This window comes from Porphyrobacter sp. SLTP, from assembly GCF_009905735.1.
GTDB lineage: Bacteria > Pseudomonadota > Alphaproteobacteria > Sphingomonadales > Sphingomonadaceae > Erythrobacter.
Window position 1 is genome coordinate 169,144 of sequence record NZ_JAAALE010000002.1, and the last position, 109,466, is coordinate 278,609.

At 65.3% G+C, this 109,466-nt stretch carries 112 protein-coding genes, 4 tRNA genes, 1 other RNA gene and 1 pseudogene (2 of these 118 only partly in view); 78 read left to right on the plus strand and 40 right to left on the minus strand.

All coding sequences use genetic code 11. The features are described from left to right. From ctaD to GVM20_RS02195, 15 genes are all read left to right on the plus strand, one after another. Positions 1-534 carry the end of a cytochrome c oxidase subunit I gene (gene ctaD / locus GVM20_RS02130; protein WP_166545656.1) on the plus strand. Its footprint begins 1,191 nt before the window's first position, so 534 of the gene's 1,725 nt are visible here — the last part of the coding sequence; its start codon lies beyond the left edge, outside the window; it ends in the stop codon at positions 532-534. A 113-nt stretch (positions 535-647) separates the two neighbouring features. Next, complete coding sequence (locus GVM20_RS02135; RefSeq protein WP_166545657.1) at positions 648-1,574, plus strand: heme o synthase; 927 nt, start codon at positions 648-650, stop codon at positions 1,572-1,574. Continuing rightward, positions 1,571-1,702: a cytochrome c oxidase system small membrane protein gene (locus tag GVM20_RS16420; protein ID WP_286165987.1), complete on the plus strand. Its 132-nt coding sequence runs from the start codon at positions 1,571-1,573 to the stop codon at positions 1,700-1,702. The genes GVM20_RS02135 and GVM20_RS16420 overlap by 4 nt, the downstream gene beginning before the upstream one ends. Next, the gene (locus GVM20_RS02140) at positions 1,702-2,301 is read left to right on the plus strand and encodes a cytochrome c oxidase assembly protein (protein WP_166545658.1); all 600 of its coding nucleotides are present in this window, start codon (positions 1,702-1,704) and stop codon (positions 2,299-2,301) included. Before GVM20_RS16420 ends, GVM20_RS02140 begins: the two co-directional genes overlap by 1 nt. Before the next feature lie 34 nt (positions 2,302-2,335). Next, a complete protein-coding gene (locus GVM20_RS02145) occupies positions 2,336-3,205 on the plus strand; it encodes a cytochrome c oxidase subunit 3 (protein ID WP_166545659.1) in 870 nt (289 codons plus the stop codon). Then, positions 3,205-3,579, plus strand: a complete 375-nt coding sequence (locus tag GVM20_RS02150; protein ID WP_234031801.1) for a DUF983 domain-containing protein — start codon at positions 3,205-3,207, stop codon at positions 3,577-3,579. The genes GVM20_RS02145 and GVM20_RS02150 overlap by 1 nt, the downstream gene beginning before the upstream one ends. Next, on the plus strand, positions 3,576-4,145 hold the full coding sequence (locus tag GVM20_RS02155) for an SURF1 family protein (protein WP_166545660.1): 570 nt from the start codon (positions 3,576-3,578) through the stop codon (positions 4,143-4,145). The genes GVM20_RS02150 and GVM20_RS02155 overlap by 4 nt, the downstream gene beginning before the upstream one ends. An 11-nt stretch (positions 4,146-4,156) precedes the next feature. Further along, the gene (thrC, locus tag GVM20_RS02160; protein WP_166545661.1) at positions 4,157-5,569 is read left to right on the plus strand and encodes a threonine synthase; all 1,413 of its coding nucleotides are present in this window, start codon (positions 4,157-4,159) and stop codon (positions 5,567-5,569) included. Next, on the plus strand, positions 5,569-6,453 hold the full coding sequence (locus tag GVM20_RS02165) for an RsmD family RNA methyltransferase (RefSeq protein WP_166545662.1): 885 nt from the start codon (positions 5,569-5,571) through the stop codon (positions 6,451-6,453). The genes thrC and GVM20_RS02165 overlap by 1 nt, the downstream gene beginning before the upstream one ends. 60 nt (positions 6,454-6,513) lie before the next feature. Then, on the plus strand, positions 6,514-6,900 hold the full coding sequence (locus GVM20_RS02170; protein WP_166545663.1) for a dihydroneopterin aldolase: 387 nt from the start codon (positions 6,514-6,516) through the stop codon (positions 6,898-6,900). Positions 6,901-6,904: 4 nt separating this feature from the next. Further along, positions 6,905-7,222 (plus strand): Rossmann fold domain-containing protein, encoded by a 318-nt coding sequence (locus GVM20_RS02175; protein WP_166545664.1) that lies wholly within the window; start codon positions 6,905-6,907, stop codon positions 7,220-7,222. After that, positions 7,215-8,282: a GTP 3',8-cyclase MoaA gene (gene moaA, locus GVM20_RS02180; RefSeq protein ID WP_166545665.1), complete on the plus strand. Its 1,068-nt coding sequence runs from the start codon at positions 7,215-7,217 to the stop codon at positions 8,280-8,282. The genes GVM20_RS02175 and moaA overlap by 8 nt, the downstream gene beginning before the upstream one ends. Before the next feature lies 1 nt (position 8,283). Continuing rightward, positions 8,284-8,535 (plus strand): MoaD/ThiS family protein, encoded by a 252-nt coding sequence (locus GVM20_RS02185; RefSeq protein WP_234031802.1) that lies wholly within the window; start codon positions 8,284-8,286, stop codon positions 8,533-8,535. Next, complete coding sequence (locus tag GVM20_RS02190; RefSeq protein ID WP_166545666.1) at positions 8,535-8,975, plus strand: molybdenum cofactor biosynthesis protein MoaE; 441 nt, start codon at positions 8,535-8,537, stop codon at positions 8,973-8,975. The genes GVM20_RS02185 and GVM20_RS02190 overlap by 1 nt, the downstream gene beginning before the upstream one ends. Before the next feature lie 162 nt (positions 8,976-9,137). Beyond that, positions 9,138-9,575 (plus strand): hypothetical protein, encoded by a 438-nt coding sequence (locus GVM20_RS02195; RefSeq protein ID WP_166545667.1) that lies wholly within the window; start codon positions 9,138-9,140, stop codon positions 9,573-9,575. Positions 9,576-9,626: 51 nt separating this feature from the next. Here GVM20_RS02195 and GVM20_RS02200 read toward each other — a convergent pair whose 3' ends face one another. Further along, positions 9,627-10,316 (minus strand): Crp/Fnr family transcriptional regulator, encoded by a 690-nt coding sequence (locus GVM20_RS02200; protein WP_166545668.1) that lies wholly within the window; start codon positions 10,314-10,316, stop codon positions 9,627-9,629. Further along, positions 10,313-10,813, minus strand: a complete 501-nt coding sequence (locus tag GVM20_RS02205) for a hypothetical protein (protein WP_166545669.1) — start codon at positions 10,811-10,813, stop codon at positions 10,313-10,315. The genes GVM20_RS02200 and GVM20_RS02205 overlap by 4 nt, the downstream gene beginning before the upstream one ends. A 235-nt stretch (positions 10,814-11,048) precedes the next feature. Here GVM20_RS02205 and rplU point away from each other — a divergent pair, with 235 nt between their 5' ends. The 4 genes from rplU (at position 11,049) to GVM20_RS02225 (ending at position 13,119) form a co-directional block, all read left to right on the plus strand. Continuing rightward, positions 11,049-11,429 (plus strand): 50S ribosomal protein L21, encoded by a 381-nt coding sequence (gene rplU / locus GVM20_RS02210; protein WP_166545670.1) that lies wholly within the window; start codon positions 11,049-11,051, stop codon positions 11,427-11,429. Between the two features lie 14 nt (positions 11,430-11,443). Further along, a complete protein-coding gene (gene rpmA, locus GVM20_RS02215) occupies positions 11,444-11,713 on the plus strand; it encodes a 50S ribosomal protein L27 (RefSeq protein WP_068351314.1) in 270 nt (89 codons plus the stop codon). Positions 11,714-11,924: 211 nt separating this feature from the next. Further along, complete coding sequence (locus GVM20_RS02220; RefSeq protein ID WP_166545671.1) at positions 11,925-12,461, plus strand: GNAT family N-acetyltransferase; 537 nt, start codon at positions 11,925-11,927, stop codon at positions 12,459-12,461. A 61-nt stretch (positions 12,462-12,522) separates the two neighbouring features. Then, entirely contained in the window at positions 12,523-13,119 is a 597-nt protein-coding gene (locus GVM20_RS02225) for a TetR family transcriptional regulator (RefSeq protein WP_166545672.1), read from the plus strand. Here GVM20_RS02225 and ygfZ read toward each other — a convergent pair. Next, positions 13,116-13,847, minus strand: a complete 732-nt coding sequence (ygfZ, locus tag GVM20_RS02230) for a CAF17-like 4Fe-4S cluster assembly/insertion protein YgfZ (RefSeq protein WP_166545673.1) — start codon at positions 13,845-13,847, stop codon at positions 13,116-13,118. The genes GVM20_RS02225 and ygfZ overlap by 4 nt on opposite strands. 38 nt (positions 13,848-13,885) lie before the next feature. Here ygfZ and pyrC point away from each other — a divergent pair, with 38 nt between their 5' ends. After that, the gene (gene pyrC, locus GVM20_RS02235) at positions 13,886-14,923 is read left to right on the plus strand and encodes a dihydroorotase (protein WP_166545674.1); all 1,038 of its coding nucleotides are present in this window, start codon (positions 13,886-13,888) and stop codon (positions 14,921-14,923) included. A gap of 82 nt (positions 14,924-15,005) precedes the next feature. On the opposite strand, the gene rarD is transcribed toward pyrC, so the two are convergent. Continuing rightward, on the minus strand, positions 15,006-15,911 hold the full coding sequence (gene rarD, locus GVM20_RS02240; RefSeq protein WP_166545675.1) for an EamA family transporter RarD: 906 nt from the start codon (positions 15,909-15,911) through the stop codon (positions 15,006-15,008). A gap of 351 nt (positions 15,912-16,262) precedes the next feature. On the opposite strand from rarD, the gene GVM20_RS02245 reads away from it, so the two are divergent. Next, complete coding sequence (locus GVM20_RS02245; protein ID WP_166545676.1) at positions 16,263-16,946, plus strand: hypothetical protein; 684 nt, start codon at positions 16,263-16,265, stop codon at positions 16,944-16,946. 16 nt (positions 16,947-16,962) lie between these two features. Here the strand turns inward: GVM20_RS02245 and astD are convergent, their stop codons facing one another. After that, entirely contained in the window at positions 16,963-18,375 is a 1,413-nt protein-coding gene (astD, locus tag GVM20_RS02250; RefSeq protein WP_353653090.1) for a succinylglutamate-semialdehyde dehydrogenase, read from the minus strand. Positions 18,376-18,474: 99 nt separating this feature from the next. Further along, entirely contained in the window at positions 18,475-19,896 is a 1,422-nt protein-coding gene (locus GVM20_RS02255; RefSeq protein ID WP_166545678.1) for a protein adenylyltransferase SelO family protein, read from the minus strand. Between the two features lie 73 nt (positions 19,897-19,969). Here GVM20_RS02255 and GVM20_RS02260 point away from each other — a divergent pair, with 73 nt between their 5' ends. From GVM20_RS02260 to GVM20_RS02280, 5 genes are all read left to right on the plus strand, one after another. After that, positions 19,970-20,836 carry an alpha/beta fold hydrolase gene (locus GVM20_RS02260; RefSeq protein WP_166545679.1) on the plus strand — a complete coding sequence of 289 codons (867 nt, stop codon included), beginning with the start codon at positions 19,970-19,972 and terminating at the stop codon, positions 20,834-20,836. After that, positions 20,833-21,972: a glycosyltransferase gene (locus GVM20_RS02265; RefSeq protein ID WP_166545680.1), complete on the plus strand. Its 1,140-nt coding sequence runs from the start codon at positions 20,833-20,835 to the stop codon at positions 21,970-21,972. Before GVM20_RS02260 ends, GVM20_RS02265 begins: the two co-directional genes overlap by 4 nt. A 177-nt stretch (positions 21,973-22,149) precedes the next feature. Beyond that, positions 22,150-22,950, plus strand: a complete 801-nt coding sequence (locus tag GVM20_RS02270; RefSeq protein ID WP_166545681.1) for a tetratricopeptide repeat protein — start codon at positions 22,150-22,152, stop codon at positions 22,948-22,950. Positions 22,951-22,984: 34 nt separating this feature from the next. Further along, positions 22,985-24,322, plus strand: coding sequence for a PQQ-like beta-propeller repeat protein (locus tag GVM20_RS02275; protein WP_166545682.1), 1,338 nt, complete (start codon positions 22,985-22,987; stop codon positions 24,320-24,322). Positions 24,323-24,470: 148 nt separating this feature from the next. After that, on the plus strand, positions 24,471-25,895 hold the full coding sequence (locus GVM20_RS02280; RefSeq protein ID WP_166545683.1) for a methyltransferase family protein: 1,425 nt from the start codon (positions 24,471-24,473) through the stop codon (positions 25,893-25,895). A 2-nt stretch (positions 25,896-25,897) separates the two neighbouring features. Here GVM20_RS02280 and GVM20_RS02285 read toward each other — a convergent pair whose 3' ends face one another. The 3 genes from GVM20_RS02285 to GVM20_RS02295 all read right to left on the minus strand — a co-directional run bounded on the left by GVM20_RS02285 (position 25,898) and on the right by GVM20_RS02295 (position 28,451). Further along, positions 25,898-26,200: a putative quinol monooxygenase gene (locus GVM20_RS02285; RefSeq protein WP_166545684.1), complete on the minus strand. Its 303-nt coding sequence runs from the start codon at positions 26,198-26,200 to the stop codon at positions 25,898-25,900. A gap of 14 nt (positions 26,201-26,214) precedes the next feature. Next, positions 26,215-27,585 (minus strand): glutamate--cysteine ligase, encoded by a 1,371-nt coding sequence (locus GVM20_RS02290; RefSeq protein ID WP_166545685.1) that lies wholly within the window; start codon positions 27,583-27,585, stop codon positions 26,215-26,217. A 122-nt stretch (positions 27,586-27,707) separates the two neighbouring features. Then, a complete protein-coding gene (locus tag GVM20_RS02295) occupies positions 27,708-28,451 on the minus strand; it encodes a 16S rRNA (uracil(1498)-N(3))-methyltransferase (RefSeq protein ID WP_166545686.1) in 744 nt (247 codons plus the stop codon). 39 nt (positions 28,452-28,490) lie between these two features. Between GVM20_RS02295 and GVM20_RS02300 the strand changes: the two genes are divergently transcribed. Genes GVM20_RS02300 through GVM20_RS02310 form a run of 3 tightly spaced genes read left to right on the plus strand, consistent with a single transcriptional unit; the run spans position 28,491 to position 30,440 of the window. Then, the gene (locus GVM20_RS02300; protein ID WP_166545687.1) at positions 28,491-28,874 is read left to right on the plus strand and encodes a hypothetical protein; all 384 of its coding nucleotides are present in this window, start codon (positions 28,491-28,493) and stop codon (positions 28,872-28,874) included. Then, the gene (gene ubiA, locus GVM20_RS02305) at positions 28,871-29,803 is read left to right on the plus strand and encodes a 4-hydroxybenzoate octaprenyltransferase (protein ID WP_166545688.1); all 933 of its coding nucleotides are present in this window, start codon (positions 28,871-28,873) and stop codon (positions 29,801-29,803) included. Before GVM20_RS02300 ends, ubiA begins: the two co-directional genes overlap by 4 nt. A gap of 7 nt (positions 29,804-29,810) precedes the next feature. Then, positions 29,811-30,440 carry an SOS response-associated peptidase gene (locus GVM20_RS02310; protein ID WP_166545689.1) on the plus strand — a complete coding sequence of 210 codons (630 nt, stop codon included), beginning with the start codon at positions 29,811-29,813 and terminating at the stop codon, positions 30,438-30,440. Here GVM20_RS02310 and GVM20_RS02315 read toward each other — a convergent pair. Then, a complete protein-coding gene (locus GVM20_RS02315) occupies positions 30,437-30,808 on the minus strand; it encodes a VOC family protein (protein ID WP_166545808.1) in 372 nt (123 codons plus the stop codon). The two genes, GVM20_RS02310 and GVM20_RS02315, sit on opposite strands and share 4 nt — an antisense overlap. Before the next feature lie 117 nt (positions 30,809-30,925). Here GVM20_RS02315 and soxR point away from each other — a divergent pair, with 117 nt between their 5' ends. From soxR to GVM20_RS02330, 3 genes are all read left to right on the plus strand, one after another. Continuing rightward, a complete protein-coding gene (gene soxR, locus GVM20_RS02320; protein WP_166545690.1) occupies positions 30,926-31,378 on the plus strand; it encodes a redox-sensitive transcriptional activator SoxR in 453 nt (150 codons plus the stop codon). 144 nt (positions 31,379-31,522) lie between these two features. After that, positions 31,523-32,413 carry an ABC transporter ATP-binding protein gene (locus tag GVM20_RS02325; protein ID WP_166545691.1) on the plus strand — a complete coding sequence of 297 codons (891 nt, stop codon included), beginning with the start codon at positions 31,523-31,525 and terminating at the stop codon, positions 32,411-32,413. Between the two features lie 12 nt (positions 32,414-32,425). Next, a complete protein-coding gene (locus GVM20_RS02330; RefSeq protein WP_166545692.1) occupies positions 32,426-36,022 on the plus strand; it encodes an ABC transporter permease/M1 family aminopeptidase in 3,597 nt (1,198 codons plus the stop codon). A 131-nt stretch (positions 36,023-36,153) separates the two neighbouring features. Here the strand turns inward: GVM20_RS02330 and GVM20_RS02335 are convergent, their stop codons facing one another. Together GVM20_RS02335 and GVM20_RS02340 are read right to left on the minus strand one after the other, a co-directional pair. Continuing rightward, complete coding sequence (locus GVM20_RS02335) at positions 36,154-36,693, minus strand: SixA phosphatase family protein (protein WP_166545693.1); 540 nt, start codon at positions 36,691-36,693, stop codon at positions 36,154-36,156. Next, positions 36,690-39,317, minus strand: a complete 2,628-nt coding sequence (locus tag GVM20_RS02340; RefSeq protein WP_234031815.1) for an ATP-dependent DNA helicase — start codon at positions 39,315-39,317, stop codon at positions 36,690-36,692. The genes GVM20_RS02335 and GVM20_RS02340 overlap by 4 nt, the downstream gene beginning before the upstream one ends. Before the next feature lie 414 nt (positions 39,318-39,731). On the opposite strand from GVM20_RS02340, the gene GVM20_RS02345 reads away from it, so the two are divergent. Beyond that, positions 39,732-41,348: a lysine--tRNA ligase gene (locus GVM20_RS02345; RefSeq protein WP_199799405.1), complete on the plus strand. Its 1,617-nt coding sequence runs from the start codon at positions 39,732-39,734 to the stop codon at positions 41,346-41,348. After that, positions 41,345-41,878 carry a DUF1003 domain-containing protein gene (locus GVM20_RS02350; protein ID WP_166545694.1) on the plus strand — a complete coding sequence of 178 codons (534 nt, stop codon included), beginning with the start codon at positions 41,345-41,347 and terminating at the stop codon, positions 41,876-41,878. The genes GVM20_RS02345 and GVM20_RS02350 overlap by 4 nt, the downstream gene beginning before the upstream one ends. 17 nt (positions 41,879-41,895) lie before the next feature. On the opposite strand, the gene GVM20_RS02355 is transcribed toward GVM20_RS02350, so the two are convergent. Both GVM20_RS02355 and GVM20_RS02360 read right to left on the minus strand, forming a co-directional pair. Then, on the minus strand, positions 41,896-42,558 hold the full coding sequence (locus GVM20_RS02355) for a prolyl hydroxylase family protein (protein ID WP_166545695.1): 663 nt from the start codon (positions 42,556-42,558) through the stop codon (positions 41,896-41,898). A gap of 81 nt (positions 42,559-42,639) precedes the next feature. Then, a complete protein-coding gene (locus GVM20_RS02360) occupies positions 42,640-43,899 on the minus strand; it encodes an RcnB family protein (RefSeq protein WP_234031803.1) in 1,260 nt (419 codons plus the stop codon). 178 nt (positions 43,900-44,077) lie between these two features. On the opposite strand from GVM20_RS02360, the gene GVM20_RS02365 reads away from it, so the two are divergent. Beyond that, on the plus strand, positions 44,078-44,662 hold the full coding sequence (locus GVM20_RS02365) for a pyridoxamine 5'-phosphate oxidase family protein (RefSeq protein WP_166545696.1): 585 nt from the start codon (positions 44,078-44,080) through the stop codon (positions 44,660-44,662). Between the two features lie 52 nt (positions 44,663-44,714). Here GVM20_RS02365 and ettA read toward each other — a convergent pair whose 3' ends face one another. Next, positions 44,715-46,388, minus strand: coding sequence for an energy-dependent translational throttle protein EttA (gene ettA, locus GVM20_RS02370; RefSeq protein ID WP_166545697.1), 1,674 nt, complete (start codon positions 46,386-46,388; stop codon positions 44,715-44,717). A gap of 120 nt (positions 46,389-46,508) precedes the next feature. On the opposite strand from ettA, the gene GVM20_RS02375 reads away from it, so the two are divergent. Both GVM20_RS02375 and GVM20_RS02380 read left to right on the plus strand, forming a co-directional pair. Continuing rightward, positions 46,509-47,921, plus strand: a complete 1,413-nt coding sequence (locus GVM20_RS02375; RefSeq protein WP_166545698.1) for a M28 family peptidase — start codon at positions 46,509-46,511, stop codon at positions 47,919-47,921. 122 nt (positions 47,922-48,043) lie between these two features. Then, complete coding sequence (locus tag GVM20_RS02380; protein ID WP_166545699.1) at positions 48,044-48,865, plus strand: SDR family NAD(P)-dependent oxidoreductase; 822 nt, start codon at positions 48,044-48,046, stop codon at positions 48,863-48,865. A 21-nt stretch (positions 48,866-48,886) separates the two neighbouring features. On the opposite strand, the gene GVM20_RS02385 is transcribed toward GVM20_RS02380, so the two are convergent. The 4 genes from GVM20_RS02385 to GVM20_RS02400 all read right to left on the minus strand — a co-directional run bounded on the left by GVM20_RS02385 (position 48,887) and on the right by GVM20_RS02400 (position 51,971). Continuing rightward, positions 48,887-48,963: transfer RNA gene (locus tag GVM20_RS02385), tRNA-Pro, on the minus strand. A 38-nt stretch (positions 48,964-49,001) separates the two neighbouring features. After that, a tRNA-Ile gene (locus GVM20_RS02390) sits at positions 49,002-49,074 on the minus strand. Between the two features lie 83 nt (positions 49,075-49,157). Continuing rightward, positions 49,158-50,159 (minus strand): polysaccharide deacetylase family protein, encoded by a 1,002-nt coding sequence (locus tag GVM20_RS02395; RefSeq protein ID WP_166545700.1) that lies wholly within the window; start codon positions 50,157-50,159, stop codon positions 49,158-49,160. Between the two features lie 27 nt (positions 50,160-50,186). Next, positions 50,187-51,971 (minus strand): histidine kinase dimerization/phospho-acceptor domain-containing protein, encoded by a 1,785-nt coding sequence (locus GVM20_RS02400; protein ID WP_166545701.1) that lies wholly within the window; start codon positions 51,969-51,971, stop codon positions 50,187-50,189. A 274-nt stretch (positions 51,972-52,245) separates the two neighbouring features. On the opposite strand from GVM20_RS02400, the gene GVM20_RS02405 reads away from it, so the two are divergent. Together GVM20_RS02405 and GVM20_RS02410 are read left to right on the plus strand one after the other, a co-directional pair. Then, positions 52,246-52,707, plus strand: coding sequence for an Lrp/AsnC family transcriptional regulator (locus tag GVM20_RS02405; protein ID WP_068862764.1), 462 nt, complete (start codon positions 52,246-52,248; stop codon positions 52,705-52,707). A 14-nt stretch (positions 52,708-52,721) separates the two neighbouring features. After that, complete coding sequence (locus GVM20_RS02410; protein WP_353653091.1) at positions 52,722-53,171, plus strand: GFA family protein; 450 nt, start codon at positions 52,722-52,724, stop codon at positions 53,169-53,171. Here the strand turns inward: GVM20_RS02410 and GVM20_RS02415 are convergent. Beyond that, positions 53,168-54,478 (minus strand): NAD(P)/FAD-dependent oxidoreductase, encoded by a 1,311-nt coding sequence (locus GVM20_RS02415; protein WP_166545702.1) that lies wholly within the window; start codon positions 54,476-54,478, stop codon positions 53,168-53,170. The genes GVM20_RS02410 and GVM20_RS02415 overlap by 4 nt on opposite strands. A gap of 137 nt (positions 54,479-54,615) precedes the next feature. Then, entirely contained in the window at positions 54,616-54,981 is a 366-nt protein-coding gene (locus GVM20_RS02420) for a nuclear transport factor 2 family protein (protein ID WP_166545703.1), read from the minus strand. A gap of 67 nt (positions 54,982-55,048) precedes the next feature. On the opposite strand from GVM20_RS02420, the gene GVM20_RS02425 reads away from it, so the two are divergent. Beyond that, positions 55,049-55,639: a TetR/AcrR family transcriptional regulator gene (locus GVM20_RS02425; protein ID WP_166545704.1), complete on the plus strand. Its 591-nt coding sequence runs from the start codon at positions 55,049-55,051 to the stop codon at positions 55,637-55,639. Positions 55,640-55,646: 7 nt separating this feature from the next. On the opposite strand, the gene accC is transcribed toward GVM20_RS02425, so the two are convergent. The 5 genes from accC to GVM20_RS02450 all read right to left on the minus strand — a co-directional run bounded on the left by accC (position 55,647) and on the right by GVM20_RS02450 (position 59,643). Next, positions 55,647-56,996, minus strand: a complete 1,350-nt coding sequence (gene accC / locus GVM20_RS02430; protein WP_166545705.1) for an acetyl-CoA carboxylase biotin carboxylase subunit — start codon at positions 56,994-56,996, stop codon at positions 55,647-55,649. Positions 56,997-57,000: 4 nt separating this feature from the next. Then, positions 57,001-57,516 (minus strand): acetyl-CoA carboxylase biotin carboxyl carrier protein, encoded by a 516-nt coding sequence (gene accB / locus GVM20_RS02435; protein WP_234031804.1) that lies wholly within the window; start codon positions 57,514-57,516, stop codon positions 57,001-57,003. Between the two features lie 115 nt (positions 57,517-57,631). Beyond that, complete coding sequence (locus GVM20_RS02440; protein ID WP_166545706.1) at positions 57,632-58,072, minus strand: type II 3-dehydroquinate dehydratase; 441 nt, start codon at positions 58,070-58,072, stop codon at positions 57,632-57,634. A 216-nt stretch (positions 58,073-58,288) separates the two neighbouring features. Then, positions 58,289-58,702 (minus strand): holin family protein, encoded by a 414-nt coding sequence (locus GVM20_RS02445; protein ID WP_166545707.1) that lies wholly within the window; start codon positions 58,700-58,702, stop codon positions 58,289-58,291. A 68-nt stretch (positions 58,703-58,770) separates the two neighbouring features. Next, positions 58,771-59,643, minus strand: coding sequence for an HpcH/HpaI aldolase/citrate lyase family protein (locus GVM20_RS02450; RefSeq protein WP_166545708.1), 873 nt, complete (start codon positions 59,641-59,643; stop codon positions 58,771-58,773). Positions 59,644-59,810: 167 nt separating this feature from the next. Here GVM20_RS02450 and GVM20_RS02455 point away from each other — a divergent pair, with 167 nt between their 5' ends. The 3 genes and pseudogenes from GVM20_RS02455 to GVM20_RS16245 form a co-directional block, all read left to right on the plus strand. Then, complete coding sequence (locus GVM20_RS02455; RefSeq protein WP_353653092.1) at positions 59,811-60,290, plus strand: (2Fe-2S)-binding protein; 480 nt, start codon at positions 59,811-59,813, stop codon at positions 60,288-60,290. Continuing rightward, positions 60,290-62,557 carry a xanthine dehydrogenase family protein molybdopterin-binding subunit gene (locus GVM20_RS02460; RefSeq protein WP_166545709.1) on the plus strand — a complete coding sequence of 756 codons (2,268 nt, stop codon included), beginning with the start codon at positions 60,290-60,292 and terminating at the stop codon, positions 62,555-62,557. The genes GVM20_RS02455 and GVM20_RS02460 overlap by 1 nt, the downstream gene beginning before the upstream one ends. A 1-nt stretch (position 62,558) precedes the next feature. Further along, positions 62,559-63,038 (plus strand): annotated as a pseudogene (locus tag GVM20_RS16245) (nucleotidyltransferase family protein); the annotation flags it as partial. Positions 63,039-63,064: 26 nt separating this feature from the next. On the opposite strand, the gene GVM20_RS02465 reads toward GVM20_RS16245, so the two are convergent. Both GVM20_RS02465 and GVM20_RS02470 read right to left on the minus strand, forming a co-directional pair. Next, positions 63,065-64,069, minus strand: coding sequence for an XdhC family protein (locus tag GVM20_RS02465; protein ID WP_166545710.1), 1,005 nt, complete (start codon positions 64,067-64,069; stop codon positions 63,065-63,067). Positions 64,070-64,178: 109 nt separating this feature from the next. Then, positions 64,179-64,255: transfer RNA gene (locus GVM20_RS02470), tRNA-Pro, on the minus strand. A 257-nt stretch (positions 64,256-64,512) separates the two neighbouring features. Between GVM20_RS02470 and yajC the strand changes: the two genes are divergently transcribed. From yajC to secF, 3 genes are read left to right on the plus strand one after another with little or no spacing between them, the layout of a single operon-like run. After that, complete coding sequence (yajC, locus tag GVM20_RS02475) at positions 64,513-64,842, plus strand: preprotein translocase subunit YajC (RefSeq protein WP_166545711.1); 330 nt, start codon at positions 64,513-64,515, stop codon at positions 64,840-64,842. Positions 64,843-64,899: 57 nt separating this feature from the next. Then, the gene (gene secD / locus GVM20_RS02480; protein ID WP_166545712.1) at positions 64,900-66,474 is read left to right on the plus strand and encodes a protein translocase subunit SecD; all 1,575 of its coding nucleotides are present in this window, start codon (positions 64,900-64,902) and stop codon (positions 66,472-66,474) included. A 13-nt stretch (positions 66,475-66,487) separates the two neighbouring features. Beyond that, positions 66,488-67,465 (plus strand): protein translocase subunit SecF, encoded by a 978-nt coding sequence (gene secF / locus GVM20_RS02485; RefSeq protein ID WP_166545713.1) that lies wholly within the window; start codon positions 66,488-66,490, stop codon positions 67,463-67,465. A 44-nt stretch (positions 67,466-67,509) separates the two neighbouring features. Here the strand turns inward: secF and GVM20_RS02490 are convergent, their stop codons facing one another. Continuing rightward, complete coding sequence (locus GVM20_RS02490; protein WP_166545714.1) at positions 67,510-68,688, minus strand: glycosyltransferase; 1,179 nt, start codon at positions 68,686-68,688, stop codon at positions 67,510-67,512. 10 nt (positions 68,689-68,698) lie between these two features. Next, positions 68,699-69,277, minus strand: coding sequence for a helix-turn-helix domain-containing protein (locus GVM20_RS02495; RefSeq protein ID WP_166545715.1), 579 nt, complete (start codon positions 69,275-69,277; stop codon positions 68,699-68,701). Between the two features lie 129 nt (positions 69,278-69,406). Between GVM20_RS02495 and GVM20_RS02500 the strand changes: the two genes are divergently transcribed. Next, positions 69,407-69,886 carry a DUF6456 domain-containing protein gene (locus GVM20_RS02500; RefSeq protein WP_166545716.1) on the plus strand — a complete coding sequence of 160 codons (480 nt, stop codon included), beginning with the start codon at positions 69,407-69,409 and terminating at the stop codon, positions 69,884-69,886. Positions 69,887-69,896: 10 nt separating this feature from the next. On the opposite strand, the gene GVM20_RS02505 is transcribed toward GVM20_RS02500, so the two are convergent. Genes GVM20_RS02505 through GVM20_RS02515 form a run of 3 tightly spaced genes read right to left on the minus strand, consistent with a single transcriptional unit; the run spans position 69,897 to position 72,740 of the window. After that, positions 69,897-70,253 carry a nuclear transport factor 2 family protein gene (locus GVM20_RS02505; RefSeq protein ID WP_166545717.1) on the minus strand — a complete coding sequence of 119 codons (357 nt, stop codon included), beginning with the start codon at positions 70,251-70,253 and terminating at the stop codon, positions 69,897-69,899. A 49-nt stretch (positions 70,254-70,302) separates the two neighbouring features. Next, on the minus strand, positions 70,303-70,899 hold the full coding sequence (locus tag GVM20_RS02510) for a uracil-DNA glycosylase family protein (protein ID WP_166545718.1): 597 nt from the start codon (positions 70,897-70,899) through the stop codon (positions 70,303-70,305). Next, the gene (locus tag GVM20_RS02515; protein WP_166545719.1) at positions 70,896-72,740 is read right to left on the minus strand and encodes an ABC-F family ATP-binding cassette domain-containing protein; all 1,845 of its coding nucleotides are present in this window, start codon (positions 72,738-72,740) and stop codon (positions 70,896-70,898) included. Before GVM20_RS02515 ends, GVM20_RS02510 begins: the two co-directional genes overlap by 4 nt. 115 nt (positions 72,741-72,855) lie before the next feature. Between GVM20_RS02515 and GVM20_RS02520 the strand changes: the two genes are divergently transcribed. From GVM20_RS02520 to GVM20_RS02550, 7 genes are all read left to right on the plus strand, one after another. Further along, entirely contained in the window at positions 72,856-73,596 is a 741-nt protein-coding gene (locus GVM20_RS02520) for an SIMPL domain-containing protein (protein ID WP_199799406.1), read from the plus strand. Between the two features lie 48 nt (positions 73,597-73,644). Continuing rightward, complete coding sequence (locus GVM20_RS02525; protein WP_166545720.1) at positions 73,645-73,956, plus strand: PepSY domain-containing protein; 312 nt, start codon at positions 73,645-73,647, stop codon at positions 73,954-73,956. A gap of 123 nt (positions 73,957-74,079) precedes the next feature. Beyond that, positions 74,080-74,757 (plus strand): response regulator transcription factor, encoded by a 678-nt coding sequence (locus GVM20_RS02530; RefSeq protein WP_160760637.1) that lies wholly within the window; start codon positions 74,080-74,082, stop codon positions 74,755-74,757. Next, positions 74,708-76,219: a sensor histidine kinase gene (locus tag GVM20_RS02535; protein WP_353653093.1), complete on the plus strand. Its 1,512-nt coding sequence runs from the start codon at positions 74,708-74,710 to the stop codon at positions 76,217-76,219. The genes GVM20_RS02530 and GVM20_RS02535 overlap by 50 nt, the downstream gene beginning before the upstream one ends. A gap of 91 nt (positions 76,220-76,310) precedes the next feature. After that, positions 76,311-76,928, plus strand: coding sequence for an RNA polymerase sigma factor (locus GVM20_RS02540; protein WP_166545721.1), 618 nt, complete (start codon positions 76,311-76,313; stop codon positions 76,926-76,928). Next, positions 76,925-77,872: a hypothetical protein gene (locus GVM20_RS02545; RefSeq protein ID WP_166545722.1), complete on the plus strand. Its 948-nt coding sequence runs from the start codon at positions 76,925-76,927 to the stop codon at positions 77,870-77,872. Before GVM20_RS02540 ends, GVM20_RS02545 begins: the two co-directional genes overlap by 4 nt. Before the next feature lie 79 nt (positions 77,873-77,951). Continuing rightward, positions 77,952-78,341, plus strand: coding sequence for a hypothetical protein (locus tag GVM20_RS02550; RefSeq protein WP_166545723.1), 390 nt, complete (start codon positions 77,952-77,954; stop codon positions 78,339-78,341). Here the strand turns inward: GVM20_RS02550 and GVM20_RS02555 are convergent. Continuing rightward, positions 78,338-78,646 (minus strand): chorismate mutase, encoded by a 309-nt coding sequence (locus tag GVM20_RS02555; protein WP_166545724.1) that lies wholly within the window; start codon positions 78,644-78,646, stop codon positions 78,338-78,340. The two genes, GVM20_RS02550 and GVM20_RS02555, sit on opposite strands and share 4 nt — an antisense overlap. A gap of 69 nt (positions 78,647-78,715) precedes the next feature. Between GVM20_RS02555 and GVM20_RS02560 the strand changes: the two genes are divergently transcribed. The 8 genes from GVM20_RS02560 (at position 78,716) to GVM20_RS02595 (ending at position 85,386) form a co-directional block, all read left to right on the plus strand. Beyond that, on the plus strand, positions 78,716-79,726 hold the full coding sequence (locus GVM20_RS02560; protein ID WP_166545725.1) for a polyprenyl synthetase family protein: 1,011 nt from the start codon (positions 78,716-78,718) through the stop codon (positions 79,724-79,726). 19 nt (positions 79,727-79,745) lie between these two features. Next, complete coding sequence (gene hrpB / locus GVM20_RS02565) at positions 79,746-82,181, plus strand: ATP-dependent helicase HrpB (RefSeq protein WP_166545726.1); 2,436 nt, start codon at positions 79,746-79,748, stop codon at positions 82,179-82,181. Positions 82,182-82,196: 15 nt separating this feature from the next. Next, positions 82,197-82,475, plus strand: a complete 279-nt coding sequence (locus GVM20_RS02570; protein WP_166545727.1) for an ETC complex I subunit — start codon at positions 82,197-82,199, stop codon at positions 82,473-82,475. A gap of 138 nt (positions 82,476-82,613) precedes the next feature. Further along, positions 82,614-82,708: signal recognition particle sRNA small type (gene ffs / locus GVM20_RS02575), an RNA gene on the plus strand. A 59-nt stretch (positions 82,709-82,767) separates the two neighbouring features. After that, a complete protein-coding gene (locus GVM20_RS02580; protein WP_166545728.1) occupies positions 82,768-84,570 on the plus strand; it encodes a DNA polymerase III subunit gamma/tau in 1,803 nt (600 codons plus the stop codon). Between the two features lie 13 nt (positions 84,571-84,583). Continuing rightward, on the plus strand, positions 84,584-84,925 hold the full coding sequence (locus GVM20_RS02585) for a YbaB/EbfC family nucleoid-associated protein (protein ID WP_160760646.1): 342 nt from the start codon (positions 84,584-84,586) through the stop codon (positions 84,923-84,925). A gap of 3 nt (positions 84,926-84,928) precedes the next feature. Further along, positions 84,929-85,078: a hypothetical protein gene (locus GVM20_RS02590; protein ID WP_166545729.1), complete on the plus strand. Its 150-nt coding sequence runs from the start codon at positions 84,929-84,931 to the stop codon at positions 85,076-85,078. Then, positions 85,075-85,386, plus strand: a complete 312-nt coding sequence (locus tag GVM20_RS02595; RefSeq protein WP_166545730.1) for a DUF1905 domain-containing protein — start codon at positions 85,075-85,077, stop codon at positions 85,384-85,386. Before GVM20_RS02590 ends, GVM20_RS02595 begins: the two co-directional genes overlap by 4 nt. Positions 85,387-85,388: 2 nt before the next feature. On the opposite strand, the gene GVM20_RS02600 is transcribed toward GVM20_RS02595, so the two are convergent. Then, a complete protein-coding gene (locus tag GVM20_RS02600) occupies positions 85,389-85,847 on the minus strand; it encodes a hypothetical protein (protein ID WP_166545731.1) in 459 nt (152 codons plus the stop codon). 158 nt (positions 85,848-86,005) lie between these two features. Between GVM20_RS02600 and lon the strand changes: the two genes are divergently transcribed. Together lon and GVM20_RS02610 are read left to right on the plus strand one after the other, a co-directional pair. Beyond that, a complete protein-coding gene (gene lon, locus GVM20_RS02605) occupies positions 86,006-88,414 on the plus strand; it encodes an endopeptidase La (protein ID WP_166545732.1) in 2,409 nt (802 codons plus the stop codon). A gap of 241 nt (positions 88,415-88,655) precedes the next feature. Further along, a complete protein-coding gene (locus tag GVM20_RS02610) occupies positions 88,656-88,928 on the plus strand; it encodes an HU family DNA-binding protein (RefSeq protein WP_166545733.1) in 273 nt (90 codons plus the stop codon). A 93-nt stretch (positions 88,929-89,021) separates the two neighbouring features. On the opposite strand, the gene GVM20_RS02615 is transcribed toward GVM20_RS02610, so the two are convergent. Continuing rightward, positions 89,022-89,924 (minus strand): hypothetical protein, encoded by a 903-nt coding sequence (locus GVM20_RS02615; protein ID WP_166545734.1) that lies wholly within the window; start codon positions 89,922-89,924, stop codon positions 89,022-89,024. 25 nt (positions 89,925-89,949) lie between these two features. After that, positions 89,950-90,741, minus strand: coding sequence for a 23S rRNA (guanosine(2251)-2'-O)-methyltransferase RlmB (gene rlmB / locus GVM20_RS02620; RefSeq protein ID WP_166545735.1), 792 nt, complete (start codon positions 90,739-90,741; stop codon positions 89,950-89,952). A 171-nt stretch (positions 90,742-90,912) separates the two neighbouring features. On the opposite strand from rlmB, the gene GVM20_RS02625 reads away from it, so the two are divergent. Further along, positions 90,913-90,998: transfer RNA gene (locus tag GVM20_RS02625), tRNA-Tyr, on the plus strand. A gap of 97 nt (positions 90,999-91,095) precedes the next feature. Here GVM20_RS02625 and GVM20_RS02630 read toward each other — a convergent pair. Together GVM20_RS02630 and GVM20_RS02635 are read right to left on the minus strand one after the other, a co-directional pair. Beyond that, the gene (locus tag GVM20_RS02630) at positions 91,096-93,471 is read right to left on the minus strand and encodes a YbcC family protein (protein WP_199799431.1); all 2,376 of its coding nucleotides are present in this window, start codon (positions 93,469-93,471) and stop codon (positions 91,096-91,098) included. Between the two features lie 31 nt (positions 93,472-93,502). After that, positions 93,503-95,068: a proton-conducting transporter transmembrane domain-containing protein gene (locus GVM20_RS02635; RefSeq protein ID WP_166545737.1), complete on the minus strand. Its 1,566-nt coding sequence runs from the start codon at positions 95,066-95,068 to the stop codon at positions 93,503-93,505. A 130-nt stretch (positions 95,069-95,198) separates the two neighbouring features. Here GVM20_RS02635 and GVM20_RS02640 point away from each other — a divergent pair, with 130 nt between their 5' ends. The 4 genes from GVM20_RS02640 (at position 95,199) to pssA (ending at position 98,959) form a co-directional block, all read left to right on the plus strand. After that, on the plus strand, positions 95,199-96,113 hold the full coding sequence (locus tag GVM20_RS02640; protein WP_166545738.1) for a LysR family transcriptional regulator: 915 nt from the start codon (positions 95,199-95,201) through the stop codon (positions 96,111-96,113). Positions 96,114-96,125: 12 nt separating this feature from the next. After that, positions 96,126-97,268 (plus strand): beta-ketoacyl-ACP synthase III, encoded by a 1,143-nt coding sequence (locus GVM20_RS02645; protein WP_199799407.1) that lies wholly within the window; start codon positions 96,126-96,128, stop codon positions 97,266-97,268. Positions 97,269-97,316: 48 nt separating this feature from the next. Further along, entirely contained in the window at positions 97,317-98,069 is a 753-nt protein-coding gene (locus tag GVM20_RS02650) for a phosphatidylserine decarboxylase (protein WP_166545739.1), read from the plus strand. Positions 98,070-98,131: 62 nt separating this feature from the next. After that, positions 98,132-98,959: a CDP-diacylglycerol--serine O-phosphatidyltransferase gene (gene pssA, locus GVM20_RS02655; protein ID WP_234031818.1), complete on the plus strand. Its 828-nt coding sequence runs from the start codon at positions 98,132-98,134 to the stop codon at positions 98,957-98,959. Here the strand turns inward: pssA and GVM20_RS02660 are convergent. Beyond that, entirely contained in the window at positions 98,895-99,152 is a 258-nt protein-coding gene (locus tag GVM20_RS02660) for a hypothetical protein (protein WP_166545740.1), read from the minus strand. The genes pssA and GVM20_RS02660 overlap by 65 nt on opposite strands. Before the next feature lie 287 nt (positions 99,153-99,439). Between GVM20_RS02660 and rpsB the strand changes: the two genes are divergently transcribed. The 9 genes from rpsB to bamA all read left to right on the plus strand — a co-directional run. Continuing rightward, entirely contained in the window at positions 99,440-100,234 is a 795-nt protein-coding gene (rpsB, locus tag GVM20_RS02665) for a 30S ribosomal protein S2 (RefSeq protein ID WP_166545741.1), read from the plus strand. Between the two features lie 133 nt (positions 100,235-100,367). Then, positions 100,368-101,294, plus strand: coding sequence for a translation elongation factor Ts (gene tsf, locus GVM20_RS02670; protein WP_166545742.1), 927 nt, complete (start codon positions 100,368-100,370; stop codon positions 101,292-101,294). Positions 101,295-101,445: 151 nt separating this feature from the next. Next, on the plus strand, positions 101,446-102,165 hold the full coding sequence (pyrH, locus tag GVM20_RS02675; protein WP_160760660.1) for a UMP kinase: 720 nt from the start codon (positions 101,446-101,448) through the stop codon (positions 102,163-102,165). Positions 102,166-102,188: 23 nt separating this feature from the next. After that, the gene (gene frr / locus GVM20_RS02680; RefSeq protein ID WP_166545743.1) at positions 102,189-102,746 is read left to right on the plus strand and encodes a ribosome recycling factor; all 558 of its coding nucleotides are present in this window, start codon (positions 102,189-102,191) and stop codon (positions 102,744-102,746) included. 101 nt (positions 102,747-102,847) lie between these two features. Further along, a complete protein-coding gene (uppS, locus tag GVM20_RS02685; RefSeq protein WP_166545744.1) occupies positions 102,848-103,531 on the plus strand; it encodes a polyprenyl diphosphate synthase in 684 nt (227 codons plus the stop codon). Then, entirely contained in the window at positions 103,518-104,282 is a 765-nt protein-coding gene (locus tag GVM20_RS02690) for a phosphatidate cytidylyltransferase (protein ID WP_166545745.1), read from the plus strand. Before uppS ends, GVM20_RS02690 begins: the two co-directional genes overlap by 14 nt. Before the next feature lie 7 nt (positions 104,283-104,289). Beyond that, on the plus strand, positions 104,290-105,456 hold the full coding sequence (dxr, locus tag GVM20_RS02695; RefSeq protein ID WP_166545746.1) for a 1-deoxy-D-xylulose-5-phosphate reductoisomerase: 1,167 nt from the start codon (positions 104,290-104,292) through the stop codon (positions 105,454-105,456). A gap of 16 nt (positions 105,457-105,472) precedes the next feature. Further along, complete coding sequence (gene rseP, locus GVM20_RS02700; RefSeq protein ID WP_166545819.1) at positions 105,473-106,570, plus strand: RIP metalloprotease RseP; 1,098 nt, start codon at positions 105,473-105,475, stop codon at positions 106,568-106,570. A 228-nt stretch (positions 106,571-106,798) separates the two neighbouring features. Next, positions 106,799-109,466, plus strand: partial view of an outer membrane protein assembly factor BamA gene (gene bamA / locus GVM20_RS02705; protein WP_166545747.1) — the 5' portion only. The gene runs 65 nt beyond the window's last position; the window shows 2,668 of its 2,733 coding nt (coding positions 1-2,668); it begins with the start codon at positions 106,799-106,801; its stop codon lies off the right edge, out of view.

The window sequence follows — 109,466 nt, forward strand, 5'->3', positions numbered from 1 at the left end:
GGCGGCGTGACCGGCGTGGTTCTGGCCAATGGCGGGATCGACGATAACCTGCACGACACCTACTACGTGGTCGCGCACTTCCACTACGTGCTGTCGATGGGCGCCGTGTTCTCGATGTTCGCCGGCTTCTATTACTGGTTCCCGAAGATGAGCGGCCGGATGCACAGCGAGCTCCTCTCGCACCTGCACTTCTGGACCTTCTTCATCGGCGTGAACGTGATCTTCTTCCCGCAACACTTCCTCGGGATGCAGGGGATGCCGCGCCGCTATCCGGATTACGCGGAAGCCTTCACCTTCTGGCACCAGGTCAGCACCTACGGGTACTACATCATGGCCGGTTCGATGGTGTTCTTCTTCGTCAACATCGCCTACGCGCTGCTGGCGGGCAAGAAGGCGGCTGCCAACCCGTGGGGCGAAGGTGCGACGACGCTCGAATGGACCCTGCCGAGCCCGCCGCCCTATCACCAGTTCGAGACGCTGCCGGTGATCACCGACGCGCATGACTACCACGATCACCGTCCGGTGACGGCCTGATCGCGGCCAGGCGGCGGGGCTGGTGACAGCTGCGCCGCACTGACCGGACGCGAGCACAAGCAGGGGGCGCGGCTTTTCAAGGGCCGCGCTCCTTGCCGATGGAACCCAAGAGTATGGCTACGACCGCACCTCAGACCACCGCAACGCTGCCGACGGAATGGCGCGATTTCTTTGCGCTGACCAAGCCGCGGGTGATGACGCTGGTGATCTTCACCGCGATCTGCGGCGTGCTGGCTGCGCCGGGCTCGATCCATCCAGTGCTTGGCTTTACCGCGATTCTTGCAATTGCGATGGGCGCGGGCGGCTCAGCCGTGCTCAACATGTGGTGGGAAGCCGACCTTGACGCTGGGATGAAGCGCACGATGAACCGTCCGCTCCCCGGCGGGCGGATGCGGCGCGAGGATGCGCGCGATTTCGGGATTTTCCTGTCGGCGGTCTCGGTCGGCCTGATGGGCGTGGCGATCGGCTGGCTGGCCGCATCGCTGCTGTTTGGCGCAATCATCTACTACGCCGTGATCTATACCATGTGGCTGAAGCCGCGCACCCCGCAGAACATCGTCATCGGTGGCGGCGCGGGCGCGTTTCCGCCGCTGATCGGCTGGGTTGCGGTGACGGGCGAGATAACCGCCATGCCGATCCTGCTGTTCGCGATCATCTTCTTCTGGACCCCGCCGCACTTCTGGGCGCTCGCGCTGTTCGTGCAGTCGGATTACGCCAAGGTCGGCATTCCGATGCTACCGGTGGTCGCGGGCGAAAAACCGACCCGTCGCCAGATCATGATCTACACCCTGCTGCTGGCCCCGATCGCGATTGCGCCTTGGGCGATTGGCGGGACGAGCTGGATCTACGGCTCGGTCGCGGTGGTGCTTTCGGTGATCTTCTTGGTGTTGGCGATGCCGGTCTTCACCCGAATGCGCGCCGAGGTTGACGCCATGACGCCGGAAAAGACCCTGTTCAAATATTCGATCGTCTATCTCTTCGTGCTGTTCGCCGCGTTGGTGGCGGACCGCGTCGCCGCCTATCAGGGGTGGATCGCATGACGCCGGAGGAAGAGCGCGAATTCCTGCGCCGCCGCAAGGCGCGCAACTGGGTTGTGGCGGGCACGCTGATCTTCTTCGTGGTGCTGTTCTACGCCATCACCATCGTGCGCATCGGAGGCCAGAGCTGATGGCCACCCTGCCGCCCGTTGCTGACGATGCCGCTCGCCGCAATCTGCGCGTCGGGCTGATGGCGTTCGCGGGCGCGCTGGCGATGCTGGGGCTGGGCTATGCCTCAGTGCCGCTCTACCGGCTGTTCTGTCAGGTTACGGGCTTCGGCGGGACGACCATGCAAGCGACCGAAAGCGACGCCGCGCGCGCAGCTACGCTCGCCACCGGGCAGAAGATTTCGATCCGCTTCGATGCATCGGTGCCCGCTGACATGCCGTGGACCTTCCACCCGAGCGCGCCGACGGACACCATCACCATCGGTGAGCGCGACATTGCCACCTATGTCGCCCGCAACCTCGGCACCACCCCGGTGACCGGCATGGCGACTTTCAACGTGACGCCGGAACAGGCGGGCAAGTATTTCAACAAGATCCAGTGCTTCTGCTTTACCGAGCAAACTTTGCAGCCCGGACAGGAAGTGATCATGCCGGTGCTCTACTATGTCGATCCGGCGATGCTGGATGATCCGAACATGCAGGGCGTCGAACAGATCACGCTCAGCTACACTTTTCACCGCGCCAAGGACCCGGTAAACCCGACGTCCTCCGGCACCAACTGAACCTTCAAGCACAACCCAGGGACGGGAACGACCAATGGCTGGCAAGGCAAACCACGATTACCACATTCTTGAACCCGATATCTGGCCGCTGATCGGCTCGTTCTCGGCGCTCACCTTCACCAGCGGCATGGTGCTGAGCTTCCACCCCGATCTGTTCGGCTCGTCCGCCAGCATCGTGATGTGGGCAGGGCTTGCCGGCCTGATCGCGACCTTCTTCATGTGGTTCAAGAACATCGTCATCGAAGCCCAGCGCGGCGACCACACCCCCGTGGTGCAGCTGCACATGCGCTACGGCATGATCCTGTTCATCGCCTCCGAAGTGATGTTCTTCGTCGGCTGGTTCTGGAGCTTCTTCGACTTCGCGCTGTTCCCGACCCCGCTGACCTATGACCACACGACCGGTGCGACCACCAGCCTGTTCGGCGAAACGGGCGCGATTGCGGCATTCATCCCTGAAGGTATGGAAGTGCTCGATCCCTTCGCGCTACCGCTGCTCAACACGCTGATCCTGCTGTGTTCGGGCACCACTGTGACCTGGGCGCACCACTCGCTGATCCATGGCGACCGCGTGGGTCTGAAGCAGGGCCTGTGGGCGACCATCGCGCTCGGCGTGCTGTTCAGCTCGATCCAGGCCTACGAATACAGCGCGGCGCCGTTCGGCTTCGGTGGGAACACCTATTCGAGCGCCTTCTACATGGCGACCGGGTTCCACGGTTTCCACGTGCTCATCGGGACGATCTTCCTCGCGGTGTGCCTCTACCGCGCCTATCTCGGCCACTTCACCCCGCGCCAGCACTTCGGCTTCGAAGCAGCCGCGTGGTACTGGCACTTCGTCGACGTGGTGTGGCTGTTCCTGTTCGTCGCCATCTATGTGTGGGGCGGCTGGGGCGCTGAATACCACTGATGAACGCGGACCCCGGTCCGACGGAAAAGAAGGGGCAGCCGGGATTGGTCTCGGCTGCCCTTTCCGGTTTGTGCCCCCGGTGCGGCGCCGAGACCCTGTTCGAAGCGCCCGCCGGGCTGGCTGAGACTTGCGCGAATTGCGGGCTCGACATCGTCAGCCTTGAACGCGGCGGCCGGTTCGTCGGCGTGGTGACGATGCTGTTGGCGCTGGTGCTGATCCTCGCCGCGATGGGCGTGGACGAATGGTTGCGGCCGCCGATCTGGGCGTCGCTGGTGTTCTGGGCGCCGGTGACGGTCGGCACGGTGATCTTCGGCCTGAGGTTCTACAAGACCATGTGGGTCTACCACCAATACGAAGAGAGCCAGCAGCCATGACCCGCCGTGTTCCGATACTTTCGACCATCGTCGTGATCGCGGCTGTCCTGACGATGATCGGGCTCGGCATCTGGCAGCTTGGCCGCAAGACCGAGAAAGAGGCGCTGATCGCGCAGTATCAGGCGGCGTTGCAGGACGACACCGTGGTGCCGTGGCCCGCTCCTGCCGATTACGAGCGCGACCTGTTTCGCCGCACGACCATCGATTGCCTTGCCGTGCGCGGCACCGATCCGATTTCCGGCAAGTCCGCCACCGGCCGCTCGGGCTGGGTGCATGTTGCGCGGTGCAGCCATGCGGGCGGGGGTGAGGCGGACGTCACGATGGGCTGGTCACGCTCGCCCGAATCCCCGCAATGGAGCGGCGGGCCAGTGACCGGACGCATCGCAAGCTATGGTGACACCATCCGGCTCGTCGCCGAAACGCCGCAGGCCGGGCTTGAGCCGCTCGCCAAGCCCGATCCGGGCGATCTGCCCAACAACCACTTGGCCTATGCCGGACAGTGGTTCTTCTTCGCTCTGACCGCGCTGGTGATCTACGTGCTGGCATTGCGGCGGCGTCAGCGCTAGGCGGCTGCCCCATGCAATACGTCTCGACACGCGGTAGCGCACCGGCGCTCGATTTCGAAGGGGTGACGCTCGCGGGCCTCGCCAGCGATGGCGGCCTTTATGTGCCTGCCGAATGGCCCCGGTTCAGCCAAAGCGAAATCCGCGACATGCGCGGCCTCGCCTATCCCGATCTGGCCGCCCGGATCATGGCGCCCTTCGTCACGCCCAGCCTGACCGAGGATGAGCTGCTCGCCCTGTGCCACACGGTCTATGGCGATTTCGGCCACGCCGCCGTCACGCCGCTGGTGCAGCTCGATCAGCAGCATTGGCTGCTCGAACTGTTCCACGGCCCCACGCTCGCCTTCAAGGACGTGGCGCTGCAACTGCTTGGCCGCCTGTTCGAGACCTTCCTGGAGCGCCGGGGCGAGCGCCTCACCATCGTCGGCGCGACCAGCGGGGACACGGGCTCTGCGGCGATCCAGGCGGTTGCCGGGCTGGAGCGGGTGGAAATCTTCATGCTCCATCCCAGCGGACGGGTCAGCGATGTGCAGCGCCGCCAGATGACCACGGTGCTGAGCCCCAACGTCCACAACCTCGCGATTGATGGCAGCTTCGATGATGCGCAGGCGCATGTGAAGCGGATGTTCAATGATGGCGATGTGACCGCCACGCTCAACCTTGGCGCGGTCAATTCGATCAACTGGGCGCGGCTGATGGCGCAGGTGGTCTATTATTTCGCATCCGCGCTGCAACTCGGCGCGCCCGACCGGACCGTGGCTTATTCGGTGCCGACCGGCAATTTCGGCGACGTGTTCGCGGGCTATGTCGCGGCGAAGATGGGCCTCCCGATCGAGAAGCTGATCGTTGCCACCAACATCAACGACATCCTCCACCGCGCGCTGTCTTCCGGCGATTACTCGGCGGGCGGGGTGACGGCCACGATCACGCCGTCGATGGACATTCAGGTGTCCTCCAACTTCGAGCGCCTGCTGTTTGACGCAGGCGGGCGCGATGGCACTGCGATGGCGGCCCAGATGCGCGCCTTTGAAGCGACCAAGGCGATGACCCTCACCAACGCGCAGGCTGAGGGCGCGTCGGCGCTGTTCACCAGCGCGCGGGCTGATCAGGTTGAAACTGCCCGCGCACTGCAATGGGCCTATCGTTCGGCCGGACAGGTGATCGACCCGCACACCGGCGTCGGCCTGCACTGCGCGCAGGCCGTGGCGGCGACAGTGGCTGCGGGCGTTCCGATCGTCACCCTCGCCACCGCGCACCCCGCCAAGTTCCCCGACGCGGTCGAACGCGCCATCGGCGTGCGCCCCTCGCTACCCGCGCGGGTCGGCGATCTGTTCGGGCGGGAAGAAAGCTTCATTGAGCTGGCCGGTGATTACGCCACCACCCGCGATCATGTGCTGAGCCATGCGGCCTCGACCAGCGCCGGATAATGGCTGACCTCATTCAGCAACCGCTGGTGATGGAATGCACCGGCTGGGACGCCTATCGCCTGCTCGACAGCGGGTTGGGACGCAAGTGGGAGGCCTTCGGCCAGCGCGCCTTCATCCGCCCCGAACCTCAGGCGATGTGGCACCCGCGTCTGCCCGACTGGCCTGCGGCGGGCGAGTTCATCCCCGGCTCGGACGAGGATGGCGGCGGCCGCTGGCAATTCCGGGAGCGGCTGCCCGATGATGGCTGGCCGCTGGCGTGGAACGACGTCCGCTTCACTGCGCGCCCGACCCCCTTCCGCCACCTGCAATTCTTCCCCGACATGGCCCCGGTGTGGGACTGGATGCGCGCACAGCTGGGCGACATGACCGAGGCGGAAACGCTCAACCTGTTTGGCTATACCGGCCTCGGCACGCTGGCGCTGTCCGGCCATGGGCGGGTGACCCACGTGGACGCCTCGAAAAAATCCGTGGCCCAGGCGCGTGAGAACGCTGTGCTGTCTGACATGGCGGAACGTCCGATCCGTTGGCTCACCGATGACGCCGCCAAGTTCACCGCGCGCGAGGTGCGGCGGCAGAAACGCTACGACGGCATCATCCTCGATCCCCCCAAGTTCGGGCGCGGGCCGGATGGCGAAGTGTGGCGGCTGGAAGAACACCTTGCCGGGCTCGTCACCGATTGCGCGCGGCTGCTCGACAATGACAGCCGGTTCCTGTTCCTCACGGTCTATGCCGTGCGGATGAGCAGCCTTGCGATTGCGGGCCTGCTGGAGGAGGCGCTATCGCATCTGCCGGGCCGGATCGAGCATGGCGACCTCGCCGTGCGGGAGGAGGGGGAGGGCGGTCGCCTGCTCCCCACCGCGATCTTCGCGCGCTGGAGCCGCTAGGCCGCGCGCCGGTCAGGACTGCACTGGACTTCACCGCCCCATCCTGCCAACGGCCTCGCGATGCGCGATACCCTTACCCTTGAAGTCAATGATCTCGTCGTCGATGTCCTGACCGGCATCTATTCCGAGGAGACCGGCAAACCCCAGCCGCTGCGCATCTCGATCGCGGCGCGGTACCAGATTGCGGATCGCTACGAACCCGATACCCCTCTCGATGCGTCCAAGAATTACATGGACCTGAAGTTCGCCGCCTCGGGCGGGTTGCCGCAGGGGGTACATTTCAAGCTGATCGAGGCGGTGGCGGATCACATCTGCACCACGCTGTTCGTGCAGGACGCGCGGGTTGAGGCGGTGACGGTCAAGATCGTCAAGCTCGCCATTGCCGAGGCAGACGAGCAGATCGGCATCACGCTCCACCGTGAACGGCCTGCGGCCCACGGGGCGTAAGGGCATGATGCGGCAGATCGAAGTCGGATTGCTGCCGGACAACGCGCTGGATGCCGCGGGCGCGTTCATGGCCTTCCACCTCGAAGCCGCGCGTGCGGCCTTGGCGGAGGCGCAAACCACCGCGCTCGCGATCATTCTGCCACCCGCCGCTCACGATCACCGCGACTGGCGTCTGGCGCTCGCCCGCGATCTGGCCCGCGAAGCTGCGCCCAAGCGCGTGAATGTTGTTGCCGGCCCTCAAGGCGAGGCGCGCGCGGCGACGTTACGCTTTTTGTCAGATGCGCCCGGGGTGACAGGGCAGTATCTCGTGTGCCATGAATGACAATGTGCCGCGCAACCCTCCTCGCAAGCCTGATCTGATCGTTCTGCGCGACGCGGCGGACAGCGCGCCGCCGCTGATCGACAGCTTCCAGCGCCGGATCACCTATCTGCGCCTGTCCGTGACAGACCGCTGCGATCTGCGCTGTTCCTATTGCATGCCTGAACGCATGACCTTCCTGCCCAAGAAGGACGTTCTCAGCCTTGAGGAACTGTACGACCTCGCCACCGGCTTCATCGCCCGCGGCGTCACGAAGATCCGCATCACCGGGGGCGAGCCGCTGGTGCGGCGCGACATCATCGATCTGTTCACCGCGCTGGGGCGCAGGCTGGGGCATGATCTGGCCGAATTGACGCTGACCACCAATGGCACCCAACTGGCCGAGCACGCCGAGGCGTTGGCCAAGGCAGGCGTGCGGCGGGTCAATGTCTCGCTCGACACGCTCGACCGCGCGAAGTTTGCCGAACTGACCCGGCGCGATGCGCTGCCGCAGGTGCTCGAAGGCATCGCGGCGGCCAAGGCGGCGGGGCTCAAGGTCAAGTTGAACGCTGTGGCGCTGAAGGGCGTCAACGAGAGCGAATTGCCCGATCTGATCGCTTGGGGCCATGCCCAGGGCCACGACGTGACACTGATCGAGGTCATGCCGCTGGGCGATGTCGAGGAGGAACGGCTCGACCAATATCTCCCGCTCGATGATGTCCGCGCCGCGCTGGCGCAGCGCTGGACACTGAAGGACATGGCATTCTCGACCGGCGGCCCGGCCCGCTATGTCGAGGTGGCCGAAACCGGGGGCAGGCTGGGCCTCATCACCCCGCACACCAACAATTTCTGCTCAGGCTGCAACCGGCTGCGGGTGACGGCCACTGGTCAGCTTTACCCTTGCCTTGGCGGGGGTGAGCGAGTCGATCTGCGCGCCGCGCTGCGGTCTGACGCGCCGGAGGAGAACCTCGCCGCTGCCCTGAACGAGGCGCTGCGGATCAAGCCCGAAAAGCACCACTTCCGCATGGACGCGCGCGGGGCCGATCCGGCTACTGCGCGGCATATGTCGATGACGGGGGGCTGAGTTGGCCACCGTCGTCATGCTGGGCAAGCTGGCCGATCTGGCACAGGCAGGGACCATCGCCTTGCCGCTCCCCCTGTCCAAGCCGCTCGATTGGGAGGGGCTCAAGGCCGCACTGCCGCCCGCGCTGGCCGAAGCACTGGAGGATCCGCGCATCCGCGTGGCGATCAACGGCGCATTGCTGCCCAACAAAACGAAATTGCAAGCCGGCGCGGGTGACGAGATTGCGCTGCTCCCACCGGTATCGGGGGGCTGATGCGCGACATCCGCCTGCTCGACCAGATGTTCCTGCCCGGAATGCTGATCGGCCCCTTCACGCAGGCCAATCCGGGACTTGGCGGGGTGTGCACCTTTGTGGGCGAGGTGCGGTACGATGAAGGCGTCGAGGCGCTGGAGCTCACCCATTACGAGCCGCTGACTCTGCCGGGGATGCACGCCCTAGCCGACCGCGCGTTTGAACGCTTCACGCTGATGGGCCTGCTGATGGTCCACCGCGTCGGCCAGATGCGCCCCGGTGAGCCGATCGTCTGCGTCTCCGCCGCTGCGCTTCACCGCCGCGATGCGATTGATGCGGTCGATTTCTGCATGGACCATCTCAAGAGCGCCGCATGGTTCTGGAAGCGCGAGAAGCGCGGCGGCGAGTGGCACTGGATCGAGCCGCGCGAACAGGACCACAGCGATCTTGCCCGCTGGTAACCAAAGCTCCTTGAGCTTTGGTCAAGCCCGTGCGGCGCCTGAGCAAGTCCAGCGCGTGATGCGGTAGCATCTGGCGCGCTGCAAGAACGCTGATTTGATCCGGGTCAAAGCAGGGTCCCGCGCCGCGCGCTAATCATGCCTCCAACATCAAGGAGGATCACCATGAGCCACATCGTCCACGACCTGATCGCCCGCGGCGATGCCCGCGTTGTTGCCGCGCCCGCCGAAGCGCCCGTCCGCCATCAGGTGGAGAGCGACCGCAACTTCGGCCTGCCGACCGCGCTCTATGGCGCGACCGTTGGCTGCTATCTCGGTTTTCTGGTGATCGTCGGATCGGCCTTCGCCAACCCGGTGTTGGCGATCCCGATGGCGATCATTGTGCTGCTGATCGTGGCGGCCTTCGCGGTCCCGGCGGTCTGGACGCGGCTGCGTGACAATGCCTCCGAACCCCAGACGCTCGGCGAATTCGAGACGCGCGGGATCATGACCAACACCGGACGGCTGGCACCGAAGGACGCGACCATTCAGGTGCTGATCCTGCCGGTGCTGCTGGTGGTCTGGGGCCTCGCTGTGGCTTTGATCGCCGCGATTGTGACCTGACAAACTCCCCTCGGGGCGGCGGACCCACTCCCTTGTCGCCGCCCCGAACCCTTACCTTCCCGAGATGTCCTGCAACATCGTCGCATCCAGCAGCGTGATGCCGCGCTTACCTTCGCGCCGGATCGCGCCCATGTCTTCCAACTCGCCCAGCTTGCGGCTGACCGTCTCGATGGTGAGGCCCAGCATGTTGGCGATCTCGCCGCGGGTCAGCGGCAGTTCGAAAAACTTCGCCAGATGGCAGGAACTTTCACTCGCTGCCCCGGCAAAATCGTGGAGCAGGGCCGCCAGCCGCGCCTCGGCACTGGCGTGGCCGGTCAGCTCGAGCAGATTGCGGGTCGCCAGCAGATCGGCCTGACTGCGGCGCAGCAGCGCGCGGGCCAGCGCAGGATAATCCTCGATCGCGCGCTCGATATCGCGCTTGGCGAAGGTACACAGGCGGCTTTCGGTCAGCGCCACCACATCGTGATGCGCAAAGGGCGCAAACAGCTCTCCGATGAAGCCCGCCGGGTGAACGAGGGCGAGGATCTGCTCGTTACCGTCCTGATCGATAGCCGAAACCTTCAAGGCGCCCGATTGCAACGTGGCACAGGCGGCATCCTCATCGCCCGCGGCAAACAGCATCTCGCCGCGCTTCAGCGTGCGGGTACGCCCAGCCGCGGCCATGGCATTGCGCTCTTCCGGGGTCAGTACCGCGCAGGCAGCGGTTTCGTTGACCGGACAGGTGCTGCACGCGAGGTTCATGATCCCATAGCCTTCCACAGCCGCGCGATCCCCTCGTCCTCACGGGCGAGCAGAGCGGCGACTTCGGTTTGCGTCTGGCTGAGCGCCGGATCGGGGCTGAGCGCGGCGGCGGCTTCGGCGGCGAGCGTGTCGAGCGCGGCCAGCGTGCCGGCGGTCGCCCCGCGCTTCGAGTCCAGATCGGCCAGCGCGACCAAAGCGGCGGCGCGCGATGCGCTTTCGAACGGCTGACCGGCGGCGCTGCGCACGAGTCGTCCGGCGTCATCCTCGCGCGCCAGAAAGGCCGCGTGCGAGGCCGTGGCAGCACCGCGCAATTCAGCAAGGCGGGCCGCGGGCGTGGCCGGGCGAATCACCTGGGGCGGGGCAGGGGTTTCGGGCGCAGGGCCGCTCTCGAACGGGCGCATCGCCAGTGAAGGATAGCGTCCCGCATCCGCGGCGCACCCCGTCAGCACCGCGACAAGCAGCACCACACCCAGCGTATTTTTCGAATTTGCCTGCATAAAAATCCCATGTCCTGTTAGCATGACACCTGGGGATGGCAAATAGACCTCACACCTGAGCGCGTGATCCTTTTCAGGCGGCTTTCCCATCAAGCGGGCGTTGACTTGGCTCAGCCTTTCCCCTAACGGCACGCATCTTTCCGGGGCTGCATCCGCGCACGCCTCGCATTGCCGTTCGGTTGGCTTGGCGTTTCCTGGCTGTTCCCGATTGGCTCAGACACGAGAGTATAAAGCCATGTTCGCTGTAGTGCGCACTGGCGGCAAACAGTACCGCGTTGCCGCCGGAGACAAGATTGCCGTTGAAAAGCTCGCTGGCGAAGCCGGTGACACCATCACGCTGGGCGACATCCTGCTCGCCGGCGAAGGCGACGATCTCGCCGACGCGAGCAAGGTGACCGTTTCGGCGGAAATCATCGCTCAGGCCAAGAGCGAGAAGGTGATCGTTTTCAAGAAGCGTCGCCGTCACAACTATCGCCGCAAGAACGGCCACCGCCAGCAGATGACGCTGCTGCGCATCACCGCCGTTGGTGCTGCTGAAGCCAAGCCCGCCAAGAAGGCGGCTGCCAAGAAGACCAAGACCGAAGCGCCGGCTGAAGCCGCGGCATCGGCCGAATAAGGAGCGACTGAACCATGGCACATAAGAAAGCAGGCGGTTCGTCGCGTAACGGTCGTGATTCGGCCGGTCGTCGCCTCGGCGTGAAGAAGTTCGGCGGTCAGGAAGTGATCGGCGGCAACATTATCATCCGTCAGCGCGGCACCCGCGTCTATCCCGGCGTCAATGTCGGCATGGGCAAGGATCACACGCTCTATTCGCTCGCCGAAGGCGTGGTCCGATTCCACTCGGGCAAGCTCGGCCGCAAATACGTCAGCGTAGATGCGATGGCTGAAGCCGCCGAATAAGCGGGCGATTCGATAAAGGGATCGTCCGGCAAGGATGGTCCCGGCAGGTGCAAGACCTGCCATAAGAGGGAGACAGGACCGTCCTCACCAGAGGGGGTCCGTCTCCCTTTTTGCTTTCTCCCTCACCAGCCGCGCGAATCACAAAGTTTCGCGGCCATGAAATTGTCATGCGTGGCCTCTAGGGGTGCGCCGGGCGAGGAAGGGAGTTCTCGTGTTCCATCGCAGCCAAAGACTGTTCCTGAGACCCGCATTCCCCGAGGATTGCGAAGCCATTCTGGCGGGCATCAATGACGAGGCGGTCGTGCGCAATCTCGCACGCGCGCCGTGGCCCTATGGCATGGACGATGCGCGGGCCTTTGCGGAGCTGCCGCAGGATATGCGCCTGCCGCATTTCCTCGTCACTCTGCCCGGCGTTGGCGTGATCGGGTCGGCCGGGATGGGCGAGCATGAGGGCCAGCCCGAAATCGGCTACTGGATCGCGCGCGACCACTGGGGCCGCGGCTATGCCACCGAAGCGGCGGGCGCGGTGCTGCGGATTGCCCGCACGCTGGGCCACCGGCGCGTGACGGCGGGTCACTTCGTCGACAATCCCGCCTCGGGCAAGGTGCTGCGCAAGCTCGGCTTCGTGCCCACGGGCCGGACGGGCGGGCGGCATAGCCTGGCGCGCGGCGGCGCGGTCGAATCGGTCGAATACGCGCTCGATCTGGAGGCCGACATGGACCCGGCCCCGTTTGCCCGCGCGGCCTGAACCTGCGCCCACCTCCCGGCACCTTGTTCGCAACCGCAAAACCGATTAGTGCGGCGCACCTATGGTCAGTCGCAAACGGTTAACGCCCGAGGAATCCCGCAGTTCTGCGCTCGCCGCCGCGCGTGCGCTGCTGATCGAGACCGGGCCGCAGGCGGTGACGCTGAAGGCGGTCTCGGCGCGGATCGGGCGGACGCACGCAAACCTGCTGCACCATTTCGGTTCCGCATCCGGCCTGCAAAAGGCGCTGGCGGAACACATCGCACGCACGGTGTGCGAGACGATCCTGCAAGCCGTTCACGCCAGTCGCGCCGGGATGGGTTCAGCGCGGGAAGTGGTGGATCTTGCCTTCGATGCCTTCGACCGTGAAGGCGCGGGCGCGCTGACGAGCTGGATGCTGCTGACCGGCAATGATGATGCGCTCGATCCGATCATCTCGACCATCCACGAACTGCTCGATGAGCTCGCCCCGGATGAGCCGGAGGAGCATCTGGCCGAGCGGCGCCTGCACCGCGATACGCTGTCGTTGGTGCTGATGGCGCTGGGTGATGCACTGATCGGCGGGGCGTTGGCCAAGTCGCTCGATCTGCCGCGCGATGCCGCGCGTGAGCGGGCGACCGCGATGCTCGAAGCGAGTCTCGCCGGGCACCAGAAGGCTTAGGCTTCGCTCGTCACGCCTGCGCGCTGCCAAGCGGGCAGGGCCGCAAGGTCGAGGTTCTCTACCCGCAGGTGATCGACCGCCAGCCCAAGCGCGGGATAGGCGGTCACGCGCCGCGCTTCATCCGATGCGGCCAGCGGCACCACCATCAGCCGCCGGTTGACCTTCTGTCGCCAGTTCATCCGGGCGGTGTTCTCCTGCCCGACATAGCAGCCCTTGGTGAAGCTGACGCCGTTCAGTTCGACCGCGTTGGTTTCCAGCCACAGGATATCGGCGAGTTCCCCGCGCCCCTCGGGCACGCCGAGCGACAGGCGGTGGGCGAGCCATGCAGCATCGGCGGGTTCGCCTTGGGGCGCGGCGAGCCAGCGGTAGCCGAGGTCTGCGAGGCGCGGATCGGGGACCGCGCCGTCTCGGGCGTCCACGCTCCAATGCACCGCCAGCGCATCCTCGCGCGCGATCGCGATCTTGCGGCGCAGGCGGTACATCGACAGGCGCTTGATCAACTCGTCGGCATGGGCGGCCTCGCAATCGAGCAGCAGGCCCGCCGGGTCAGCCCACACCAGAAAATCGAACAGGTGCTTGCCCTGCGCCGAGAGCAGCGCGGCATAGCACGGTAGCGGCCCAGCCGTGTCATTGGTAACGAGGCCCTGGAGGAAAGCGGCGACATCCTCGCCCTCGTCCAAGGGCGAGAGGCGGATCAGCGCGCGGGCGGTCAAATGGGTTGCAGTCATGCGTGACAGATAGGCACCCGCAAAGCTAAGGGGAAGCCATGACCGACCGCCTCACGATCCGCCGCCCTGATGATTGGCATCTGCATTTCCGCGATGGCGCGATCATGCGCGAGGTGGTGCCTTACACCGCGCGCCAGTTTGCCCGCGCGATCGTGATGCCCAACCTGACCCCGCCGGTGACGACCACGGAATTGGGCGCAGCCTATCGCGACCGCATCCTCGCCGCCGTGCCTGAAGGCGTGCGGTTCGAGCCGCTGATGACCTGCTATCTCACCGACAACACCGACGCCGACGATCTGGCGCGCGGGGCGGCTGAGGGTGTCTTCACCGCCGCCAAGATGTACCCCGCCAACGCCACCACCAACTCGGCTGCGGGTGTCTCAAACATCGAGAACCTTTACCCCGTGCTGGCGCGGATGGAGGCCGAGGACATCGTGCTGTGCATCCACGGCGAGGTGACGGATCACAATGTCGACGTGTTCGATCGCGAAAAAGAATTTATCGAACGGCACCTGCGCGCCATTGTTGCGAGCTTTCCGAAGCTGCGGGTGGTGTTTGAACACATCACCACGAGCGACGCGGTGGACTTCGTGATGGAGGCCGGGCCGCAGGTTGCCGCGACCATCACGCCGCAGCACCTCCACATCAATCGCAACGCCATGCTTGTCGGCGGCATCCAGCCGCACAATTACTGCCTGCCGGTCGCCAAGCGGGAGACGCACCGACTGGCGCTGCGCGCGGCGGCGACGGGCGGGTCGGGGAAGTTCTTCCTTGGCACCGACAGCGCCCCGCACCTGCGCAGCGCCAAGGAAAGCGCTTGCGGCTGCGCTGGCATCTTCGGCGCACCCACGGCGCTGGAAAGCTATATCACCGTATTCGACGAAGAAGGCGCGCTTGATCAGTTCGAAGGCTTCGCCTCGCTCCACGGCCCGGCGTTCTACAACCTGCCGGTGAATGAGGAGAGCGTGACGCTGGAACGCGCCGAATTCCCTGTCCCGCCGGTGCTGCATGTGACCGGCGAGGAGATCGTACCGTGGCACGGCGGCCAGACGCTGGGGTGGAAGTTCCTCGGTTAAATCCCGGCATCCGTTCGCCTCGAGCGTAGTCGAGAGGCCGAGTGCAGGTGTCTCGACTTCGCTCGACACGAACGGCGGTGGATCAGGCTGAAGCCGCCCGCCGCTTGGCCCACATATCCCAGACGAACACCCCGACCGCGACCCAGATCAGCACGAAGCTCGCCAGTTTTGCGGGGGCCAGCGGCTGGTGGAACACGAACAGGCCGAGGAAAAACACGATCGTGGGCGAGAGGTACTGGATGAAGCCCAGCGTCGAATAATCCATCCGCCGCGCGGCAATCGCAAACATCAGCAGCGGGACCGCGGTGACCACGCCCGAGAACATGATGAGGCCGCTCATCCACCAGTCCTGCCCGAAGGAGGAGCCTTGCGGGCTCATCGCATACCATGCCGCAATCCCGGCGGCGGGCAGCAACAGGATCGCGCTTTCAATGGTGAGGCCGGGCAGCGATCCCACGGCAACCTGTTTGCGAACAAGGCCATAGAGCGCAAAGCTGAAACCGAGTGTCAGGCTGATCCACAGGCTCGTCACCGCGCCTGCCGCCAGCAGCGCCACGGCGACGGCAGCGATGGCGACCGCCAGCCATTGGCGGCGCGACAGCTTCTCACCTAGCACCAAGGTGCCCAGCAGCACATTGACCAAGGGATTGAGGTAATAGCCGATGCTGGTCGCAAACACCTCGCCCTCCATGATCGCCCAGATATAGACGAACCAGTTGATCCCGATCAGCACCGCGCTTGCGAGCAGGGCCAGCAGACTGCGCGGGGATTTCAGGGCGGCGAGCAGCTCGGGAAACTGGCGGCGGTAGGCGACGATCAGCAGGCACAGCGGTAGCGTCCACACGATCCGCCAGCCGACGAATTCGAACGGCGGCACGGTCTTCACCAGGATCAAGTAGAGCGGCAGGAAGCCCCAGATGAGGTAGGCTCCCAGCGCTGGCGCAAGGCCGGAGACCACAGGGGCGGGTGAGGGGGCAGGGCTGGTCATGGCCGGGCGGCGTTAGGGGCCGCAGCGGCGCGGCGCAAGCGGCCCGGACCGCGCGCGCCGAATGAATGACGGCTGACAGGCGTGATGCCGATTCGTTCAGATTGAGCGCTCTATAAATGAACAACAATTTGGAGACCCGCCAGCGCCGATCCCGGCTCTGGCGAGCGTTTCATCCTCTTGCGGCCGTTCCCACCTAATGGTCGCCAGCGCGCGGGCAACCTCGCCTTCGCGGAAAGCGCCTTCGAAGTCCTTGGACTTCGGGGGCGTTTTCATGTCCGGGTAAGGCGCAAATTAACCATCCCGTGGCACAGCGATCCGATGCGCCGGATGCTTGTCCCCTTGATGTGCCTGATGGCTGCCGCTTGCGCGGACCCGGCCGATGAGGTCGCCAATGAAGCGGCACTGATCGCGAGCGACCCGATCATCGCGCGCGCGCTGCACGATCCCTTGATGAGCGATCCCGATCTCGCCAGCCGGAACGAGGCAAACGCCGCGATCGGTTTTGTCGATTCGGGTGCGCTGCCCGTCATCACCGCCAGTCCCGAAGCGGCGAGCAAGGCGCGTGAGGCGCTGCGGCTTGACCTGCTCGAACGCGGATCGATCCCCGAACTGCCACCGCCCGCGCACAGTGCAAGCGGTAAGGAGATGGGTCCACTAACCAGCGCCGCCGACCTGCTCGCCGCAGTCGGCGCTCCGACGGTATGCGAGCGCCAGCTGATCGAAGACTTCTCGCTCGCCGCCAAATTGCCGCGGGTCGCGGCGATTCCGCCGAGCGCCATGGTGATGCAGGCGGGCGGGGCCGATGGCGACACATGCGGGCTGCGGATCATCCGCTATCACACTGTCGCCCCGCGCGAGGATGTGGCGCAATATCACTACACCGAGGCGCTGCGGGGTGGACTCAGAGTTCTGCGCTATACCGAGCCGGACGACATCATCGCCGCCACCGGCGAGGGCGGGGAGGCTTTGTTGGTCTATATCCGCACCGCCACCAATGGCCTCACTGGAGTGCTGCTGATCTATCGGGCACCGTGAGAATCAGGCCGAAGGATCAGGGACGCAGGCCAACCATGATCGTGGCGCGCGGCTGGTCCATTTCGGTGCTGGCGACCGGATAGGCGCAGTAATCGGCGGCGTAATAGGCCGCGGGGCGGTGATTGCCCGACAGGCCGATCCCGCCAAACGGGGCCTTGGACGACGCGCCGTTGGTGGGCGAATTCCAGTTGATGATCCCGGCGCGGATATTGGCCCAGAACCGCCCATAATCCTCCGGACTGCCACCGATCAGCGAGGCTGACAGGCCAAAGCGGGTGTTGTTCGCCTCGGCAATCGCCGTGTCGAAATCGGGGACGCGGATCACTTGCAGCAGGGGGCCGAACAGCTCGATATCGGGCCGGTCGGGAATGTCGGTGACATCAATGATGCCGGGGCTGAGGAATGGCAGATCGGGGACGCTGCGGCGCATATGCAGCAGCGCGCGGCCCCCGGCGGTGATCAGCGCGACGAAGCTTTCGGACAGGCGATCGGCGGTCTCGTTATCGATCACCGGCCCCATGAAGGGCTGGGGTTCCCCCATCGGGTCGCCCACCATCAGCTTGCGCGCCATCGGCACGAGTTCAGCCATCAGATCGTCGTAGATGCTCTCTTTCACGATCAAGCGGCGCGCGGCGGTGCAGCGCTGCCCGGCGCTGGTGAAAGCGCTCTGGAGGATCACCGCCGCGGCATCGGCCAGCTTGGGTGTATCGATCACCACGATCGGATTGTTGCCGCCCATTTCCAGCGCGACGATCTTGCCCGGATTGCTGGCGAGCTTGCGGTTGATCGCGATCCCGGCCTGGGCTGATCCGGTGAACAGCACCCCGTCGATCCCCGGATGGGCGACCAGCGCCTTGCCTTCCTCCGGCCCGCCGATGACGAGCTGGATCACGTCTTCGGGCACGCCCGCACGGTGAAAGGCGGCGACGAGCGCCTCGCCCACAGCCGGGGTCTTTTCCGAAGGCTTGAACAGCACGGCGTTGCCCGCGATCAGCGCCGGGACGATGTGGCCATTGGGCAGGTGCGCAGGGAAGTTATAAGGGCCGAGCACCGCCATCACCCCATGCGGCTTGTGCCGGACGGCGGCGCTGCCATTGATCCCGGAATCGAACTTCTTCTTCCCGGTGCGTTCGGCATAGGCCTGCACCGCGATATCGACCTTGTTCACCACCGCGTCGACTTCGCTGCGGGCTTCCCACAGCGGCTTGCCCGCTTCGCGCGCGATCAGGGTGGCGAGCTCTTCGTTGTCGCGCTTCACGATGTTGGAGAAGGTGCGCATCACCGTGATCCGGTCGGTCAGCGCGCGGCCAGCCCAGGCGGCCCAGGCGCGGCGCGCGGTGCTGACCGCCGCATCGACATCGCTGATCGGCCCACGCCATAATTCTTCACCGCTGGCCGGTTCGGTGGAGATAAGGATATTGTCGGTCACTTTGCCGTCCATTGTGCCGCAATCCGCCTGATTGGTTTGCCCCCGCAGTCACCTTGCGCCCTATCGCGGCTGGGGCTGAAAAGATAGGGGCGGCGCTGGCTATCCATGACCGGCAGGGATCGGCGCCGCGCCGTGGGCAGCGCCCATGCGGCGTAGCGCGGCGACTTTGGCGGTGAGCGGCGCCCAGTCATCATTCTCGGCGATGGCCGCCCAGATCGCCTCGACCTCGTCGATCAGCATGGATTGCGGGGCGGGGTCGCTCCAGTATGGGTGGCTTGCTTCGACGGGCTGGTAGCTCGCCAGCACGTCGGCCACGGCCCCCGTCGCCGGCCCGCGCCCGCCGCGATGTTCGAAGAAGAAGGCATCGGGCTGCGCCTTGCTGTCGCGCATCGCCGCTTCGCAGGCGGCGACCAATTGCGTGTCAGCTTCAAGCCCCTGCGGCACAACGCCGAGCCGCCAGCACCACCGCCGCGCCACCGCCGCCATATAGAGCGGCCCGAAGCGTTCGAGCGCGGCGACCAGCGGCGCAGTCTCGGCATGGAGCCGCAGCGCGACCGCCAGCTGGCCGCAGTTCCAATGCAGTGCCTCGGGCTGGCGACCGAAGGAATACAGGCCCGCGTGGTCGAAATAGGCGGCGGTGAAGTCCGGCTCCCATTCGGGCAGCCAGCGCCATGGGCCATAGTCGAAGCTCTCGCCCGTCACGTTCATGTTATCGGTGTTGAGCACGCCGTGGACGAAACCTGCGACCATGTAGCTCGCGGCGAGATCGGCCATGCGTTCTACGACCGCGTGCATCAGCCGGATCGCGGGTTCATCGCGCGCGGGCGCATCCTCGGGCGGGGGCGGGCAGGGGAAGTGGGTGAGGCAGTAGTCGATCAGCGCCGCCATCTCGTCCGCCTGCTCCAGCGCCAGCAGCCGCTGGAAGGTGCCGATGCGGATGTGCGAATGCGACAGGCGCACCAGCACGGCGGAGCGGGTGGGCGAAGGCTCGTCGCCCCGCCACAGCCGCTCGCCCGTTTCGATCACGCTGAAGGTCCTGGAGGTATGGACGCCGAGCGCCTCCAGCATCTCGGTCGCCAAGATCTCGCGCACCGCGCCTTTCAGCGTCAGCCGCCCATCGCCTGCGCGGCTCCACGGGGTGGTGCCCGAACCCTTGGTGCCGAGGTCCATCAACCGGCCCCGATCATCGCGCAGTTGCGCAAACAGGAACCCGCGCCCGTCGCCGATCTCGGGATTGTATACCCGGAACTGGTGCCCATGATAGCGCAGCGCCAGCGGGTGGGGGAGGTTGTCCGGCAAGGGCTGGAAGCGCCCGAAATGCGCCGCCCAGTCCGCGTCCGAAAGGCCCGCCAGCCCGACGCTCGCCGCCGCGCGGTCATTGCGCCAGCGCAGCCGCGTCTCCGGGAAGTCGGCGGGCGCCACCGCGTCCCCCAGCCAGTCCGCCAGAGCCAGAATCGCAGGTTCGCCACGATAGGCCGCAGACGGGTGATTTTCAGGCGGGTGTTGCACAGGCTCGCTCATCCCGCGATAGTGGGGACAAGCGTAGCGCAGCGCAAGGCGCGCGCCACTTGGACCAAAGGGAATATCGCCGGTCATGGCCGCCACATACGAAGATCGCTTCTGGACCAGCAGCGATGGGTTGAACCTGCATTACCGCAACTATCCCGGCCCCGCGGATAGCACCCTGTGCCCGGTGCTGTGTATGCACGGCCTCACCCGCAACGCCCGCGATTTTGCCGGGCTCGCCGAGGTGCTGTCGGCCACTCGCCGGGTGATCGTGACCGAGATGCGCGGGCGCGGGGAAAGCGACTACGCGCCGGATTCGGACACCTATTCGCCCGTCACCTATGTCGCGGATGTGGAAAAGCTGCTGGCCGAGCAGGGCATCACCCGTTTCGTGGCGATCGGCACCTCGATGGGCGGGTTGATGACGATGCTGATGGCGCATGGCGCGCCCGGCCGGATGGCGGCGGTGGTGATGAATGACATCGGCCCGGTGGTGGATGCCGAAGGGCTGGCGCGCATTTCGGGCTATGTCGGGCAGGGCCGCAGCTATCCCACCTGGGTTCACGCGGCCCGCGGACTTGCCGAGGCGCACGGCGCGGCCTTCCCCGATTATGGCATCGACCAGTGGCTCGAAATGGCCAAGCGGACGATGGTGGTGACCCAGAACGGACGGATCAGCTTCGACTACGACATGGCGATTGCCGAACCCTTCGCCAAACCGGGCAATGCGGCGCCGGCCAACCTGTGGCTCGCCTTTGAAGCCTTGCGCGATGTGCCGATGCTGCTGGTGCGCGGCGGACTGTCCGATCTGCTCAGCGCCGACACAGTCACGCAGATGGGTGTGCGCAATCCGGCGATGCGGACGATCACTGTCCCGCGGGTCGGCCATGCCCCGACGCTGGACGAGCCCGAGGTGCGCGCCGCGATCCTCGATCTGCTGGACGGGGTGGAGTGAGCCAGACCTCCGGGGGTGTTCCCCGGATCCTGCACCTCCATTCGACCTTCAGCGCCGGCGGCAAGGAAGTGCGCTGCGCCCGGCTGATGAACGCGTGGGGGCCGCGTCTCCACCACACCATCATCTCCGCCGAGCCGCAGGCGATGGCCGCCGCCGCGCTGATCGATGCGGGCGTGCCGGTGGATTATCCGCAGGGCTTCCCCTCGCTGAAAGGCAAGCCCACCCCCGCGCGGCTGGCGCGTCTGGCGCGGGCGATGCAGGGGTTCGACCTTATCTGCACTTATAACTGGGGCGCGATGGATGCGGTGATGGCGCACCGGGTGTTTGCCCGGAGCCTCAAATTGCCACCGCTGGTGCATCACGAGGACGGCTTCAACGAGGACGAGGCCGAGCGGCTCAAACCCACGCGCAATCTCTATCGCCGCGTCGCGCTGGGCGGGGCGGCGGCCGTGATCGTGCCTTCGACAGGGCTTGAGGCCACTGCGCGGGAGGTGTGGGGTCAGCCCGCACGGCGGGTCCACCGTATCGCCAACGGGATCGATACTACTGCCTTCGCCGCCGTGCCCGATCCCGCTGCGCTCCCCATGCCCAAACCCGAAGGCCAGCACTGGGTCGGCACGCTCGCGGGTCTGCGCCCGGTCAAACAGCTCCCCGCGCTGGTCGAGGCCTGCGCCGCGCTCCCGTCCGAATGGCATCTGGTGATCTGCGGGGAGGGGCCGGAGCGGGCCGCGATCCTTGCCGCTGCCGCGCGTCACGGCATGGCGGACCGCCTGCACCTCCCCGGCGCGGTCGATCCAGCGCGGGTTGTGGGCCTGTTCGATATCTTCGCGCTGTCTTCCGCGTCCGAGCAATCCCCGCTTTCGGTGGTCGAGGCCATGGCGGCGGGGCTGCCCGTGGCCGCGCCCGATGTCGGCGATATTGCCGCGATCCTCGCCGAGCCGAACCGCGCCTTCATCACCCGGCCGCAGGACACGCCCGCTCTCGCCGCCGCACTGGAGCATCTGGCGGGCGACGCAGCCCTGCGCGCAAGCCTGGGTGCCGCCAATCAGGCCCGCGCACGGGCCGAGTTCGACCTTGCCACCATGCTCTCGCGCTACACCGCCGTCTATGCCAGTGCGATGAGCCGCGAATTTTGAAGCTGGGGCGCTTCATCCCCCGTTCAATTCGCGTGAGCCATTGCCCGCGTCGCCCTGCTGCTACCCCAAGGCCTACCCCCAAGGCCTACCATTGCGTGCAGGGCCTCACCTGCCTAAAGAGCGCGCTTCCGGCCGCCACGCGCGGCGCATGACACAGATCAGGATTACGAGGCCCCCATGGCGCGCACGCCTACCACGACCCCGGCCCCCGCCACCCCCTCGCACGAGGACGAAGTGCTGATCCGCGAGATCGACGAGGCTGTGCGCGAAGATGCGCTGTTCACCTTCATGCGCGATCACGGGATCAAGGTGCTGGGCGTGATCCTGCTCGGGCTGGCCGGTCTGGGCGGCTATCTGATCTGGGATCATTACGCCGAAAAGGCGCTGGAGGAGCAGTCCGAAACGCTGATCTCCGCGCTCGATTATATGGACAGGCGCGATTTCAAGACCGCGTCCGAAAAGGTCGCTCCGCTGCTGGCTGATGATGCGTCACCCGCTGCACGGGCCGCAGCGCGGTTCCTGCAAGCGGCTGCGGCGCTGGAAGAAGGCAATAACGACAAGGCGACCGGCCTGTTCAAGGAAATCGCTGCCGACGCCGAAGCGCCCCCGGCGCTGCGCGATCTGGCCCGCGTGCGCGATGTCAGCCTCAACTTTGATCGGATGAAGCCGGCAGATGTGATCGCCCAGCTCTCGCCGCTCGCCAAGCCGGGCAGCGCCTATTTCGGCTCGGCCGCCGAATTGGTGGCGATGGCCCATCTCGAAGCGGGCAACCGGGCCGAGGCGGGCAAGTTGTTCGCCGCGATCGCCAAGGATGAAGACCTGCCCGAAACACTGCGCAGCCGTGCGCGCCAGATGGCGGGCCTGATGGGCGTGGATGCGATTGTCGATGTGAAGAAGCTGCTCAAGGACGAAGGGGTCACGGACGACGCACCCGAAGCTCCCGAGGCGAACGCCGGGAACACGGCTGCGGCCGAATAAAGCTCGAAGTTTAGGACGGACGGGAATGACGGATATGAAATTTGCACGCGCTGCCCTGCTGGCTGGCCTTGCCGCCGCAAGCCTGACCGGCTGCAAGGGCGGGCTGTTCGGCGGCGGGGACGAAAAGACCACGCCGACGATTGGCAACCGTATGCCGATCCTCTCGCGGATCGAAAGCGGGGCCGAGGTCGATCCGGCGCTGGCCGGAATTTCTGTCGTCCTGCCGCCGCAGCGCACCAACCCCGAATGGGGTCAGACCGGCGGCGCGGCGAGCAAGTCCTACGGCCATCTCGCTCTGTCGGAGAATCCCACCAAGGTGTGGACCGCCAGCGTTGCAGGCTCGACCAACCGGATGCGCCTGGCCTCGGCCCCCGTCGTGGGCAGCGGCAAGCTGTTCGCCGAGGGCACGGACGGCGTGATTGTGGCCTTCGACAAGGCCACCGGCGCCAAGCTGTGGACCCGCGGCGAAGATGACATGACCAAGGATCAGGCGCCTTCCGCCTTCGGCGGCGGGGTCAGCTACGAAGCGGGCAAGATCTACGCCACCAATGGTGTGGGCGATGTGAAGGCCGTCAACGCCGAGACCGGCGAAGTGATCTGGAAGGTCAAGCCCGCAGGCCCGATGCGCGGCTCGCCGACGATTGCTTTCGGCCAGCTGTTCGTGATGACGCAGGACAACCAGATCATCTCGCTCAACATCAACGATGGATCGCTGATGTGGGACGAATCGGGTTCGAACACGCAGTCGGGCGTGTTCGGCGTGGCCGCGCCTGCCGCGGGGCAGGGGACGATCGTCGCTGGCTATTCGAGCGGGGAGCTGTCGGCTTATCGCTACGAAAACGGCCGCACCCTGTGGTCGGACGCCTTGGCGCGCACCAATATCTCGACCACGGTCGGCTCGATCACCGATATCGACGCCGATCCGATCATCGATTCCGGCCGGGTTTATGCGCTTGGGCAGGGCGGTCGCATGGCGGCCTATGAACTGGTCACCGGCCAGCGCATCTGGGAACTCAATCTGGCAGGCATTTCCACCCCGGCGATTGCGGGCGAGTGGATTTTCACCCTGACCGATGACGCGCGTCTGCTCGCCATTGCCCGGTCTTCGGGTCGGGTGCGCTGGATCACGCAGTTGCAGCGCTACAAGGACGAAGAGGACAAGAAGGGCCCGATCTTCTGGACCGGCCCGGTGCTGGCAGGCGGTCACCTGTGGGTCGCAAGCTCGCGCGGCGAGATGTGGAAGATCAGCGCGGGCGAAGGCTCGGCCTCCCTGTTTGCCGATATCGGCCAACCGGTCAGCCTGCCGCCGCTGGTGGCTGACGGAATGCTCTACCTGATGGACGACGCTGGCACGATCCACGCCTGGAAGTAGGTGCCTACAGGGGTTTTTCGGCTGCGGGGCATTTGCAACTGGTTGACCCCTGTTTGACCCACCTTTGGTCGCGGCATACCCCTTTTTGACCCGGATTCGGGCGCGTTTTGCCGAGCTGTTAACCAATAGGCTGTAGGACAGAGCGGTCATGACTGCGCCGTTCTCGCCCACTCCAACATTGCGCACCGCGCCGCCGCTGCGCCGCCCCGAAAGCGACGTGTCGACCGGTGTGGGCTTCGCCGGGCTGGCGGGGCTGTTTGTTTGGATTGCCTTCTGCCGATCCTACCCCGAGATCGCTGGCGTGCTGGGTCTGGGCGGCGGATTGTCGGGAGAGCGGGGCGTGCTCTCCGGCCCTTACGCCGCGCTCGCCGCGATGCTGTTCACGGCCGCGCCGATGGCCCTGTGGTCGGTGCTGATCGACAAGGTCCACCTGCGCCCCTCAACCGGGATCGACTGGAGCCTCAAGCGCCCCATCGCCGAAGTGCTGCCGGTTTCCGTGGTGAAGCTGTGCGGCTTGTGGGCGACATGGGCGCTGCTCGCGGCGTTCTATGCTCTGGCGCGGTGGTACTGGAGCGGGAGTTATCTGTTCGCGATGGAGGTGCTGACCATCGCCATCCTGCCGCTCGTCATCCTTTCCGTTCCCTACGTCATCTGGATCGACCGCTATCTGGTGGAGCCGCGCGATGCGACCTTCCAGTTCGGTGCTTTCGTACTCGGCGGCGGAGTGATCGGGCGCGAGCAATGGGACGGCGGCACCATCGCCAAGCACTGGCGGGCGTGGGCGATCAAGGGCTTTTTCGGCGCCTTCATGATCTCGATCCTGCCGCCCGGCTTTGCTCAGATTGTCGAGAGCAGTCCGGCGCAACTGATTGCCAATCCGGTCGAATTCGTGATGCTGCTGGTCACGCTGCTGTTCGTGATCGACGTCCAGATCGGCACCGTCGGATATCTGCTAACCCTGCGCCCGCTCGATTCCCACATCCGGTCCGGCAACCCATTCCTTGCGGGCTGGCTGGCGGCGCTGCTGTGCTATCCACCCTTCGTGTGGGGGATCATCGGGCCGAACGATCAGATCCTGAGCTATGAATTCGGCACCCCGGGCTGGGCGCACTGGTTTGCCGGGAATGACGCGCTGCTGTGGGCGTGGGGCGGCGTTCTGCTGGTGCTGACAGGCATTTACGCCTGGGCCACGGTCGTGTTCGGCATCCGCTTTTCGAACCTCACCTATCGCGGCGTGCTGACCCACGGGCCGTATCGCTTCACCCGCCACCCGGCCTATCTGTCGAAGAACCTGTTCTGGTGGGCCTCGGTTCTGCCGTTCCTGGTGACCAACGGGTCGCTGGCGGACGCGATCCGCAATTCGGTGTTCCTGCTGGTCGTGAACGGCATCTACTACTGGCGCGCCCGGACTGAAGAGGCGCACCTCATCGCCGAAGACCCCAAATACCGGGACTATCACGCATGGATGGAACAGCACGGCCTGATCACCGCGCCGCTCGCGCGTCTGAAGCGGATGCTCACCGGTGGCCCCGCACCTCGCCGTGAAGAGACGCATCCCTTCCCGGCGGAGTAGGGTTACATCACCGGCGCGCCTTCATCGGTGTGGAACTTGAGCGCTTCGACCACCTGAAAATCGAGCCCGCTGATCGCCGCGCCGAAGGCCGCCATATGCGGGGTCGCGAAATGCGCGGCCAGAGCGGCATCGTCCTGCCACTTTTCGACAATGTGCAGCACCGAAGGGTCAAGCACGTCCTGCGTGAAGGCATAGGCGATGCACCCGGCTTCGGCATTGGAGGCAGCGACCATATCGGCAATCGCCGCCCGCGCCGGTTCCATTGCGCCTTCACCCACCTTGGCCTTGGCCAGCACGATCAGCATAGTGTCACTCTCCCTCAGAACGATTGTTCATAGACGCGGGAGATGTCCCCGTTCCACTCGCCATTATAGGCATCGAGCAGGCGCTGGGCGGGCACCTTGCCGCTGGCGACGATCTCGTCGAGTGTTTCGAGGTAGCCCGTCTCGTTGTCGCCGCTGGCATTGAGGCGCGCGCGGGCCTTCAGCCCTGAATGCGCGATCTTGAGCACTTCGCGCCCAAGGTCCTGCAAGGTGCCGCCGTCCGGCGAGCGGGTCGCAAGGGCAAGGCGCGGCACTTCATTGCGGAGCCGTTCGCGCTCCTCCATCGTCCAGCCCTTGACCAGATCCCACGCTGCATCGAGCGCGCCCTGATCATACAGCAGCCCGACCCAGAAGGCGGGCAGCGCGCAAATGCGGCTCCACGGCCCGCCGTCAGCGCCGCGCATTTCGAGGAAGCTTTTCAGACGCACTTCCGGGAAGGCAGTCGAAAGGTGGTCCCACCAGTCGCTCTGCGTCGGGCGCTCGCCGGGGAGCACGGACAGCTTGCCATCGAGGAAATCGCGAAAGCTCAGCCCCGCAGCGTCGATATATTTGCCGTCGCGGAACACGAAATACATCGGCACATCGAGCATATACCGCGCCCAGCGTTCGTAACCGAAGCCCTCCTCGAACACGAAGGGCAGCATCCCGGTGCGGTGCGGATCGGTGTCTGACCAGATGTGCGAGCGATAGGACAGGAAGCCGTTGGGCTTGCCCTCGGTGAAGGGCGAATTGGCGAACAGCGCGGTCGCCAGCGGTTGCAGCGCGAGGCCGACGCGGAACTTCTTCACCATGTCGGCTTCGGACTGGTAATCGAGGTTCACCTGGATCGTGCAGGTGCGCAGCATCATGTCGAGGCCCATCGTGCCGACCCGCGGCATGTGGCGCAGCATGATGTCGTAGCGGCCCTTGGGCATGATCGGCAGCTCGGCGCGGGTCTTGTCGGGCCACATACCAAGGCCGAGATAGCCGACACCGCATTTCTCGCCGACTTCCTTGACCTGCGCCAGGTGCCGCCCGGTTTCCGCGCAGGTCTGGTGCAGGTTTTCAAGCGGCGCACCCGACAGCTCCAGCTGACCTGCCGGTTCAAGGCTGACCGCACCGTCCTCGCCCTTCAAGGCGATGACGTTGCCGCCTTCCTCAACGGGTTCCCAACCGAACTTCTCAAGCCCGCCCAACAGGTCGCGGATGCCGCAAGGCTCGTCATAGGACGGCGCGCGCTTGTCCGAATGCTTGTAGACCAGCTTTTCGTGCTCGGTGCCGATGCGCCAGCGCTCGGGCGGCTTTTCGCCCTTCAGCATCGGTGTGACGAGTTGGTCGAGGCTTTCGATCACCGGATCGTCGGCAGTGGAAGCTTCGCGTGTGCTCATGGAATGAGGCCCTCTCTGGCCGGTTGCTTTAGAAAACTGGTTTGCCGGTGGGAAGGCAAATTCGCGTTTGGCGCGGTGAAGCCGAATTGTCTTGCCGTAAAGTGAGGCGCGCGCGGGCGGTGCTACCAATCCCCGGCGGTGGCCATCCATGCTGCGAGCGCGGCGATGGCGGCGGTCTCGCCCCGCAGGATGCGCGGGCCGAGGGTGATGGGGCGTGCGGCGGGGTGCGCGCGGATCGCGGCGCGCTCGGCCTCGTCGAACCCGCCTTCAGGGCCGGTGAGGATGGCGGCGGGGCCGGTATGACCGGCGAAGGCTGCGGCGGCAGGCGCGCCGCCGTTCTCGTCGGCAAAAAACAGCGCGCGGCCGTTCGGCCAATCGGCGAGTAGAGCGTCGAGCTTCACCGGATCGGCCAGTTCGGGCAGCGCTGTCCGGGCGCATTGTTCGGCCGCTTCGGTGGTGATCGTGCGGGCACGCTCAAGGTTGAGTTTGTCAGCGACGCAGCGCCGGGTCACGAGCGGCTGGATACGCGCGGCGCCCAGTTCCGTCGCCTTTTCGAGGATGAGGTCGAAGCGGTCCTTCTTCAGCAGGGCGGGGCAGAGCCACAGATCAGGCACGGCCTCGCGTTCGCGTAGCCGCTCGGCCACTTCGAGCAGCACATCGCGCTTGCCCGCATCCGCCACGCGCGCGGCCCATTCCCCGGTCATGTCGTCGCACAGGATAACGGCATCGCCGGGTGCAACCCGCATGACGCGGGCGAGGTAATGCGCCGGGTTGCCCTCGATCCGCACAGCCGCGCCCGCCGCCAGAGGTCCGGCGACAAACAGGCGCGGGGCGCTTTTCGGAGGGCAGGCGGGGGTTGCAGGCATGACTTTGCACTAGGCGCACGGAGCGCTAGGGAGCAAGCCATGTCCGCGCGCACATCACAATTCCTGATCGCCGCCGTGTTTCTGACGCTGGGCGGTTGGGCGCTGTTTGCACCGGCCAGCGTGATCAACCTCGCCGTGACCGAAGCCTATCGCGACAGCACCTTCCTCACCCGTTTCACTATGGCCTGCTTCGGCGCGCAAGCGGTGTTGTTTGGGCTCATGACGCTGGTGACCCGTTGGAGCGCCCGCAGCTTTGCCGTCTTCGCCGTGTTGCTGCTGCCGTTCTTTGGCTTCAACTACTGGTTTCATTACGAGGTGCCGGTGCTGACCAGCATCGGGATGCTCGACTTTGCGGGGAACGTGACGATGCTGGTGCTGGCAATCATCGGTTGGCGTGCTGCCAAGGCCGAGGCATCGGCATGACCGATCAGGTCGTCCCTGACAGCGAACACCGCGGAATCGTCGCCCGCCTGCCGCAACTGCCGCGTGATCTGGCGTTGTTGGCGCGGTTTGATCGTCCGATTGGGTGGTGGCTGCTGTTCTGGCCTTGCGTGTTCGGGGTGTGGCTGGCGGGGGCCAAGGCAGATGCCGGTATACTGGGAGGTGCGCAGCCGGTACTGCTCGGCTGGCTGTTGCTCGGCAGCATCGCCATGCGCGGCGCGGGCTGCGTCTATAACGACATCGTCGATGCCGATCTCGACGCGCAGGTCGCGCGGACGGCCTTGCGCCCGGTGGCGAGCGGGCGGGTATCGAGGAAGCTCGCCTGGTTCTGGCTGCTGGCGCTGTGCCTCGTTGGCCTTGTCGTGCTGCTGCAATTGCGCTGGGAGGCGCAATTGGTCGCGCTCGGCAGCCTTGCTCTCGTCGCCGCCTATCCCTTCATGAAGCGCATCACCTGGTGGCCGCAGGCGTGGCTGGGGATGGTGTTCAACTGGGGGCTGCTGGTCGGTTGGACCGAGCTGAGGTTCGACAATTGGCCGGCGCTGGCGGCGGTCTATGCCGGGTGTATTGCGTGGGTGATCGGTTACGACACGATCTATGCCCTGCAAGACCGCGAGGATGACGCGATGGTCGGCATCCGCTCGTCCGCGCTGGCGATGGGGTCACGGGTCACGGGCGGCATTGCGGGGTTCTATGCGGGCGCTGTGGGTCTGTGGGGGCTGGGGTTCTGGCTCTATCGTCCCGATCCGCTGGTGCTGCTGGCGCTGGTGCCGGTGGCGGGGCATCTCGCTTGGCAGGTGGCGACGCTCGACGCGGATGATCCCGAGAACCCGCTCGCCCGGTTCCGATCGAACCGCTGGGCCGGGGCGCTGATGGCGGCGGCGTGCTTTGTGGTCGGCAACGCGGGCGCCTGATCGCGCGATGTGCAACCTCTATCGCATGACCAAGCCTGTCAGCGAGGTTGCCGCATGGTTCGATGCGATCGAGGCAGGCGAGGGCGCGAATTTTGCCGAGGAAGTCTATCCCGGCTATCCGGGCCTCGTCGTGGCGGACGGCGCGGTCAGACCGATGACCTGGGGCTTCCCGCTGGTGCTCAAGGGTGCCAAGGGCCAGCCCTTGAAGCCCAAGCCGGTCAACAATGCCCGCACCGACAAGCTCGGCACCTTTTTCTGGCGGCACGCTTTCGAAGAGCGCCGCTGCCTCATCCCGCTCACTGCATGGGCCGAGGCGGAGGGCGCCAAGGGCCGAATGACGCGCACATGGTTGTCACTTCCCGATGTCCCGCTCTTCGCCGCTGCCGGGGTGTGGCGGCAGAGCGAGGAGTGGGGCGCGTGCTATTCGATGGTGATGACGGACAGCGAAGGCTCAGGCGCCGCCGCCGTCCACACCCGGATGCCGGTGCTGCTTGCTCCGGACGATCAGGCAATGTGGACGGGCGGTACCCCGGACGAGGCGCTGGCGCTGTGCCGGGCGTGGGAGGGGCCGCTGGTGATCGAGCGGACGTCTGATCCGTGGGTCAGGGGTGCGGCCCATCAACCGGGGCTGCTTTAGGTGTAGCTCACCATTTCGAATTCGATCCCGTCCCAGTCGAAGAAATAGAACCTGCGGCCGGGCTCATAATCGGCGTGGTTGAAGGGTTCGAGCCCGGCGGCCTTGACCACCGCTTCGGCCGCGTCGAGGTCGTCGACCACCAGCCCGACATGGTTCAGCGGCCTCCCCTTCGCGAAGCGATCGACCGCAGCGCCTTTGGTATAGACGGCAATATAATCGCGCTCCCCGCCGACATGGATCGTCTCGCCGCCCAACTGCGACGGGCCGCTCCAGCGATCGTGCCAGCCCATCAGATCGCGCAGCAGGGCGGCGCTGCGTTCAATGTCGCTGACGGTGATGTTGATGTGTTCGAGATAGCCTTTGGGCATCGTGGGTCCTTTCATTCATGTCATTCAAACACCCGCGGGCCGCGGGCGAATCAATCACCTTGCCCAGTCTGCAATCTCAACCTAACTTGAGGTCAAGCTCTATCGGAAAGCTACACAATGACCGCCCGCCTCAAGCCATCCGACCTTCTCTCCATCGGCGAGATCGCGCGCCGCACGGGGCTGTCTGTCTCGGCAATCCGATTCTACGAGGACAAGCGCCTGATCGAGCCGGTGCGCAGCGGCGGCAACCAGCGGCGCTTCCTGCGATCCGACATCCGGCGGTTGAGCTTCATCCTCATCGCGCAGCGGCTGGGCCTGTCGCTGACCGAGATCGAGGCGGAATTGGCCAAGCTGCCCCAAGGCCGCACGCCGACCGCCAGCGACTGGGAAGCGATCAGCGCTGCGATCCGCGCGCGATTGGATGTACGCATCGCGGAACTCACCCGCACCCGCGACCGGCTGGATGGATGCATCGGCTGCGGCTGCCTCAGCCTGACGCACTGCGCGATCTGGAACCCCGAGGATCGGCTTGGCGCAGAAGGGCCGGGCGCGCGCAAACTGCTCGATTGACGAGCGCCGACACACTCCGGGCGGTCAATGGCGTCCGACGAACGGCAATCGCGTCGATCAATCGCGCAGCGCGCTCCACCAACATGACTGTTTTGGCGGCAGCTAGGTGCTATTAAAGTATTGGGCCAAAATCAGGGGACTAAAATGCTCGAACTCAGCAACGTCAGCCACGTCTATCCCAATGGTACGCGCGCATTGGATGATGTGTCGCTGACAATCCCCAAGGGGATGTTCGGGCTGCTCGGCCCCAATGGTGCGGGCAAATCGACCCTGATGCGCACCATCGCGACGCTCCAGGCGCCCACCCAAGGCAGCATCCGCTTTGGCGATATCGACGTGCTGGCGGAGCCTGACCGGCTGCGCCGCACGCTCGGCTACCTTCCGCAGGATTTCGGCGTTTATCCGCGCGTTTCGGCCTATCAGATGCTCGATCACATGGCGGTGCTCAAAGGCGTGAACAACGCAGGCGAGCGTAAGGCGATGGTCGAGCACCTGCTCAACCAGACCAACCTCTGGAACGTGCGTGGCAAGGCGATTGCGGGCTTTTCGGGCGGGATGCGTCAGCGCTTCGGCATCGCGCAGGCGCTGATCGGCGAGCCGGAGCTGATCATCGTCGATGAGCCCACCGCGGGCCTCGACCCCGAAGAACGCAACCGCTTCCTCAACCTCCTCGCCGGGATTGGCGAGAATGTGGTGGTGATCCTGTCCACCCACATCGTCGACGATGTCGCCGATCTCTGCCCGCGCATGGCGGTGCTGGCGGGCGGCAAGCTGCGGCTGGAAGGCGCGCCGCATGATCTGATTGCACGCACGCAAGGAAGGGTGTGGCAGAAAACCGTGCCGCATACGCAGCTTGCCGAGATGCAGGCGCAATACGAGGTCATCTCCCACCGCTTCTTTGCCGGTGACATCATCGTCCATGTTCTGTCCGACACCCAGCCCGAAGGCTTTGCGCCCGTCAGCGGCGGGCTGGAAGACGTGTACTTCGCCACTCTGGCCGAAACCCGTCGCACTCCCGCCGCGCAAGCTGCATAAGGGGCACTGGATATGCTCACCGCCAGCATTGCGGCTTTCGAAATCCGTTATCAGCTGAAAAACCCGGTGTTCTGGGTTTCAGCGCTGATCTTCCTGCTGATCGGCTTCGGCTTTGCCGCAAGCGAAAATGTCAGCTTCGGCACGCCCGGCTCGGTGCATGAAAACTCGCCCTATGCGGTTGTGTTCGCGCTTGGGCTGCTGGCGACCTTCTACCTGTTCGTCATCACCTCGTTTGTCGCGAATGCCGTGGTGCGCGATGATGCGACTGGCTTTGGCCCGATGATCCGAGCGACACCCGTGGGCCGTATCGCGTTTCTGGCCGGACGTTTTCTCGGCGGGCTGGTGATCGCGATCATCGGCTACTTGGCCGTGCCGCTCGGGATAGCGCTGGGTGCAGCCATGCCGTGGGTCGATCCGGAGACTGTGGGACCGGGCGGGTTCATGACCTATGCCTGGCCGTTCCTGATTATCGCCATACCCAACCTCATTCTCTCGTCGGCCCTGCTGTTCAGCCTCGCGACCATCACGCGGTCCATGCTGGCGAGCTATCTCGGCGTGCTGGTGCTGGTGATGGGTTACCTCGTTATCAGCGTGATCCTGTCGGCCGATCCCAGCTATCAGGATGCGATTGCCCGTTACGAACCGCTCGGAATGGGCGCGATCGGTGAGGTTTCGCGTTACTGGACAGCGGCCGAGATGAACACGCGCCTGATCCCGCTTGAAGGCAATCTGCTGTTCAACCGCGTGTTCGTGCTCGTGCTGTCGGTGCTGTTCCTCGGCATCGCGGCGGCCCGTTTCAGCATGACCGAACGGGCGCCCTCGCGCTGGCGCCAGCGGCGGCTGGCCAAGCAGGCTGCCAAGGCGGCCAAGGCCGGTGACGTGGCCCCGCGCGTGCTGACCGCACCGGTGCAGCGCAGCTTCGGAGCCGGCCATGCCATGCAGAGCTTCTGGGTGCGTCTGAAGTCCGAAGTGTTGCTGGTGGCCAAAAGCCCCGGCCTGATTGTGCTGTTGCTGATCGGGCTGGCCTTCTCCGCGATCAATCTTGCCTTCGGCCAGACCACCTTCGGCACCCCGTCCTATCCGCTGACCGCCGACGTCATCACCGTGGTGCTGGGCAACATGTTCCTGTTCAGCCTGATCGTCGCGGTGTTCTATGGCGGCGAACTGGTGTGGCGCGAGCGCGACGTGAAGATCGGCGAGATCGTCGATGCAACCCCGGTTCCGGCCTGGGCGATGTTCGTGCCGAAAATCCTCGCGATCTTTCTGGTGCTGTTGGCGATGTCGCTGGTCGGCATGCTCACGGGCATTGGCTACCAGCTGCTGAAAGGTGCGCCGAGCATTGATGCCGGGCTGTATCTGTCTGCCTTCGTCGTGCCGCAGAGCATCGACCTCCTGCTGATCGCAGTGCTGGTGGTGTTCTTCCAGGTGCTCAGCCCCAACAAGTATATCGGCTGGGGCCTGTTTCTGGTGTGGTTCGTGGCGCGGATCTTCCTGTCGAACCTCGGCTACAGCAATATGCTCTACAACTTCGGCGGCACGCCGGGTGAGCCGCTCTCCGACATGAACGGCACCGGCGGCTTCTGGGTCGGGGGTCTGATCGCGAGGGCTTACTGGGCGTGTTTCGGGGTGCTGCTGCTGGTGCTGTCGCACTGGGCCTGGCCGCGCGGTACGGTGGTTGCGGTGGTGCCGCGTCTCAAGGGCATGGCGCGGCGAATGACGGCGGCATCAGGCGGGATCGCGCTGGCGGCTGTGGCCGGTATGATCGGCACCGGCTGGGTGATTCACCAGAACATCAAGGTGCTCAACACCTATGAGACCGCCGACGAGGCGGAAGCGCGCACGGCCGAGTATGAGCGCAAATATCTGAAGTTCGCCGCGCTCCCGCGTCCGGTCGTCACCAATGTCGCCTTCGACGTGGAAATCTATCCCGACGAACGGCGAATGAATGTGACCGGCCATTATGACCTGCGCAATGATAGCGGGGTGCCAATCACCGAGGTGCACGTCCGGCAAGGCGATGACGCGGTGGAGTACAAGCGGCTCGACATTGCAGGGGCAAAGCTGGCCTCACATGACAAGCGCCACTTTCATCGCATCTACCGCTTCGACACCCCGCTGGCGCCGGGCGCGACCACGCGGCTTGATTTCACCTCGCGGGTTTGGCGGCGCGGCTTTGCCAATAGCGGGGCGGCGACCGATATCGTCGACAACGGCACCTTCGTGAACAATTCGGTGTTCGCGCCCATCATCGGGATGGACCAGCGCGGACTGCTGCAAGATCGCACCGCGCGTCGGCGGCAAGGCCTGACGGACGAGCTGCGGATGGCCAAGCTTGAGGACGTGAAGGCGCAGGGCGAGAACTACGTCCACTCGGACTGGGTCAATTCGCGCATCACCATCAGCACGGCGGCCGATCAGGTGCCGATCGCGCCGGGCAACAAGATTTCGGACGAAGTGAAGGGCAGCCGCCGCATTGCAGTGTTCCAGAGCCCGGCGCCGATCCTCAACTTCTTCTCTGTGCAATCGGCGCGCTATGCCGTGGCCGAGAAGCAGGCGGGGACTGTGCTGCTGAGCGTCTACCACGATCCCAAGCACGCCTGGAACGTGCCCGCGATGCTCAAGGCAATGGAGACCTCGCTCGGCTACTTCGAGCGCAATTTCGGCCCCTACCAGTTCGGCTATGCGCGGATCATCGAATTCCCCGGCTACGACAGCTTCGCGCAGGCCTTTGCCGGGACCATGCCCTATTCCGAAAGCATCGGCTTTGCCGCCGACGTGCGCGATCCCGAAACCATCGACTATGTTTCCTACGTCACCGCGCATGAATTCGGCCACCAGTACTGGGCGCATCAGGTGGTGGGCGGGGACATGCAGGGTTCGACCCTGCTGTCGGAAACGCTGGCGCAATACTCCGCGCTGATGGTGATGAAGCAGCTCTATGGCGAGGACAAGATCCGCCGCTTCCTGAAGTTCGAGCTCGACCGCTATCTTGAAGGGCGCAAGGGCGATGTGCTGGACGAACAGCCGCTGATGCGGGTCGAGAACCAGCAGCACATCCACTACCGCAAGGGCAGCGTCGTGATGTATCTGCTCCAGCACCGGCTGGGCGAGGACGCCGTGAACCGGGCGCTCGCGCGGCTGGTGGCGCGTTACAGGTTCAAACCCGCGCCCTATCCGCGCAGCCTCGATCTGATCGCCGAGCTGCGCAAGGAGGCCAAGACGCCTGAAGATCAGGCGCTGATCACTGATCTGTTCGAAAAGATCACGATCTATGATCTGAAGGCGAAGGAAGCGGTGACGACCCAGCTCCCCGATCGCACCTATCGCACCCGTATCACCATCGAAGCGGCCAAGTTCACCGCGGACGGCAAGGGCAATGAACGCCCGGCACAGTTGGCCGAGAGCATCGAGGTTGGGGTCTTCACCGACCGGCCGGGGTCAGGCGCCTTTGCCAAGGCCAACGTGCTGTCGATGAAGCGCTATCCGATCCGCAGCGGCAAGCAGGTGATCGAGGTCGTGACCAAGGGCAAGCCGACCTTCGCGGGGATCGATCCCTACAACTTTTATATCGACCGAGATTCGGACGATAATCTGGTGCCGGTGACGTAACACTTCTCCCCCCTCCCCTTGCGGGAGGGGGTCGGGGGGAGGGGGCTTCCTCGGCAGAGGATATATGGCGAGGCTATCGGCCTCGACCCTTCCCCCAACCCCTCCCGCAAGGGGAGGGGAGTTAAAGGGCTTTAGCTCTCCGGCCCCAGTTCCGGGTCAAAATCCCGCGGCCGGGCGAAGTGGACCAGTTCGGCGCAGTAGCGCTTCAGATCGGACCAGTGCTCGATATCGCATTCCAGCACGGCGTAGGCGGCGGTCGGGAATTTCACGACCGCTTCCTTGAACAGCGCGTTCTCCTTGCCCGGCGCGACCAGTTCCAGCAGCACGTCCTGCAATCCCGGATTGTGGCCGGAAATGAGGATCGCTTTCGCCTCGTCGTCGCCGCTGCCGGCGTGGGCCTCGATTGTCTCCACGATGGTGTCGAAGCTGGCGAGGTAAAGCCGCTGGTCATAGATCACCGGCACATCGGGCAGCGCGCCTTCCAGCGTCAGCTTCACCCGCACCGCAGGCGAGGCGATCAGCCGGTCCCACTTCACCCCGTGGTCGCGAATATGCTTGCCGATCAGTTCCGCGCCCTTCTTACCGCGCGCGTTCAGCCCGCGGTCGAAATCGCGCTGGGCGGTGTCGTCCCAGTCGGACTTGGCGTGGCGCAGAAGGCCGAGGATCTTCATGGCAGCAGGGCACCTTGCGCAAGGGACGTAGGATTGCCCACAACACCAGCCGCGAGGCGTTGTAAAGCCTGATCGAGCGTCACGCGCAGCACCGGGGTGCCGGGAGGGAAAGCTGACAGCAACCGTGACGGGAAGGCAGGGGAGAGCACAATGAAGTGCCCTGCATCATCCTTGCTGCGGATCAACCGCCCAAAGGCCTGCGCCAGCTTGGCGCGGATGATGCGGTCGTCATAGGCCGAGCCGCCGCCTGCCAGCCTGCGCGCCTTGTGGAGGATATCGGGCCGTGGCCACGGCACCTGCTCCAGCACCACGCAGCGGAGCGAATGGCCGGGAACGTCCACCCCGTCCCGCAAGGCGTCGGTGCCGATCAGGCTGGCGCGCGGATCGTCGCGGAAGATATCGACCAGTGTGCCGGTGTCGATCGGGTCGACATGCTGGGCATAGACGGGGAGGCCCGCGCGGGCGAGGCGGTCGGCGATCCGTCCATGTACCGCGCGCAAGCGGCGGATGGCGGTGAACAGGCCCAGCACGCCGCCGCCCGAAGCCTCGATGATCCGGGCATAGGCACCTGCCAGCGCGGGCAGATCGCCCTTGGCAACGTCGGTGACGATCAGCACTTCGGCGCGGGTCGCATAGTCGAACGGGCTTTCGGCGGCCGAGAGCAGCGGCGTGCTTTCGACATGCGCCGCGCCCGAACGCTGGATCGCGCTGGCCCAGACGTCATCGCTTGGTGTGCGGTCGGTGAGAGTGGCGCTGGTCAGCAGCACGCCGTGCGCGGGTTCAAGCACCACGCGCGCAAAGGGCTTCATCGGATCTAGCCAGCGGCGGTGAATGGCGACATCGAACTCGCGCGCGTCGGAGCGGTCGACCGCCAGCCAATCGACGAAATCGGGGTCAGCCGGGCCGCCGAGCCGCGCCAGCAGCGCTTCCCACGCGCTGAGCAGATCAATCCGCCACGCCAATGCAAACCGCGCCCCTTCGATCCGCGCGCGCCCTTGGGCGTCGAGCCAGTCGGGCGGTTCGGCCAGAATTGCCTCCAACCGTCCGCCCAGCCGGATCAGCGGCACCCGGATGCTGGCGAGCGCTTCGGCGGCTTTGCTGGCAGCCTCGATCACTTCGCCCGGCAGGCCCGCCGCCTCGGTCTCGATCCCGTAGCCTGCGTCAATCCCGCCGCTTTCGTCGCGGGCATAGGTGGCGGTGCGCACGGCGGCGAGCAGGGCTTCGACCGGGCCGAAGGGCGCGTTTTCGGCAAGGCGTTGCAGCCACCCGTCGCTGGGGAGCAATTGCCCGGCCTTGCACGCGGCGGCGATGGCTTCGGCCCCGGCCTCGTCATAGCTGGCAATATCGGCGAGCCGTGCGGCCAGCCCCCGCCTGCGTCCGCGCGCCTCGCGTTCGGGGCCGATGATCCACCGGCGCAGTTCGATGGTTTCCTGCCCGCTCAGCGTGGCGGCGAAGGTCGAATCCGCCGCGTCGAATACATGGTGCCCTTCGTCGAAGATCAGCCGCGTCGGGCGCTGGTTCGGATCGCGCGCGCGCGCAGCGTTGACCATCACCAAGGCGTGATTGGCGATCACCAGATCGGCCTGCGCTGAATCCCGCGCGGCGCGTTCGATGAAACACTTCCGGTAATGCGGGCACCCGGCATAGATGCATTCTCCGCGCTGGTCGGTGAGCGCCGCGATCCCCCGCTTGCGGAACAGCGTGCCGAGCCAGCCCGGCAGGTCGCCGCCCACCATGTCCCCGTCACGGGTGAAAGCGCCCCAGCGCGCCACCAACTGCGCGAGGATCGCTGCCCGGCCTGCGAACCCGCCTTGCAGCGCGTCCTCCAGATTGAGCAGGCAGAGGTAATTCTCCCGCCCCTTGCGCACCACCACTGGTGGTGATCCGTCCGCACGCTTGGCAGGCCACGCCCGGCGGCTTTCGGCGCGCAGCTGGCGTTGCAGGTTCTTGGTGAAGGTCGACACCCACACAGTACCGCCCGATTGCTCGGCCCAGAGCGAGGCGGGCGCGAGGTAGCCCAGCGTCTTGCCGATTCCGGTGCCCGCCTGCGCCAGCCCGAGATGCGGGCGGCCTTCGCGCAACCGCGGGGCGAAGATGCGCGCGGCGTCCTTGGCATAGGCGCGTTGACCTTCGCGCTGTTCGGCGCCGTCACCCGTCAGCCGCGCCAGCTGTGCCTCCACCGCAGGCGGGGTCAGTTCCACCTGGCGCGGGGCCGGGCGCTCGCCCGCTTCTTCCCATTCGGGCAGCTTGGCGAACAGCCAGCGCTCGGCCTTTTCGGGTTTGGCGATGTGCGGCCGCAGCACCTGCGCCCACGGCCAGCGCAAGCGCTCCAGCGATTGCACCGCGCTCCACGCGCCTTCGCGCTCGAACCATTCGGGGTCCTGACACGCCGCAATCAGCGCGCCGGCCGCCAGCTGGAGCATTTCCGGCACGGCCGCATCGTTCTCCGGCACCGGCAGGCCCAACGCTTCGGCCAACCCGCGCGGGGTCGGCACGCAGAAACGGGCGGGGTGGATGAAGGCGAAAGCCTCCAGCAGATCGAGGCCCGACAGGTCAGGATATCCCAACCGGCTCGCCACCAGCGGCGCGTTGAGCATCAGCACCGGCGTATCGGCGGCGGCCATGATCGCATCGCCCTTCGACACCGCGTTGGTGCGCCCGTCGGCTGCACGCAGCCAATGACCGCCGTGGCTGGCATGGAGCGCCGGCAAGGGCAGAGCGTCGGGCAGGGTAAAGGGAGAGGTCACAGTGCCTTAAATGGGCGAGCGACCGTCACTTGTAAACGCAAGGTGCGCCTGCTGTGCCCCGCCGGGTGTCCTACAGGGCGGCGGCGGGCTACAGAAACGAAAATGGCGGGCGATGATGCGGCAACATGCCGCATTTCCCCCTGTCCGTCCGCGACCGGTTTTCGAGTATAAAGCTATGATAGAAAACAGAAATATCGGTTTTTACCAAGGTGACAGGGTGTAACCTTTGTCACCTTTCCGCCGCCCATTCCGCTTGCAAGCCTTTGCTCTATCCCTAATAGCCGCCCCACTATGACCATCACGCCCGAAGCCCTTATCGCCGCCGCACAGAACTCCAAGGCCTGGCCGTTTCAGGAGGCCCAACGCCTTGCCAAGCGCTATCCGGAAGGCAAGCCCGGCGGCGTGCTGTTCGAGACCGGCTATGGCCCCTCGGGCCTGCCGCATATCGGGACGTTTCAGGAAGTGCTGCGCACCACGCTGGTGCGGCGCGCCTATGAGGCGCTGACGGGCGGCGCTGCAACGCGGCTGGTCGCGTTCTCCGATGACATGGACGGGTTGCGCAAGGTGCCGGACAATGTGCCGAACCGTGCCATGCTGACCGAACATCTCGGCAAGCCGCTGTCGCGCATCCCCGATCCGTTCGAAAAGTTCGAAAGCTTCGCCGCGCACAACAACGCGATGCTGCGCGACTTCCTCGACCGCTTCGGGTTCGAATATGAATTCGTCAGTTCGTCCGATTGCTACAATGGCGGCAAGTTCGATGAGGCTCTGAAGGGCGTGCTCGCCAATTTTGGCGCTATCCTCGACATCATGCTGCCCACGCTGGGCGAGGAACGCCGCCGCACCTATTCGCCGGTCATGCCGATTTCGCCGACCACCGGCGCGGTGTTGCAGGTGCCGGTCGAGGTGGTGGACGCCGCCGCCGGGATCATCCGCTTCACCGATGAAGACGGCAGCACCGTCGAACAATCGGCCCTGGGCGGCATGGCCAAGTGCCAGTGGAAGGTCGATTGGGCGATGCGCTGGGTCGCGCTGGGCGTCGATTACGAAATGTACGGCAAGGACCTGACCGACTCCGGCATCCAGTCGGGCAAGATCGCCCGCGTGCTCGGCGGCACCAAGCCCGAAGGCCTGATCTACGAGCTGTTCCTTGACGGGAAGGGCGAGAAGATCTCCAAGTCCAAGGGCAATGGCCTCTCGATCGAGGAGTGGTTGCAATATGGCAGCGAGGAGAGCCTCGGCCATTACATCTTCGCCAATCCCAAGAGCGCCAAGCAGCTGCATGCCGGTGTGATCCCCAAGGCGGTGGATGATTACTGGCAGTTCCGCAGCGCCTTGCCGGGGCAGGAAATCGACAAGCAGCTGGGCAACCCGGTGTGGCACCTGCTGCGCGCGAACCAGTCTTTCGCCGGCGCGGAAGCTCCCGGCGCGGGCGATACGCTGCCGGTGCCGTTCAGCCTGCTCTTGAACCTTGTGGGCGTGCTCGGTGCGGGCGCGACGCGGGAGGCGGTGTGGTCTTACCTCGGCAATTACGTCGAGGGTGCCGATCCGGCGGCGCACCCGGCGCTCGATGGGCTGGTGGGCAAGGCGCTCGCCTATAACCGCGATTTCGTCGCGCCCACGCTGGCCAAGCGCGCGCCGGTCGGCGGCGAGGTGGGGGCCTTGCACGCGCTCGACGCGGCGCTGGCCGAGGCTGATCCCGCCACCAGCGCGGAAGACCTGCAAACCATCGTCTACGAGATCGGCAAGATCGAGGAGTTCGGCTTTGCAAGCCTGCGTGACTGGTTCAAGGCGCTCTACGAGACCCTGCTCGGATCGGAACAAGGCCCGCGCATGGGGAGCTTCATCGCGCTTTACGGCATTGCGCCGACCCGACAGCTTATTGCCGAGGCGCTGGCAAAGGCATGAGGCGCGAGGCCGATCCGCACCAGCTTGCGCGCGACCTGCTGGGCCGCGAGTTCGATGATCTGGAGGCGGACGAACAGCGCGTTTTGCGGCGGGTCGCCTCCGGCAGCTTCACGGGCCGCGATGCCGATGAACTGGCGCAGGGTCATGACACCTGGAGCGACCGGCTGGCAGACCGGGTTGCCGCCGTGGGGGGCAGCTGGGGCTTCATCATCGGATTCGGCGTGGTGCTGGTTCTGTGGACCACGCTCAACAGCGGGGCCTTGGAGCTGATGGGGGTGCAGCCGTTCGATGCTTACCCCTTCATCTTCCTCAACCTGATCCTGTCGATGCTGGCTGCGGTGCAGGCGCCGATCATTCTGATGAGCCAGAACCGGCAAGCCCGCAAAGACCGCATCACCGCGCGCCACGATTACGAAGTGAACCTGCGCACGCAGCTGGAAATCCTGCGGCTGGCCCACCGGGTGGAGAAGCTGGCGCAGGCGGCGCACGCCGAGCGCAAGGAAGCCGCTGAAGTCGCGCCGAAGGATTGAGCGCTCCGGAGGGTTTCCTACCGCCACGCGCGGGTGCGATACCACTTGGTGATGATGTATTTCGCGCCCCGCTCCACAGGCAACCCGGCATGAAGCGTCGCTTCGTTGGGGCAGCCATCGGGCAGGGCGTTGTTCCACAGCAGGAGCACACCCGGCTTGGGCTCGATCTGGATGCCAAGCGCGGTGAAGGCGGTCGCCCCGCCAGCCTCGACCGCGTTGAGATAGGCCATCGCCGTCCACGACCGCTGTCCGCCGCGCGCCTTTTCCTGCGGCCAATAGCCTTCGGTCACGTAGAACCAGTCATTATGCGGCTTGAACTGCTGGCCCGGGAAGTAACGCTGACCCTGCACCGGCTCACCGATCGCAGCCTCGACGCCGAGCAGATCGTCGATCCGCTGCGAGATGGCGGCCACCAAGGGATCTCGCGGATCAAGATCGCCCGAATAGGAGGTGCGAAATCCGCTCGCGTAGTCCAGCTCATGCAGTGCCGAGGGCCGCGCGACCGCGTCGATCATGGCGCAGAGCCGGGTACATTCATCCGCGCTAAGGAAGTCACCGATGGCGAACAACTCGACCGGTTCGGCGGGCACCCGGTAGACAGCCGGATTGTCCGCCAACCGCCCGCGCACCAGTTCGCCGAGGCGGGCGAGGGCGTTCTGGTCAGGCACGGACGCGGTCATCACCGCCGGGTAGCAAGCCGGCTTCCGCAAAAAAAGCCCCGCCGGATCGCTCCGACGGGGCTCGTTTTCGTCTCTGACAACTTACCAGAAGAAGTCGTGGATCACGTCAACCACTTCGCCGGTGTAGATGTCGACCAACACCACATCGTCATAATACCGAACCCACTGATAAGGGCCGTAGGCCGGGGGCAGGCGGTAGGCGTAGGGATCGTTCAGGAAGAACCGCGGCTGGAAGAACAGGCTGTCGAGATAGAAGCCAATTCCCACCCGGCTGTAGCGGTGCGACCGGAACGGCGCATAGTAGGGACCGGGGCGGAACAGGTAGCTGTTGCTGCGCCGCCAATCGGTCCAGCCATAGCGCCGGTCATTGCGCCAGCTGTTGTTCCAGCGGCGGAAGTCGCGGTTGTCCCAGCCCGGGCGGCCGTTCCAGCTGTGGCGCCAATCGTCACGCCGCCAGTTGTTCCGGCCATCGCGGTAGTTGTCGCGGCGGCCATCGCGCCAGTCGTTACCGCGTGCATCGGCACGGCGGGCATCGCGGGCGATGTCGCGTACCTGACCGTTGAAGCCGCCTCCGCGATTGTCGAAGCGGCCATCCCGGCGCCCGTCGCGGCCATCGCGCCAATCGTCACGGCGGCCGTCGACCCGGTCGGCCCGGCGGTCACCGCGATTTTCGATGCGGTCAGCGCGGCGATCCCCGCGGTTTTCGACCTGATCCGCCCGGCGATCGCCGCGGTTTTCGATTCGGTCAGCGCGCGCATCGGTGCGGCGGTCGACCCGGACAGCAGCACCATCGCGTCCGCGCCGGTCAAGCTGGCCGGCACGGATATCGCCGCGCTGTTCGACCCGGTCGGCTCGCTGTTCGCTGCGACGGTCTATGGTCTCGGCGCGCCGCTCACTGCGACGGTCGACCTGATCTGCGCGCGCTTCGCTCCGGCGGTCGATGCGCTCGGCCCGCCCAGCGCCCCCGCGGTTGGGGCCATTGGCACGCTGGGCTGCCTGAACTCTGGCTGCAACGTCGCCGCCGAAGCCGCCCTGAGCCGGACGCGGAGCGACCGCACGTTCGGCCCGCTGAGCGGGAACCGGACGCGGGGCAGCGGCCCGTTCAGGCCGGGGTGCGTCGACGCGTGCAGCGCGCTGCGGCGCGGCGCGTTCAACCTGCACCCGCGAGGGGGCGCTGCGGTTTTCCGCCCGGGCCTGCTGGCGCTCGGCCCGCGCCTGCTGCCGGGCTTCGCCGCGACCGTTCTGATAATCCTGCGCAGCGGCAGGGGTGGCGGGAAGGGAGAAGGCGAGCGCCACGGCCAAGGCCGCGAGCGATCCGCTTCTCGAAAAGAGAGTCATCATTGGGAATGCCTCCAAAAGAGCCGGCCCACCACAACCGGCTTGTTGAGATGATGTGTATTACGATTCGCAGACTGTCGCAGGGATGAACCGGCTCGCCGATGTTCAGAAAAAATGCGATGAATGTGAACATCGGCGCCGGTGCTTGACGCCGCAGGCTTTGCCGCCAAAGGCGTGCGCCATGTTTGAAGCGCTCGACGAAGTCCTCACCGATTGCCGCAACCGCCTGATTCGTGCGCCGCGTGACCGTAAGTCGCCGATGCACACGCCGGTGATTGTGACCGGTGATGTCGATGCGCGGGTGATGGTGCTGCGTGCCTTCGACAGCGAGCGATGGACGCTGCGGCTTCACACCGATGCGCGCGCGCCCAAGGCAAAGGTGGTCGCCGCTGATCCGCGCATTGCGGTGCTGTTCTATGACAAGGGCGCCAAGATCCAGATACGCGCCCGCGGCACGGCGGCAATTGTCACCAGCGGTGCCGAGGTCGACGCGGCCTGGGGTTCGAGCACCAATTTTGCGCGGCGCTGCTATCTGGGCGACGGGCCGGGCAGCGGCTCGGACGCACCGACATCGGGCCTGCCTGCGGAGTTCGAAGGGGTCGAGCCCGATGACGCCCAGCTCGTCCCGGCGCGGGAGAATTTCGCCCTCCTGCGGATCACGCTCACCGCATTCGACTGGCTCTATCTTGCGCATACCGGCCACGTCCGCGCGCAGTTTGCCCGCGCGGCGACTGGTGACTGGGAGGGGCGCTGGGTTTCGCCCTGAACGCCAACGCGACGCGATCAGGCCGGGTTGATTGGCCCGGCCCGAAGGCGAATCAGCGCGTCAGCTTCTTGTAGGCGAGGCGCGTCGGACGGTCGGCCGCGTCGCCCAGACGGCGGCGCTTGTCTTCCTCGTAAGCTTCGAAGTTGCCTTCGAACCATTCGACATGGCTGTTGCCTTCGAAGGCGAGGATGTGCGTGGCGAGGCGATCAAGGAAGAAGCGGTCGTGGCTGATGACCACAGCGCAGCCTGCGAAGTTCTCGATCGCGTCTTCCAGAGCGGCCAGCGTTTCGACGTCGAGATCGTTGGTCGGTTCGTCCAGCAGCAGCACGTTGCCGCCCTGCTTCAGCATCTTGGCCATGTGCACGCGGTTGCGTTCACCGCCCGAAAGCTTGCCGACGTTCTTCTGCTGATCCGCGCCTTTGAAGTTGAACGCGCCGACATAAGCACGCGTGCTCATGTCCTGACCGTTGACCTTCATGTAATCGAGGCCATCGCTGATTTCCTGCCACACATTGTTGGCAGGGTTCAGGTGATCGCGGCTCTGGTCGACATAGCCGAGGTGAACAGTCGAGCCGATCTCGATCGTGCCGCTGTCCGGAGTCTCCTTGCCGGTGAGGATCTTGAACAGCGTCGATTTGCCCGCGCCGTTCGGCCCGATCACGCCGACGATCCCGCCCGGGGGCAGAATGAAGCTGAGGTTTTCGAACAAGAGCTTGTCACCATAGGCCTTGGTGATGTTCTTGGCCTCGATCACCTTGCCGCCGAGGCGCTCGGGCACCTGGATGACGATCTGCGCCTTGCCGACCTGGCGGCTGTCCTGGCTGTTCTGGAGTTCTTCGAACTTGCGGATACGCGCCTTGGACTTGGTCTGGCGCGCGGCGGGTGTCTGCCGGATCCACTCGAGTTCGCGCTGCAACGCCTTGGTCTTGCCGCTTTCCTCGCGGCTTTCCTGCTCCAGACGCTTGGCCTTCTTTTCGAGATAGGTCGAATAGTTGCCTTCGTAGGGGTAGTACGATCCGCGATCGAGTTCGAGGATCCATTCGACTACGTTATCAAGGAAGTAACGGTCGTGGGTGATCATCAGCACCGCGCCGGCATATTCCTTGAGGTGGTTTTCGAGCCACTGCACGGATTCTGCGTCGAGGTGGTTGGTCGGTTCGTCCAGCAGCAGGATCGAAGGCTTCTGGATCAGCAGCCGGGTCAGCGCGACGCGGCGCTTTTCGCCGCCCGACAGGCTTTCCACGGGCCAATCGCCCGGCGGGCAGCGTAGGGCTTCCATCGCCACTTCGAGCTGATTGTCGAGCGTCCAGCCGTCAACGGAATCGATCTTGTCCTGAAGCTCGCCCATTTCCGCGCCGAGGGTTTCGAAATCGGCATCGGGCTCGCACATCAGCGCGCTGATTTCGTTGAAGCGGTCGACCATGTCGGCGATCCCGCGCGCGCCGTCCTTGACGTTTTCGAGCACGGTCTTGCTGTTATCCAGCTCCGGCTCCTGCTCAAGGTAGCCGACGGTGATGTTCTCACCCGGCCAGGCCTCTCCGGTGAAGTCCGTGTCGATGCCGGCCATGATCTTGATCAGGGTCGACTTGCCCGCGCCATTGGGGCCAACGATGCCGATCTTGGCGCCTTGATAGAATTGCAGCGAGATGTTCGAGAGCACCGGCTTCTGGGCACCGGGGAAGCTCTTGGTCATGCCCTTCATGACATAGGCGTATTGCGCGGCCATCGGATTGGTCCTTCGGGATCGATAAATCGGGTGGTGAGGTTTGGCTGCGCAGATAGGGAAGGGGAAGGGCGAGGGCAAGCGGCTAGACTTAGCCGCGGGGCGGGGATAGCAACCTGCGCCATGAACCGCATCACACCCGCGCTTGCCGCGCTTTCGCTCGCTCTGCTTTCAACTGCTGCTCTGGCCCAGACCCCGACGCTGGAAACACAGGCGGATGCGGCGCTGGAAAGCGACACCTTCGCCTGGGATTTCGTCGAGGGGATCACCACCGAAGTCGGACAGCGTCAGGCCGGCACCGAAGCCGAGGCGCGCGGACGGGCGTGGGCAGTCCAATGGCTCAAGGCAAACGGCTTCTCGAACGTGGCGGACGAGCCGTTCATGATGTCGACCTGGGTGCCGGGCGAACCGGGCAAGGCCGAGATCGTCAGCCCCTATCCGCAGAGCTTCGCCATCGCGCCACTGGGTGATACCGCCTCGACCGGGCCGGACGGGATCACAGCCGAAGTGGTGATGTTCAAATCCGTCACCGACCTGGTCGCTGCCGCCGAAGGCAGCCTGAAGGGCAAGATCGCCTTTGTCAGCAACGCCATGACCCGCACGCAGGACGGCAGCCAGTACGGCTTTGCCGGGCCGACGCGCTGGGTTGCGGCGGGCATCGCAGCGAAGAAAGGCGCAGTCGCGACTGTCATCAAGTCGGTCGGCACGGATAGCCACCGCAATCCGCACACGGGCGGCACGGACTTTCCCGAGGGGGTGACTCCCACCCCGGCAGGCGCGTTGAGCAATCCCGATGCGGCCAACCTTGAACGGATGTTCCAGCGCGCGGGCGGTAAGCCGATCACCATGAAGCTTGTGCTCACCCCGCGCTTCGTCGGCCAGACCGAGAGCGGCAACGTGGTCGGCGAGATCGTGGGCCGCAATCCCTCGCTCCCGCCGGTGCTGCTTGCCTGCCACCTCGATAGTTGGTGGAACGGTACGGGTGCGATCGATGATGGCGCGGGCTGCGGGATTATCGCCGCAGCGGCCCACAATGTGAGCAAGGCGGGCCAACCGCTTCGCACCATTCGTGTGCTGTTTGCCGGAGCAGAGGAGGTCGGGCTGTTCGGTTCGGTAGCCTATAGCAAGGCGCACATCAGCGAGCCCATCGCGGTGGGCCTTGAAAGCGATTTCGGCGCAGACCGCATCTGGCGCTTCGACAGCAATTTCCGCGAGACCAATCCAGCGCTGCACAAGAAGATCGCGTTGGCCGTAGCCCGCTTCGGGGTATCGAGCGGCAGCGATGTCGCAGGCGGCGGCGCTGATCTCAACATCGTGCGCGACCAGAAGGGCGCGCTGGTCGATCTCCAGCAGGACGGCACCCGCTATTTCGACCTGCACCACACGCCCGATGATACGCTCGACAAGATCGACATTGTGCAGCTGCGCCAGAACGTCGCGGTGTGGACTCAGGTGGTCGGTATTCTGGCAAATGAAGGCATGTCGATCCAGACCGGCACCCCGATCCCCTCGGCCCCGGCGATCGCGGGCCAATAGCCTCGCAAGGCTGGCCGCGCCGGGCGCATAGAGCTCGGCCCGCCTATCACTTCAGCCGCTTGGGAACGCGGGTGGCTGTTGTAACCTCTTGGCCGGAATGCGGGCACGAGGGAGGATAGGCGATGCAGGGGTCACTGGCGGGCAAGGCGGCCATTGTAACGGGTGCAGCGCGCGGGCAGGGGCGGGCGATCGCGCTCGCTCTGGCCGAGGCGGGCGCGGACGTGGCGATCTGCGATGTCGGCGCGGCAGCGATGCCGACGGTCGGCTATGCGATGGGCGGCGCGCTGGACGAGGTTGCTCGGGCCATCGAGGCGCAGGGGCGCAAGGCCGTGGCGATGGCCTGCGATGTCCGCGACCAAGCGCAGATTGATGCCTTCATGGCGGCCACGCTCGAAACCTTCGGTCGGCTCGACATTCTGGTCAACAACGCCGGAATTCTGACCGGTGGCCGCCCCGCGCACGAACTGGACGATGCGATGTGGACCACCATGATCGACATCAACCTGACCGGCGCGTGGCGCATGGCGCGGGCGTCGGTGCCGGTGATGATCGCGGGCGGCGAAGGCGGGCGGATCGTCAACATCGCCTCGGTCGCCGGTCATGTCGGCACGCCCGGCTATGCGCATTACTGCGCCTCAAAGCACGGGCTCATGGGGCTGACCCGCGCGATGGCAGGCGAGCTTGCGGGCGAGAGGATCACAGTCAACGCGCTCTGCCCCGGACTGGTGGATACCCCGATGGTCGCCCACGCCACCGATGAAGTCGCTGCCGCCCGAGGGCTTACCACCGAAGAAGCCTACGAACTCCAGCTCACCCCGCATCTGATCAAGGAGAAGATTTCCGCCGAACAATCGGCAGCGGCCGTGATGTATCTGGTGAGCGAACCCGCGCGGGTGGTGACCGGGTCAGCGCTGATGATCGATGCGGGCTGGTCTGCCGTGTGAGACACGGGGGCTGACAAAAACTGGTCGGGGAGACAGGATTCGAACCTGCGACATCTTGCTCCCAAAGCAAGCGCGCTACCGGACTGCGCCACTCCCCGACTCTGTTTCGTCCCGCCCGCTCCGCGCTCGCCTCCGGTGGGCCCGGCAGGATTCGAACCCGCGACCTAGCCGTTATGAGCGGCCAGCTCTAACCGCTGAGCTACAGGCCCTTGGAAACAAGGCACCGGAACGCAGGGCGAGGCCCAGCCCCTACTCTGCCGCCGACAGGGAAACAAGCGGGTAAAGGCGCCGCCTATCCGCCAGTCGCTGCGATAATGTCGGTCACTTTGCACGTCGTCACCCCGCGCGCGGCGAGGCGGGCGTAGACCGCCTCCAACCAGCCATAAAGAGCGTCCACGTCCGCGCGGGTGGCGGTGTAGGGCGTATAGCCGGGCGCGAGGGAGGGGCTGTGGAACGACAGCACCAGCACCGGCAAGCCATCATCCAACGCGATATCGATGCCGCGCAGCGCCTCTTCGCTGGAGACGCCTTCCGGCGTCAGCGCGATCCGCTCCAGCAGACCGAGCCGCGACAGGACGCCCATCCCGCGAGGGATCCGCTCGCCGATCCGTTGCAGCGGCCGCCCCAGCCCCCGCAGGCGTCCGGCGTGGACCGATGTGACAGGAAGTTCGAGCAGCCGCATTGCGCCATCGACCCAATAGGGATCAAGCGGGTGTCGGGTGTAATCCGGCCCGCCGCCCGCGCTGTAATCGAACAGCGAACGCACCGAGGTGTCGACCCTGATTCCGGCGTGCTTCAACAGGTCGGCGGTGTGCGGCCCAAGGCCGTACCGCCCGGCGCGGTAGATCAGCGGAGCAGTGCTGAACCTGGCTTCAATCGCGTCGCGCAGACCCATGAACTTGGCCATCTCCAGTGCTTGCGGGAGATTGCCGGCAAAGGAGTTGTAGACGCACACCTCCTCGTCGAAGGGCGGATTGACCCACGGGTGCAATTGCACGCCGACTTCCGCCGTACCGCGCCGCACCGCATCGCCGATGATCTCAACGGCGCGCGCATCCTGCACGATGGGCCAATCGACCAGATAGACCGGGTGCGCGCCGATCCCCTCGCAGAAAGCCTGAAAGCGCGGGATCGCCTCGACATGCTTGACGCCGTAGCCGTCACGCCGGAATGGGGCGGTCCAATTGAAACACTCTTCGGTATCAACTGTCAGCAGCACGCGCTGGCCGAAGCCGGGCGCAAAGGCAGCCGTGCGCCCGGCAGGCGGCACATCAAGCATTGATCCTGTGGTCATCGTCCTCGCACGCCCCCGCGCATCAGCCTAAGCCTCAACGGCGCTAGGCAGAGCGGAAATTTCGGTCAAGAGCGGCAGGGTCAGCACCAGCGTCGCGCCATCGCGCCGCAATCTGCCGCCTGCCGCGCGTGCCTCTGCCCGAGCAAGGCGCAGGGCAAAGCCGGTCCCGAACAATCCGGCATTGATCGCGCTTTCCGCAGAGCGGGTCGTCGCCGCAAACAGGTTGTCCTCCGCCGCCAGTCGCGCGGGAAGAACGCAGACCAGCCGCGCCATCGCGCCGCCAGCGCCGATCAGGGGATCGAGCTGCACTGCAATCCGTTCACCCGCGCCGCAAGCCGCGCCGAGGCTGGCGAGCAGGCGCCACACCAGCGCTTCGGCGTCCTCGGAGTCGAGCCCGATCAGCAGCGTGGCCGTATCGGGGAAAGCAAGGGCGAGCCCTGCGCCCTGCGGCGCCAGCACCGGTTCCAGCTGTGCAGCGGTGCGGCGCACCAAGGCGGCGAGGTCAGCCTCGCCCGGTTCGATCCTGATCGCCCCCGTCTCCAGCCGCGCCAGCCGGTCAAGCTCCTCGAACCCGGCCAGAATGCGCGCAGCATCGGCAGCAATGGCGGCGGCAAGCGCGCGGTATTCGTGCGGGGCGGGGCCGAACAACTGCTGCTGGATCACCTCGGCATAGCCCTGCACGGCGGTGACGGGCGTGCGCAATTCGTGAAGCAGTTGGCGGATGCGGTCCGCCTCGCGCACTTCGGGGCCTGTCGGTGTGCTGGCGGCGTCCGGCGCGCGGCGGAAGCGGCCGAAATAGCCGGTGAAGTGGCCTTCCTTGCTGAAGCGCGGCTCGGCATCGACGATCCAGTCACCGATGATGGCAGGCGCGCCGGACAGACTGATTGCGCCCCCGGTGATCGGCTGGCGGCGGGCAAAGGCACGGGCAAGGCTGGCGTGACCCGAGGTATCCTCGTCGCCGGGGTGCGAAGCGAACAGACGGGTGCCGACCACCATCGGCGCGACGTCGCTGACGGCCCAGGCGATCCGCCCGCTGGTGTCGGTCGCAAAGCCGAAGCTGGAGATGGCGCGCTGGGTGCGCTCGGGCAATTCGTCCAGCGGCAAACGCGGCGAGCTTTCCAGATCAAGCGGGCCGTCACCGCGCGTCCGGCGGAACTGGGCGATCCGCTCCACCAGCGCGGAGATCTCGGTGCGGCCATTTTCGTCACGGTCGCGCTGACGGATCGGGATGGCGGGCGCCGCGGGAGGAACAACGTCAGGGGTCGTGCGCAGCAGGATCGGCGTGAACGGCGGCGGGGTGCTGGGCTCCGCAGTCGGCGCAGGCATGGCTGGTGCGACCTGCGGATCGGCCTCCGAAGCGGCAGGGGCAGGGAGGCCGCGATCATGCACGCCAAGCCGGGACAGCAAAGCCTCGACATCGACCGGCAGATCGCGGCGCAGGCGCAGAAACCCGCGTGCGCGCACCGGCAGGCGCGGGATCAGCGCGGTCCAGTCGTCCGAGGTCAGCTCCGCGCGGTTCAAGGCGGCGGAAGCGACTTCGGGTTCGTGATCGGACAGGTGCGACGCCAGATCAGGGCTGCGGAACCGCCAGCCGGGCTCCCGGATCATTTGCGCCCGTGTCGCAGCAGGAATCGCCTCGGCCAGCGCGTCCATCCGCAGCCACGCAGCGGCTAGCAGGCTCGGATCGCTTCCGCGCACATGGGCGCGATCCTTGCCCAAAAGATCGAGCAATTGCCGGTACTGCGTACGCAGGCTCGCCTCGCCAGTGGCGCGTTGGCGCAGCACGGTGGCAAGGCGATCATCGAAGAACAAACACGTCTCCTCAAGCGGGCGCAGGCAGCACGAATCACACGCGCCGAAACCCGGCGCCGCATACCCATACGCGGCGCCAGGCTGTTCGTCCTATCAGGATGGAACAATAGTCACAGTCTGACGCGCAAGGCGCGTTGCAAAGCGGGACAATTGCTGGCAGACCTAATAATATTAGCCAAGCGGGCCATCCGGCGCGCGTCTTGTTTCTTTGCGATCATAATGCACGCGCGTGGCCACCGGGTGAACGCTGGCGTGATGGGGGAGCTTCAGCCACGTGGCCAATCTCGACGATATCGACCGCCGGTTGCTGGCGGAATTGCAGGCAGAAGGCCGCGTCACCAATGTTGAACTCGCCCAGCGCGTCGGGCTAACTGCGCCGCCGTGCCTGCGCCGCGTGCGCGGGCTGGAGGAGGACGGTGTGATCCGCGGCTACCACGCCGATCTCGATCCGTCCAAGCTTGGCTTTGCCATCACCGTATTCGCGATGGTCAGCCTCAAGAGCCAGGCCGAAAGCTCCTTGCGCGAATTCGAGGAGCATATGCGTGCGCTGCCCGAAGTGCGTGAATGCCACATGCTCAATGGCGAGATCGACTTCATCCTTAAGATCGTCAGCAAGGATTTGCAGAGCTTCCAGGAGTTCCTGACCGGCAAGCTGACGCCTGCGCCCAATGTGGAGAGCGTCAAGACCTCGCTCACCATCCGCACCGCCAAGCAGGAACCCGGCGTTCCTCTGTAAATGGGTTGGCCGCTGTGACCGACGCACCTCGCCTGAAAGAACCTGTCACCGGGCGCTGCCTGTGCGGGGCGGTGACGATCACGGTGACGGCGATGCAGGCCGAGGTCGATATCTGTCACTGCGCGATGTGCCAGCGCTGGGGCGGGGCGTTCTACGCGGGCGTGAAGGGCGAAGCCGCCGAAGTGACGGGCGAGGAGGCGGTGACCGTCTACCGCTCCAGCCCGTGGGCCGAACGCGCCTTCTGCGGAACTTGCGGTAGTAACCTGTGGTATCGCTTCCTGCCGACCGGCGGTCGCTCGTTTCTGGCGGGCCTGTTCGACCTGCCACCGGGCTTCGGCATCGAGCAGCAGATTTTCGTCGACGAAAAGCCCGATTGGTATGATATTGCTCAGGAAAGCCCGATGCTGACGGGCCCCGAGGTGATCGCCGAGGCGATGGCGCAGGGGCTCAGTTTCGGGGACTAATGCAGCTTCAGCTTGGGCCGCACGATGCGGTTCACCCGGCCCACCAGCATCAGGAACGTCGCCTTCACCCAGCCGTGAATGCCGATCAGGTGCAACCGGTACAGCGAGGTGTAGATGAACCGTGCCAGTCGCCCTTCGATCGCCATGCTCCCGCCGATCAGGTTGCCCATCAGGCTCCCCACCGTCGAGAAGCGGCTGAGTGACACCAGCGAGCCCTTGTCGTGATAGGCGAAGTGTCGGAGCGGCTGTCCGCGCTGCATCCGGCAGATATTGTCGAACACCGTGCCTGCCATCTGATGCGCCGCCTGCGCGCGCGGGGGGACGGGGCGGTCTTCGCCGGGCGGGGTGTAGCTGGCGCAGTCGCCAAGCGCGAAGATGCTCGGATCAACCGTCGTCTGAAGCGTGTCGGTGACGAGGATCTGGTTGCGCGAATTGGTCTCCAGACCGAGGTCTGAGAGGTAGTCTGCCCCCTTCACACCCGCCGCCCAGACGATCAGATCGGCCTCGATTACTTCGCCTGTCTTGGTGATGAGCTGGCGTGGGCGGGCTTCGACCACCTGCACGTCAGGGCGAACCTGCACGCCGAGCACGCCGAGTTCATGCTTGGCCGCGGCGGCCAGCTTTTCGGGCAGAGCGGGCAGGATGCGCGGCCCGGCTTCGAGCAGGGTCACGTGCATCCGGCTCTCGTCGAACACCTCAAGCCCGTAGTGCCGCAGCGCGCCCGCCGCATTGTACAGCTCGGCGGCCAATTCCACGCCGGTCGCCCCGCCACCGACGATGGCGATGCGGACCTGTTCGTTGGCGGTCGGATCATTCATCATCGCCCGGCTGACGCGCAGGCAATGGTTGAGCAGCCGGGTGCGGAACCGGTCCGCCTGCACGCGGCTGTCGAGGTAGAGGCAATGCTCCTTCACGCCCGGCACGCCAAAATCGTTCGACACCGATCCCATCGCCAGTGCGAGAATATCGTAACGGATGGTGTGCGCTTCGATCAGTTCGCTGCCATCCTCGTCCTTCACGGGCGCGAGGCTGATGGTCTTGGCCTCCCGGTCAATCCCGTCGAGGCTGCCCTGGAAGAAGCGATATCCCCAACGATAGCAATGGCCGCGATAGCCGACCTCATCGAGGTTCGCATCGAGCGATCCGGCCGCGACTTCGTGCAGCAGCGGCTTCCAGATGTGGCTGAGGTTCTTGTCGACCAGAATGATGTCGTGCCGCTTGCGCCCGTATTTCGCACCGAGCCTGCGGACGAGTTCCAACCCACCGGCGCCTCCGCCGACGACAACAATCTGGGTCTTGCGGTTCATCCGTCACTCCTTGGCACACGCGGTGCAGCGCAATCCCGCAGCCCTGTTAGCGGGTGAGAACAACAATTGCGCGTCAAATCAACGTAGCGCCATGCAACTTGTGTTGCGGTGCAGCATGAATGCCACAGGAGAAGCGATCAGCTGTCGGCGTCGAGCCTGCCGAAGAAGCCGATCACTTTCACCACCTTGCCGGCATCATTGACTTCGGTGATGTCGAGACCATCCATCACGCGCTTGCCATCCATGTCGATCGCCCAGTGGTGGCGGCAGAAGTTGTTCTGCATTTCGATCCGGCTGTTGTGGCGATAGACTGCGGCAGGGAAGGCGGCGCGGGTTTCGGCGACCATTGTCAGGAAGGCGTCGCGCCCGATGATGTTGTGGCGCGGATCGACGAAGTGAACGTTGTGCTCCATGGCAGCTTCCGCCATCGCCCGGCGCTCGTCAGGGTCGGGCGTGTTCCAGATGGCAAGCATCGTCTTGAGGTTTGTTTCGTAAGCAGGCATCTTCGACTCCATAAACCGACCGACGGTTTGTTTTGTCTGAAGGCGCCTCACGGGTAAAGGGTCAATCATGCCAACCCAGCAGCAACGATCCGACAAGACACGCGAGGCTTTGCTGGCGGCGTGCCGCAAATTGCTTCTCGAACAGGGGTTTGAGGCGACCACGCTGGGCGCGGTGCTGGCCGAGACCGGGCTAAGCAAGGGCGCGCTCTATCACCACTTTTCGAGCAAGACCGAGCTGATTGCCGCAATTTACCGCGAAGAATCGCGCCGCGCGATCGCGCGGGCGGTGCGGCAGGCAGAAAGCTTGGCAACCTCATCGCCGCTCGCCGAGCTGACGACCACCTGCGCCGCATGGCTGGCGGAAATCCGCGCGCCCGATGTCGCCGCGATCCTGCTTCGCATCGGTCCTGCCGCGCTTGGGGTGGAGGAGGCGCAGCGGATCGAGAACGACCACAGTCTCGCCTTGTTTGAGCGTCAGCTGGCGCGCGCGGCGGAGGCCGGGGAAATCGGCAGCATTGACCAGCCGCTCGCCGCGCGGCTGGTCAATGCACTGATGACTGAGCTGGCGATCGCGACTTTGGGAGACCGCAGCAAGCCGCTGCCCGATGTGCAGGCGCTGATCCTCAGCGTGCTGAGGGGAATGGAGAGCGTGGCCTGACCCGGGGTCAGACCTCGCGTTCCTCCAGCCACTTTTCCAGCCACTTGATCGAGTAATCGCCGTTCAGCACATCGTCCTGCCGCAGCAGTTCCTGATGCAGCGGGATGTTGGTTTTCACCCCTTCGACCACCATTTCCTCAAGCGCGCGGCGCAGGCGCATGATGCAGCCTTCGCGGGTGCGGCCATAGACGATGACCTTGGCGATCATGCTGTCGTAATAGGGCGGGATTCGGTATCCGGCGTAAAGTCCTGAATCTACACGCACATGCATCCCGCCTGCGGCGTGGTAATAGGTGACGAGGCCGGGCGAGGGCGCAAAGTTGAACGGGTCTTCGGCGTTGATGCGGCACTCGATCGCGTGGCCCTGAAACTCCAGCTCGTCCTGCGTGACCGAAAGCGGCTTGCCCTCGGCGATGCGGATCTGTTCGCGCACCAGATCGACGCCGGTAATCGCCTCGGTCACGGGGTGTTCGACCTGCAGGCGGGTATTCATTTCGATGAAGTAGAACTCGCCGTTTTCCCACAGGAATTCAATCGTTCCCGCGCCGCGATACGCCATATCGCGCATCGCCTTGGAGCAGACCTCGCCCATTCGGGCGCGTTCTTCGGGGCTGATGACTGGGGAGGGGGCTTCTTCCAGCACCTTCTGGTGGCGGCGCTGAAGCGAGCAATCGCGCTCGCCCAAGTGGATCGCATTGCCATTGCCGTCGCCAAACACCTGGAATTCGATGTGGCGCGGGTTGCCGAGGTATTTCTCGATATAGACCGTGGCATCACCGAACGCGGCCTTCGCCTCGCTGCCGGCCTGCTGCATCAGGGTTTCGAGCTTGTCCTCGCTCTCGCACACCTTCATCCCGCGCCCGCCGCCGCCCGAAGCGGCCTTGATGATCACGGGGTAGCCGATGTCTTTCGCGATCTTGCGCGCTTCGTCAAAGTCGCTGACCGCGCCGTCGCTGCCCGGCACCAGCGGCAGGCCGAGCGCGCCAGCGGTTCGCTTGGCCTCGACCTTGTCGCCCATGGTGCGGATATGTTCGGGCTTGGGGCCGATCCAGATGATGTCATGCGCTTCGACGATATCGGCGAACTTGGCGTTCTCCGACAGGAAGCCATAGCCGGGGTGGATCGCATCGCACTGCGCGATTTCCGCGGCCGAGATGATGTTGGCGATGTTGAGATAGCTCTCGCCCGCAGGCGGCGGGCCGATGCAGACCGCGTGGTCGGCAAGCCGCACATGCATCGCGTCGGCATCGGCGGTGGAGTGCACCGCGACCGTCTCGATCCCCATCTCATGGGCTGCGCGGTGGATGCGCAAAGCGATCTCGCCGCGATTGGCGATCAGGATGCGTTTGATGCCCATGATGTTAGGAAATCACCACGAGCGGCTGGTCGAATTCGACCGGCTGGGCGGTTTCGATCAGGATTGCGGTGATGGTGCCGGCGCGCGGGGCGGTGATCGGGTTCATCACCTTCATGGCCTCGACGATCAGCAGCGTGTCGCCTTCCTTTACGGCCTGGCCGACTGCCACGAAAGGCGCAGCGCCTGGTTCGGGCGTCAGATAGCAGGTGCCGACCATCGGCGATTTGACCGCGTTCTTGAGATCGGGCCCAGCAGGCGCGGCAGGCTCTGCCGGGGCAGGCGCAGCGGCGGCCGGAGCGGGCGCGGCGGCAACCGGCGCAGGCGCTGCGGCATAGACCGGCGCAGCCGAAGCAACCGCGCCGCGCGAGACGCGGATCTTGCGGTCGTCATCTTCGACCTCGATCTCGGTCAGGCCGGTTTCGTTGAGCAGTTCGGCGAGTTCACGCACCAGCGCTGTGTCGATGTTCATCCCCGACTTGCGCTTTCCGCCTTCCTTGCCCTGTCCCTCGTCGTTCGACATGAATGCCCCTTGTTCTATGGTACGCCCGTTGGTCCGAGCGACCTATTCACGCCAATTGCGGCTGGCAAGTGGCAAGGGTGCAAAATGTGAAACTTGGGTGACGATTGCGGGAAGGTCAGACCTTTCCGGACGCTACGGCCTCCAGCGCAATGCGATAGGAATCCGCGCCATGCCCCTCGACAGTGAGCGCCGCGCCCATGCCGACATAGGAGAGGTGGCGGAATGGCTCGCGGGTTTTGGGGTCGGACAGGTGAACCTCGATTACCGGCGTGCGGATCGCCTTGATCGCATCGAGCAGCGCGATGGAGGTGTGGGTGTAAGCCGCCGCATTCAACAGCACCGCCCGCGCGCCTTCGGCCTGCGCCTCGTGCAGCCAGTCGACCAGCATCCCTTCGTGATTGGTCTGGCGCATTTCGATTTCGAGACCCAGCTCGCGGGCGCGGTCTTCCAGCATCCCGGCGATATCATCGAGCGTGGTGGTGCCATAAATCTCCGGCTCGCGCGTGCCGAGGAGATTGAGGTTCGGGCCGTTGAGGACGTAGACAAGGTTGGTCATGGAGAGGGGCTTAGACGCGAAAGTCGTTCCGGGAAAGCTAGGGCTGCACGTCGCTGTGTCACAGTTTAAGGGCGTTTTGCGTCCGGACGGCGAAACCTCACGCGTACTCCGTGATCCCGTCGAAAGCTGGGACCTAGGGCGGTAAGCGCCGTTCCATGAGGCCCTAGGCCCCAGCTTTCGCTGGGGTGACGATGGAGGCAAGGCGCCAACCTCCCCCTACCGATCGACGCCTTTGACCTTCCCCCACTGCCGCGCCGCCGTGTAGCCCAGATAGCCGGTGCCGAAGAGCGCGTAGAGCGGCTCGGGCAGACCGGCGAGATAGGCGTTCATCCCTGCTGCGATATCCCGCGCGGCCTGTGGGTGAAAGGCGCTCAGCACCCCCATCGGCAGAGCGGCGAGCAGCAGGATGTACATCACATAGAGGAAGCTGGGGCGCGCGCGGCTGGTCCAGGGGTCGGCGGAATTGGCCTCAGCGACAATCGCCTGAAGTTGCGCTTCGATCATCCGCATTTCCTGCGTGCCTTCGAGCGCGATCAGTTCCAGCTTGGCTTTCGCCCGCGCCTCCTTGTCGGGGATGATTTTGTCGATGATCGAGGCGATGGGGCCGATCAGGGCGTCGACGAGGGGCATGCTTCACTCCTGATTGCATGAGTCGCGCAGAAATGACCAATCAGGTTAAAGTAGGAAAGTGGATTAACCTATTTCGCAGATGCCTCCGCCAATAGCCGCTGTGCAAGCGCCAGATGCGGACGGTCGAGCATCGCGCCGTCCAGCGCCACCACACCTGCGCCGGGATGATCCGCAAAGGCCTGCACCACGGCGCGGGCGTGTGCCAACTCCTCGGCGCTTGGGGTGAAGGCGGCGTTGATCGGATCGACCTGCGCCGGGTGGATCGCCAACATCCCGCGAAAGCCCTGCGCCCGCACCGATTTGGCGCGGCGTTCCAACGCCTCAAGATCGCGGAATTCCGGTTGCACTGTCTCGATCGGAGCAACCCCCGCCGCAGAAGCGCCAATGAGGCACAGGCTGCGCGCCATTTCGTAGGTGTGGGAATATTCACCGTCCGGCCCGCGCTGCTCCCGCGCGCCCAGCGCCGAGGACAGATCCTCCGCACCCCAGCTCATCGCCACCAGCCGCGTCTTGCCCGGATAGTCGCCCGCATATTCGCCGGTGCGGAACATCGCTGCCGCCGTTTCGGTCACCAATGCGGCCACCAAGGTGCGGCCCTGCGGGATGCCGTTCGCGGCCTCCAGCGCAGTAAGATAGTGGTGCAGCTGGGTGATATCCGCCGCCCCTTCTGCCTTGGGCAGAAACACCCCGCCGGGGCGCGCGGGCATGATCGCGGCGAGATCGGCGATGCAATCGGCGGTGCTGATCGGGTTGATCCGTACCCACAACCGCGCGGCGTTATCCGACGCGGCGATCTGCTCTGCCACCATCGCGCGGGCAGCGGGCTTGTTCTCGGGCGCAACCGAATCTTCCAGATCCAGCAGCGCGATATCGGCCGGGCTGGCAATCGCCTTGCCCATCTTCTTTTCACTGTCACCGGGCGCGAACAGCCAAGAACGCATGCGGGGCGGAGTGGGGGCGGTGTGGGCCATGATGGGTTCCTCTCTCACCCCTGCGCTTACGAAGCGCGCCGCCCGCCTGCAAGCCCGCTCACCGCGCGTCTTTCCATTAGGCGGCGCGCCGACAGGTTGCTATATGGGACGTATATCAACCAGCGGGGGAGCCAGTTGTGGCAATCGCATTTTCGGTCAATGGCAAACCGGTGAGCGTGGAGGCTGACGCCGATACTCCGCTGCTGTGGGCATTGCGTGATGATCTCGGGCTGACCGGGACGAAGTTCGGCTGCGGGATTGCGGCCTGCGGGGCGTGTTCGGTGCATGTCGATGGCGCGGTGACACGCTCATGCAGCGTGCCGCTCAGCGATGTCGCGGGCAAGTCCGTCACCACGATTGAAGGGCTGAAGAGCGCTGATGGCGTGCTCCACACAGTGCAGCAGGCCTGGATCGACGCGCAGGTGCCGCAATGCGGGTATTGCCAGTCGGGCCAGATCATGGCGGCGGTGGCGCTGATCGAGCAGGTCGGCTCGCCCAGTGATGCGCAGATTGACGAGGCGATGACCAATATCTGCCGCTGCGGCACCTATCCGCGCATCCGCACCGCGATCCTTGCCGCGACTGGCCAAGCCGCCGCGCAAACGGGAGAGGCATAATGGCCGACAACCCCAATCCCGATCTCGATTATCCCGAAACCGCCGCTCCTGCGGCAAAACCGAAGCGCAAGGGCGTCAAACGGCGCATCTTCCTCGCCGGTTCTGCGCTGGTGGTGGGCGGCGGCATCTTCGGCGTGTGGTGGACCGACAGCAACGCCAAGGGCCGCGCCAACACCCTTATCGGGGGTGAGGGCAAGCATGCGTTCAACAGCGTGATGACCATCGCCGAAGACGACACTGTCACGCTGTTTTCACCCCATATCGATTTTGGTCAGGGATCGCACACCGCGCTGGGCCAGATGTTGGCGGATGAACTGGATGCGGCGTGGGACGGCGTCAAAATCGAACAGGCTCCGGCCGATATGGCCTTCGCCAACGCGGCGCTGGCCAAGGGATTCCTCCCCACGATGGTGGGCGATACGGTGGCCGGGCTGATCCCCGATGCCGTGATCGGCATGATGGCGCGGTCCATGCCTCTGATGATTACCGGCGGTTCCTCTGCGGTGCGCTTCACCGGGGAGGTTGCGATGCGGCGCACAGGCGCAGCCGTGCGGGCGGCACTTATGGCTGAAGCGGCCGACCGGCTGGGCGTTCCCGAGAGCGAGTTGACCACGGCGGACAGCAAGGTCACCCACGCCAAGTCAGGCCGCAGCTTGCGTTATGGCGAGCTGGCAGCAGGCGCAGCGACGCGCTCGCTCAGCAGCGATCCGGTGCTCAAGACCCGCGATCAGTGGAAGCTGATCGGCAAGCCCGTTCCGCGGCGCGATATCCCCGCCAAGGTTGATGGCTCGGCGGTCTACGGGATCGATTTCACGCTCCCCGACATGCGCGTTGCGACCATCGCGGCAGCACCGGTGCGCGGCGGCAAGCTGGAATCGGTCGACGAGGCCCCGGCGCTCGCCGTCAAGGGCGTCGAGAAGGTGGTGAAGCTACCTGATGCCGTGATCGTGGTCGCCAAGGGTTACTGGCCCGCGACCAAGGGCCTTGCTGCCCTGAGCCCCAAGTTCACCGATGGCGGCCACAGCGCGATGTCGACCCCGGCTATCTACGCCGCGCAGGAAAAGCTGCGCAAGGCGGGCGGCGAGCCTGACAATATGGGCGGTGACGGTGATGTCGATGCGGCCTTCGCGGCGGCGGGCGTGAAACTCGTCGAAGCCGAATACCGTGTCCCCTTCCTCCACCACGCGATGATGGAGCCCTTTGCGCTCACCGGCCACTTCAAAGACGGCACCCTCCACTTATGGGGCGGCCTGCAAGACCCGCTCTCGACCCGCGCCAAGGCTGCCAAAGCTGCCGGGCTGGAAGTCGACAATGTCGTCTTCCACCCGATGATCATGGGCGGCGGCTTTGGCCGGCGCTTCCCCGATCTGGTCGAGATCATCGACCAGATCGCCGTGCTCGCCAAGCAGGTGCCCTATCCGGTCAAGCTGGTGTGGAGCCGCGAGGAAGAGCTGCGCCACGGCACCTACCGCCCGCAATCTTCGGCGGGCCTCAAGGCCTCGCTTAAGGACGGCAAGATCACCGGCTGGCGTACCGATTACGTGCAAAGCGGCAGTGCGGAAGGCGAGGTGCCCTTTATCTACGCCATCCCCGCAACCTCGCGCCGTCACTTTGCCTACCAGTCGAACCAGATCGACGGGCCGTGGCGTTCGGTGAATGCGACCCAGATGGGGTTCTACACCGAAAGCTTCATGGACGAGCTGGCGGCGGCAGCGGGTGAAGATCCCTACCAGTTCCGCCGCAAGCACCTGGCCCCCGGGTCGCGGCACCTGGCGGCGCTGGACATGGTCGCCAAGCGCTCCGGCTGGGGCACGCCGCTGCCGGAGGGTGTCGGCCGCGGAATTGCGATTGTCGAAAGCTTCGACACCATTGTCGCCGAAGTGGTCGAAGCCAGCGTGAAGGACGACGGCAGCCCCAAGGTCTTGAAGGCCTGGGCCGTGGTCGACTGCGGCACGACGGTGAATCCCTTGAACGCCGAGGCGCAAATCGCGGGCGGGCTGATCATGGGCCTGTCCTCGGCGATCGGCGAGCAGGTTACGCTCGACAAGGGCGCGGTGGTGGAGAGCAACTTCTCGGACTACCCGATCCTCAAGCTTGCCGACGCGCCGCCTGTGGTGGACGTGCACTTCATCGAAAGCGGCGCCAAAACCGGCGGGATCGGGGAGCCGGGCCTGCCGCCGGCTTCGCCTGCACTCGCCAATGCGTTGAGCGCGGCGACCGGCAAGCGCATCCGCAACCTGCCGCTGCTCACGCAAGCCAAGGCGTAACTTGCAGGGCTGGTCGGCGCTGATCCTCGCCGGAGGGGCAGGGCGGCGCTTTGGCGGGGGCAAACTGCTCGCTGACATGGCGGGCTCTCCCGTCATCCGGCGGGTCGCTGAGGCGGTTGCGACAGCGGGCTTTGCCGAGGTCGTGGTGGTAACCGGCGCGGACGACGCGGGCATTCATGCGGCGCTGGTGGGTCTGGATGCGCGCATCCTTCACACGTCCGAATGGGCCGAGGGCATGGCCGCAACCCTGTGCACCGGCATCGCCGCGCTCGCGCCTGAAGCTTCAGGCGTGTGCGTGTTCCTCGGCGATATGCCGCTGGTGCCGGTGCCCCTGTGCCCCGCGCTCAGCGAGGCCGCAGTCCAAGCTGGCTATGCCGCACGCCCCCGGTTGGCAGGCAAGCCCGGCCACCCGGTCGCCTTCACTCGCGCTGCCTTTGCCGATCTTCTGGCGCTGACCGGCGATCAGGGGGCAACCGCGCTCCTGAAACAGCGGCCCGAGGCGGTCGCCTATATCGAGACCGCCGAAAACGGCGTGCTGCTAGACATCGACACGCCTGCTGATCTCGCTGCGGCGACACGGGCATGGAACGCCTGCGCGACCTCCGCCACCAGTGACAGTGCCACCTCGCGCGGGGCTTTGCCAAAGCCGTAGAGGCCGATGGGGGCGTGGAGGCGCGCAATCGCCGCCTCGCTCACGCCATGACCGCGCAGCCGTGCGATCCGCGCATCCAACCGCGCCCGTGCACCGATGGCGCCGACATAGAACGCATCGCTTTGCAACGCAGCTGCCAGCCCGCGCTCGTCATCCTCGCGATCATGCGAGAGCACCGCGATCGCCGTCCAGCGGTCCAGCCCGATAGTGGCGAGCGCGCTTGCGGGATCGCTGCGGAGATAGGTGATGCCGGGAAAGGGCACCGCCTCCGGGCCGCCCGGGGCGATCAGCGCCACGTCCCAGCCCATGTCCAGCGCGAGCGTCGCCGCAGTCAGCGTCGCGCCGTCCTCGCCGATCAGCACCAGCCGCAAGGGCGGCGTAAACAGCCGCGTGTAGCGCGCACCGTCCCATGTATCGGAATGCGCCTCGTCACTGGCGGCAGCCAGGCGCGCGCGGCCGTCGCTCGACCACACAACAGGATGGCGCGCGTCCCAGCCAGCCAGCAAGGCCGCGACCGCCGGTTCGTCTGCCGCCACCGGCTCGACCAGCACGGAAATCCCCGATCCGCAGGCGAGCTTGATATCGATCCACGGACTGCCCTCGCCATAGCGCAGCAGACGCGGCGCACCTTCGGCCAGCGCCTCGCGCCCATGGCGTGCAACATCAGCCTCGATGCAGCCGCCCGAAAGGAAACCCCAATAGTCTTTGTCGGTGATGAGCATCTGTGCCCCCACATCGCGCGGAGCCGAACCATCCACCTCGACCAGTGTCGCCAGCGCAAAGCGATCAGGCACAGCTGGGCCTGACCGCAAAACGGCGCGAATATCGTCGATGGGGGCGGCAAGACGCCAGCGGCTCATGGGGATGGGGCTTTCGTGAGAAGCAAGGCCCGCAGCCTAACCCGCTCGCACCCCGCGCGCAATTGCCTGCGCGGCGCGGCGTGATGGGGGCGAAAAGGGGGGAAACCACTGGTCGGGACGAGAGGATTCGAACCTCCGACCCCCACACCCCCAGTGTGATGCGCTACCAGGCTGCGCTACGTCCCGACACCAGTGGAGCGGGGCCTATAGGGGGCATGGTTGGGGCTGGCAAGCGGGTTTGGCGGTGTTTTGCAAGCATCGGCGGCACAGTCCCTCTCGGTTCGCGCGCGAACGGAGAGGGACTTGCGGCTCTGCCTGTGGCCCGTGCACAACGGCCCGGCCCAATCATTGCGACCCGCTTGCAATGCTGCTAGGCGCGCCCACTTGAACGGCAGGGGGGTAACCCTTGCACATCTTTCACGGGATCCTGACGGGCTTAACCTATGACATTCGACCTTCTTGCCGCCGCTGGCGCAGGTGCCGCAGGCGCGCCGCCGGCCTGGATCAGCTTCCTGCCGATCGTCGGCATGATCGCCATCTTCTGGTTCCTGATCATCCGTCCGCAGATGAACCGCCAGAAGCAGCACCAGGCCAAGATCGCCGCCGTCAAGAAGGGCGATCAGGTCGTCACCGCGGGCGGCTTGGTCGGCAAGGTGATCAAGGTCGACGAAACCTACGTCGAACTCGAACTGGGCACCAATGTCCGCGTGAAGGCGATCAAGGCCACGCTGGGCGACATTATCCCGCCGGGCGGCAAGCCCGCCAACGACTGACGCTGTGGCCTGATGCCGCTGCCGTACCTGACCTTATGCGCGTGAGACCCTGACGCAATGCTCGAATTCCCGCTCTGGAAAAAGCTTTGGCTGTGGGGGCTGACACTGGCCGCCGCCGTGCTGGCCTTGCCTTCGCTGTTCAATGTCTCCGGCCTCGACTGGCCCTCGGCTCTGCCCAATCCGCAGGTCAATCTCGGTCTCGACCTTGCGGGCGGCTCGCACCTGCTTCTCGAAGCCCGGGCCGACGATGTTCGCGCCCAGCGGCTGACGAACATGGAAGAAACCGTGCGCCAGCTGATGCGCAACGCCAAGCCGCGCATCCGCATTGGCGATGTCTCGACAGCGGGTGGGCAGCTGTCATTCATGCTGGAAAACGCGGCTGATATCGATCGTGCGCGCGGGCTGATCGAGCCGGTGATGCAGGGCCAGACGACAGTGCGCGAATGGAGCCTCCAGGTGGTGGATGGCCAGCGCATGGTGCTGAGCCAGACCGACGCTGGCGTCAATCAGGCGCTCGACGATGCTATGGACAGCGCGACCGAAGTGGTGCGCCGCCGGATCGACGAGCTTGGCACCCGGGAGCCGACCATCATCCGTCAGGGCTCGACCCGGATCGTGGTGCAGGTGCCCGGCTTGCAGGACCCGGATGCCTTGCGCGAATTGCTCGGCAAGACCGCGCAGCTCGAATTCAAACTGGTCGCCGATCCGGCCGGATCACAGGTCGGCACCGAAACCTTCCCCTATGCGCCCGGCTCCGGCCTTGATGGCCAGTTCGTCACGGTCAACCGGCTCGGCGGCATTCGCGGCGACAATCTGACCGGCGCTCAGGCCGGGGTCGATCCCGAAACCAATCGCAACATCGTCAACATCACCTTCGATTCTCAGGGCGGGGCCAAGTTCGCCAAGCTGACCACTGAGAACGTGGGCAAGCCGTTCGCGATCATCCTCGACAAGCAGGTGCTGTCCGCGCCGACGATCCAGACGCCGATCATCGGCGGCAGCGCGCAGATTTCAGGCAGCTTCACGCCGGAAAGTGCCAACAGCCTCGCGATCAGTCTGCGGTCGGGCGCCTTGCCGGTGCCGCTTACTGTGGTTGAGGAACGCACCGTCGGTCCGGACCTTGGCGCGGACTCGATCCGCAAGGGTCTGCTCGCGATGGCGATCGGCAGCATCGCGGTGATTGCGCTCATGATCGCGACCTATGGCCGCTTCGGCGTCTATGCGACCGTCGCGCTGGTGCTGAACGTGCTGATGCTGCTCGGGCTGATGGCGGCGGGTGGGTTCACTCTGACCCTGCCGGGGATCGCGGGCTTCGTCATCACCATCGGCGCGGCGGTGGACGCCAACGTGCTGATCAACGAACGTATCCGCGAAGAACGCGCGCGGGGCCGCAGGGTCGTTGCCGCGGTGGAGACCGGCTACAAGGAAGCCAGCCGCGCGATCTGGGACGCTAACCTCACCAACGTCATTTCCGGCGTGGCGCTGTTCGCCTTCGGGTCGGGGCCGGTGAAGGGCTTTGCCGTGGTGCTGGTGATCGGCATCATCACCTCGGTCTTCACCGGGGTGACGCTGACCCGCATGTTTGTCGCCGGGTGGCTGCGCAAGGCGCGGCCCAACGACATCACGATTTGAGGAGCAAGCACCCATGAAACTCCTGAAGCTTGTCCCTGACAACACCAACATCAAGTTCCTGAAACTCCGCATCCCCTTCTTCGTGCTCAGCCTGGTGCTGATCTTCGGCAGCTGGGCCGCGGTGCTGGTCAATGGCCTCAATTTCGGGGTCGATTTCGCCGGCGGTCAGGAAGTCCGCATGACTTTCAAGGAGCGCGAGACTGCGCCGATCCCGTCCTTGCGCGAGCTGGTCGGCGGGCTCGGCTATGGCGAGCCGGTGGTGCAGGAATTCGGCGCTCCCAACCAGGTCTCGATCCGCGTCTCGCTACCCGAAGGCACCGAGAACACGCCGGGCGCTGCCACCGCCATCGGCGACAAGGTGATCGCAGCGATCGCCAAGGAATATCCCGACGCGCGCAAGGACGGCAATGACACCGTTTCGGGCAAGGTCGCGGGCGAGTTCCGCGATCAGGCGATCCTCGCATTGCTGGCCGCGATGGCGGCGGTTTCGGTCTATATCTGGATCCGGTTCGAATGGCAGTTCGGCGTCGGCGCGATGTTCGCGCTGGTGCATGACGTGTCGGTCACGGTGGGCCTGTTCGCGCTGACGCAGATGGAGTTCAGCTTGCAGATCGTCGCCGCGATCCTTGCGATCATCGGCTATTCGCTCAACGACACCATCGTCGTCTATGACCGCATCCGCGAGAACCTGAAGAAGTATCGCAAGATGCCGCTGGGTGAACTGCTCGACCTTTCGGTCAACGAGACGCTGGCGCGCACGGTGATGACCTCGCTGACGCTGTTCATCGCGCTGATCCCGCTGCTGATCTTCGGCCCGCCGAGCCTGTTCGGCATGGTCGCCGCGATCACCGTCGGCCTGTTCATCGGCACCTATTCGTCGATCTACATGGCGGGCCCGCTGCTGATCTGGATGGGCGTGACCTCGACCAGCTTCGTGCCGACCGAGACAGCGACGGACCGTCAGGACAAGCTGGCACGCGGCGAAGGGTAGGGCTTTTCTTGCGCCTCCCCATCCCGTTGGGACGGGGAGGGACTTTACGCCGTCAGCCGCTCGTAATGCGCGGCCAGTGCTGCGGCATTGGCTTCCCAGCTGAATGCTTCCGTCAGCGCTGCCACCGCCTCGCGCGCGGGCGGGTTGGCGAGCACTGCGTTGATCCCCGCCGCCACGGCTGAAGGATTGCGCGCCACCAGCCGGCCGGCGGTATCGCAGGAAATCAGCTCGCGCGCGCCGCCGACATCGCTCGTCACCACCGGCGTCCCGCAGGCGAGCGCTTCGACCCAGGCATTGGCTAGCCCTTCGCTCACAGTCGGCAGCACCATGACATCCGCCGCCGACAGGATCAGCGGCATCAGATCGTGGTCGATCGAGCCGGCAAAGTGCACCCGCTCTGCCACGCCCTCACTCACCGCCAGCGCGCGCAGCCGTGCCTCGTCCTCGCCCTTGCCGATTAGCACCAGTCGCGCACCGGGAATGTCGCGCAAGGCGGGGATCGCGATCCCCTGACCCTTGCGTTCGATCAGCGCGCCGACACAGGCGAGCAGCGGGGCATTGTCGGGCATCTCGAAGCCCAGTTCGCGGCTCAGTTGCGCGCGCAATTGGGTGTGGCCGAACGGCCGGAACCGGTCGCGATCAAGCCCGGTGTAATGCACCGTGATCCGCTCCGCATCCATGCCCATCGCCGCCATCTGCCCCGCCAGATCGCGGCTGACGGCGAGCATCCCGGTGGCTGTGCGCGCGGCGTCGAGCATCTGCTTTCGGGCAAAGTCGTGCTCACCCCAGAAGCTGATGTCGCTGCCCCGTGCCTTGATCGACAGCGGCAAGCCCATCGCCCGCGCGATATCGGCGGCGGCGGGGCCATCGGGGAAGAAGAATTGCGCGTCGAGCATGTCGATGGGCGTTGCGGCATGGATGCGGCGCGCCAGCGGCAGGCACGCGCGGGCGATAGCCCCGGCGTTGCGGCGCGCGCCGATGCGCGGAATCAGGGTGAAGCGCGGGCGGTGGACGATGATGCCACCTTCCTCGCTCACCTCGGGCAGATCGGCGAGCGGGCGATAGCGGCCCAAAGCGAGCGGCGGCAGGCCGATGGGGTTGACCAGTGTCACCCGCCAATCGCCGCGCTTGGCCAGCGCCTCGAGCGACCGCGCCACAAAGGTGCCGAACCGCGGGTTGACCGGATTGGGATAGAGCGTCGAGAGGGCGAGGACGTGTTTCATCGCCCGTTCCTCACAGCGGCCTGACCAGCATGAAGGCGACCGCAATCCATGCCGGATTGTCGACCACCACCTGCTTCTGCCCTGCGCCCGGTGGGAGCAGGCCGACCAGCGTACCGCGCCGGTCGATCAGCCGCCCGAAGGCAAAGCGTCCGCCGGGGCGGGGCAGCAAGCAATCGCGGTTGATCGCGTTCGCCGTGTCGGCGGGATCAAGCGGACGCAGCCACACCAGATCGCCGGGCCGATATTCGCCGACGCTGTCCTTCACCGCCAGCACCAGCGGGGCCGGGCCATCTTCGGCGGCAAAATCGCTCGGCAGCAAGGCCTCGCGCGGGGCGGTCAGCGCTTCGGGACCGCTGGCAGCGAGCTCGGCAACGATTTGCGCAGGCGCGGCCGTTTCGGCGCGCATCAGGCTGGCTGGCTCGACGCCGAGTGCGGCAGCGATGCGGTTCATCCAGGTGAGCGAAAGCTGGCGCATCCCGGTTTCTAGCCGCCCGATGGTCTGCGCCGTGGTCGGCGGCTCGCAGGCGGCGGCCACATCGGCCAGCGTCAGCCCTTTGGCCTTGCGGATGTCGCGAATGCGGTTGGTCATATCACGCCCTCAAGTAGCATAGCGGTAGGCGCACAAGAACGCGCTTGGATTAACCGAATTGGTTTTTTCTTTCCTACAGATGTGCGCGCTTGGCAAGTCGCTTCTCGTTCAGCAAGCGGAGGATATGCCATGAAGCGCCAGTTGGTCGAACGCGAACTTACCCCTGAAGGCCCGCGCCGGGGGGCGATCAAAGGCGGAGCAAAACCGCGCCGCACGGTGACCGTCAATGTCGCCGAAAGCCCGCTCGTCTGGCTGCATGCGCGCGGGCATCTTGCCGATCGCTTACTGGATGCGGGCGAGGCGTTGCGGTCCGATTTTGAACGGGCGCAACTCTCGCCCAGCGTGACGATGCGGTGGGACCCCGTGCGGGTGAAATCTACTGTTGAGCGCGGGCTGGCGGCAAGCGAGCGCCAAGTCGCGGCCCGCCAACGCTTCGACGGAGCGATCAAGGCGGCAGGGCGCGGGCTGGAGGACATTCTGTGGCGCGTGGTCTGCGCGGGCGAAGCTCTTCCGGACGCAGAAAAGACCCTCGGCTGGCCCGCGCGCAGCGGCAAGCTGGTGTTGCGGATCGCGCTGGAACGGGTGGCGGAATTCTACCGGATCACGTGACCCGGCGTAGTCAGGCGCCGGCGTCGCTGAAGAACCGTTCTTCGGCAATCTTCCCATCTCTGACGGTGTAGAGGCCAATCTCCACTGCCTGCACCCGCTCGCCTTGCATCGTCACGTCCATGCTGAAGCGCAATGCGAACTGGTTGCCGTGAACATAGGGGCCTTCGGCAGTGAAACCGTGCATTTCGGCGTTGGCTTCCCACCATGCATGTTTGGCGAGCAGGGCCTCCCGCCCCTCGGTGCGGCTGCCTTCTCCTTCATGCGGTTCGATGCTGACGATGTCATCGGCCCACATGGCCCGATAGGCCTGTGCGTCATCGGCGCGGATGGCGGCGGTGAATTGCTTGGCGACGTGTTCGATCGACATAATGATCCCTCCTCGCACAGCCTATCTCGGCAATATGGCAAAATCGCGGTCAGCCGAGCAGTGCTGCGACCCGGCGACGAAGTTGCGGCAGAATGTCGCGTTCGAACCACGGGTGTTTGGCCATGAACAGGCGGGAGCGCCACGCAGGGTGGGGCAGGGCCACAAACGGCCAATCGTCATCGAAGCGGCTGACCCGTTCGGCAAGCGAGAGGCGCTTGAGATGTGGCAGATAGCGCGCCTGCGCATAGGTGCCGACCAGCAGGGTCAAGCGCTCGGGTGGGAGCAGGCCGAGCACCGCCTCATGCCACTGCGGCGCGCATTCCTTGCGCGGCGGGGCGTCTCCGCCGCTGGCCTTGCCGGGGTAGCAGAAGCCCATAGGCACCAGCGCCACCTGCGCCGGATCGTAGAAGGTCGCTTTGTCCAGCCCCAGCCAGCCGCGCAGCCGGTCGCCGCTGTCGTCGTCCCACGGCACGCCGCTGGCATGAACCTTGGTGCCGGGGGCCTGACCGATGATGAGCAGGCGGCTGGTGGCAGAAAAGTGCGCGATGGGCCGGGGGCCGAGCGGGAGGTGCTCGGCGCACAACGTGCAGGCCGCGATCCGCGCCCGCAGCGCTTCGACATGGTCCCCCGGTGCGGGGGCGCTCACCCCTCGACCAGCTCGGCCAGCATCAGCCAGCGTTCTTCCGCCGCGTCCTTTTCCGCCCGGGCGTTTTCGATGCCCTTGCTGATGGTTGCGAACCTTTGCGGGTCTTTCGCGTAGAGCTCGGGATCGTTCAGCAGTGCTTCGCCCTTGGCGATGACACCTTCGAGCTCCGCGATCCGCGCTGGCAGGATCTCGTAATCGCGCTGGTCTTTGTAGGACAGCTTGGGCGCGGCGCCGGGCTTTGAAGGTGGCGCCTTTGGTTGGCCATCGGTTGCATCATTTGGTCGCGTTTGCGCACGGTCAGAGCCGGTTCGTCCCGCATTGGTTGGCGCTTTGCGCTTGGCCTCCCAATCGGCATAGCCGCCCGCCACAATGTCCACCTTGCCGGACCCATCAAGGCCCAGAGTGACCGTCACCGTCCGGTCGAGAAAGTCGCGGTCATGGCTGACGATCAGCACCGTCCCGTCAAAATCGGCGATGACTTCTTGCAGCAGATCAAGGGTTTCGAGGTCGAGATCATTGGTCGGCTCGTCCAGCACCAACAGGTTGGCGGTGCGGGCAAATTCGCGCGCCAGCAACAGGCGGGAGCGTTCGCCGCCCGACAGAATGCCGATCTTGGTATCGACCAGACCGGGATCGAACAGGAAGTCCTTGAGGTACGCCTGAACGTGCTTGCGCACCCCGCGAACATCGACCCAGTCGCCCCCTTCGGCGACAATCTGGCGCACGGTCGCGCCAGGCTCAAGCAGCTTGCGCTGCTGGTCGATCATTACCCCTGTCAGAGTGCGGGCGTGGGTGACGCTGCCGGTGTCGGGCTCCAGTTCCTTGGTGAGCAATTTCAGCAAGGTGGTCTTGCCCGCGCCGTTCGAGCCGACGATCCCGATGCGGTCGCCGTTCTGGATACGCAAAGTGAAGGGCTTGATGATCGCGCGGTCACCGTAGGATTTGGAGATGTTCTCAGCGACGATCACCGACTTCGATTTGAAGTCATCATCGCTGGACAGCTTGAGCTTCGCCGTTCCCGCGCCCGAGATCATCGCCGCTCGCGCCGCGCGCATCTGGTAGAGCTTCTCCAGCCGCCCTTGATTGCGCTTGCGCCGCGCGGTCACCCCGCGTTCGAGCCAGTGCGCCTCCAGCTTCAGCTTGGCGTCCATCCGCTCCGCCGCGCGGGCTTCCTCGGCATAGACCTGTTCTTCCCACGCCTCGTACCCGCCGAAGCCGACCTCCTTGCGGCGCAGCGTGCCGCGGTCGAGCCACAGGGTGGCGCGGGTCAGGCGGGTGAGGAAGGTGCGGTCATGGCTGATGGTAATGAAGGCACCGCGATAGCGCGACAGCCAGTCCTCCAGCCAGTCGATCGCGGCCAGATCGAGGTGGTTGGTCGGCTCGTCGAGCAGGATGAGATCGGGGTCCTGCGCCAAGGCGCGGGCAAGCGCGGCACGGCGGCGTTCCCCGCCGCTGGCGGTTGCGGCCTCGCGGCTCATGTCGATGCCGAGCTGGCCGGCGATGGCCTCGACCTCGTGCCGTTCCGGCGGCAATTCTCCGCCGAGCGCGAAGTCCATCAGCGTTTCCGCACCGCCGAAATCCGGGTCCTGTTCCAGAAACACGATCCGCGTCCCCGGCTTGATCCGCCGCGCGCCGCGGTCGGCATCGATCCGCTCCATGATCAGCCGCAGCAGCGTGGTTTTGCCTGCGCCGTTCCGCCCGATCAGCGCCAGTCGGTCACCCGGCAGCACGTGGAGATCGATGGGTGCCGCGCCGCTGGTGGGGGTCGGACCGCCGAACAGCCAGCGCCCGCCTTGCTGCAATGCGATGCCTTCGAGCGAGAAGATGGGAGGCTGTGCCATGGGATGCGCCAAGTAGGGGCTTGCCCCCCGCGCCACAAGAGCGCGTTTTCGTCCGGTTCAGTGCAGCGAAAGCTGGACGGGTGCAGAGGCGCGACCAATCGGAGGAATACTTACCATGATGAAACCCGCCATTGCCTTTATTGCCGCCTCGGCGCTGACGCTTCCCGCAGCGGCGCTTGCCGCCAATGTCGATATTGCCGCGACCGGCCCGGTGGTCGAACTCAACGTCTATGAAAGCGTTGATGTCGCCCCGGATACGGCCACCATCGGTGCAGGTGTCACCACGGAAGCGCCGACCGCGACCGAGGCCTTGCGCCAGAACTCGGCCGAGATGCAGAAGGTGATCGCGCGGATCAAGGCGCTGGGCGTGGCCGAGAAGGACATCCAGACCACCGGCATCAACCTGAACGCGCGCTATGATTACGATCAGGCCACCCAGCGCCAGGTGTTCCGCGGCTATATGGCCTCGAACCGGGTGAGTGTGATCCTGCGCAAGATCGACGACACCGGCCGCGTGCTCGACGCGCTGGTCGAAGCCGGGGCGAATGACATCAACGGGCCGAGCTTCAGCATCGATGATGACACCGCCGCCAAGGACGCCGCCCGCAAGCGCGCGGTCGAGCGGGCTCAGGCGCAGGCCAAGGCCTATGCCGCGATGCTCGGCTATGACGGGGCCAAGGTGTTGGCGATCAGCGAAGGGATGACCGGCAACAGCCCCATGCCGCAGATGGCGGAAATGCGGTTGAGCGCCACGAAGGTCGATGCTGCGCCGGTCCAGCCGGGTATGGTTCAGGCCGGAGTGAACATTTCGATCACTTACGAACTGGTCAAGAATAGCGGCTCGCCCGCGAAGTAGTGCCATTCACGACTTGTTCAATGGACATCAGCTAGGCATGATCCTGTCATGAAACGCTTTCCCGCCCTGATCCTTGGTTCACTGGCCGCTGCGGCACTGGTGACTGCGCCCGCTGCGGCGCAGCAGGATCAGACGCGCGGGGATCAGGGTGAGGCCCGGCGCGAAGCGCAGGCGGGCAACATCATGCGTTCGGGCGAGATCGAGGCAAAGATCCTGCCGATGATGAAGGGCGCCGAATATCTCGGGTTTGCCTATGATTCGACCGCGCGGGCTTATCGGCTCAAGTTCATCAAGGATGGCCGCGTCACCCATGTCGATGTGGACGCCCGCACCGGGCGGATCATCGGCCGTTCGCGCTGACGGGCGGGCGGATATGCTTTTTCATCGGGGGAAAGCAGCGGCACAGGCGCGCGGCGCTTGCTTGACGCGTGAGCGGCAAAAGCGCACGACCCGGCGCAACATTAAGCTTGGAAATGGTGGATCATGCGCATTCTGATCGTCGAAGACGAACCGACCCTTGGCGCACAGCTCAAATCGACGCTTGAGGGGCAGGGCTATGCTGTCGACCTTTCGGTCGATGGTGAGGACGGGCACTTCATGGGCTCAACCGAGGATTACGACGCGGTGGTGCTCGACCTGGGCCTGCCCGAGATCGACGGGTTGACCGTGCTGGGCATGTGGCGGCGCGAAGGGCGCAGCTTCCCGGTGCTGGTGCTGACGGCGCGTGACAGCTGGTCGGACAAGGTCGCAGGGCTCGATGCGGGCGCGGATGATTACCTCGCCAAGCCGTTCCAGACCGAAGAGCTGATCGCCCGCCTGCGTGCGCTGATCCGCCGCGCTTCGGGCAATACCTCGTCGGAACTCACCGCGGGCGACGTGCGGCTGGACACCCGTTCTGGCCGCGTCACGCTGGACGGCGAGCCGGTCAAGCTGACCGCGCAGGAATACAAGCTGCTGAGCTACCTGATGCACCACAAGGGCAAGGTGGTCAGCCGCACCGAATTGATCGAGCACATCTACGATCAGGATTTCGACCGCGATTCCAACACCATCGAAGTCTTCGTCACCCGTATTCGCAAGAAGCTTGGCGCAGACGTGATAACGACCATCCGTGGCCTCGGTTACAGCCTCGACGACCCCGCCGACCAGCCGCGCGCCTGAGGCGGCGGCCCTCGGCGGCGATGCACCTGTCGTCTTGCCCGCGGGCGAGGCTGGGGGTGTGCCGGATGACGTGAGCACAGCCACCACACCGCAACCGCGCGCCAGTCTTGCCCGGCGCATGGGGCTGATCGCGGCGGGGTGGATTTTCGTGCTTCTGCTTGGCGGTGGCATCGCGCTCGAACGCACGCTGACGACGCAGGTCGAAGCCAATTTCGACGAACAGCTCGACTACATCCTGACCGCCATGATCGCGTCTGCCGAAATCGACGCGAGCGGCGAGGTCTATTTCTATCGCACTCTCGGCGATCAGCGTTTTCTTGAGCCGGGGAGCGGGCTGTACTGGCAGATCAGTGGCGGCAATTACGAACCCTGGCCCTCGCGCAGCCTGTGGGACCGCACCCTGAAGCTGCAAGGTGCTGACACCAAGGGCGACCATTTCGACAGCGATATCCATTTCTACAACTCGGACCAGTTCAAGGGCGAGCCGCTGCGCCTTGCCGAACGTACCGTGATCCTGCCCGGCAGCGAAACGCGCTGGACCTTCGCCGTCGCCAGCGCGACCGAGCAGATGGACACGCAGATCGGGCGGGTGCGGCTGATCCTGATCTGGAGCTTTGCGGTGCTCGGGCTGGGCCTGCTGGTGATGGCACTGCTCCAGATCCGCTACGGCCTTTCGCCCTTGCGCCGCGTGCGGGCGGCGATCCAGAACCTGCGCACTACCGGCGCGAACCGCATCACCGAGCCGCTGCCGCTGGAAGTGCAGCCGCTGGTGGAGGAATTGAACGCGCTGCTCGAACATTCCGAGCGGCAGGCCGAAGAAGCGCGCCGTCATGCGGGCAATCTCGCCCACGCCTTGAAGACCCCGCTGACTGTGCTGACCAATGCCGCCACCGCCCGCGCGCCTGACCTTGGCGAGGCGGTGATGCGTGAGACCCGCACGATGCAGCGCCATGTCGACCACCACTTGGCCCGCGCCCGCGCCGTCGGCCGCCGCGCGGTCGGCCATGCGCGGACCAATGTCATGGCCAGCGCCGAAGCCGTGCGCCGCGCGGTTGAGCGGCTCTATCCCGATGGCCGGCTCGACATCGCCGGTGACCGCAACGCCGCCGTCTCGCTTGAGCGGCAGGACCTCGACGAACTGCTCGGCAACCTGATCGAGAACGCGGCCAAATATGGCGGCGGTTCCGTTTTCGTCACCGTCGATCCCGATGAGGCCGGGGTCCCTCGCGATCCCAAGATGTGTCTGATCTGGGTCGAGGATGACGGCACCGGCATTCCCGAGGCCGAGCGGATCCGCATTTTTGACCGCGGCGTCCGGCTCGATACCGACAAGCCGGGCACCGGCCTTGGCCTGGCGATCGTGCGCGATGTGGCGGAGATTTACGGCGGCAGCGTCACTCTGTCCGAGAGCGAGGATCTCGGCGGCTTGCTGGTCGAACTGCGCCTGCCACGCGCCACTTGACGCAGGCCGCGAAGGGTTTTCGCAAGGCCCGCGTTGTAAGCGCAACGGACTAAGCCTGTTCACACGCAAACGGGGCCCTTTGCGCCAAGATATGAACGCCAGCAGCGAGCCTTTGACCTCTGCTCTGCGCATCGCCGATCCGGGCGATGATGCGGCATTGGCGGCACGGCTCGCGGCGCGCGATCCGGCGGCGCTGCGCGAGGTGATCGCTTGCCACGGCGCCGCGCTTCACCGCGCCTGTTACCGGATGACCGGCGATGGCCATGAGGCTGAGGATATTGTGCAGGAAGCCTGTTTGCGATTGTGGGATCAGGCACCGAAGATCGCGGCGCGCCATCCTATTGGCAGTCAGGCAGCGGCAACGCTGAGGCTGGGCGGCTGGCTGCAACGGGTGGTCACCAACCTCGCGATTGACTGCCTGCGCCGCACCCGGCGGCTGTCGGACGGCGAGGTGCCGGACAGCGCGGACGACACTCCGCTCGCCGATACGCTGATCGAAGCGGGCGAGCGTGATGGCACCGCCCGCGCACTGATCATGGCGCTGCCCGAACGGCAACGTGCCGCGATTGTGCTGACCTATTACGAAGAATTGCCCAATGCCGAAGCGGCCGAGGCAATGGACATGAACATCAAGGCGTTCGAGAGCCTGCTGCACCGCGCCCGCGCGGCCTTGCGGCAGGCGTGGACGGCGCAGGGAGACGCGCCATGAGCGTGAGTGAACAGGATCAGGGCGCGCCCGTCATTCCCGGTAGCCCGCTGGCCCGGGTGCTGGACGATTATGCCGTGCCGGGCCTCTCCGCCGGGTTTGCCGACCGGGTACTCGCCGCCGCCGAGGTGCGTCCTGCGCCGTTGCCGGAATTGCGCCAACAGCGGCGTTGGCGCGGCTGGCGGCTGGGGCGGGGGATCGCCCTCGGCATCGCCAGCTTCGGCGCGCTCGCCACGGCTGCGGCGGCGACAGGCTTGCTCCAGCAATTCGACATTCCTGTCCCCTCGGCGGAAAAGGTCTGGGCCAGCATTACCGGCAAGCCGCCAGCCCGCGCCGCGGCACCCGCACCCGTGATCGCCGCGGCACCGGACACCGCCAGCGAACCGGCGAGCCTAGCACAGGTCGAGATTGTCGGCCCGGTCGATACGCCTGAGGAACTCAGCGAAGCTTTCCGCCGGATCGATGAAGTACGCGCGGGGCGCTACGCCACCCGGCGCGAGAATATCACCCAGCGCATCGACAACGCCATTGCGCAGCGCCGCGCCGCGGGGCTCCCGGTGCCGACGCCGGAGGAAGAAGCGGCTTTCCGCCAGCGTGTCGAGGAAGCGCAGGCCCGCCGCCAGCAGCTTGCCGATGAGCGTCTCGCCGCACGGCGTGCGGAGATGGAGCGCAAGGTTGCAAACGGCGAGGCGTTGACCCGCAAGGGCATCGTCCAGCCGCTGCGCGACGATGCCCGCGCGCCCGAACGATTGCGGCAGTTGCGGCGTATGTCGCCCGAACAGCGGCGCGAGGCTCTGCGCCAACTGCCGCCGGAAGAACGCCGCGTGCTGATGGAGGAATATCGCGCCCGCCGCCAAGGCCCGGCAGTGCCGACGCCCGCAGTCCCAGCCGACAGCCCGCCCGCTGAGCAAGAAGGCGCAGGCACCGGGACGCGTGATCCGCGCTGATCCTTTTCCTGCCCAATTCACTCTCGGTTCATAGCGCTCAAGCGATTGAAAGCGCGTCCCAAACCGGAGAAATGCCGGCATGAACCCGATCCGCCCCAGCATGATCCTCGTCGCGGCGCTACTCGGCGGATGCGCCACCGGTGACCCGCTGGAAGGCCAGCGCACCGTGTTCAGCAATCCCTACGTTGCGCCGGTGATCGACCAGACGGGAGTTGGCCCCGAATGCAATCGCGCGCGGGGGCAGGATGCGACCTGTTTGGGCGTGCCGCTGACCCGCAAGGCGCGGGGCAACAGCATCGGCGATGGCAGCTATGATAGATACAACCGCAACCAACGGCGTGTTCTGCGCGAACGGGCGGAATTGCTGAGGCAGATCAGCGAGCAGCAACGGCAAGAGCAATTGGCCCCGCCGCCTCCGCCGCCCGAACCGACTTTGCCCACTGCCGCCGAAGACAGCGGCAGGCCTTAGCCCGCAGCTGCACGCTCGTGATGGCGGATCACTTCGTCGATGATGAAGCGCAGGAACTTCTCGGAGAATTCGGGATCGAGATCGGCCTCTTCCGACAGCTTGCGCAGCCGCGCGATCTGCCGCGCTTCACGGTCAGGATCGGCCGGGGGCAGGGTCATCTTGGCCTTGTACTCGCCCACGGCTTGCGTGATCCGAAACCGCTCGGCGAGCATGTGGATCAGCGCGGCATCAATATTGTCGATGCTCTTGCGGAAGGCAGCGAGCTTCGGATCGGGCTCGCCCGGAGTTTGCGTTTTGTCGGACATCGGCTGCGAAACTAGCAGCAATTCTGCGCTTGCCAAGCACGCTGGGGCCGCCCTAGAGCCGCAGGCAGCATGAGTGCCGATATCATTCCCCTGCCGCGCAAGGCGCCGACACTCGATCCGATGCTGTCGCTGACGGCTGCGGGCATGAACTCCGTCAACGCGGTGATTCTTGAACGGATGCAGAGCGAGATCCCGCTGATCCCGCGGCTGGCTGGCCACCTGATCTCGGGCGGGGGCAAGCGGCTGCGACCGATGCTGACGCTCGCGGGCGCAGAACTGGTCGGCTACAAGGGCACACGCCACTACAAGCTCGCCGCTGCGGTTGAGTTCATCCACACCGCCACGCTGCTGCACGATGATGTCGTGGACGGCAGCGAGCTCCGGCGCGGAAAGGCAGCGGCCAATATCATCTTCGGCAATCCGGCGACCGTGCTGGTCGGCGACTTCCTGTTCAGCCGCGCTTTCGAACTGATGACCGAGGATGGGTCCTTGCGCGTCCTCTCGATCCTCGCCCGCGCCAGCGCGGTGATCGCGGAAGGGGAAGTCTCGCAGCTTTCCGCCCAGCGCCAGATCGCCACCAGCGAGGAGCAATACCTCCACATCATCGGCGCCAAGACAGCCGCGCTGTTCGCCGCCGCCAGCCAGATCAGCGCCGTGGTGGCGGAATGTTCGGAAGAACAGGAACGCGCGCTGGAAAGCTATGGCCGCAATCTTGGCGTTGCCTTCCAGCTGGTCGACGATGCGATCGACTACGATTCCGACGCTGCGGAAATGGGCAAGGATCAGGGTGACGATTTTCGCGAGGGCAAGATGACCCTGCCCGTGATCCTCGCCTATGCCCGCGGGAACGAGGAAGAGCGCAAGTTCTGGAAGGACGCGATCATCGGGCATCGCACCTCGGACGACGATCTCGCCCATGCGATTGCCCTGATCGGCAAGCACAACGCCTTGGAAGACACCCGCGAACGCGCCCGTCACTTCGCGCACCGGGCGATCGACGCAATCTCGATCTTCCCTGATGGCAAGGCCCGTCAGGCGATGGCCGAAGCGGCGCAATTCGCGGTCGCGCGCGGGCATTGATCGGGGTAACGGGCGGGGCATGATCCCCGACCTGCCCATCCACGCCGTCCTGCCGCAGATCCGCGCCGCGCTGGCGGGCGAGGGTGCCGCCGTACTGATCGCGCCGCCGGGGGCGGGCAAGACCACCGCGGTTGCTCCCGATTTGCTGAGCCAGCCGTGGTGCACCGGCCAGATCATCCTCACCTCGCCCCGCCGCGTCGCCGCTCGCGCTGCGGCCGAGCGCATGGCTGAGATGCTGGGCGAAAAGCCCGGCGAGACCGTCGGCTATTTGACCCGGCTCGACAGCAAGGTTTCTGCCAAGACCCGAATCCTTGTGGTCACTGAAGCGATCCTGGTGAACCGGCTGGTCGACGATCCCGAGCTTTCCGGCGTCTCGGCCCTGCTATTCGACGAGGCGCACGAACGCGCGCTCGACAGCGATCTTAGCCTCGCACTGGCGCTCGAAACCCGCGCCGTGCTGCGCGACGACCTGCGCGTGCTGGTGATGTCGGCGACGATTGATGGTGCGCGGTTTGGCCGGTTGCTGGGCGAAGGTGCGGCAATCATCGAAAGCGAAGGGCGCAGTTTTCCGCTGGCAATAAAATGGCTTGGCGGCGATGCTTCGCAAAAGATTGAAGACCGGATGGCCGCAGCTGTGCTCACTGCATGGCGCGAGGAAACGGGCGACATCCTCGCCTTCCTCCCCGGCGTGCGCGAGATCGAGCGGGTCCGCGAACGGTTGGAGCCGCGACTGAAGGACGTGCCGATCCATGCGCTCCACGGCCAGATCGAACCCGCCGCCCAGCGCGCTGCGATCCGTCGCGATTCCGAAGGCCGTCGCCGGATCGTGCTCGCCACCGCGATTGCCGAGACCTCGCTGACGCTGGACGGGGTAAGCGTGGTCGTGGACTCGGGCCTCGCGCGGCTGGCCGAGTTCGACCGCGCAGCAGGCTCCACTCACCTCATCACCCGCCGGGCCAGTCAAGCTTCGGCAGCGCAGCGGGCCGGGCGGGCGGCGCGGCAAGGGCCGGGTGTGGCCTATCGACTGTGGGAAGAGGCTGGCCATGCTGGCCGTCCGGAATTCGCACCGGCTGAAATCATGCAGGCTGACCTCGCCCCTTTGCTGCTGCGGCTGGCCAAGTGGGGGACTGCCAATCCGCAAGCGCTGCCGTGGCTCGATCCGCCGCCCGAGGCTTCTGTCGCTACGGCGCGCGGGGCGCTGGAGGCCTTGGGCGCACTGGATACCGGCGGGCGGATCACGCCGCTGGGAGAAGCGATTGCCAGCCTGCCGATGGCGCCCGATCAGGCCGCTGCCGTGCTCCACGGAGCGAGCGCGGGCTGCGGCGAGGATGCGGCGCGGCTTATCATGCTGTTGCAGGAACGCGGTCTTGGGGGGCGGGGCGAAGACCTCCTGCAACGCCTCACGCGCTGGCGCGGCGACCGGGCACCGCGCAGCGTGGCGGCAGCGCGGATTGCGGAGGGCTGGGCGCGGCAGGCGGCGAAGCTGGCGCAGGTGATCGGGGATAGTTCTGCGGCCGACGCCGCCGAAGCGCTCGCACTCGCGCGCCCCGATTTCGTCGCGCGGCGGCGCGACCAGTCCGGCGAGAACTGGCTCAGTGCCGGGGGCAGGGGCTACCAGCTCGACCCCGCCTCGCCGTTGGCCCGCGCCGAGTGGATCGTGATCGGCGATGCGCAGGGGCAGGCCAAGGGCGCTCGGATTACCGCTGGAGCGGAAATCGCAGCCGACCGGATTGCTGCGTTATTTGCCAGTGAATTGCAGGAACGAATCACAACCCGCTGGAATAGTGACAAAGATCGAGTCGAGGCGCGGCGCGAGCGGCGACTTGGGGCCATCGTGCTGGCGAGCGTCCCCGAGCCCGCGCCCGATCCGGGACTGCTTGTGGATATCCTTGTGGGCAAGGCTGTGGAGCGGCTGGAGGACATGCTGCCCCAAGGCTTCCTCGCCCGCGCGCGCTTTGCCGGGGTCAAGGCGCTCTCGCGCGAGGCCCTGCGCGACCGGGCGACGGAATGGCTGGCACCGCTGATCACCGGGCGGCGCGACCTTGAATTGCCCCCCCATCGCTTCGCCGAGGCCGCGCTGGGCCTGCTCGACTGGAACACGCGCCAGCAGCTCGAAAGCGCCGCGCCGACGCATTTCACCTCGCCCGCCGATTCGCGGCACGCCATCGACTATGCGGGCGATGATGCGCCCAGTGTCGAGGTGCGGGTGCAAGCGCTGTTCGGGCTGGATGTGCAGCCGATGATCGGTCGCACGCCCTTGCTGCTCAAACTGACCAGTCCCGGCGGCCGTCCCGTCCAGTCGACCCGCGATCTGCCCGGTTTCTGGCGTGGCAGTTGGCGCGATGTGGTCAAGGACATGAAGGGCCGCTATCCCAAGCACCGCTGGCCGGATGAGCCATGGTTGGAAAAGCCGAGCCTCAAGACCAAAAACGCCTTCAACCGCAGCGATTCGTGATCTAAGGGGCTGAGCATGAGTGCACGTATCTATCAGAAGACCAAGCACGCGATGCAGTTCGGCAAAGCCCACACCGATGAGTGGGTGCTGGAGTTCGAGCAATCCGAAGCGCGCTTCGCCGATCCCCTGATGGGTTGGACCGGTAGCGCCGACACGCAGTCGCAGGTGAACCTGACCTTCCCCTCGAAGGATGCGGCAAAGGCCTATGCCGAAAAGTACGGCATCGCCGCCCGCGTCCATGCGACCCCGCCCAAGCGGCTCAAGCTGCAAGCCTACGCTGATAACTTTCGTTAGGCCCTCAAGCGCCGGGCGGCGGGCGTCCGCCCGCCTTGGCTACGCGGCATAAGCCGCGGCGGGCGTTTGCCCTTGCGGCCCTGCGGGCCGATTTTTTCGCTTAGTTGATTTTCTGTTCGACCCGCGCCATATGCTCGCGTGGGAGTCGGGTGGACGTTTGCGTCCGCTCACCGAGTCAGGTCCGGAAGGAAGCAGCTCAGGTGGATTGCGGCGGGTCGCTCGGCTCCTTTTTCACCCCGATCGCGGCGATGCGCACCATGACAAAGCGGGTTTGAACGCCTAGCTTGTCCGCATGACCGATTCCGATCCCGATCTGCCTGAGGACACTGACACCGGCCCGACCGCAGCGGAGCTGGAGGCGGCTGGGCAGAATGCCTTGTTCGGTGATCTTGCGCCGCCATCGCCAGTACCGTCCACGCCCGCGCCAGAACCGGTCCTGCCTGTTTCGGCCCCAGCCTCTTCGCCCGTTGCCGCCGCGCAGCCGTACCGCGTGCTGGCGCGCAAATACCGCCCGCAGACTTTCTCGGAATTGATCGGGCAGGAAGCGATGGTGCGAACCCTCGCCAATGCCATCGCGCGCGACCGGCTCGCCCATGCCTTCCTGATGACCGGCGTGCGCGGGGTCGGCAAGACCTCGACCGCGCGGCTGATCGCCAAGGCATTGAACTGCGTCGGGCCGGACGGGCAGGGCGGGCCGACCATTGATCCATGCGGGGTGTGCGAGGCCTGCACGGCCATCGCCGAGGGGCGCCATATCGACGTGATCGAGATGGACGCGGCTTCCAATACCGGCGTCGACGACGTGCGCGAGATCATTGAGCAGGTGCGCTACGCCGCCGTATCGGCGCGCTACAAGATCTATATCATCGACGAAGTTCACATGTTGTCTCGCAATGCTTTCAATGCTTTGCTAAAGACACTTGAGGAACCACCTCCGCATGTGAAGTTCCTGTTTGCCACCACCGAAGTCGACAAGCTGCCGGTCACGGTGCTGAGCCGCACCCAGCGGTTCGATCTGCGCCGTATCCCCGCGCCCATGCTGGCGGAGCACTTCGCCAAGGTGTGCCGGTTGGAGGGGGTCGAGGCCGAAGCCGAGGCGCTCAGCATCATCGCCGCCGCCGCCGAAGGATCGGTGCGTGACGGGCTTTCCATTCTCGATCAGGCGATCGCTCACGCGGACCTTGATGGCGAGGGCCAAGTCAGCGGCAGCCGGGTGCGCGACATGCTTGGCCTCGCGGACAAGAGCGCGCAGCGCCGCGTGCTGGGCCATATTTTGTCAGGCGATGCCAAGAGTTTGCTGGCGGCCGTTGATGAGCAATATGCGCTCGGCGTTGAGCCGCTGGCCTTGATCCGCGCGTTGATGGACCTGACGCACCGCGTGACGCTGGCGCAGGTTTCGGGCGGCGAACCCGATGCGCCAGCCGAGGAAGAGCGCGCCGCGCTCGCCGACTTCGCGGCAAGGCTGGGTGCGGGTGAATTGCACCGGCTGTGGCAATTGCTGCTCAAGGGGCATGACGAAGTGCGCACCGCGCCCGATCCGCTCGTTTCGCTCCAGATGGCGCTCCTGCGCATCCTCCACGCGGCGCAGATGCCCGATCCCGGCAAGCTCGCGCGGCGGATCGAGGAGATTGCAGCCATCGGGTTTGCCGCTTCTTCCCCCGCCGCTGCTGAGGGTGCCGCGCCCGCTGCCGCACCTGTCGCAGCCTCGCCCGTGCAGGATTGGGCCGCGCTGGTCGAGGCGGTCGATGCCGCAGGCCAGCTCCGCGTTGCCCAGATGATGCGCGACCGGGTGCGGGTGATCGAACTCGCTGGCGAACGGCTGGTCTATCAGCAGGCCGACAATTTCCCCGACGATCCCGCGCCCGACATCCGCGAGGCGCTGTTCAAGGTCACCGGCAAGCGCTGGCTGATCGAACGCGGCACAGGGGCCGCGCAGCCGAGCTTGCGCGAAGTCGCCGAGGCCGACGCGGCTGCCGAGGATGCGCGCATCCGGTCCGATCCGCTGGTCAAGGCCGCGTTCGAGGCCTTTCCCGATGCCGAACTGATTACCCCCGCCAAAGTCGCCACCGGCGCTGGCAATCCCCCCTGGAATTGAGGAGTCCCCCGCAATGAAATCGATGGAAGAGATGATGGCCGCGGCCCAGCAGGCCGCAGAGACCATTCAGAAACAGATGAACGAGATGCAGGTGAAGCTGGACTCGATTGAGGTCGAAGGCACCGCAGGCGGTGGCCTCGTGAAGGTCCGCGCAAGCGCCAAGGGCCGGATTCTCGGTGTCAGCATCGATGACAGCCTGATGGTGCCGGACGACAAGCAGATCCTTGAAGACCTCGTCACCGCCGCCTTCAACGACGCGCGCGACCGGGCAGACCGGGTTTCCGATCAGCAAATGCGCGAAATGCAGGGTTCGATGGGCCTGCCGCCGGGGTTCAACCTGCCCGGCTTGGGGTAAGGGATGATCCGACACGACTTCGCGATGAAGCTGAGCCTCGCGCATCGCGCGGGGCTGGTCGGATTGGCGATCGCTGTTGAGACGGCACTCTCGTCGCTGATCCTGTATCTGCCGATCCGGGGCGATGAAGTTCCGAATAGCGGGGCTGCATGAGTGGGGACGACATCCTCGCCCAGATCACCTTTACTGGCACCATCGTCGAATGGCGGGGCCCGGCGCCGTTTCTGTTCGTGCCGGTCCCTGACGAGCACGTTGCGGACCTGCGCTATGCCGCGCGCGAGGCGAGCTATGGCTGGGGTTGTCTCCCCGCCACCGCGCGGATTGGCGATACCGACTTCAACACCTCACTGTTTCCGCGCGGCGAGACCTATTTTCTGCCCGTGAAGGTCGCGGTGCAGCGCGTTGAAGGGGTGGGCCTAGGCGACCGGGTCACAGCCATGATCGCAATTCGCCAGCGCTGATCCTACACAATCCGACGACCAAAGCCGGGCCGTGCCGGGGCCTGAGCTTTGGCTGGGCGTCGAGCAGATGATGGTGCAGCGGGCAGGCGGGCTGCCTGCTGCGGGGCATCCTCGGGCGAGGCCGGGGCGGTGGCCTGCCGACTTTCGAGATAGCGCGCGATTACGGCATCAGCATCAAAATCGCTGGTCACCTCGCCTTGGTCGCTGGCCAAACGCTGAGCGGGCCGCGCGTTGGACGAGGCTTTGCTCTGCCGCCGGTCGAATGCCCCCGACCACACCGCCGCAATCCCGCTGCGAAAACCGCGGTACATGCAATATTGTCCTGCCGCCAAAACCAGCAGCGCCGGGATATACAGCGGCAGGCGTTCGGATGCCTGGGCTGACAGATCGCCCATGCCCTCAACCACCTTGGCCAGCCAGGACAAGGCAAGGCCAGCAACAATCCAAGCAATCGGTTTCATCGCCTGCCTCATTCGCTCTGACGCGCAGGATAGCGGCGGGCGGTTAACGCCATGCTTCATGTTCCACAGCTCTTGCGCAAAAGGGATTGCGGCCCGCCTGACCGCTACCCATATTCGCCCGGAAGGCAGGTCCAAACGGCCGCCGCGGAAATAGACAAATGACCCAGACTTTCCCTCTCCTTCCCTTGCGCGACATCGTCGTTTTCCCCGGCATGGTCGTTCCCCTGTTCGTCGGGCGCGACAAGTCGGTGGCAGCGCTGGAAGCGGCGATGGAGGCGTCGAAGGACATTGTCCTCCTCGCTCAGCTTGATCCGGGCTGTGACGATCCCGAGGGTGACGACCTTTACGACGTCGGTGTGATTGCGCAGGTGCTTCAGCTCCTGAAGCTGCCCGATGGCACGGTGCGCGTGCTGGTCGAAGGCAAGGCGCGTGCGCGGCTCTCTGCGCTCGAAAACGTCGGCACATACCTCTTGGCCGAAGTCGATGAACTGGGCCCTGAGACCGTTTCGGGCAGCGAAGTCACAGCGCTGATGCGGCAGGTGACCGAGCAGTTCGGCGAATATGTGAAGCTCAACAAGAAGCTCGGCGATGACGCCGCGATTGATCTTTCCGAGGTCGACGATGCCGGGCAGCTGGCCGATACCATCGCCGCTGCAATCAGCGCCAAGGTTTCGGACAAGCAGGCGCTGCTGACCGAGGGCAATCCCCTGAAGCGGCTCGAACTCGTCATGGCCTTCATGGAAGGCGAGCTGTCGGTGTTGCAGGTCGAGCGCCGCATCCGTGGGCGCGTGAAGCGCCAGATGGAAAAGACCCAGCGCGAATATTACCTCAACGAGCAGCTGAAGGCGATCCAGAGCGAACTGGGTGGCGGCGATGATGGCGAAGGCAATGAAATCGCCGAACTGACCGAGAAGATCGAAAAGACCAAGCTGTCCAAGGAAGCCAAGGCCAAGGCGCTCAGCGAGCTGAAGAAGCTGCGCGGCATGCAGCCGATGAGCGCCGAGGCGACGGTGATCCGCAACTATCTCGACGTGCTTCTCGGTCTGCCGTGGGGCAAGAAGTCGAAGCTGAAACGCGACATTGCGCAGGCGCAGGCCGTGCTTGATGCCGATCACTATGCGCTGGAGAAGGTCAAGGACCGGATCGTCGAGTATCTCGCGGTGCAGGCCCGCACCAACAAGCTGAAGGGGCCGATCCTGTGCCTCGTCGGCCCTCCGGGCGTCGGCAAGACCAGCCTCGGCAAGTCGATCGCCAAGGCAACGGGCCGCGAATTCGTGCGCCAGTCGCTCGGCGGCGTGCGTGACGAGGCCGAGATCCGCGGCCACCGGCGCACCTATATCGGCTCGATGCCGGGCAAGATCGTGGCCAATCTCAAGAAGGCTGGCACGTCGAACCCGCTGTTCCTGCTCGACGAGATTGACAAGCTGGGTCAGGATTTCCGCGGTGATCCGGCGTCCGCGCTGCTGGAAGTGCTTGATCCCGAACAGAACGCCAAGTTCCAGGACCACTATCTGGAGCTCGATCTCGACCTCAGCGACATCATGTTCGTGTGCACCGCGAACAGCCTCAACCTGCCGCAGCCGCTGCTTGACCGGATGGAGATCATCCGGCTGGAAGGCTATACCGAGGACGAAAAGGTCGAGATCGCGCAGCGCCATCTGGTTCAAAAGCAGGTGGAGGCGCATGGTCTGAAGAAGGGTGAATTCACCCTTGAAGAAGAGGCCCTGCGCGATCTGATCCGCTACTACACTCGTGAAGCAGGCGTGCGCACGCTGGAGCGGGAGATTGCCAAGCTGTGCCGCAAGAGCCTGCGGCAAATCCTCGAAAAGAAAGCCACCAGCGTCACCATCACGCCCGAAAACCTCGGCGACTTCTCCGGCGTGCGCAAGTTCAAGCACGGCGTTTCGGAGGAAGAGGCGCAGGTTGGCGCTGTGACGGGTCTGGCATGGACTTCGGTGGGGGGCGAATTGCTCACCATCGAAAGCGTCACCACGCCGGGCAAGGGCGAGGTCAAGACCACCGGCAAGCTCGGCCAGGTGATGAACGAAAGCGTCTCGGCCGCCTTCAGCTTCGTGAAGGCCCGCGCGCCAGCCTATGGCATCAAGCCGAGCCTGATCAACCGCAAGAACATCCACATCCACCTGCCCGAAGGCGCAGTGCCCAAGGACGGGCCGAGCGCCGGGATCGGCATGGTCACCTCGATCGTCTCGACCCTTACCGGTATCCCGGTGCGCCCTGATGTGGCGATGACGGGCGAGGTCACACTGCGCGGGCGGGTGCTGCCGATCGGCGGCCTGAAGGAAAAGCTGCTCGCGGCGCTGCGCGGCGGGATCACGACCGTCCTTATCCCCGAGGAGAACGTCAAGGACCTCGCCGAAATCCCGGCGAACGCCAAGGCGGGGCTGGAGATCGTGCCGGTGTCTCATGTTGATGAGGTGCTGGCCCGTGCGCTGACCGAGCCGCTGGTGGCGATCGAATGGACTGAAGCGGATGATCTGGCTAGTCAGCCAGTCAATCCCGCTTCGGGAACAGGTCCGGCAACCCCAGAGGTGCCGACCGCGCATTGAGTCGTGGGGATTCGCACCTGTCGTGAATCGCGGCAGGTTTGCACAATTCCTGCGACGGTATTCATCAGGCTAACGAGCGCCCAACCTATGTTGGGCGCATAAACTGCTTTGGCTTTTTGCCTGGTGACGGTGATCGGGCTATTTGCCTTTGACAGCCTATCAAAAAACGTCTCAGTCTCGCCGTTTCTTACGTGCGCGATTCACACCGATAATCGATATCCAGCAGCTAGGGGGTTCCCATATGAACAAGAACGACCTGATCGGCGAAGTTGCCAACGCGAGCGGTCTGTCCAAGAGCGATGCCTCGAACGCCGTCGAAAGCGTGTTCGACGCAATTACCAAGGCGCTTTCGGGCGGGGACGAAGTGCGGTTGGTGGGCTTCGGCACCTTCTCGGTTGCCAAGCGCAAGGCGTCCACCGGGCGCAACCCGCGTACTGGCGAGCCGATGAAGATCAAGGCTTCCAATCAGCCCAAGTTCAAGGCGGGCAAGGGGCTGAAGGACGCGGTCAACTGACCGAGAGCCAGCCAGACTGATCCTTTTTCAAGGGCAAGAAAAAACCCCGTCAGCCTCGCGGCCGGCGGGGTTTTTCTTAGCCGCGCGCGCCCGTCAGGGAGCCGCGGCGATCAATGCGGTCGGGGCCTGCGCGGTGCGCTGGTTGATAGGCCAGATCAGCGCCTCACCGCCGGCCTCAGTCACAGGGCCTTCGTCGGTGTTGTTGGCGAGGATTCGCATTCCGGCCGCGGCGCGGACCGTGAAGGTCCCGTCCATCACCGGCACACCGGGCATGGCCGCCGGGTCCTGCCCGGCTTCACGCGACTGCTCCGCAGCGCCCATGGCAGCCAGCCCGGCGAAGGAGCCTGCACCCAGAACCGTGCCAAGCCCGGCGCTATCCGTGCTTTGCGCGGCGAAGCCCGGCGCATTGATCCGCACCTGACCTCCCTTGCGCAGGAATACCTGCACGAAGGGATTGGTCTGCGGAAAGCCCTCGATCATCGGGAAGGTGAAATCGTGGCCCATCGTGCCCGACACGCGGTAGCTGACGTCGAACACCCCGTCGCCCTTGTGAACCACTCGCTCCCAGCCCTTCTGGCGCTGGAGCAGCTTGACGAGTTCGTCGGCGGCCTTGGGGTCGGACGGATCGATCCCGCCCATGATCGCGGCCATCTGCTGGGCCTGCTTCTTGGCCTGTTCCGCCCGCTCTGCTGCGCCCGCTTCCCACTCTTCGCGCTGGATCGCCTCTTCTTCAGGGGTGCAATCGCGGCTCTCGTAGGTTTCATCGTCGAAGCAATTGGCGGTGAAATTGTCAGTGTTCGCCGCGTCCATCTGCGCCAGCTTGGACAGGCCGAGGAAGAAGATTTCGCCTTCGTAGCTGAAGGTGAAGCTGTCCGGCCCGGTGATCGCGAGTTCGGACGTGAACTTGCCAGGCGTCATGAAGCAGCCGCTCAGGACGAACGCAAAGACAGCCAGCACCGCAGCGGCGCGCAGGCGGATGGTCGAAAACATGGTCATGGCAATTCCCTCCCTGACCCTGCTTCTAGCTGCGCGTGGCCACCGCATAAAGCGCAATCGCCGCCGCGTTCGAGACATTGAGGCTCTCGATGGCCGAGGTGATCGGCAGCTTCGCCAACACGTCACAATGAGCGGCGATGTTCTGGCGCAGGCCTTCGCCCTCCGCGCCGAGCACAATCGCCAGCGGCCCGGTGGGCATGACATCGGCGAGCACCGCCTCGGCTTCGCCTGCCAGCCCGATGCGCCAATACCCGGCCTCGGCCAATTCCTCCAAGGCGCGGGCGAGGTTGACCACCCGCACCCACGGCACAGTCTCCAGCGCGCCCGATGCCGCCTTGGCCAGCACGCCGCCTTCGGAAGGCGCATGGCGGTCCTGCGTCACGATCGCCGCGGCCCCGAAGGCCGCCGCCGAGCGCAGGATCGCGCCGACATTGTGCGGATCGGTCACCTGATCGAGCACCACGATGGGCCGGGCCGCTTCGCCATCTGCCACCTCGTCGAGGAACACGTCTTCCAATGCGGCGCATTCCAGCACCAGCCCTTGATGCGGCGCGTCCTTGGCGACCAGGCGGGCGAGATCGGCCGCCTGGGCATGTTCGACCGGGAAACCTGCGGGCAATTCGCCGTCGAGGCTTTCGAGACCTTCCGGCGTGGCCCACAGCTTGCGGTGCTGGCGATCAGGGTTCTTGAGCGCGGCCTCGACCGCATGGCGGCCCCAGAGGCGCACCTGTCCCGCACTGCCACGACCCGAGCCGCGCCCGCCCTTCATACGCCCCGCACGGCCCCGCAGGGCGCGCTTCTTTTCACCTTTGCTCATGTTGTTTCCCGCCTGAGGCTTTTCAAAGGCACCCCCTGCCAGCAGGGGCATTGACAGGCAAGCAGTGCTTCGCCAAAGGGGCGCCTCTCGGCGGCGGGCCCGGCAACGGACTCGCGCAATTTCAGAGCGTGACCCGCTCAGGAGCGCCCCCCTCATGGCAGGGGACTGTGTGGACAGGTGGCCGAGTGGTTAAAGGCAGCAGACTGTAAATCTGCCCGCGCAAGCGTACGCTGGTTCGAATCCAGCCCTGTCCACCACTTCCTCCGTTTTGACCTGACCGAACACGTTTGGTCCATTCCCCATCAGCAAAAGCCGGTGCGTCGCCTGATGGCTCGCCGGTTTGCTCGTCTGCGCTCAGGCGGCGAGCATTTCCGGTTGTTGATCGGCCCACTTGAGGCCCGGCAGATAGCGCGCGTCGACCTTGCCGTCTTTCAGGGCGAAGAGGTGCAGCCAGCCATTATCGAACAGCGCCCGGACGCTCGCGTGCTTTTCGAGAATCTTGAGCATTTCCTCGCGCGGGGCCTCGATCATGACCGAAAGGCGCAGGGGTTCATGCGCGAGGTGCTCGCCGTCATGCACCGCCTGCCAGGGCAGACCAGCGCGAAGCTTGCCGCCATTGCCTTCGATCACGCCGATCCCGCCAACCACATTGTGGATCAGCTTGTTACCGCCGCCGAAAATTTCAGGCGCGACGCTGGAGCCGTAATACTGGAGGCTGATCCAGCTCGCCACCACCACCGGGGCGGTGATGATCAGTTCCAGCGTGCCGAAGCCTGCGTCCGCCTGCCAGTCGTAGGAATGCAGGAACGCGCGCCCGCCAAGGTCGCGACCAGCGGTTGCCTCGCGCGGGGCGGCGATAAAGGCGGCGCATCCGGCAAGGCCCCATTCCGGGCGGATTTCGGCCCAGTTCTGCGCGCGGGCGGCGATGGTGTTCCCGCGCGCGCCGGGTAGGCGCACCGCGCGTTCGGCCCGCGCAACCTTGGCGGCCTGCGCCAGCCATTTGCGCACTCTGGCAAGATCGCCGCTGCGCGCGGCGGGGAGGCCATCTTCGTAGATGGTGATGTCATCGGTGGTGGTATCGTGCAGACCCGCCACGAACAGGGTGTCCGCCCGAACATCCACGCCCCGTTCGGCCAATCCCGCGCGGGTTTCGGGATCGTTGAGCAGGATCGCGAGCAGCCGCGCGGAGACTTCGCCGGTGTACCCGCCGCAGGCCCCGCAGTGGTAGGCGCTTTCATGCGGGTTGTTGGTGGTGTTGCCGCCGTGGCCGAGCAGCAGCACAACCGCGCCGTGGCCTTGCGTCAGGCTCATCGCCTTGAGCACCGCCGCGCCGGTATCGGCCTTGGCTGCGGCGCTCATGCCGCCGATGACTTCGGGGGCAGGCTCGGACTTGGCGGTGTTGCCAAGGCCGAGCGCCGACTTCACCAGCTTCACCGCATAGACCGGACCCATCGCCTCGACAAAGGCGAAGGAAGACACCGCCGCCTGCCGGAACCGGCCCCATGCGCGCTGGCTGCGGGCATTGATGCGGGAGGCCTGATCCTTGGCCGGATCGCCCGCGCTCGTGGTGTTGACTGCGGGGTTGAGCAGCACCGGCAGGCGCGCTTCGAGTATGTCCGAACCATGCGCATGGTGCGCCAGAGGCAGGCCGAAAAACCCGGCAAAACCGATGGTTGCGATGGAATGATCGACCGATTCGAGCGCGCGGCGGAAGACTTCAGAACGCACGTCGATGCAGAAGGCGGCTTGCAGGAAGGGCCGCTCGCCTTGCGGGGCCGCACCGTCGAGCGCGGCGGCAAGACGGCGCTGATGACCGCGATCGGCCGCGTCTTGCAGGATTGCCAGCGCCACGTCCTCGGCGGTCGCGGTGATCGGCACCGCGTGCGCCGCGACGGTTGCAGCCCAGCGATCGGCGATCTGCGGTGTGCGCAGCAGCAGCGCCTCGTCCCAGATCAGGCGGATTGCGAGCAGGTCCATCAGCGTGCGGTCGGTATCGCCGACCAGTTCCGCCTGCCAGAGCAGCCAGCGCGCATGCTGCGCCCAGCCGCCAAGGCTCATGGCCAAGCGGTGGAATGCGGTCGGCGCGGCCGCGTCAGACAGGCCGAGCGTCTCGGCTGCGGAGAGGATCGCACGCTCGGTGGTGTCGGGCGCGCAGGCGACATGGGCGCAGAAGCCGTCCAGCCCGGCGATTTCCGGCGTGAGGTCATGCAGCGCCCAGCCGCGCCAGGCCGTGAAGGCTTCGGCACCGGGCGCGGGTGACCACAGGGCTTGGCCGCGGTCGAAGTGCCCTGCCGCCCACAGGCCGATGCACTTGTCGATCAGGGCGGGCCAATCGATCCCGGTCGCCTCGGCAGCGAGATCAGCCACAGTGGGCAGGGCACGCGGCGCAGGGCCATCACCCAGCGTCACGGCCATTTCGCGCAAGGCGGTGACAGTCGCAGGCTTCAGAGGCGAGGGCGAGGCGGCGAGCGCCTCGGCAAGGTTATCGGCGCTGATCCGGCCATCCTTGATGGCGGCGGCATATTCGGCGCCGGTACAGGTGACGCGCACCCCGGCGACGCGGGCAAGGCGCGCGGCGGTGCTGGCGAGGTCTTCTCCGGTCTGCCCGAGGAAGGGGTTTACCGCCACGGTCGCATCCAGCGGGAAGGCAGGCGGAATGGCGCGGCCGGCAGCCTCGGCGGCTTCGAGCACCGCGGAAAAGCGGGCCGGGGCGATGTCAGCGTGGTTCATCAGCATGGCATTGTCTCCGTTGGTGCGTTCATCAGCGGGTGGTTGTCGTGCGGAAGCCGCCGATTGCGCGGTCCAGCAGGGCGTTGAGGTAGAGGCCATTGGCAAGGTGGACGCGCAGACCGGCCGTCGCGGGGTGGTGCGCCCACAGGGGGAACAGGGCCTGCGCAAAGGCGACAAGGCCGAAGCTCGCCACCGCGATCACCAGCATCGCCCATTCCAGCTCGCCCGGCATCGGCGGGGTCGGCAGGATCGGGCCCCAGATGGCTTGGGCCAGGGTCTGGAAGCTGAAGTAACCAATGGCGGCAGCAAGCGCGGCACCGGCGGTGCGCTTGGTCAGGGCGACCGGCGCGCGGTCGGCAAGGCCCTGTGCGACGAGGTAAGCCACCCCGAAGATCAGGATCGCGCCCAGCGCCAGCGCCTGCGGGGACTTCGGTCCAAACACGGCGGTGAAGGCCCCGGCGATCGCGGCGAAGATGGCGAGCGCCAAGGCGAAGCTCTTGAGCACCGCTGCAACGCTCGGCACTGCGACCGGGCCGGGGCGGCGGATATTGGCTACCTCGGCCACCGCGCCGCCGGAGGAAAGGAAGGCGTGCGCTTTGTAAAGCGAGTGGGCGATGATGTGCAGCAGCGCCAGCGTCCACAGGCCGAGCCCGCATTGCAGCAGCATGAAGCCCATCTGCGAGATCGTCGACCAGGCGAGCGCGGTCTTGATCGCGCTCTGAGTCAGCATGACGGCTGCACCGAACAGGGCGGTCAGCCCGCCGATCAGGACGAGCGCGGCCATCGCGCCGGTGCTCGCCTGCACCAGCGGGGCGGCCGTGATCAGCAGCACGCCGCCCGAATTGATGATCCCGGCGTGGAGCAGCGCGGAGACGGGGGTGGGGGCCTCCATCACCTCGGTAAGCCAGCCGTGGAGCGGGAAGGCGGCAGTCTTGAGCGCGGCGGCGGCGACGATGGCTGCAACGCCCAGCGTTCCGGCAAGCCCAAGCCCGGTGGTAGCCGCGGCGGCAGGCAGCGCGGCCAGATCGAGCGTCCCGAAACGGGCGAACAGCAGCCCCGCAGCGATCACCAGCATCACGTCACCCGTGTGCCACACGGCGCCAAACTTGGTCGCCGCGCGCTGAGCTTCGGGCCGGTCGGGGTAGAACAGCAGCAGGCGCTTGAGGGTCAGGCCGACCGCGATGGCGGCAAGGATCATGGTGGGCAGGGTGCCCGCCTGCACGAACACCAGAACCGCGGCAAGCGTGGTCAGCATCAGCGCATGGAACGCACCCTCGCGCGCTTCTCCGTCGAGATAGGCGCGACTGTAGCGCATCACGATCCAGCCGATGAAGCCGACCAGCGTGGCGACGCTCGCACTGACAAGGTCGCTGCGGAGCGCAAGAGCGAAGGGGCCATCCAGCAGCGCAAAACCCGGGGAGGAGAACAAGGCGGTCTGGACAAGGCCTGCGAGCGCCAGCCCAAAAGCGGCTAGTGCCGCGCCTTCCGACCAGCGCGGCAGGCTGCCGGGACGCTTACCGGGACGGGCGAGCGCAAACAGGATCACTGGCACAAGCGCCAGCGGGGCAAACAGCGTGAGGGCGATGGCGTCAGACATGGCAGCGCTCCGGCAGGAAAAGAGGGCTTCAGGAACGCTTTGCCGGATAGGGGGTGGACGAAATTAAAGAAAATACATATTTTGTCGTCAAACGTTCGTCTCAATCGAACGATTATGCGAAATTGGTACCATGGCGACGCTCAACCTTCACCACCTGCGACTCTTCCGCGCAACCGCGCGCGAAGGCACGCTGACCGCGGCGGCCCGCGCGCTCAATATCTCGCAAAGCGCGGTTTCCACACAGATCAAGGCGCTGGAGGCGGATCTCGGCCATGATCTGTTCGAGCGGCGCGGCCGCAATCTGGTGCTGACCGAGGCAGGGCGGATCGCGCTGGATTATGCCGAGCAGATCTTCCGCGCCTCCGAACAGCTCACCGCCACGTTCCGCGCAGTCGGTGGACAACGGAAGGTTCTGCGGATCGGCGCGCTGGCGACCTTATCGCGCAATTTCCAGATGGGCTTTCTCCAACCACTGATCGGGCGCGACGATGTTGAAGTGGTTTTGCGGTCAGGCACGCAAGCGAGCCTGCTGCGCGCGCTCGACGCGCTGACGATTGACGTGCTGCTCACCAATCAGGTGCCCGCCCGCGATGCGGCGAGCCCCTATCTGGTGCGGCGCTTGGCGGAGCAGCCGGTCAGCCTGGTTGGCACACGATCGCGCTTGGCCATGGCGGCGCAGGGCCTCAGTCGCCTGCTCACCACCGCGCCGCTGATCCTGCCCACGCCCGAGACTGCGCTGCGGGCCGGGTTCGATGCGATGATCGAAGGGCTTGGCATCGTTCCGCGCGTCGCCGCCGAGGCGGACGACATGGCGATGATCCGGCTTCTGGCCCGCAATGATGTCGGCGTCGCAGTAATTCCGCCCATCGTGGTGCGTGATGAATTGGCCGCTGGTACGCTTTACGAGCTGTTTCAGTTGCCCGAGATCACCGAGGAATTCTACGCCGTCACCATCGCGCGGACCTTTCCCAATCCGCTGTTGCGCGATGTGCTCGAACCGGAGGCGCAGGCGGCAGGGCTTGCGGCAGGAGAGGGGGGGCAGTAAGGCGTGCGCCCCATGCAAGAAAGTCCCATGCAGGAAATGCAAGCTCCCCTCACCGGCCGCCCGGTCATCTCGGCCACCGGCCTGTTCACGCCCGCCGACAGCATCTCCAACGAAGAACTGGTCGCCAGCTTCAACGCCTTTGTGGATCGCCACAACGAGGCCAATCCGGATGCTGAGCCGCTCGCCTATTCGTCGGTCGAGTTCATCGAGAAGGCGAGCGGGATCAAATCGCGCCATGTGATGAGCAAGGCGCCGATCCTTGATCCTGCGATCATGTGCCCGCGCCTGCCCGAACGAGGCAATGACGAGCTGTCGTTCATGGCCGAAATCGGCGTGGCCGCGGCGCGGCAGGCGCTGGAGCGCGCTGGCCGCAAGCCTGAGGATGTCGATGCGGTGCTGTGCGCGGCCTCGAACATGCAGCGCCCCTATCCGGCGATGGCGATCGAGATCCAGCAGGCGCTGGGGATCGAAGGCTTCGGCTTCGACATGAATGTCGCCTGCTCTTCGGCGACCTTCGGCATTCAGACCGCCGCTGACTATATCCGCGCAGGCAATGCGCGGTCCGTGCTGGTGGTCAGCCCGGAAATCACCTCCGGCCACCTCAACTGGCGCGACCGCGATAGCCACTTCATCTTCGGCGATGTCGCCACAGCCGTGCTGGTCGAAGATGCCGCCATTGCGCCGACAGAGCACTGGGCTATCCTTGGCACCAAGCTGAAAACGGTGTTCTCCAACAACATCCGCAACAATTTCGGTTTCCTTAACCGCGCTGCGCCTGAAACTGCGGACACCGCCGACAAGCTGTTCGTCCAAGAGGGCCGCAAGGTATTTCGGGAAGTCGTGCCGATGGTGGCGCAGATGATCCTTGATGAAGCTGCGCGGCTGGGGATCGATCCCGAAGGTCTGCGCCGCCTGTGGCTGCATCAGGCCAATGCGGGCATGAACCGGCTGATCTCGACCAAGGTGCTGGGTCACGAGGCGAATGAGGACGAGAGCCCGACGGTGCTCGACACCTATGGCAACACCTCGAGCGCGGGTTCGATCATCGCCTTCCACCAGCATAGCGACGATCTCGTGGCTGGCGATACCGGCCTCATTTGCAGCTTCGGCGCCGGCTATTCTGCGGGCACGGTGTTCGTACGCAAGGTGAGCTGAGGGCCGAGTTGCTTGCGGCCACGCGCTGCACTCCCTAGAAGCCCTCCGATGGCAGGCGAAATTCTCGATAACAAAGGTCGCGGCGAGGCGGGCTGGGATTGGCCCGCGATCCATCCGGAAGGTCGCAAATTCGGGTTGATCGCATTGGCGGTGAGCCTGTTCTTCTTGCTCGCGCTCGATTGGGAGCTGATCGGCTGGCCGCTGCTGCTGCTCAGTTTCGGCGTGTTCGCCTTCTTCCGCGACCCCGAACGGGTGGTCCCGCAGGGTGAGGCTGCGATCATCGCTCCGGCTGACGGGATCGTCACGCTGATCGAGGAGGTCGAACCACCGCTCGAATTGCAGATCGACGACGGCTCGGGCTTTGCGGGCCTGCCCAACGGCACTGTGACGCGGGTGTCGATCTTCATGAGCGTGTTCGATGTTCACATCAACCGTACACCTGTGGGCGGGACGGTACGGCGGGTGGTCTATATCCCCGGCAAGTTCATGAACGCCGAACTCGACAAGGCGAGCGAGGAAAACGAACGCCAGCATATCCTGATCGAACGGAGTGATGGGCTGAAGATCGGCTTCACGCAGATTGCCGGGTTGGTGGCGCGGCGGATCGTGCCGTTCGTCAAGCCGGGTGACATGGTCGCCAAGGGCCAGCGTGTCGGCCTGATCCGCTTCGGTAGCCGCGTTGATATCTATCTTCCGGCCGGGACCGATCCCAAGGTCATGATCGGCCAGACCACCATTGCCGGCGAAACCGTCATTGCCGAGATCGGCCAGCGCGGGTTGATCGAGGGAATTTCGCAGTGAGCCAACCGCCCCGCAAGCGCGGCCCGCGCAAGATTCCGGGCGCGCGGTTCTTCCCGGCACGGCTGGGCCCCAAGGCCGCCGAGGACGAGGACGAAGATGTGCGCAGTCCGGGTGCCGGCGGGCTGACCTTGCGGGCCATGCTGCCCAACGCGATCACGGCAGCAGCACTGTGCTCGGGGCTGACTGGCATCCGCTTCGCAATTGATGCGCAGTGGACTTATGCGATTGGCCTCGTGGTCCTGGCCGGTGTGCTCGACGGGATCGACGGGCGCATCGCGCGGCTGCTCAACGCGCAGTCGCGTTTCGGTGCGGAGCTCGACAGTCTGGCGGATTCGATTTCCTTTGGCGTTGCGCCAGCGCTGATCCTGTTCCTTTGGTCCTTGCAGGACTGGCCGCGCTTTGGCTGGTTTGCGGCGCTCGCCTTTGCGATCTGCTGTGCGCTGAGGCTCGCGCGGTTCAACGCCCGGATCGATCTGGACGATCAGCCGCACAAGTCTGCCGGATTCCTCACCGGCGTGCCTGCTCCGGTCGGGGCAGGGCTGGCCTTCACCCCGTTCTACCTGTGGCACGAAACCGGCATTGCCGTGTTCCGCGATCCCGTGCTGATGACTCTCTGGCTGGCGGTAATCGCTATCTTGATGATCTCGAACATGGCAACCTTGAGCTGGGCCTCGATCCGGCCGCGCCGTTCGATCCGCTTGCCGTTGATCGCCTTTACGGGGCTGGCGTTTGCCGCATTGTTGTTGGAGCCGTGGTGGACGCTAGCGGCGATCTGTATCGCCTATCTTGCGCTGATGCCTTACGGCCTAGTGAAGTACGGGCGGATCAAGCAGCGGCGCAAATTTGATGCGGCAGCCTCCGCAGCGGAGCCGAGCGCCGACGCGGCGTGACGTCCTGACGACGAGCGGCGCGCAGTTGCATGTCAACCGCCGCAGCCTGAAGCGCAAATCCTGCCCGCATCACTTCACCTTCCCGCATCAGTTGCGCATAGGCCGCGTACGCGCCGATCAGGCTGTGCGCGATTGTAGCCACAGCAACGAAACCGGTCAGCGTGAACAGAGCAGAAATGGCAAGAGCAAGCATGGCGGGTTCCCCTGAATTGTTCGTTCTTTGTTCTCCAACCTTGTTCCCCACATGTTCCGGCCTGTCAAGCGCCTTTCGCACCGACCCTGAGACGATTTTTCGTAAGCGCGTGCATTCATGTCTGGATTTCCGGTCGCGACACGGTTAAGGGCGCGCTCGCTTGAGCCAAGGCATACGCCCTTCGCTGCAAGCAAATTCACATGGAAGGCGCACATACCGGTGCCGTTTGCGGGAGCTCCGCATCACGGTTCCAGTCTTCCAGAGGAACAACCGGAAAGGAATTACTTATGGCGGCACCTGTCGTCACGATGCAGCAATTGATTGAGGCCGGCGCTCACTTCGGCCACCAGACCCACCGCTGGAACCCGCGCATGAAGCCGTACATTTTCGGCGCGCGTAACGGTGTTCACATCATCGACCTGTCGCAGTCCGTGCCGCTGTTTGCGCGCGCGCTTGATTTCGTCGAATCGACCGTGCGTTCGGGCGGCAAGGTGCTGTTCGTCGGCACCAAGCGTCAGGCGCAGGAGCCGATCGCTGAAGCCGCGCGTATGTCGGGCCAGCATTTCGTCAACCACCGCTGGCTGGGCGGGATGCTCACCAACTGGAAGACGATCTCGGGTTCGATCCGACGCCTGAAGGCACTGGAAGAAATGCTGTCGGGCGATGTGTCGGGCTTCACCAAGAAGGAAGTTCTCCAGCTAACCCGTGAGCGTGAGAAGCTGGAAGCTTCGCTGGGCGGCATCCGCGACATGGGCGGCATCCCGGACGTGATGTTCGTGATCGACGCCAACAAGGAAGATCTCGCGATCAAGGAAGCCAACGTTCTCGGCATTCCGGTGATCGGCATCCTCGACACCAACGTCGATCCGTCGGGCATCGCTTTCCCGGTTCCGGGCAACGACGATGCGAGCCGTGCAGTGCGTCTGTACTGCCAGGCGATCGGTGAAGCGGCGCTCGCCGGCAAGGGCAAGTTCCAGCAGGACGTGTCGAGCGATTTCGGCGCAATGGCTGAACCCCCGGCTGAAGCACCCGCGCAGGTCGTGGTCGCTGATGAGCCGGCTGCGGAAGAAACCGAAGCCTGATTTTCTTCACGCGGCAGCGGCGACATCGACCGTCGCGTCCGCGTCACATTCCCACTCTAGCGCGCCCGGCATTGCCCTCCATCTGGAGACGGCAGGGCCGGGCGCCCGAACAACACACGAAAAGGAATTTCTCATGGCTGATTTTTCCGTCGCTGACGTGAAGAAGCTGCGCGAGCGCACTGGCGCTGGCATGATGGACGCCAAGAAGGCGCTGACCGAAGCCGGCGGCGACATCGAAGCCGCGGTTGACGCACTGCGCGCCAAGGGCCTCGCCACCGCTCAGAAGAAGTCGAGCCGCACTGCGGCTGAAGGTCTCGTCGGCGTCGCCGTTTCGGGCACCAAGGGCGTGGCTGTCGAAGTGAACTCGGAAACCGACTTCGTCGCCAAGAACGACCAGTTCCAGAGCTTTGTCCGCAACGTGACGGCTGTTGCGCTCGAACTCGGCAATGATGATGTCGAGGCGCTCAAGGCCGCTGCCTACCCCGAAGGCGGCACCGTCTCCGAGAAGCTGACCGACAACGTCGCCACCATCGGTGAAAACCAGCAGATCCGCCGCATCAAGACCGTCTCGGTCGAGAAGGGCGCGGTCATTTCGTACATGCACACCGCCGCTGCCGAAGGCCTCGGCAAGATTGGCGTGCTGATCGGTCTGGAAAGCGAAGCGGGCGCCGACGTGCTCGAACCGCTCGGCAAGCAGCTGGCCATGCATGCAGCCGCCGCTTTCCCGATGGCGCTCGACGCTGACGGGCTTGATGCTGAAGTGATCGAGCGCGAGCGCAAGATCGCTGCCGAAAAGGCTGCCGAAACCGGCAAGCCCGAAGACGTGCAGGCCAAGATGGTCGATGGCGCGGTGAAGAAGTTCGCCAAGGAAAACGCCCTGCTCAGCCAGATCTTCGTGATGGACAACAAGACCGTCATCGCCGATCTCGTCGCGCAGGCCGGCAAGGCCGCGGGCACCCCGATCGTGCTCAAGGACTATGCCCGCTTCCAGCTCGGTGAAGGCATCGAGAAGGAAGAAGTCGATTTCGCAGCGGAAGTGGCAGCCACGCTCAAGGGCTGATCTTTCGCCAACAATCAACGGACGGCCGTCGCAGCGGATGCTGCGGCGGCCGTTTGTTTGAGCGCGCGCGGCGTTACCTTACCCTTTGCGCAACGGCGGATTGCCGGTTAAGTGCCCCCACTCAGATTCCTGCCCGGAGCCCCGCATCCCCATGTCTCTTCCCCCGATCAAGCGCGTCCTCCTGAAACTGTCAGGCGAAGTGCTGATGGGCAGCCAACAGTTCGGGATCGACCCTGCCTTTGTCGCTGAACTGGCGGCAGAGGTGAAAGCGGCCAAGGAAACCGGGCTCGAAATCTGCCTCGTGATCGGCGGCGGCAATATCTTCCGGGGGATGGCAGGCGCGGCCAAGGGGATGGACCGGGCTCAGGCCGATTACATGGGCATGCTCGCGACCGTGATGAACGCGCTCGCGATGCAGAACGCGCTCGAGCAACTCGGTGTCCAGACCCGCGTGCAGTCCGCGATCGAGATGGACAAGGTGTGCGAGCCGGTGATCCGCCGCCGCGCCGAACGCCATCTGGAAAAGGGCCGGGTCGTGATCTTTGCTGCCGGAGTCGGCGCGCCCTATTTCACGACCGACAGCGGCGCCGCCTTGCGTGCGGCGGAAATGAAATGCGATGCGCTGCTCAAGGGCACCAGCGTCGATGGCGTTTACGACAGTGATCCCAAGCATAACCCCGATGCCGTGCGGTTCGATACCGTGACCTATGACCGGGTGCTGGCCGATAATCTCAAGGTGATGGACGCCTCGGCGGTGGCCTTGTGCCGTGACAACAAGATCCCGATTGTGGTCTTCTCGATCCGCGAGAAAGGCAACCTGGCCCGCGTGCTCGCGGGTGAGGGCGTGCAGACCATTGTTCAAGACAGCTAAGACAACCGAAGGAAACCCCAGCCATGCCGCAATATGACAAGGCCGATGTTGAGCGCCGGATGAAGGGCGCTGTGGAAGCGTTGAAGAGCGATCTGCAAGGCCTGCGCACCGGCCGCGCCAACACCAGCCTGCTCGATCCGGTCGTGGTCGAAGTCTATGGCTCAATGATGCCGCTCTCGCAAGTCGCGACCGTCTCGGCGCCCGAGCCGCGGATGCTGAGCGTACAGGTGTGGGACAAGTTGAACATGACCCCCGTCGAAAAGGGCATCGCCCACGCGAACCTCGGCCTCAACCCGATCATCGACGGCCAGACCCTGCGTCTGCCGATCCCCGATCTGACGCAGGAACGCCGCAAGGAGCTCGCGAAGCTGGCGGGCCAGTATGCCGAGAAGGCCAAGATCGCGATCCGCAACGTGCGTCGTGACGCGATGGAAAGCCTGAAGACCGACGAGAAGAAGAAGGAAATCTCGGAAGACGACCGCAAGCGGTCCGAAGAGCAGGTCCAGAAGCTGACCGATCAATACGTCAAGGAAACCGACGAGGCTGCCGCCAAGAAGGAACAGGAAATCCTGACGCAGTAAGGCGTTCCTGAGACCCGCCCCCGTTCGTGTCGAGCGCAGTCGAGACACATGGCGCAGGGCACGGCCTCTCGACTTCGCTCGAGGCGAACGGACAGTTGAGGATGGTATTGGACCAATCGCGCGCCAGACATGTCGCCATCATCATGGATGGCAATGGCCGCTGGGCCAAGAAACGGGGCTTGCCTCGCGCGGTTGGTCATCAGCGCGGCGTGGAGGCGGTGCGCCGGTTGGTGCGCGCGCTTGAGCCGACCGGGCTTGAGTGTCTGACGCTTTACGCGTTCTCCTCGGAAAACTGGAAACGGTCGGAGGACGAGGTCGATGATCTGATGAATCTGATGCGCCGGTTCATCAAATCCGACTTGCCCGAATTCGTCGCCAACAACGTCAAGCTCAAGATCATCGGCGACTGGCAATCGCTCGCGCCCGATATTGTCGCGATGCTGGAAGACGCGCTGGCACAGACGGCGAATGGCAAGCAGACGCTTGCGGTGGCGCTCAATTATGGCGGCCAGCACGAAATCGCGCGTGCTGCGGCCAAGGCGGCCGCGGCGGGCGATGTGACAATCGAGACCATCGCCGGGCATCTCGACACCGCCGATCTTCCGCCGCTTGATCTGCTGATCCGCACCAGTGGGGAAATCCGCCTGTCGAACTTCCTGCTGTGGCAGGCCGCCTATGCCGAGATGCTGTTTGTGGATACGCTGTGGCCCGACTTCGAACCGGCGCATCTCACCACGGCACTGGATGACTTTGCCCGGAGGGAGCGGCGTTATGGCGGACGGTGAGGCGCGCGTGCGCGACACAAAGGCTGGCGTGACAGATTTGCCGGTGCGGCTGGCCTCCGCCATCGTCATGCTTGTGCTGGCGGGCGGGGCGCTGTGGCTGGGCGGGTGGTTCTGGACGGCCTTCGTGGCGCTCGTCGCCTGCGGCGTGCTGTGGGAATGGAACAAGCTGATCGGGCGCTTCCGGCTGGCCGGGCTGGGCGAGACGCTGTGGTTCTTTGGCGGTGTGGTCTATGTCGGCGGAGCGGCGCTCGCGATGGAGATCGTGCGCAATGGCCTTACCCATGCGTTCCCGGACTCGCCGATCAGAGGTTACGGCCCGCTTGAGGTGTTGCTGGTGTTCCTGCTGCCGATTGTCGCGGTTGATGTGGGGGCCTATTTCGCCGGGCGCGCCATTGGCGGGCCGAAGATCGCACCGCGGATCAGCCCGGCCAAGACGTGGGCTGGACTCTTCGGAGGGGCCCTGTTGGCAGGGTTGGTGGGCATCGCGGTCGAGCTTGCCGATATCGGGCCGGCGGCGGTGCCGGGCTTCACTTGGCTCAGCATTGTCGGAGCGGTGTTCGGCGGCTTGCTGATCGCAGTGATCGCGCAGAGCGGCGATTTCTTCGAAAGCTGGATGAAACGGCGCGCGGGCGTGAAGGATTCAGGCAGCCTCATTCCGGGACATGGCGGTTTGTTTGACCGCCTCGACGGGTTTGTCGCAGTGTTCTTCGTGCTGTTTGTGATTGCCACGGCCACCACTTTGCTGGGATGATAGGGAGATGACGCGTGTCCTCACCCTGCTAGGCGCCACCGGCTCGATCGGGGCATCGACGCTCGATCTGGTGCGGCGCAATCGTGACGAGTGGCAGATCGAGGCGCTGACCGCGCAATGCAGCGCGGCGGAACTGGCAGCGCTCGCGATAGAATTCGGTGCGAAGCTGGCGGTGGTCGGTGACGAGGCGTGCCTGCCGGAACTGCGCGACGCGCTCGGCAATAGCGGCATTGAAGCGGCTGGCGGGCGCGCGGCGCTGGTCGAAGCGGCGGCGCGACCTGCCGATATGACGGTCGCCGCAATTGTAGGCTGCGCCGGTCTCGCCCCCGTCATGGCGGCGGTGGAGCGGGGCGGCACCATTGCGCTCGCCAACAAGGAGGCGCTGGTTTCGGCGGGCGAAGTGCTGATGCAGGCCGTCGCCAAGCATGGCGCGACGCTGCTGCCCACCGATTCCGAACACAATGCGATCTTCCAGTGTCTCAACGGCAACCGGATCGAGGATGTCGCCAAGATCACCCTGACGGCCAGTGGCGGCCCCTTGCGCACATGGACGCAGGCGCAGCTCGATGCGGCAACCCCGGCTGAGGCGGTCGCGCATCCCAATTGGTCGATGGGCGCCAAGATCAGCGTCGATTCCGCGACGATGATGAACAAGGGGCTCGAATATATCGAAGCCTATCACCTGTTCCCTGTCGGGCTCGACCGCTTAGGCATCGTCATTCACCCGCAGAGCGTGATCCATTCGATGGTCGAATTCCGTGACCGGTCGACTTTGGCGCAGCTTGGGCCGTCCGATATGCGCGTGCCGATTGCCTCGTGCCTTGCCTGGCCGCAGCGGATGGAAACGCCGCTCGCCCCGCTCGATCTGGCCGCGATTGGCGAACTCACCTTCTTCCCGCCGGATGAAGACCGCTTCCCCGCGACGCGGCTCGCGCGTGAGGCGATCCGTGCGGGTGGCTCTGCTCCGGCGATCCTCAACGCCGCCAATGAAGTCGCGGTTGCCGCTTTCCTTGCCGGTCAGATCAGGTTCACCCGCATCGCGGCAGTGGTGGAAGAGACGCTCGCACGCAATAATGATGCACCGCGCCCGACCAGCCTTGAAGAAGTGCTGGCCGTCGACCAGTCCGGACGGATGCAGGCCATGAGCCTGCTGGAGACCAACGCCCTTGTTTGAATCGCCCCCTTTCTGGATGTACGTGATCGGCTTCCTGCTGCTACTCGGGCCGCTCGTCACCCTGCATGAACTTGGCCACCTGCTGGTCGGCCGGTTGTTCGGCGTGAAGGCCGAATCTTTCTCGGTCGGGTTCGGCAAAGAGCTGGCAGGCTTCACCGACAAGCGGGGAACACGCTGGAAACTCTCGGCGCTGCCTCTGGGCGGCTATGTTCAGTTCAAGGGTGACATGAACCCGGCGAGCGTGCCCGATGCGGACGCTCCGGTCGAGGAAGGCAGCTTCCAGCACGCCGCCCTGTGGAAGCGCGCATTGATTGTTGCGGCTGGCCCGATCACCAATCTGGTGGTCGCTATTGCCATATTTGCGGCCTTCTTCGCGATCATCGGCAAGCCGGTGATCGTTGGCGAAGAGGATTCGCGCACCATCGGCGCCTTCAGCGAAGGCAGCGTGGCTGAAGCGGCAGGATTAAAAGTGGGCGATGTGGTGGTGGAGATCGACGGTCGCCCGATCCGCGATTTCACCGATCTGAAGACCAAGGTCGCGCTTCATCCGGGCAAGCAGATGGTGTTCACCGTCGAGCGCGCGGGCGAGGAGATCGACTACACGCTCACCACCGCACGCATCGAACGCAAGGACACGTTCGGCAATACCAGCACCGAAGGTCTGATCGGCGTGGCGCCGGCTGGCGGCAAGTACGAACTTGAAAAGGTGAGCGTCCTCGAGGCGATCCCGCTCGGCGCGAAGCAGAGCTGGGACTTCATGGGCATGATGATCACTGGCATCCAGCAGATCGTCACCGGCGAGCGCTCGGTGAAGGAACTGGGCGGCCCGCTCAAGATCGCAAAGTACTCTGGCGAGCAGATGAGCATGGGGGCGGCGGCCTTTCTCCATTTTGCCGCGCTGATTTCGCTTAATTTGGCATTCATCAATTTCTTGCCAATCCCCGCGCTCGATGGCGGGCACCTGATGTTCTACGCGGCCGAGGCGATCCGCCGGAAGCCGGTAGGACCGCAGGCGACCGAATGGGCCTACCGCACCGGCATTGCGCTGGTGCTGATGCTGATGGTGGTGGTGACGGTGAATGACATTGTCTCGCTTCCCATCTTTGGAAGCTGATAGCGCGGCCGAGGGAGCGGCGCTTGACGCCTCAGTGCTTTGCCGGGGAAAGCGCGACCATCTGCGCTCATGCGGCGACCACGCGGCTTGATTGCGCGGGGCACATGGGGCAGAGGCGGGGACCGTGGGGATGGAGCCATGAGCGGGGGCGCATGGATCTGGGCACGAATAGTGACTGGCAAGGCTTGACGACGCGGGTCGCAGGGTTGGAAACGGGATTTTAGCTGCATGAACCGATTGAGCAAGACAGGCCTTGAGCCGGTCATTTGCAATCCCGCCCCCTCGCGCGGCCCGATCCGGCTGGCGAGCCTGCTGTGCTGCGGCTCGATCCTTGCTGGCTTGCCGGCGATGGCCGGCGCGCAGGAAACAAGCCCGGCCCCCGCCGCGCAGCCCACGAGTGCCCCGGCCCCGGCTCCGGCCCCTGCTGCGCGCAGCAACGTGATCCGCACCATCACCGTGGTCGGCGCTGAGCGGCTCGAGCCGACCACCATCCTCAGCTACATCCGTCTGCGGGTTGGCCAGGAATACACCTCGGCCGCCGCTGACGAGGCGCTGAAGGACCTTGGCGCGACCGAACTGTTCGCCAATTTCTCGATCCGTAATGATGCCGGCAATGTCGTCATCACCGTGACTGAGAACCCGGTGATCAACCGCATCGTGCTCGAAGGCAATGAGCGCCTCAAGGCCGACAAGATCCTGCCCGAAATCAAGCTTTCCCCGCGCCAGATCTTCACCCGTTCCAAGGTGCGCGCGGACGTGGCCCGCATCATCGAGCTCTACAAGCGCCAGGGCCGGTTCGCAGCGCAGGTTGAACCCAAGATGGTGCAGCTGCCGCAGAACCGCGTCGATATCGTGTTCGAAATCACCGAAGGACCCAAGTCCAAGGTTCGCCAGATCAACATCCTCGGCAATGAGAAGTTCTCTGACGGCGAGCTGCGCGGCGAGATGGTGACCAAGCAGGCGCGTCTGACCAGCTTCTTCAGCTCCAACACCAGCTATGACCCGGATCGTCTGGCTTTCGACCAGCAGAAGCTGCGCCAGTTCTACCTGACCGAGGGCTATGCCGACTTCCGCGTCGTCTCGGCCGTGGCGGAACTCACGCCCGACCAGAAGGACTTCATCATCACCTATGTGGTGGAGGAGGGCGAGCGCTACACCTTCGGCGACGTCAAGGTCGACAGCCAGCTGCGCGACTTCGACAGCGATGTGATGAGCACGCAGCTGCCAATGAAGGCCGGCGACTTCTACAACGCCAAGATCGTCGAAGACACGGTCGAACAGCTGACCGAACTGGCAGGCCGCTACGGTTATGCCTTTGCCGACGTCCAGCCGCGCTTCAACCGCGATCCCGAAAACCTCAAGATGAATATCACCTTCGTTCTTCGCGAGGCTCCGCGCGTCTATGTCGAGCGGGTCGACATCAACGGCAACACGCTGACGCAAGACAAGGTGATCCGCCGCGAGTTCCGCCTGGCGGAAGGCGATGCGTTCAACTCGCTGGGCGTGCAGCGCACCACCGCGCGCATCAACTCGCTCGCCTATTTTCAGGAAAACTTCGAGGTCACCCAGACCGAAGGCAGCGCGCCTGACCGGATCATCCTTGAAGCCAACATTGAAGAGCGCCCCACGGGCGAATTGCAGTTCTCGGCGGGCTTCTCGTCGATCGAGCAGTTCATTCTGGCCGGTAGCATCCGCCAGCGCAATTTCCGCGGGCGCGGGCAGACGATCGGTCTGAGCGTCAACTATTCGCAGTTCTCGCGCTCGGCGCAGATCAGCTTCTCCGATCCGTACATCTTTGATCGCAACATCTCCGGTGGGATCGATATTTACCGTCGCGATTTCAACAGCTTCAATTTCACCGGCAACGACCGCAATACGACCTTCCAGCAGGCCACCACCGGCTTCTCGATGCGTGCGGGCGTGCCGTTGACCGAGTATATGTCGCTGGTCGGCAGCTACACCCTCAACTACGAGGACGTGACGCTCGACGAGAACCTGTTCTTCTCTGATACTAACGGAGATGGGACGCGGGAATGCGATCCGCTGCGTGCAGGCCGCTTCCTGTGCGATGCAATCGGTACCCGCTTGAGCTCGATCGTCGGCCTCAGCCTCAACTACAACTCGCTCAATTCGCGCGTCCGTCCGACCCGCGGCCGGACTGTTTCGCTCAGCGGCGAGTTCGCCGGGCTGGGCGGGGACGTGCGCTATGTCCGCTTCCGTGGCCGTGGGCAGCAATTCTGGAATGTCGGCAACTCGGGCTTCATCTTCTCGATCCTCGCAGAAGGCGGCACGATCATTCCGTTGCAGGAACGCCCCGGCGCTGGCGTCGACGATGTCCTGCTGACCGATCGCTTCTTCCTTGGCGAGCCGCAGTTCCGCGGCTTTGCGATCCGCGGCGTCGGCCCGCGCATCCTGACGCAGACCTCGCAGCTCGATGGCACCGGCCGTCCGATCCTCGACGCCGATGGCAACATCACCTTCTTCACCGACCGCAATCAGGTCCGCGACGACGCCATTGGCGGGCGCAATTACTACCTCGGCCGCGCCGAGCTGGAAATTCCGCTTGGCACCGGTGCGCGCGAGCTGGGTCTGCGGCCTTCGATCTGGGCCGATATCGGCGCGCTGTGGGGGGTTGAACAGCCCATCCTCACCGTCAATCCGACGGGCATTCCGATTACGAATGCCGCGGGTGAGCCGCTGTTCCAGGTCCCTAACACCAATACCACGACCACCAGCCCGACCCAGGCTGACGGATCGCTCAATATTCGCCTCATCCAGCCCAATTCCAATATCCGCGAGCTGTTTCTGGGGAACTCGCCGAGCCCGCGTATCACGGCCGGTATCGGGGTTAACTGGAACTCGCCCTTCGGACCGTTCCGCATCGACTTCGCTCAGA

Bases quoted from the DNA above. Each gene is read 5' to 3' on its own strand.
- GVM20_RS02135 (WP_166545657.1), top strand. From the start codon at position 648: ATGGCTACGACCGCACCTCAGACCACCGCAACGCTGCCGACGGAATGG.
- GVM20_RS16420 (WP_286165987.1), top strand. From the start codon at position 1,571: ATGACGCCGGAGGAAGAGCGCGAATTCCTGCGCCGCCGCAAGGCGCGC.
- GVM20_RS02140 (WP_166545658.1), top strand. From the start codon at position 1,702: ATGGCCACCCTGCCGCCCGTTGCTGACGATGCCGCTCGCCGCAATCTG.
- GVM20_RS02145 (WP_166545659.1), top strand. From the start codon at position 2,336: ATGGCTGGCAAGGCAAACCACGATTACCACATTCTTGAACCCGATATC.
- GVM20_RS02150 (WP_234031801.1), top strand. From the start codon at position 3,205: ATGAACGCGGACCCCGGTCCGACGGAAAAGAAGGGGCAGCCGGGATTG.
- GVM20_RS02155 (WP_166545660.1), top strand. From the start codon at position 3,576: ATGACCCGCCGTGTTCCGATACTTTCGACCATCGTCGTGATCGCGGCT.
- thrC (WP_166545661.1), top strand. From the start codon at position 4,157: ATGCAATACGTCTCGACACGCGGTAGCGCACCGGCGCTCGATTTCGAA.
- GVM20_RS02165 (WP_166545662.1), top strand. From the start codon at position 5,569: ATGGCTGACCTCATTCAGCAACCGCTGGTGATGGAATGCACCGGCTGG.
- GVM20_RS02170 (WP_166545663.1), top strand. From the start codon at position 6,514: ATGCGCGATACCCTTACCCTTGAAGTCAATGATCTCGTCGTCGATGTC.
- GVM20_RS02175 (WP_166545664.1), top strand. From the start codon at position 6,905: ATGATGCGGCAGATCGAAGTCGGATTGCTGCCGGACAACGCGCTGGAT.
- moaA (WP_166545665.1), top strand. From the start codon at position 7,215: ATGAATGACAATGTGCCGCGCAACCCTCCTCGCAAGCCTGATCTGATC.
- GVM20_RS02190 (WP_166545666.1), top strand. From the start codon at position 8,535: ATGCGCGACATCCGCCTGCTCGACCAGATGTTCCTGCCCGGAATGCTG.
- GVM20_RS02195 (WP_166545667.1), top strand. From the start codon at position 9,138: ATGAGCCACATCGTCCACGACCTGATCGCCCGCGGCGATGCCCGCGTT.
- GVM20_RS02200 (WP_166545668.1), bottom strand. From the start codon at position 10,316: ATGAACCTCGCGTGCAGCACCTGTCCGGTCAACGAAACCGCTGCCTGC.
- GVM20_RS02205 (WP_166545669.1), bottom strand. From the start codon at position 10,813: ATGCAGGCAAATTCGAAAAATACGCTGGGTGTGGTGCTGCTTGTCGCG.
- rplU (WP_166545670.1), top strand. From the start codon at position 11,049: ATGTTCGCTGTAGTGCGCACTGGCGGCAAACAGTACCGCGTTGCCGCC.
- rpmA (WP_068351314.1), top strand. From the start codon at position 11,444: ATGGCACATAAGAAAGCAGGCGGTTCGTCGCGTAACGGTCGTGATTCG.
- GVM20_RS02225 (WP_166545672.1), top strand. From the start codon at position 12,523: ATGGTCAGTCGCAAACGGTTAACGCCCGAGGAATCCCGCAGTTCTGCG.
- ygfZ (WP_166545673.1), bottom strand. From the start codon at position 13,847: ATGACTGCAACCCATTTGACCGCCCGCGCGCTGATCCGCCTCTCGCCC.
- pyrC (WP_166545674.1), top strand. From the start codon at position 13,886: ATGACCGACCGCCTCACGATCCGCCGCCCTGATGATTGGCATCTGCAT.
- rarD (WP_166545675.1), bottom strand. From the start codon at position 15,911: ATGACCAGCCCTGCCCCCTCACCCGCCCCTGTGGTCTCCGGCCTTGCG.
- GVM20_RS02245 (WP_166545676.1), top strand. From the start codon at position 16,263: ATGGCTGCCGCTTGCGCGGACCCGGCCGATGAGGTCGCCAATGAAGCG.
- GVM20_RS02255 (WP_166545678.1), bottom strand. From the start codon at position 19,896: ATGAGCGAGCCTGTGCAACACCCGCCTGAAAATCACCCGTCTGCGGCC.
- GVM20_RS02260 (WP_166545679.1), top strand. From the start codon at position 19,970: ATGGCCGCCACATACGAAGATCGCTTCTGGACCAGCAGCGATGGGTTG.
- GVM20_RS02270 (WP_166545681.1), top strand. From the start codon at position 22,150: ATGGCGCGCACGCCTACCACGACCCCGGCCCCCGCCACCCCCTCGCAC.
- GVM20_RS02275 (WP_166545682.1), top strand. From the start codon at position 22,985: ATGAAATTTGCACGCGCTGCCCTGCTGGCTGGCCTTGCCGCCGCAAGC.
- GVM20_RS02280 (WP_166545683.1), top strand. From the start codon at position 24,471: ATGACTGCGCCGTTCTCGCCCACTCCAACATTGCGCACCGCGCCGCCG.
- GVM20_RS02285 (WP_166545684.1), bottom strand. From the start codon at position 26,200: ATGCTGATCGTGCTGGCCAAGGCCAAGGTGGGTGAAGGCGCAATGGAA.
- GVM20_RS02290 (WP_166545685.1), bottom strand. From the start codon at position 27,585: ATGAGCACACGCGAAGCTTCCACTGCCGACGATCCGGTGATCGAAAGC.
- GVM20_RS02295 (WP_166545686.1), bottom strand. From the start codon at position 28,451: ATGCCTGCAACCCCCGCCTGCCCTCCGAAAAGCGCCCCGCGCCTGTTT.
- GVM20_RS02300 (WP_166545687.1), top strand. From the start codon at position 28,491: ATGTCCGCGCGCACATCACAATTCCTGATCGCCGCCGTGTTTCTGACG.
- ubiA (WP_166545688.1), top strand. From the start codon at position 28,871: ATGACCGATCAGGTCGTCCCTGACAGCGAACACCGCGGAATCGTCGCC.
- GVM20_RS02310 (WP_166545689.1), top strand. From the start codon at position 29,811: ATGTGCAACCTCTATCGCATGACCAAGCCTGTCAGCGAGGTTGCCGCA.
- GVM20_RS02315 (WP_166545808.1), bottom strand. From the start codon at position 30,808: ATGCCCAAAGGCTATCTCGAACACATCAACATCACCGTCAGCGACATT.
- soxR (WP_166545690.1), top strand. From the start codon at position 30,926: ATGACCGCCCGCCTCAAGCCATCCGACCTTCTCTCCATCGGCGAGATC.
- GVM20_RS02325 (WP_166545691.1), top strand. From the start codon at position 31,523: ATGCTCGAACTCAGCAACGTCAGCCACGTCTATCCCAATGGTACGCGC.
- GVM20_RS02330 (WP_166545692.1), top strand. From the start codon at position 32,426: ATGCTCACCGCCAGCATTGCGGCTTTCGAAATCCGTTATCAGCTGAAA.
- GVM20_RS02335 (WP_166545693.1), bottom strand. From the start codon at position 36,693: ATGAAGATCCTCGGCCTTCTGCGCCACGCCAAGTCCGACTGGGACGAC.
- GVM20_RS02340 (WP_234031815.1), bottom strand. From the start codon at position 39,317: ATGGCCGCCGCCGATACGCCGGTGCTGATGCTCAACGCGCCGCTGGTG.
- GVM20_RS02345 (WP_199799405.1), top strand. From the start codon at position 39,732: ATGACCATCACGCCCGAAGCCCTTATCGCCGCCGCACAGAACTCCAAG.
- GVM20_RS02350 (WP_166545694.1), top strand. From the start codon at position 41,345: ATGAGGCGCGAGGCCGATCCGCACCAGCTTGCGCGCGACCTGCTGGGC.
- GVM20_RS02355 (WP_166545695.1), bottom strand. From the start codon at position 42,558: ATGACCGCGTCCGTGCCTGACCAGAACGCCCTCGCCCGCCTCGGCGAA.
- GVM20_RS02360 (WP_234031803.1), bottom strand. From the start codon at position 43,899: ATGATGACTCTCTTTTCGAGAAGCGGATCGCTCGCGGCCTTGGCCGTG.
- GVM20_RS02365 (WP_166545696.1), top strand. From the start codon at position 44,078: ATGTTTGAAGCGCTCGACGAAGTCCTCACCGATTGCCGCAACCGCCTG.
- ettA (WP_166545697.1), bottom strand. From the start codon at position 46,388: ATGGCCGCGCAATACGCCTATGTCATGAAGGGCATGACCAAGAGCTTC.
- GVM20_RS02375 (WP_166545698.1), top strand. From the start codon at position 46,509: ATGAACCGCATCACACCCGCGCTTGCCGCGCTTTCGCTCGCTCTGCTT.
- GVM20_RS02380 (WP_166545699.1), top strand. From the start codon at position 48,044: ATGCAGGGGTCACTGGCGGGCAAGGCGGCCATTGTAACGGGTGCAGCG.
- GVM20_RS02395 (WP_166545700.1), bottom strand. From the start codon at position 50,159: ATGACCACAGGATCAATGCTTGATGTGCCGCCTGCCGGGCGCACGGCT.
- GVM20_RS02415 (WP_166545702.1), bottom strand. From the start codon at position 54,478: ATGAACCGCAAGACCCAGATTGTTGTCGTCGGCGGAGGCGCCGGTGGG.
- GVM20_RS02420 (WP_166545703.1), bottom strand. From the start codon at position 54,981: ATGCCTGCTTACGAAACAAACCTCAAGACGATGCTTGCCATCTGGAAC.
- GVM20_RS02425 (WP_166545704.1), top strand. From the start codon at position 55,049: ATGCCAACCCAGCAGCAACGATCCGACAAGACACGCGAGGCTTTGCTG.
- accC (WP_166545705.1), bottom strand. From the start codon at position 56,996: ATGGGCATCAAACGCATCCTGATCGCCAATCGCGGCGAGATCGCTTTG.
- accB (WP_234031804.1), bottom strand. From the start codon at position 57,516: ATGTCGAACGACGAGGGACAGGGCAAGGAAGGCGGAAAGCGCAAGTCG.
- GVM20_RS02440 (WP_166545706.1), bottom strand. From the start codon at position 58,072: ATGACCAACCTTGTCTACGTCCTCAACGGCCCGAACCTCAATCTCCTC.
- GVM20_RS02445 (WP_166545707.1), bottom strand. From the start codon at position 58,702: ATGCCCCTCGTCGACGCCCTGATCGGCCCCATCGCCTCGATCATCGAC.
- GVM20_RS02450 (WP_166545708.1), bottom strand. From the start codon at position 59,643: ATGCGTTCTTGGCTGTTCGCGCCCGGTGACAGTGAAAAGAAGATGGGC.
- GVM20_RS02460 (WP_166545709.1), top strand. From the start codon at position 60,290: ATGGCCGACAACCCCAATCCCGATCTCGATTATCCCGAAACCGCCGCT.
- GVM20_RS02465 (WP_166545710.1), bottom strand. From the start codon at position 64,069: ATGAGCCGCTGGCGTCTTGCCGCCCCCATCGACGATATTCGCGCCGTT.
- yajC (WP_166545711.1), top strand. From the start codon at position 64,513: ATGACATTCGACCTTCTTGCCGCCGCTGGCGCAGGTGCCGCAGGCGCG.
- secD (WP_166545712.1), top strand. From the start codon at position 64,900: ATGCTCGAATTCCCGCTCTGGAAAAAGCTTTGGCTGTGGGGGCTGACA.
- secF (WP_166545713.1), top strand. From the start codon at position 66,488: ATGAAACTCCTGAAGCTTGTCCCTGACAACACCAACATCAAGTTCCTG.
- GVM20_RS02490 (WP_166545714.1), bottom strand. From the start codon at position 68,688: ATGAAACACGTCCTCGCCCTCTCGACGCTCTATCCCAATCCGGTCAAC.
- GVM20_RS02495 (WP_166545715.1), bottom strand. From the start codon at position 69,277: ATGACCAACCGCATTCGCGACATCCGCAAGGCCAAAGGGCTGACGCTG.
- GVM20_RS02500 (WP_166545716.1), top strand. From the start codon at position 69,407: ATGAAGCGCCAGTTGGTCGAACGCGAACTTACCCCTGAAGGCCCGCGC.
- GVM20_RS02505 (WP_166545717.1), bottom strand. From the start codon at position 70,253: ATGTCGATCGAACACGTCGCCAAGCAATTCACCGCCGCCATCCGCGCC.
- GVM20_RS02515 (WP_166545719.1), bottom strand. From the start codon at position 72,740: ATGGCACAGCCTCCCATCTTCTCGCTCGAAGGCATCGCATTGCAGCAA.
- GVM20_RS02520 (WP_199799406.1), top strand. From the start codon at position 72,856: ATGATGAAACCCGCCATTGCCTTTATTGCCGCCTCGGCGCTGACGCTT.
- GVM20_RS02525 (WP_166545720.1), top strand. From the start codon at position 73,645: ATGAAACGCTTTCCCGCCCTGATCCTTGGTTCACTGGCCGCTGCGGCA.
- GVM20_RS02530 (WP_160760637.1), top strand. From the start codon at position 74,080: ATGCGCATTCTGATCGTCGAAGACGAACCGACCCTTGGCGCACAGCTC.
- GVM20_RS02540 (WP_166545721.1), top strand. From the start codon at position 76,311: ATGAACGCCAGCAGCGAGCCTTTGACCTCTGCTCTGCGCATCGCCGAT.
- GVM20_RS02545 (WP_166545722.1), top strand. From the start codon at position 76,925: ATGAGCGTGAGTGAACAGGATCAGGGCGCGCCCGTCATTCCCGGTAGC.
- GVM20_RS02550 (WP_166545723.1), top strand. From the start codon at position 77,952: ATGAACCCGATCCGCCCCAGCATGATCCTCGTCGCGGCGCTACTCGGC.
- GVM20_RS02555 (WP_166545724.1), bottom strand. From the start codon at position 78,646: ATGTCCGACAAAACGCAAACTCCGGGCGAGCCCGATCCGAAGCTCGCT.
- GVM20_RS02560 (WP_166545725.1), top strand. From the start codon at position 78,716: ATGAGTGCCGATATCATTCCCCTGCCGCGCAAGGCGCCGACACTCGAT.
- hrpB (WP_166545726.1), top strand. From the start codon at position 79,746: ATGATCCCCGACCTGCCCATCCACGCCGTCCTGCCGCAGATCCGCGCC.
- GVM20_RS02570 (WP_166545727.1), top strand. From the start codon at position 82,197: ATGAGTGCACGTATCTATCAGAAGACCAAGCACGCGATGCAGTTCGGC.
- GVM20_RS02580 (WP_166545728.1), top strand. From the start codon at position 82,768: ATGACCGATTCCGATCCCGATCTGCCTGAGGACACTGACACCGGCCCG.
- GVM20_RS02585 (WP_160760646.1), top strand. From the start codon at position 84,584: ATGAAATCGATGGAAGAGATGATGGCCGCGGCCCAGCAGGCCGCAGAG.
- GVM20_RS02590 (WP_166545729.1), top strand. From the start codon at position 84,929: ATGATCCGACACGACTTCGCGATGAAGCTGAGCCTCGCGCATCGCGCG.
- GVM20_RS02595 (WP_166545730.1), top strand. From the start codon at position 85,075: ATGAGTGGGGACGACATCCTCGCCCAGATCACCTTTACTGGCACCATC.
- GVM20_RS02600 (WP_166545731.1), bottom strand. From the start codon at position 85,847: ATGAAACCGATTGCTTGGATTGTTGCTGGCCTTGCCTTGTCCTGGCTG.
- lon (WP_166545732.1), top strand. From the start codon at position 86,006: ATGACCCAGACTTTCCCTCTCCTTCCCTTGCGCGACATCGTCGTTTTC.
- GVM20_RS02610 (WP_166545733.1), top strand. From the start codon at position 88,656: ATGAACAAGAACGACCTGATCGGCGAAGTTGCCAACGCGAGCGGTCTG.
- GVM20_RS02615 (WP_166545734.1), bottom strand. From the start codon at position 89,924: ATGACCATGTTTTCGACCATCCGCCTGCGCGCCGCTGCGGTGCTGGCT.
- rlmB (WP_166545735.1), bottom strand. From the start codon at position 90,741: ATGAGCAAAGGTGAAAAGAAGCGCGCCCTGCGGGGCCGTGCGGGGCGT.
- GVM20_RS02630 (WP_199799431.1), bottom strand. From the start codon at position 93,471: ATGAACCACGCTGACATCGCCCCGGCCCGCTTTTCCGCGGTGCTCGAA.
- GVM20_RS02635 (WP_166545737.1), bottom strand. From the start codon at position 95,068: ATGTCTGACGCCATCGCCCTCACGCTGTTTGCCCCGCTGGCGCTTGTG.
- GVM20_RS02640 (WP_166545738.1), top strand. From the start codon at position 95,199: ATGGCGACGCTCAACCTTCACCACCTGCGACTCTTCCGCGCAACCGCG.
- GVM20_RS02645 (WP_199799407.1), top strand. From the start codon at position 96,126: ATGCAAGAAAGTCCCATGCAGGAAATGCAAGCTCCCCTCACCGGCCGC.
- GVM20_RS02650 (WP_166545739.1), top strand. From the start codon at position 97,317: ATGGCAGGCGAAATTCTCGATAACAAAGGTCGCGGCGAGGCGGGCTGG.
- GVM20_RS02660 (WP_166545740.1), bottom strand. From the start codon at position 99,152: ATGCTTGCTCTTGCCATTTCTGCTCTGTTCACGCTGACCGGTTTCGTT.
- rpsB (WP_166545741.1), top strand. From the start codon at position 99,440: ATGGCGGCACCTGTCGTCACGATGCAGCAATTGATTGAGGCCGGCGCT.
- tsf (WP_166545742.1), top strand. From the start codon at position 100,368: ATGGCTGATTTTTCCGTCGCTGACGTGAAGAAGCTGCGCGAGCGCACT.
- pyrH (WP_160760660.1), top strand. From the start codon at position 101,446: ATGTCTCTTCCCCCGATCAAGCGCGTCCTCCTGAAACTGTCAGGCGAA.
- frr (WP_166545743.1), top strand. From the start codon at position 102,189: ATGCCGCAATATGACAAGGCCGATGTTGAGCGCCGGATGAAGGGCGCT.
- uppS (WP_166545744.1), top strand. From the start codon at position 102,848: ATGGTATTGGACCAATCGCGCGCCAGACATGTCGCCATCATCATGGAT.
- GVM20_RS02690 (WP_166545745.1), top strand. From the start codon at position 103,518: ATGGCGGACGGTGAGGCGCGCGTGCGCGACACAAAGGCTGGCGTGACA.
- dxr (WP_166545746.1), top strand. From the start codon at position 104,290: ATGACGCGTGTCCTCACCCTGCTAGGCGCCACCGGCTCGATCGGGGCA.
- rseP (WP_166545819.1), top strand. From the start codon at position 105,473: ATGTACGTGATCGGCTTCCTGCTGCTACTCGGGCCGCTCGTCACCCTG.